Raw genomic sequence first — 115343 nt, 5'->3', positions numbered from 1 at the left:
TCGCCAGCACCGAAAGGCAGTGCAGGGGTCGTAAATACCAGTTTACCGTCAACAAGAGTAACACCCTCTTGCAGTGCACCATCTTTAACGAGGTCTTTAGCGATTTTAGCTTTACCACTACCTGGACTTGGGTTGTAGCCCATAATTGGGAAGTTTGGACCCACGTTAGTGATACTTTCTAAACGCTTAATTTTACTCTGTACGCTTGCTGCATCAATCGCCTTACCGTCTTTATCTAGGATGGATACAGTGAGGACAGCGGTATCATCGGCTTGACCAACCAATGTTGCAGCCATACCTAATTGAGCGATAACCGCTTTCTTATTAGCGGTTTTCACCGTATGAAGTTCAGCGGTCCAAGCACTGTTATGACAGGCGATACAGTTTGAGTTATCAAGCTGTTGTGAATGGCCTTTACCTGCGGCAAAGTCCACTGTGCTGTGACAGCTACCACAGGTAGCAGCGGTTGGGATACGTGACCAATTACTCCAATCTGGCGCGGCATCACTTTCAGCGTGGCAGCTTTGACAGCTATCTAATGCATTTAAGGTTAAGTCTTTATGCTTAGCATGGACTAACACATTAAATTCATTGCCTGCTTTTACTCGGCCAGGAGTATGGCAACTCGCACAGAAATTAACATCATTGGTGTAATGTTTGGCGTTAATCACTTTATCGTGGCAAGTATTACAGCTTTCAGTTGCAACGATTTTACGGCTATAAGTCGCATCAGCACCCGTGTCTGCCATATAGTCAAATATGCCAGTAAAGACAGGTAGCGTGGTGCCATCAGGTAATGGTGCTGGTGTACTGCCGCGAACATAGTTATTCAGTACAATACGCTGGGCTAACTCACCGTTATAGGTTGCACGGGTACTTGTTTTGAGGTTAGTACCGAAGTCATAGCTGTAGGTACCATTTTTGTGATCGACTAACGTACCAGTACATTTTTTGACTGCAGGTGTTAAATCACAAGTTTCATCGATAAGATACTGCCATTTTGACGCATCACCAGCACCTGTTGCTCCCTGAGGAACCAGTTGCTCAGCGTAAAACTTGAAATATTGAAGCCCGACAACGGGCATATCATCTTCGTTAGTTACCCGAAATTGAAGGCTCGGCAAGCCGTCCTTTATTAAGGCTTTCTCAAAGTTGAAGTTTAATGTTTGGATTGCACCAGCAGGCTCGCCACCAGGTTCTCCAGGATTACCATCATTACCATCGCTGCCACCACAGCCCACTAAGGCCATAGAGACTGCACTTGCTGCTAACAGCAGTGCGATTTTAGATTTATATGCGTTCATCATTTTTTCCCTGCATAGGTTTGGCATTGCTTAACCGCTTATATTCTAGCTCATACAGATTCTATGTCTGTGTTTTTGATAACTAGAGGCGACTTAAGTTAATGCTGGAAATAGAATTCCCCAAGGAAAGGCTAACCTAACATGCCGTTAAAATCTCCAAGGCCTTTGCTAATGTGTGACTTGGATCTTTCTATTTCTAAAGAGGTAGTTAAACCTAAGGGCTAAATTGAATTTAGCGTAAAAAAAACACAGGTTTGACATTGATAATAGTCTGTCAACTATTGCTGCTTTGCTGAAATTTTTGGCTACAAAGTGGCTGTGGTTTTGGCAAAAAAAATCCCCCACCGAGGTGAGGGATTTTAGAGATTAATTATCTGTTAGTGATAAATAATATTAGTACTTCACTGGGTGAACTTTATCCACACCAAATGCTTTACCTTCACCGTGACAGGTTGCACAGGTTTCGCTACCAGGGGTGTAAGTACCCGCAGTACCATTGTACACACCACCGTTATTCTCGAAGTGACCAATCACAGCACTGTTACCCTCAGCCGTTGGCGCATGGCACGAAGCACAAGCTGCAACGGTAGGTGAGTATTCACCAGTGCTTGCATTAAACACGTGCTTGTCACCCAGTTTAGCTAAGCTCAGTTGGCCTTTATCGTGGCAAACTGCGCAGTTTGCTACGTTTTCAGGGAAGGTAATATCGGTGGTGTAGTTACCGAAACGACCGCTACGTGTATTAGCATGTATTTGGTGAACCATCACTTTGAAATCAAAACCACGGCTAAAGGCTTTTGCTCTATTCGCACTATGGCCTGTGCTGTTTGCCGCAGTCAGTGAGTCATTATGACAGCTAACACAGCTACCATCCGTTAGATTAACGGCTGTGTTAGGTTGTGATGTATGACAACTGCTACAACCACTATCGGCAGCGCCCGTAGGTCTGACACGAGAGTGTGAAACAGAGAAGTCTGCTTGTTTACCATGGCAATTTGCGCATTTTGCTTCAGATGCAACAACGGTGCGAGCCACAAAAGCAGGATCACCAGCAGTTGCGCTTGCAAAGTTTGCTTGATTTGCCGCGATAATGACTTCTGTTTTATTGGTGACAGTGGTATCGGTGCAATCTACCGCTTTTGTCTCTGTTGGATCAGCACATACGAATAGCTTGGCTGACAGGGTTCCTCTTTTCAGCGCAATCATATCGGGTTGTGTGATGCCAGAGATAGTATAAGTCAGTGTCTTACCATCTTGTACCATAGTGATGGCGGGATACTCTTTTACAAGATTGACAGAGAAACGACCAGGATGACTGCCAAATGTTGAAGATTTATATCCTATTTTGTACTCACCATCTAATGCTGCAGCCACTAACCATAACTCTTTAACGGCTTTATCATCTTTAGGTGCAACATCGCTGTGCCATTGTACGGTAAATGTTAATTTATTACCGGACACATCAAAAGTACCGTTACCTAGCTTATAAGCATATTCATCACGGACGCTCTTAGTCACATTCGCTTTGGCTAGATGGTATTTTGCACTACCTTCTTCACCTTCTGCTGCGTGGCAAGATGCACAACCACCGTTTTGGAATACATTTACAAGATCTGCACCAGGGATTCCATCAATCTCAGGGGTTGCATAGTAGTGGAAGTAGTTACCCACAAATCCGCGGTCTTTTTGACCTTCTGGTGGAGTTAACCATTCGCTGTTATCAACAGGATTAAAGCCTGTCATATGGCAAGAAGCACAAGCTAACCCTTTATGATGCTTGAAGTTTGCGGCATCAACAGGGCCTTTAGCATCTGTACTGTGGCAAGATTGGCAGCTTCCAATATCGACTGGCAGAGTGACACGCTCAGACACATCTTTACCTGCACGATATTGTGGGTAGCCATTCTGGGCTGCCGCTTTAGCCATAGTGCCGCTAAAGTCATAGGCTGTACCACTATAACCGACCATAGTATAGGTGCCTTTGTGGATGGCATGGACCATTGCGCCCATATCCAGTGATGCACCCGTTTCTGGATCTTTACTATAGCTAGTGTGACAAACTTGGCAGTTGCCAATCGCAATACGTCTACCACCGTGAAGTGCAAGTGGTTTGGCTGTTGCAGAAGTGTCAGCATAGTTTGTACTGTGACATTTAATACAGTTAGCTTCTAAATCAACCACTGTGCGAGTTTCAGTGGGGTTAGCCACTCTGAAATTATCACTTGGTAAGAAGTCGATATGCGTATTGATCAACTTAGCTGATTTACTTCCGTCTGTTTGAAGCTCTAAGCTGATGCGGTGTATCAAGGTCGGGTCGTAACTTAAGTCAAGACCTTCAATAGGTGCTAATGTGCTTAAGTTAGTTTGGAACGTGTAACGATAAACACCGTTGTCCACAACTTTTAAGCAATTGGTTTTACAGCTAGATTCTATGTTAGCTTGAATGGCGTCACCAGGGGTGAACTTGACTTCTTTCGTCACGTCACCTTCGGTGTAGCTATAATTTGCTAGGCTGCGTGCGGGATCTGCGGCTTTGACTGAGTTGATATAGCTGATCCATTGTGGCGCTTTATAACCTTTACCACTTTCTGGCGCGAGTTTTGCGATACCTAAAGCAAGTGCATTTACTTGGGCATATTGTTCTAAGCCCGTTACTGGTACGCCATTGGCGTTGGTCAGTACTATATCAACGCTGGTTGTACCGCTTTCAATTTTTACATTTTCAAGACTGGCTTTAAGCGTTGTCGCTTGAGCGATATCTAAGCCAACTGGGCCTGGTTGCCCGTCAGCACCATCGTTACCATCACTGCCACCGCAACCTGCGAGTAGGAGTGAAAGTAAACCGGCACCCAACATCGCTTTGGTTGCGGTATTGAAATTGAACCGTTTCATCATGATATTTCCCTGCAATAGTTGTAATCATCATCAAATGCATAGTAAATAAGAATTAATCTCATTATGTGCATAAAATGTGTGGAATTATTTTCCACTTGTAAGGCTAACGTAAGTCACTGGTATTTATCAGTCACTTTAGGTGGGTAATGTGATTGAGATCTGACTATTTCTTTAGGGGTAGATAAAGTACTAGATGCTTGCATAAAATGAGTTCCTTTTTATCCATAGTGATAGGCCATTAAGACCTGCAACATAAGGGCCGATTCGAGAGCGCTTGAGTTCAGCTATGCATCGATTTTTTACTTCATCTATTAGGGTTTAGTGCCGTTTTTACGTTATGGATTGCTAAGGCTCTGTCGGTATCATGCTGACATTCAATTTGATGGTTTTTGTATCAAATATCCAATCTGCTGCTGTTTACTCACGCATTCTTTTGTTACTTTTTATTTTATATTGCTAATTTAGCACTGCTTAAGGTTAGAGTATTTTTATGATGATTGCGTAACAAAATTTATACTTTTTGATTGTAAAGATAGATGATTTTTATCGTGATAGTGGTAATTGCTTGTGTCAGTAAAATCGAATTTAGAATAGGTTTACCTTACGTTTCATTAACCTTTTGGGCGTTTACAGGCGTCCATGATTGCTTGAGAGGTATTTTTATTTTCAGTTGGTCGTTTATTCATTGGGATTTTTATCACATAATACCCAACACAATTGAAAACTATTATCGTTACCAGTCAAAAAGGTTGATCTAGGTAAAGTTATTAGCAATATCGCTCAGCTACAATAGGTGCAGTTTTTTCAAGCTTGAACCTGTTGCAAGGTGGAATACGTAATGAAGTTAAGCGAACTTAGTCCCGGTGACCGTGGCATTATTTCTGAAATCGGGCGTTTGGATTTGCCACAAACAGTAAAGCGCAAATTATTATCTATGGGTATCACGCCAAATACGCGATTTTCCTTGATTAGACGAGCGCCCATGGGGTCAGGTTTAGAACTGGATATTCGTGGCAGTAAACTTTGCATGCGTAGAGATTTGGCAGACATCATTGAGGTGGAAAAGGCGAATGACTAAGCAGTTTCATTGCGTCACAGTTGGTAACCCTAATGCGGGTAAATCGACACTCTTTAACGCACTCACTGGTGCGAATCAACAAGTGGGTAACTGGTCTGGTGTGACCGTTGAGAAAAAGACCGGACATTTCACCCTAAATGGTGCTGATGTTTATTTAACTGATTTACCAGGTATTTACGATTTACTTCCCGCGGGTAACAGTTGTGATTGCTCCCTTGATGAACAGATTGCCCAGCAATATTTAGCTGAGCAACGTATTGATGGCATTATTAACTTAGTCGATGCCACGAATATTGAACGCCATCTATATCTTACCGCTCAGTTGCGTGAGCTTGCTATTCCTATGGTGGTGGTACTGAATAAAATTGATGCGGCCATTAAACGCGGCATTAAAGTTGATTTACAGAAAATGAGCCAAGAGTTGGGCTGTCCTGTCATTGGCGTGTGCTCGCGCGATCCTGCCGATGTTGAAAAAGTGCAGGCTCAGGTGCTTGATTTGCTACAAGGGCGAGTTTCTGAGGCGCCACTTATGCTCGATTATGATGAGCAAATTGAAGCGGGTGTACAGTTACTTTGTCGTAAAGATCCTAATCTTAGCCGTGGTCGGGCACTGGCGATGCTTGGTAATGGTTCTGGGTGTGGTAGTTGCAAAAATGCGGAGTTGCAGAGTGAGGTTAATGTTTGCACTCAACTGATTGCACAACAAGGACATGATATTGAAGTCATGGTGGCGACCACACGTTTTAATTTTGTTGAGCGTGTGTTCCAAGGTTCTGTGAAGGCGGATGGTTTCCTTACATTAAGCGATAAACTCGATAAACTCGTATTGCATCCTGTGTTTGGCATTCCTGTATTTTTGTTTGTGATGTACTTGATGTTTATGTTCAGCATTAACATCGGCAGTGCCTTTATCGATTTCTTCGATGTGTTTGCGGGCGCCTTATTTGTCGATCATTTTGGTGCTTTCTTAACGAGTATGGGATCACCAGACTGGTTAGTCACCATCTTAGCGGGTGGCGTTGGCCAAGGTATTCAAACGGTATCCACTTTTATCCCTGTCATTGCAGCCCTGTTCCTTGGTTTGTCTATTCTTGAAAGTTCTGGCTATATGGCGCGTGCGGCGTTTGTAGTTGACGGTTTAATGCGTCGTATCGGGCTACCCGGCAAAGCTTTCGTGCCTATGATAGTCGGGTTTGGCTGTTCAGTGCCTGCCATTATGGCAACACGCACCTTAGGAAGTGAACGTGAACGAATCGTCACTGGTATGATGGCGCCTTTTATGTCCTGTGGTGCACGTCTACCGGTATATGCGTTGTTTGCTGCCGCTTTTTTCCAAGATTCAGGGCAAAATTTAGTCTTTTTACTCTATATCATTGGGATCTTTGCGGCGATTGGTACTGGATTATTGCTCAGAAGTACTTTATTACCCGGTACCAGCAGTGCTGTTGTTATGGAATTACCCAGTTACGAATTACCTAAGCTTAAAGCAGTGATGGTGCGCACAGGTAAGCGAACGAAGAGCTTTATCTTAGGGGCGGGTAAGACCATTGTTTTAGTTGTGACACTATTGAACTTTATTAATGCAATTGGGGTTGATGGTAGTTTTGGGCATGAAAATAGCCAAGCATCCTTACTGAGTGTAGCAAGCCAGAAAGTGACACCCGTGTTCGCACCGATGGGACTTGAGCAAGATAACTGGCCTGCGACGGTGGGGATCATTACGGGGATTTTTGCTAAAGAAGCTGTTGTGGGCACATTAAATAGTCTGTATACCAGTGCAGTGCCAGAGGATGCAGAATTAGCTCCGTTAATGGATAGCTTTAATGAAGCTTTAGCCACAATACCTGCTAACTTATTCGGTTTAGACTTAGAAGATCCGCTTAAATTATCTGTGGGCGATGTATCAAATACGGAAGTTGCGGCCGAGTCTCAAGGCGTAGCAAACTCAACCTTTAGTGCATTGCAGTCCGGATTTACCACTAAAATAGCGGCATTCTCCTACTTACTGTTTATCTTGCTTTATACTCCCTGTGTGGCTGCAATGGGGGCGTTGGTGAACGAGTTTGGTTCTCGCTGGGCAACATTTGCGGCAACTTGGACTTTCTCACTGGCTTATGGTTCTGCGACAATTGTGTACCAAGCGGCCACCTTTAATGAGCATCCAATGCAATCGAGTTTGTGGATTGGGTTCTTCTTGCTTGCTTTAGCTGGTTTTTACTTGTGGTTAAAGCGTAAGGGACGTCGTACGCAGCAAATTATCCCTGGGATCCGTATCATTACTGAGTAAGAAATGTCAGCTTAGTAGACACAAAGATAAAAGCAGCTTTCAAGGCTGCTTTTATTGTTTTACTATCGTGGCAATAACCCCCAGGCTGTCTAAAAATCAGAGTTTTTAGCACTAGGCATTGTAACAAGTAGTGATCTGTAGGATCATGCTGCTTTTCTTAAAATAGCCATTGTTCGCAAAGAGGAATTCCATGAGTCATGTGGACACTGAAGTACGTCCGAGTAACTTTATTCGTAATATCATCGATGAGGATTTGCAAAGCGGTAAGCATACAAGTGTGCAGACCCGTTTTCCGCCTGAGCCGAATGGTTATTTGCATATAGGTCATGCTAAGTCTATCTGTTTAAACTTTGGCATAGCACGTGACTATAATGGTCTATGTAATTTACGTTTTGACGATACCAATCCTGAAAAAGAAGACATTGATTATGTGAATTCTATCCAGGCAGATGTTCGTTGGCTTGGATTCCAGTGGGATGGCGATGTTCGTTATTCATCAAATTATTTTGATCAATTACATCAATATGCGGTTGAACTGATTAATAAAGGTTTGGCCTACGTGTGTTTTTTGAATGCTGATGAAACTCGCGAATACCGTGGAACACTAAAAGAACCCGGTAAAAATAGTCCATACCGTGATACACCTGTTGAAGAAAATCTGCGTTTATTTGAAAAAATGCGTTTAGGTGAATTCAAAGAAGGTGAGTGTGCATTGCGTGCCAAAATAGATATGGCGTCGCCATTTATGTGCATGCGCGATCCGGTTATTTATCGTATTCGTTTTGCCCACCATCATCAAACGGGTGATAAGTGGTGCATTTATCCAATGTATGACTTCACCCATTGTATTTCTGATGCGTTGGAACATATTACTCATTCGTTATGTACGTTAGAGTTCCAAGATAACCGTCGTTTATACGATTGGGTACTCGATAATTTAGATGATTTTCAAGCGCCGAATCGTACTCGTCAGTATGAGTTCTCGCGTTTAAATCTTGAATATACCTTGATGTCTAAGCGTAAGTTAAACGATTTAGTGACCCGTAAACTGGTGTCGGGTTGGGATGATCCGCGTATGCCAACGATTGCAGGTCTGCGCCGTCGTGGTTATACACCTGCATCAATTCGTGAGTTTTGCCAACGTATTGGCGTCACTAAGCAAGAAAATATGATCGAAGTCAGCATGCTCGATGCGTGCATCCGTGAAGAACTTAATGAGCATGCACCACGCGCCATGGCGGTCCTGCGTCCATTAAAAGTCATCATTGAAAATTATCCAGAAGGTCAACTCGAAACGATTCAGGCCGCATCGCACCCTAATGATGAAAGTATGGGAACGCGAGAACTGGCTTTTGGCCGTGAAATATTCATTGATATCGCTGACTTTAAAGAAGAAGCCAATAAGCAATATAAACGTCTTGTAGCGGGTAAAGAAGTGCGTTTACGTAACGCCTATGTGATTAAGGCCGAGCGTTGTGATAAAGATAGTGAAGGCAATATCACAACAGTTTATTGTACTTATGATCCTGAAACCTTAGGTAAAAACCCTGCCGATGGCCGCAAAGTCAAAGGTGTGATCCACTGGGTTGAAGCAACAACTGCTAAACCTGCTGAATTCCGTTTGTATCAACGTTTATTTACCGATCCTAATCCGGCGGCTGCTGAGACCGTAGATGAAGTCCTAAACCCAGACTCTTTGGTCGTAGTAAATGGTTTTGTTGAAGCAAGTCTAATCAATGCTCCAGCCGAGAAGGCGTATCAGTTTGAGCGTGAAGGTTATTTCTGTGCTGATAATAAAGATTCTACAGCTGATCATTTAGTCTTCAACTTAACAGTCGCGCTGCGTGACTCTTTTGAGTAGGATTAAGTCCCCGTAAATTGGGGTATAACATGAGTTAAATAAAAAGAAGGCCACGTGAGCCTTCTTTTTTATTGTCAATTTTTAATCGAGATAAATAGCTTATTGATACATAGGTCCAAAACCTAAACTCCATAAAATAACGCTGGTCGCCATTAGTCCCACCAAAAGTACTAAGCCTGCCGTCACCATCGAACTTGCATAGATAAAGCCTTTTTCTTCTGGGATATTCATAATGATGGGCACGCCAGTATAGAGAAGGTAAATTGAGTAAGCTAAGCCTATCAGTCCTACAATCATGATGAACCACAGAACGGGGTAAAGAGCCGCGAGCCCCACCATAAAGAGTGGTGTAGCAGTATAAGAAGCAAGTTCGAGTGCTTGGGTATAACTTGGTTTTGCATCGAAGGTTTTTGCCATCCAATAGGCTAAATAAGCGAGGGCAAATACACCTGCAATTAGGCCAAAATACATACCTGCAGACATAAATATTGCACTTTGAGAGGTTAAATATATAGGCTCACCAGCACCTGGATTCCAACCAATATGTGCGGTGGCAATGTAGCTACAAATTGCCGGAATGAGCGCGATCAACAACACATGACTTAAGCTGCTTTTAAGTGATTCATGGTTTTTCTCGATTGCCTGCCACTCTTGTTTTGGATGAGTGTATAGCCCCATTAAATGATTTAGTATCATTATAATTATCCTTGTTCAGCATTGATGGATGGCTCGCCAAACGTCAGACGAGCTGATAACAGCTCTACAATCTAAGTCGACATCTTGTTTGTCTTGTTGATTTCAGATTGATGTTACACTGAGAAACAAATCTCATGTGATCCCGATCTCAGTTCTCTATAGTGTAGATTATTTATTGGACAAAAAGTTCAGATCGTCAAGTTTACCGAAGGCTAATGCTACAGCTTATGGGTAAATATGCGTAAAATGGCAAAATATTTCAAAATGATAGAGAGTCAAGCTATGCAGCAACTTCTTGCCCCTATTCATGCATTTCTTCGTTGTGAAACGCCCCAAACTTGGATTGATAATGCCAAATTACCAACATCCCTTGATGAGTTACTGATAGATCATTGTAATTGTGAGCTAAAAGCCGCGCAGACAGCGATGTTTTTACTTAGACGATATGCATTAGATAAGGATAGTGGACGCTTACTTTTAGCGTGGGCTAAACCCTATGAAGAGTTTGTCTATCTGAAAGATCGTGATATTGAGCAATTTCTTAGTCGTGATGCCAAAAAGAATGAGTTGGCAACTCAATTTATTCCAAACGGAAATTTTGAATTTGCGATAGATTTAATTCAGCCACTTATTCGTTTGATTAAAGAAGAATTTCATCATTTTGAGCAAGTATTAGAGTTGATGCACGCAAGGCACATTCCTTACCGTAATATTCGTGCAGGACGTTATGCCAAAGGTATGATGAGCTATGTTACTACCCATGAAAAACACATTTTAAGGGATAAACTGATTGTTGGCGCTTATATTGAAGCGCGATCCTGTGAACGCTTTGCTAAGTTAGCCCCTTATTTAGATGATGAATTGAATCGGTTTTATGTCTCATTATTACGCTCTGAGGCGAGACATTATGAAGATTATCTCAAATTAGCACAGCGAGTTTCATCAGAAGATATCAGTGACAGAGTTGCTTATTTTGGCCTGAAAGAAGCGGAATTGATCATGGCACTAGATGATGAGTTTCGTTTTCATAGCGGTCAACCAGTGTAGGTAAAATGGTAAGGTGGATGAATTGATTAACGGTTTAGATAAATTGTTAATCAATTCATTTTCAACAAACTTAATCTTGCTGTGGGCTGAAAGGTAGGCTTTGTAAGTCAATCCCTTGAGGGCTCACACTCAGTACGCTGCCTTGTTGATACCAATCGCCAACAACGATGCGTTTACAGCCATTATCGAGTTGATGAATTGCAGGTCTATGTGTGTGACCGTGGATCATATATTGCGCATGTGTTCTAGCCAGAAGTGCATTTACGGCGTTAGGTTCAACATCCATGATGGTATAGCTTTTATGCTTATTACTGCTTTTACTTTTGCTGCGAATGTTATCGGCAATACCTTGGCGAGTTTTCTTAGATAAACACCCGTAAAGCCAACGAGCCAGCGCTAAACTGCGCAGTTTTCGAAAGCGTTGATAGGCTTTATCTAATGTACATAAGCTATCGCCATGTAAAATTACCGTTTTCACTCCGTATAAATTCAAGCAGGTGACTTCAGGCAATATTTGCATTCCTGCGGCGCGCGCAAATTGTTTGCCTAACATAAAATCACGATTGCCATGGATAAAATACACTGGCAGTTTCAGTGAAACTTGTTTGAGTTTATTCGCAAGTTCAAGGGCAAAAGGTGCGGCAATATCATCACCCACCCAGACTTCAAATAAATCACCTAGGATATACAGTGCATCAGCATCATCGAGCTCAGTGTCGAGAAAGTGAGTGAACGCTTGGGTTATATCAAGGCGATCTGCACTCAGGTGTAGATCGCCTATAAAGAGAGTTCGCATTCGCAGTGATTATGCCGCGACGCTAACTTTTTCAATCACAACCGCTTCTAATGGCACATCTTGATGCATGCCGCGATTGCCTGTGCTGACCGCTTTAATTTTTTCGATAACGTCCATACCTTCAACGACTTCGCCGAATACGCAGTAGCCCCAGCCCTGTGAGGTTTCAGATTTAAAATCGAGAAAAGTATTGTCGTTTACATTAATGAAGAACTGCGCAGTAGCAGAGTGGGGATCTGAAGTACGTGCCATGGCAACAGTACCAGTGCGGTTTGATAAACCGTTATTGGCTTCGTTCTTCACTGGTTCGTTACAACGCTTTTGGCTCATATCTTCGTTGAAGCCACCACCTTGGATCATAAAACCGTCAATCACACGGTGGAAAATAGTGCCATCGAAGAAACCTTCGTCAACATATTTCATAAAGTTTGCTACGGTTAATGGTGCTTTTTCAGCATTCAGTTGCAGTTTAACGTCGCCAAAATTGGTGTGTAATGTGATCATGTTTTCATACTCTCTGTAAATAGTGGCGCGATTCTAACTTATCTCGGATTGCGCGCAAAGTGCAGTATTCAAAACCCGTTAGGCCGTGATAGACTGACCCCTTGATTTTACTCCTGAATGTATCATTGAAGAGAATGCCGATGTTGAAGATTTACAACAGTATTACCCGCCAAAAACAGGAATTTAAGCCAATCAATCCCGGAAAAATTGGGATGTACGTGTGTGGTGTGACCATATACGATCTCTGTCATATTGGTCACGGCCGTACTTTTGTTTCCTTTGACATGATAGTGCGTTACCTGCGCTATGTGGGCTATGAGGTGAATTTTCAGCGCAATATTACCGATGTCGATGACAAAATCATCAAGCGCGCTAACGAAAATAACGAAAGTTGTGAAGCCTTAACCGAGCGTTTGATTGGCGAGATGCATCGAGATTTTGATGCCTTAAATATGCTGCGCCCCGATTTTGAACCGCGCGCGACACTGCACATTGCAGAAATTATCGACATGGTTGAGTTATTACTCGCCCGTGGTCACGCCTATGTTGCCAGTGATGGCGATGTGCTCTTTAGCGTGGCATCTTACCCTGATTACGGCCGTTTATCGGGGCAAAATTTAGATCAACTGCAAGCCGGTGCGCGAGTTGAAGTCGACGAAAACAAGCAAAATCCAATGGATTTTGTGTTGTGGAAAATGTCTAAACCTGGCGAACCAACGTGGGAATCCCCATGGGGACCGGGTCGTCCTGGCTGGCATATCGAATGTTCAGCCATGAACAGCAAACATCTAGGTCTGCATTTTGATATTCATGGTGGCGGCTCTGACTTACAGTTCCCACATCATGAGAATGAAATCGCCCAGTCTTGCTGTGCCCATGACACACCATACGTCAACTACTGGATGCACACTGGCATGGTAATGGTTGACCGTGAAAAGATGTCTAAGTCCTTAGGCAACTTCTTCACCATTCGCGATGTACTTGGTCATTATGATGCTGAAACAGTACGTTACTTCCTATTATCAGGTCATTATCGTAGTCAACTGAACTACTCAGAAGATAACTTGAAGCAGGCTCGCTCAGCGTTAGAGCGTTTGTATACGGCCATTAAAGATGTCGACTTGACTGTCGCAGCGGCGCCTGCTGAAGAGTTTATTGTTAAGTTTAAAGCGGCAATGGACGATGATTTCAACACCCCAGAAGCTTATTCAGTGCTGTTTGATATGGTGCGTGACATTAATCGCCTAAAAGCGACGGATATTGCTAAGGCGTCTGCCCTTGCTGTGGCAATGAAACAATTAGCCGATGTACTTGGGCTGTTAGGCCAAGATCCTGATGCCTTCTTTAAAGGCGAGGGTAGTGACGATGAAGTGGCTGAAATTGAAGCCTTAATCGTTGAACGTAATCGTGCTCGCAGTGAAAAAGATTGGCCCGCCGCCGATGTGGCCCGCAATCGTTTGAATGAGCTGGGCGTGGTCTTGGAAGATGGCCCAAGTGGCACCACTTGGCGTAAGAAATAAGCTTAATTTAGCTATATTCTTAACTCAAGATAATCTTTAGCCAATAAAAAACCTGCATGATGCAGGTTTTTTTTATGCTTGCAGAACCTAGAACCTAGAACCTAGAACCTAGAACCTAGAACCTAGAACCTAGAACCTAGAACCTAGAACCTAGAACCTAGAACCTAGAACCTAGAACCTAGAACCTAGTCATGATACTGCTCTGCGGCATATAAGGTGTTTTCTAATAGGCTTGCAATCGTCATCGGTCCCACACCGCCAGGTACTGGCGTAATAAAACTGGCGTTTTGCGCTGCAGCCTCATATTGCACGTCACCGACTAATGTGCCGTTGTCTAAACGGTTAATGCCCACATCGATCACAATCGCGCCCGGTTTTATCCACTCACCGGGAATAAAACCGGGTTTGCCCACGGCAACCACCACTAAATCAGCCTGGCGGATTTTTTGCTCAAGATTCTTAGTAAAACGATGACATGTCGTTGTTGTGCAGCCCGCTAGCAGTAATTCCAAGGTCATCGGGCGGCCAACGATATTCGACGCACCAACTACAACCGCATCTAAACCATAGGTATCGACACCAGTCGATTTAATTAAGGTCATTATGCCCATCGGCGTGCAAGAGCGCAGCACAGGAATACGTTGTGCTAAACGCCCAACATTATAGGGGTGGAATCCATCGACATCTTTATCGGGGCGAATGCGTTCAATGACTTTTGAATCTTCGATATGCGCGGGTAATGGGAGTTGCACTAAAATGCCATCGATTGTCGGATCATCATTCAGACTATCAATAAGGCTCAGCAATTCATCTTCACTGCAATTTGTTTCTAAATCGTATGAACGAGAAATAAATCCAACTTCTTCACAGGCTTTACGTTTGCTGCCAACATAAACTTGTGATGCGGGATCGGCTCCCACTAATATTACGGCTAAACCCGGTACGCGTTGTCCAGCCTCTTTGCGGGCGGTGACTTTTTCGCTGAGCTTAGTGCGGATGGATTGAGCAATCGCCTTGCCGTCGATTATTTGGGCTGTCATGGGTGTAGGATATCCTTTATATGGGCGATGGTGAAAACACTAGTTAACACAGAGATTGGCAATCGCGGCCATTTTAACAGGGCGTAACGGGTGTGTCATGGCTAAAGCCGACCTGAAATGGATAAAAAAAAGCGTATTCGACTGATTATTCAGCATCTAGCGTGAACGGTTAAAAAAATCGTTGACGGGTGTAAAGTGAGGGGATAAGATGCGCTCCGTTCTCAAGGATACTTATGTAGTAGTGTATAAGTAAATAATATTTGAGACCTTCGGTGATTAGCGCTGTCCGATAACGCATCTAGATTTTGGATGAGAGCGGGCCAGAGGGAATCCTCTGAGTTGATACCCAATAAAATGTAAGATCTTCGGTGATTAGCGCAGTCCGGTAGCGCATCTGGTTTGGGACCAGAGGGTCAGAGGTTCGAATCCTCTATCACCGACCACTTTATTGTTATTTGCTCACAGAGTTTAATTGAATTCAAATGAGTGAATAACATGGATAGCCAAATGCTATCCAACGCCAGTTAGGATGCAGAATATTCTGTACACCATGCGCCCGTAGCTCAGTTGGATAGAGCACCCGCCTTCTAAGCGGGTGGTCGCAGGTTCGAATCCTGCCGGGCGTACCAGTTTCAGTGGTGATTGTAGCTCAGTTGGTAGAGTCCCGGATTGTGATTCCGGTTGTCGTGGGTTCGAGCCCCATCAGTCACCCCATTTTTTAGTACTTAGAGTACAAAATAAAAATAGCGACCTAAGGTCGCTTTTTTTATACCTCAGATTCGGCTGTTGAGGCTCGACTCTGCAGAAAACGGTGGCTATAATGTCGCGTCTTGATAGATATCAACTATGAGCGACCTGTGCCAAAAGCCAGTAGTGGTGGGCATTGTAGTCAAATTTAATGATCAAGAAACGAATACCTGAATAGTTGATGACTCGGCTATTACAAAGGGCGTTAGACAAATTTCGAGGTAAAACAATGCAAGTTTCTGTTGAAGCAACCCAAGGCCTAGAGCGTCGCCTAACCATTTCTGTTCCTGCGGAACAAATTGAAAAGTTGGTTAAAGACAGTTTACAACGTGAAGCTAAGCGTGCTCGTATCCCAGGTTTTCGTCCTGGTAAAGTGCCTGTCACTGTAATCAACAAACGTTATGGCGCCGCAATTCGTCAAGATATCACCGGCGAAGTGATGCAACGTAACTTTATCGAAGCCATTATTGCTGAGAAGTTAAATCCAGCTGGCGCTCCAACTTTTATTCCTGGTTCAACTGATAGCGAAAAATTTGAATTCGTCGCGACCTTTGAGATTTATCCAGAAGTTGAGTTAAAAGGTTTAGATGCGATCGAAGTCGAACAACCAAAAGCATCAGTGACCGATGCTGACGTTGATAGCATGATTGAAACTTTACGCAAACAACACGCGACTTATGCCGCGGTTGAGCGTGAAGCTGCAGATGGCGACAAAGTGAAAATGAACTTTGTTGGCTCTGTTGACGGTGAAGAATTTGAAGGCGGTAAAGCTGAAGATTTCGAACTGCAATTAGGTAGCGGCCGTATGATCCCTGGTTTTGAAGCGGGTATCTTAGGTCACAAAGCGGGCGAAGAATTTGTTATCGACGTGAACTTCCCAGAAGAATATCACGCTGAAAACCTGAAAGGTAAAGCGGCTAAGTTCGCGATTACACTGACTGAAGTTCAAGCGGCTAACCTGCCAGAAGTCAACGATGAGTTTGCAGCACTATTTGGTATCAGTGAAGGTGGCTTAGAAGCCCTTAAAACTGAAATCCGTAAAAACATGAATCGTGAACTTGAGCAAGCGTTAAAAGCTAACGTAAAAGAGCAAGTGATTGCAGGTTTGTTAGCGAACAACGACATCGAACTGCCAAAAGCGCTGATTGATGGCGAAGTTAACGTATTACGTCAACAAGCGATGCAACGCTTTGGTGGTCAAACGGCTAACATGCCAGAATTGCCAGCTGAATTATTTACTGAGCAAGCGGCTCGTCGCGTGAAAATCGGTCTGCTATTAGGCGAAGTGATCAAAACTAACGAGCTGAAAGCGGAAGATGAGCGTGTACAAGGCTTGATTGCTTCTATGGCGTCTGCCTACGAAGATCCAAGTGAAGTGATTGCTTATTACAACAGCAATAAAGAACTGATGCAAAACATGCGTAACGTCGCTTTAGAAGAGCAAGCCGTTGAAGCACTGTTGAAATCGGCCAAAGTGACCGAAAAAGAAGTCGCTTTTGAAGAATTTATGAACAAGGCTACTGGTCGCGCATAAGCTAAGCTTGACTTGATTAGCTGTTCGCCATTTATAATGGCTCGTATGAGGCTCCTCATGCGAGCCATTTTTATTTAGGGAAGTGAATAATGCATAATGCGTCAGATATACAAAACGCTCTAGTGCCTATGGTAATAGAACAGACCGCTAAGGGTGAACGCTCATACGATATTTATTCTCGTTTGTTGAAAGAGCGGATTATCTTTTTGGTAGGTCAAGTTGAAGAACACATGGCCAATTTGATTGTGGCGCAGCTACTCTTCCTCGAATCAGAAAGCCCAGATAAAGACATATTCTTATATATCAACTCACCGGGTGGCTCTGTGACGGCTGGTATGGCGATTTACGATACGATGCAGTTTATCAAGCCAAATGTGAGCACTGTGTGTATTGGCCAAGCGGCTAGCATGGGCGCGTTTTTATTAGCCGGTGGTGAAAAGGGCAAGCGTTTTTGCTTACCTAACTCTCGCGTGATGATCCATCAACCACTGGGTGGTTTTCAAGGTCAAGCTTCTGATATCGCTATTCATGCCCAAGAAATTTTAGGTATAAAGCATAAACTGAATTTAATGCTAGCTGAGCACACAGGCCAGCCGCTTGAAGTGATTGAGCGTGATACCGATCGCGATAACTTTATGAGCGCAACTCAAGCCGTTGAATACGGTTTAGTTGATTCAGTGATGACTAAGCGTGGCTGATTTTTGCTTTTGACTGGGCTATGCTCTGTGAAAGGTTAAGTAAATTTAAGACTGGCAGTAGAGCAGACTGCAAATGAGGTAATTAATGGGCGACAACAAAAATAATGGTGACAGCGGTAAATTGCTGTACTGCTCTTTTTGCGGTAAGAGCCAGCATGAAGTGAGAAAACTCATTGCTGGCCCATCAGTATACGTATGCGACGAATGCGTTGAATTATGCAACGATATTATTCGTGAAGAGATTAAAGAGATCTCTCCAAAACGTGATAGCGATAAATTGCCAACGCCACATGAGTTGCGTGCGCATTTAGACGATTATGTCATTGGTCAAGACAGAGCCAAAAAAGTACTCTCTGTGGCGGTTTATAATCACTATAAACGCTTAAAAAATTCATCACCTAAAGATGGGGTTGAATTGGGCAAGAGTAATATTTTGCTGATTGGCCCAACGGGTAGCGGGAAAACTCTGCTAGCAGAGACGCTAGCACGCTCTTTAAACGTGCCTTTCACTATGGCAGATGCAACCACCTTAACCGAAGCAGGTTATGTGGGTGAAGACGTTGAAAACATCATTCAAAAATTGCTGCAAAAGTGCGACTACGATGTTGAGAAGGCACAACGTGGTATCGTGTATATCGATGAAATCGATAAAATCAGCCGTAAATCCGACAATCCATCGATCACCCGTGACGTCTCGGGCGAGGGTGTGCAGCAAGCGCTGTTAAAACTCATCGAAGGTACAGTTGCCGCGGTTCCGCCACAAGGTGGCCGTAAGCATCCGCAGCAAGAATTCTTGCAAGTCGATACTTCTAAGATTCTGTTTATCTGTGGTGGCGCATTTGCTGGGCTTGAGAAAGTGATTGAGCAGCGTGCCCACGTGGGCTCGGGTATTGGTTTTGGCGCGCAGGTGAAAGGCGAAAAGGACAAGGCGACAATTTCTGAAACCTTGTCTCAAGTTGAGCCTGGTGATCTGGTGAAATATGGCCTTATCCCTGAGTTTATTGGTCGTTTGCCCGTGGTTGCAACGCTGACAGAACTGGATGAAGAAGCCCTAGTGCAAATTTTATCTCAACCTAAAAATGCCCTGACTAAGCAATACAGCGCGTTATTTGAGATGGAAGGCGTTGAACTCGAGTTCCGCGAAGATGCGCTAAAAGCGATTGCCCATAAAGCCATGTCGCGTAAGACGGGTGCCCGTGGCCTACGTTCAATCGTAGAAAGTATTCTGCTGGATACTATGTACGATATCCCCTCCGTTGACGGTGTGGTGAAGGCGGTAGTGGATGAATCCGTGGTAAATGGTGAGTCTGCTCCTATCCTGATTTATGAGCACAATGAGACTCAAGCCGCGTCTGGCGAACAATAATTGTACTGATTGCTAATAAATTGAAAAACAAGGAGTCCATCGGACTCCTTTTTTCGTATTGACCATTGAAACTCAATAAACTGTCCCAATATACTCCATTATCAATCCCATTCACCAAAACGGAATCGAGCTATGACCCTAGAGCGTGAAGCGCATATCGAACTCCCCGTGCTGCCACTGCGAGATGTGGTGGTCTATCCCCATATGGTAATTCCGTTGTTCGTTGGCCGAGAAAAGTCTATTCGTTGTCTCGAAACGGCAATGGCCCAGGATAAACAAATTATTTTAGTGGCTCAGCGTGATGCCGAGTTAGATGAGCCAACCAAAGACGATATCTTTGATATCGGTACTGTAGCTTCTATTTTGCAGTTGTTAAAATTGCCAGATGGTACGGTAAAAGTACTTGTTGAAGGGGGACGTCGCGCTAAAATAACCCGTTATACCCAAGAGACAGAATTCTTTGTAGCTAAGGCTGAGTATCTTGAATCAGAGCCTTTAGAAGACAAAGAAGAAGAAGTGTTAGTGCGTAGCGCTATTGGGCAGTTTGAAGGTTATATCAAGCTGAACAAAAAGATCCCGCCAGAAGTCTTAACCTCTTTATCGGGTATCGATGAAGCGGCGCGTTTGGCCGATACTATGGCCGCCCACATGCCACTTAAGCTTGAAGATAAGCAGTCGGTGCTTGAGATGGTCAACGTCGGCGAACGTCTGGAATATTTAATGGCGATGATGGAATCGGAGATTGACCTACTGCAGGTTGAAAAACGTATCCGCACCCGCGTTAAAAAACAGATGGAAAAGAGCCAGCGTGAGTATTATCTGAATGAACAGATGAAAGCCATCCAAAAAGAATTGGGTGACTTAGATGAGGGCCATGATGAGTTTGAAGCTTTAAATCGTAAGATTGAAGAGGCCAACATGCCAAGCGAAGCGAAGGAAAAAGCCCTCGCCGAGCTTAACAAGCTACGCATGATGTCACCGATGTCCGCTGAAGCGACAGTTGTTCGCAGTTATGTGGATTGGATGACGTCAGTGCCTTGGAGCCAGCGTTCTAAAATCAAACGTGATTTAGCCAAAGCCCAAGAAGTGCTTGATACCGACCATTATGGTCTGGAGAAGGTTAAAGAACGTATCTTAGAATATTTAGCGGTACAGAGCCGAGTACGTCAGCTTAAAGGGCCAATTTTGTGCTTAGTTGGACCTCCAGGTGTGGGTAAAACGTCATTGGGCCAATCGATTGCTAAGGCGACTGGTCGTAAATATGTGCGTGTTGCCTTAGGCGGTGTGCGTGATGAAGCGGAAATTCGTGGTCATCGCCGTACTTATATCGGTTCTATGCCGGGTAAGGTCATTCAAAAAATGGCTAAAGTGGGCGTGAAGAACCCGTTATTCTTGCTCGATGAGATCGACAAGATGAGCTCAGATATGCGCGGCGATCCAGCGTCGGCATTGTTAGAAGTGCTTGACCCTGAGCAGAATGCGACCTTTAACGACCATTACCTCGAAGTTGATTATGACTTATCCGATGTGATGTTTGTGGCTACGTCCAACTCGATGGACATTCCGGGGCCACTGCTAGACCGTATGGAAGTTATCCGCCTGTCGGGTTATACCGAAGACGAGAAGTTAAATATTGCCAAGCAACATTTACTGACTAAGCAAATTGAACGCAACGGCCTTAAAGCCAGTGAAATTCATGTGGATGACAGCGCAATTATTGGCATTATTCGTTACTACACTCGTGAAGCGGGCGTGCGTTCGCTTGAGCGTGAATTGTCGAAGATTTGCCGTAAAGTCGTGAAAATGATTTTGCTTGATAAGTCAGTTAAGTCTGTGACTGTGAATCAAGATAACTTGAAATCATTCCTTGGTGTGCAGCGCTTTGACTACGGTAAAGCCGAGTCTAAAAACCAGATTGGTCAAGTGACAGGCCTCGCTTGGACGCAAGTCGGCGGTGATTTATTGACGATTGAAGCAACATCAGTACCAGGTAAAGGCAAGTTAACCTATACAGGTTCCCTTGGTGATGTGATGCAAGAATCTATTCAAGCGGCGATGACAGTGGTGCGTGCCCGTGCCGAGCAATTGGGTATCAATGCTGACTTTTACGAGAAGCGTGATATTCATGTGCATGTACCTGAAGGTGCGACACCCAAAGATGGTCCATCGGCTGGTGCGGCAATGTGTACTGCTTTAGTTTCAAGCTTAACAGGCAACCCTGTTCGTAGCGACGTAGCCATGACTGGGGAAATTACCTTACGTGGTGAAGTATTACCTATTGGTGGTTTGAAAGAAAAACTGTTAGCAGCACACCGTGGTGGCATAAAATTAGTGCTCATTCCAAAAGAAAACGAGCGTGATTTGGAAGAAATTCCTGCCAATGTGATTGCCGATTTAGAAATTCGTCCTGTGCGTTGGGTCGATGAAGTGTTAAAACTTGCCTTAGAAAGACCTGTTGAAGGCTTTGAAGTGGTTAAAAACTTGGCATAACGCAAGAAAATGCGCTATCAAGCTAAAAAAAGTGAAAAAAGGGGCTTAACAAAGCGCAGACCTGTGGTAGCCTAGGTCTGTGGAGAGCCAGCTGCTCCAAGCCCTTGGCGCAACTGGCTTTGAGCTGTATCCAGTTTTATTTCTTTGGTTTTCGAACTCAGCTTGAACTTTGAATTCAAGCTTGTTATAAAAGCCTCCGCAGACCGCTCTAGAGACGGATTTGGTTGCGGCGCAAAAAAATTACATTCAAGGGGATGACATGAACAAATCTGAACTAATCGAGAAAATTGCTTCTGGTGCTGATATTTCTAAAGCCGCTGCTGGCCGTGCACTGGATTCTTTTATCGCTGCTGTGACCGAAGGTCTGAAAGAAGGCGATAAAATTTCTCTTGTTGGTTTTGGTACTTTTGAAGTGCGTGAGCGCGCTGAGCGTACTGGTCGCAACCCACAAACGGGTGAAGAAATCAAAATCGCAGCAGCAAAAATTCCTGCCTTTAAAGCAGGTAAAGCTCTGAAAGACGCTGTCAATTAATTTTTGATATCGTAGCCTTTGTAAGGCGTTCGTAATATACAAGCACTGTTAAATCAGTGCTTTTTACGAATTGAAAGTAATGGATTTTGAAGGTTATTTTCTACCATTACTCGGGGTTTTAGCACTTACCTGTGGTAGCGTCTGAATCATCCCCATAAATTACAGAAAGGCGCATCTCAACCTGATGCGCCTTTTTATTTTGTTAATCGCAACAAGCGAGAAATCTGATGTTAGAGAAGATCCGCGACGGTTCGCAAGGCGTGATTGCTAAAAGCATTCTCGTACTTGTGATTTTATCTTTTGCATTTGCAGGTGTGAGTAGCTATTTGGGCTCAACCACTGACGTACCCGCTGCAGAAGTCAATGGTGACAAGATCACTAAAGCCGAGTTAGAGCAAGCATATCAGAGCGAGCGCTCTCGTATGGAGCAACAACTGGGTGAGATGTTTGCTGCATTATCTGCTGATGAAAGATATCTAGAAAGTATTAAGCAGAGCGTATTAGAGCGTTTGGTTGCCGATAAACTTATCGACCAAGCGGCGAGCACTATGGGTCTTCGAGTTTCTGATGAGCAAATTATTACTGCCATTAAGTTAGAGCCAGCTTTCCAAACCGATGGCAAATTTGATAACGAGCGTTATCAAGCGATTTTGCGACAGTTAGGTTATCAACCGCAAAGCTTTAGAAATATGATGCGTGTTGATATGACTCGCCGTCAGTTAACTGCCGCCCTTGTGGGTACTGAATTTGTGCTCCCAAGCGAAGCAAAGCAATTAGCTGAGTTACAAGGTCAAACTCGTGATATTCGTTATTTGGTGGTGGATTCTGCACCATTTTTAGCCAATGCCACCGTGACCGATGAGCAAGTTAAAAACTACTATGATGCAAACCAAGGGCAATTTATGAGCCCAGAACAGGTAAGCTTAGAGTATGTTGAGCTAAACGCTGCTGATTTTGCTAAAAATAGTCCTGTGACTGACGAAGAAGCACAAGCTTATTATGATGAACATAAAACGCAATATCTGGCTAACGAGAAGCGTTTAGCTGCACATATCCTCATTAATGCAGATCAGGATGATGCAGCGACCAAAGCTGCTGATTTAGCCAAGCAACTCGATAATGGTGCAGATTTTGCTGAACTTGCTAAGGCGCATTCTGACGATAGATTAAGTGCAGAGCAGGGCGGTAAACTGGAGTGGTTTGAACCTGGTGTGATGGAGCCTACCTTCGATGCGGCTTTATTCGCACTCAATAAGGGTGAGCATTCTGCGGTTGTTAAAACGGGCTTTGGTTACCACATTATCAAGTTACTTGATGTACAGGCGGGTGCGACAGTACCATTTGCCGATGTTAAAGCCAAAATTGTCGCTCAGTTGCAGGATAAGAAAGCAGTAGATCAGTTCTACAGTCTGCAAAGTAAGTTAGCGGATACCAGCTATGAAGTTCCTGATACTTTAGCTGAAACGGCAAAAGTGCTTGGCGTATCAATTAAAACTACGCCACTATTTTCTCGTGATGATGCACCTGAGGGGCTCAATAAACCTGATTTAGTGAAGGCCGCCTTCTCTGATACCGTTAAGTTGAAAGGTTTAAACAGTGAAGTGATTGAGCTTGAGCCTAATCACGTGGTTGTTATCCGTGTTAAAGAGCATCACGATGCGGGCACTTTAGCCCTAGCGGAAGTGAAAGCCAATATCACAGAGCGTTTGAAGCAGGACCAGGCGAATGAAGCTGCCCGTGCAAAAGCACAAGAGTTGATGACACAAGTTAAAGCTGCTGCAACTGATCTTGGTTTAGTGTCTAAAGTGAAGCTAGGCCGCGGCGAACAAAATGTGGATGCTGCTATTGTGGGTAAAGCGTTCCAAATGCCAACACCTAGCAGTACGCCAGTTGTCGATATTGTTGGTTTAGCTAATGGTTATGCTGTGATTGCACTTGATAAAGTCAATGCTGCAGAAGGCGTGAGTGATGAGTTAGTTAATGCTCTTAAACAACGCTTGAACGCACAATATAGTGAAGCTGACTATCGTGGTTTGATTGACTCACTTAAAGCCAATGCTAAAGTGGTTTACTCAGCAGAGTGATTCAATTGGGATAGTGGGTTAAACCAATTATCTTACTGATAATTTAAAAAGGCCAAGTGATTACCTTGGCCTTTTTTATTTTTTCGCTAGGATGAGGTTATAGCACTACTGTGATGTTCCATATTTCAATCGCCTATTTCTATGGATTTTATCTTGCCACTGAGGGTATTTCTTGCGCTAGTTTTTATCATTTTTCCATAATACCAATCACATTAAATATCTAATCAGTTCAGAGCCTCTCAAGCATCTCAATCCAAGGCGCATTGACGCAGAAATGGTCATTCCCTTTTAAGTCAATGCAACACGGGAGTGGGATGCCAGTGTGGCTCCCGAAGGGCGGGCTTCAGTGCGCTTTATACTGCGTTTAAGGCTTTCGACAGAGCATCACTATGCCTTCAAGCCTTCGCCTTGTCTAAAGCGTGCTGAACTCCCGCTGAATGAACAGATATTTAATACGATTGGTATAAGTGGATTATGAATATGAGGAAATGATGAGGATGCCCACAAGAGCGACTGCTGCGTATTTAAGTTTGGGAGTTGCAAATAAAACGCCACTAAAAAGTGGCGTTTAGCTGTTATTAGTTATCGCAGTTTATTGGAGTTCAATAACATCAAACTCAACATATGGATTAACGTCGGCATCGTAATCAATCCCTTCGATTCCAAAGCCAAATAATTTTATAAATTCTGCTTTATATTCACGATAGTCAGTCAATTCTGATAAGTTTTCTGTGGTCACTTGCGGCCATAAATCACGGCAATGCTGCTGAATATCATCACGTAGTTCCCAATCGTCTAAACGTAGGCGATTGTCGCTGTCGGTTTCTGGCTTTGCCCCATCTGTACGGTATAGACGCTCGCTGAACATGCGGTAGATTTGCTCCATACAGCCTTCATGGAGCCCTTCTTGGCGCATTTTCTTGAAGACCATAGCGATATATAGTGGCATAACTGGAATGGCGGAACTCGCTTGAGTCACAACGCTCTTCAGTACCGCCACATTAGCACTACCACCGGTTGCTGACAGTTGATCATTTAAGGCCTTTGCAGCACGGTCTAAATCCATTTTTGCTTTGCCAAGGGCGCCATGCCAATAAATCGGCCACGTCAGTTCTGTCCCTATGTAGCTATAGGCGACGGTTTTGCAATTGTTTGCTAATACACCAGCTTCTGATAGGGCTTTGATCCATAATTCCCAATCTTGCCCGCCCATTACCGTGACAGTATCAGCAATTTCTTGTTCAGTTGCGGGCTCTACGGTTGCTTCAATAATGCAATCTTTGTTGGTATCAACGGCTGTTGCAGTATAAGTTTCACCAATTGGCTTTAATGCTGAACGAATAACCTCTCCCGAATCAGGTAATCTGCGTACTGGTGATGCCAATGAGTAAACAACCATGTCGATTTCACCAAGATCTTGCTTGATAAGTTCAATGACTTTTTGTTTAGCTTCATGGCTAAAAGCGTCGCAGTTAATGCTTTTAGAATATAAACCTTCCGCCTTTGCAAATTTATCGAAAGCGGCAGAGTTGTACCAACCGGCTGTGCCTGGTTTAGTTTCTGTTCCTGGCTTTTCGAAGAACACGCCAATGGTTGCCGCATCGCAACCAAAAGCAGCAGCGATACGTGAAGATAGGCCATAACCACTTGATGAACCAACCACTAATACCTTTTTGGGGCCGTTAGCGATTTTGCCTTTGTTTTTTGTAAAGGTAATTTGCTCTTGAACATTTGCTTCACAACCGACTGGGTGTGTAGTGGTACAAATAAATCCGCGAATTTTGGGTTTGATAATCATGTTTTAGCTTCTTCTATCAAAATGACCAATAGGATAAATATTTCAGCGGGGAAATGGCACCTATTTTTAGCCAATTCACCTGATTATTGAAGTGGTTGGAGCAGTTTAGCGTTTGTGGACAAACAGACTCTGCTCTTGAACAAGTCTTTGAGTGTACTCATGTTGTGGTGAATTAAATATCTGTTCTGTAAGCGCTTTTTCAACCATTACGCCCTTGTGTAATACCATGATTTTATCGCTAACATGGCGAATGATGTTGAGATTATGGGAAACGAAGATATAAGACAAGCCGAGATCTTTTTGTAGTCTTAAGAGTAAATTGAGAATTTGTGAGCGTACAGAAAGATCCAATGCGGTCAAGGCTTCGTCGGCGATGATGATCTTAGGATTGAGCATTAACGCTCTAGCAACGGCAACCCGTTGTTTTTGGCCCTCAGAAATCATATGGGGATAAAAATCCGAATGTTCGGGTAATAGGCCGACTTTTCTAAGAGTATCTACTACCTGATTATGGCGCTCTTTAGCCGAAAGTTGGGTATTAAAACGTAAGGGTTCATCGAGCAATTGGCCAATGGTCAGGCGTGGGTTGAGTGAAGTATTAGGATCTTGAAAAATCATTCTAATCAACCGACAACGCTGTTTAATATCACGGCTATCTAAGGCCTCACCCTCAAAGAAAATTTCGCCACCACTTCGGGGTTCTGCACCAACTAAGATACGGGCAAGAGTGCTTTTACCTGAGCCAGCTTCACCCACAATCGCTAAGGTTTCTCCGCGGTTAAGCTCGAAGGATACTGGTGCTAATGCATCGTTATATTGGCGTGAGAACCCCTTATAACCTGTGTCGTATCTTTTGTAGAGATCGTTAACTTTAAGCAGTGGGGTCGTCATTTGTTGTTTCGCCGTGATAAGGAAAGTGGCAAGCAAAATAGCGGTCTTTAAGGTGACTTAAATTAGGCTGATTCACACATTTCTTCTGTGCTTCAGGGCACCGAGGTCCTAAGCGACAACCAATTGGAAGATGCTGTAGTGCAGGAGCTGAACCTGGTAATGTCGGCATAATAGCCTTATGGGCCACAATACCTGAATAGTCAGGCATATTATCGAGTAGTGCTTTGGTATAAGGATGAAAGGGCTGGGTGATGAGATCTTCAGTTGGCCCTGATTCCATCACTTGCCCGCAATAGAGTACGGATAAGTGATCGCACCATTGTGCTAGAGTTTCAAGCTCGTGGCTAATGATTAAAATTGACACATTTTGCAGTTGATTTAACTGTGATAATAACCGAAAAATTTGGGCTTGAGTGCTAAGTTCCATCGAGTTTGTCGGTTCATCTGCAATCAATAACCGTGGCTGATTGGCGACAGCCATCGCAATCATCACCTTTTGGCATTCACCTTCTGATAGCTCCCATGCATAGCTAGACATGACTTTTTGTGGATTTTTGATACCTACCTTATGTAGCCATTTTTGTGCCGTCAATCGTGCATGTTTATGGCGTTGCCAGAAATAGTGCTTAGGATTCTTTGGCATAGCTTGCATTAATTGATTGCCGACAGTTTGTGCAGGATCAAGGCTACCGGAGGGATCTTGGAAAATCATCGCCATGTCCGACCCCATCAAATTCCGGCGCTCTTTAGCTGTCATGGCCATCAGATTATTACCGTCCCACATCATACGATCGGCAGTAATCGTCCAGTTAGGACCTGGAATGCCAAGAATGGCCCTGGCGAGAAGGCTACGACCTGAACCCGATTCGCCTACTAATCCATGGATTTCTCCGGCATTCAGGGTCAAGCTGACTTTTTCGAGTGCCCGCACTCTACCGTGGGGCGTATCGAGTTCAATCGTGAGATTTCGTACGTCGAGTAAAGGCATAAGTTAGTTTCTGATGGGCGCAAGCGCCGACCGTAGGCCATCGCCAACCAAGTTAATGGCGAGTACGCTAAAAAGAATTGCTAACCCAGGAATTGTGACGGTCCAAGGTGCGGTTAATAAATTATCTACGCCCTGTGCGACCATTGCACCCCATTCAGGACTGGGAGCTTGTGCGCCTAAGCTTAAAAAACCAAGGGCCGCGATATCTAAAATGGCTGCCGAAATGGCTAAGGTAGTTTGAATTATCACGACTTCCCATACGTTTGGCATAATGACATACCAAAAAATTTGCATCGAGTTAGCGCCGTCTAAACGCGCGGCTGTGACATATTCTTTTTGTAATTCTTCATGCACTGACTGGTGTATGGAGCGGACAAATTGTGGGGTTAAGGCAATCCCCACGGCCCAAAACACATTATCAAGACCCGGTCCCATCACCGCTACGACTAAAATGGCCATTAACAGCGAAGGGATCGACAATAGCGCGTCGAGTAAGTGACCAAGAATACTGGATTTTAAACCGCGCATCATGCCGGATAAAGAGCCGATAATAAAGCCTGTGAATAGTGCCGTTACCACAATTAAAATGGCCATACCAAAAGTAAGGTGTGCGCCGTGTAATAATCGGCTAAAGATATCGCGTCCGAGATCATCTGTTCCTAAAAAATGCTCAACAGTACCGGATGGATCCCATGATGGCGGTAACAAGAGTGCTCTTGGATCCTGAGTTTCAGGGGAAAAGGGCGCAATCATTGGCCCAAAAATAGTGAGTAGCAGTAAGAATACAATTGTCCACAAACCTGCTAGAGCAAACGGGTTTGCTGAAAAATTTTGCCATACTCGCATCATAGGAGAGGCAATTTGATCTTCTTGATAAATCTTAGCTGGTAGCATAAAGGTCTTTTCTGCTTAATGGATTAAAGACAGTGTGTAATACTTCAATCAAGATACTTAAAAAGATGATCAATAGGGCAACGGCCAGAATACCACCTTGGATAACAGTATAATCCCGTTGATAAATTCCTGACACCAACCATGAGCCGACACCTGGCCATGAGAAGATCATTTCGACGACAATCGCATAGCTGGCAAAAGAACCGAGCATCAATCCTAAATGTTTAAGCACAGGGATCAACGCATTAGGTAGCGCGTGGCGTAGAATGATAGTGCTAGTATGCATGCCTCTCGCCTCCGCGGCACGGATAAAAGTTTGATTCATCACATTCATCATTGCCGAACGAGTGCTACGAACCACCACTGTAAAAGGTAATACGGCAAGCGTAGTCGCTGGCAAAATGATGTGCAGCAGCGCATCTTTAAATGCCGATTTGCCATATTCAGAATCTGACCACAAGGTATCGACTAACATAAAGCCTGTAACAGGCTTGATTTCATAGAGCAAATTGATTTGTCCAGAAATCGGTAACCAACCAAGATTAACCCCGAACCAGAGGGATAAATAGAGACCTAGCCAAAAAACAGGCACTGAGTAGCCTGTTAAGGTGATTGCCATGATCGTATTTTGAGTAAGTTTATGTTGGCTTTGCGATGCTAAAACGCCTAATGGCACACCTAAGCCAATGGCGATAATGGCAGCCATTATCGCGAGTTCAAATGATGCGGGGAGTACCGTTTTTAACTCTTCAGCGACACTTTGTTGTGATGTAACCGATACCCCTAAATTACCGCTTAACCTTTGTTTTATATAGGCGAAAAATTGCCAAGCTTGATTGTCGTTTAGTTGATAATCTTGCTCAATTTGAATCTCTTGGCTGGCGGTAGGAGAATGGATGCCTGTGAGTGCAAAACTTCGTTCAACGGGAAATAATCCGGTAGCATAGAAGAGCACTCCAATCATAACGAAGGACGTTGCGATAAACAGATTGAGCCGCCGAAGCAGATATCGAAACATCAATTAGTCTCCGGTTGGATTAGGCCAGTATGTGCAAAAGATATCCCACCAAAGGGAGTTAATTGCATGCCTGTAATATCGTGACGAGTTAATGCTACACGTTTAGCATGAGCCAAACTTAGCATAGGTATCTGTTCCGCTAAAAAGGCTTCAGCTTGCTGATAAATCACTTTGCGCTCAGCTTGAGTTGATACATCCTTTGCTCTTGCTAGGATGGTATCAAATTCAGGGTTACACCAGCGGGAGCGATTGTTGTTCGACAACATTGCCGAGCAGCTTAATAATGGGGTGAAAAAGTTATCTGGATCGCTGTTGTCAGCGTTCCATCCAATTAATACCGAATCATACTCATCTCGGCTCAATCGTTGGCTAAAGACGCTCCAGTCGTAACTGATGATGTTTACTTTAACCCCAACATTGGCTAAGTCTGACTGAATTAACTCTGCTGTTTTAAGTGTATTAGGGTTATAAGCACGTGCAACTGGCATTGCCCAGATATCAATACTGAGGTTTTTTATGCCTGCCTCTTTCAATAAATCCCGTGCTTTTTGTGGATTGTAATCAATAAGTCCTTTGTTATTGTCGTAGGCCCAAGATGCTGGCGGTAGAACACCTATGGCTTCAACAGCGGTGTTTTGATAAACCGCTCGCAGAATATGTTGCTTATCAACAGCATGAGCTAGCGCGCTGCGCACACGTACGTCATTGAGTGGTGGTTTTAGCGTATTAAAAGCCCAAAACGCCACATTAAGACCAGGTTGAGATTCAATATTCAACTCTTTATGTTGTCCAATGACCGGTAATTCTCCTGCCTTAGGTAGAGCTGAAACACTGCAATCACCAGCGATAAGTTTTGCTAGGCGCACAGTGCTTTTGGGCGTGATATCAAATACCAGCATATCGACTTTTGCAGGTTCGCCCCAAAAGTCGGGGTTACGGCGATAGCGAATATATTCATTTTTAACGTACTTAACTAGTGTAAAAGGTCCGGTACCAATGGCGTAATGATCGACATTCTCTGGATGCCCGAGCGCCAGTTGCTGCTGAGCGTACTCATCGGACAAAATTACGGCAAAGTCAGTGGCAAGATTAGATAAAAAAGAAGCGTCTTTACGGGCTAAATAAAATATGATTTCGTGGGTGTTTACTTTTTCTATTAGCTTAACTTGTTCCGAAAATCCAATGCTTTGAAAGAAGGGATAGCCAGTACGGGACACCCAATGGTAAGGATGCTGTGTATTGATGATCCGATTAAAAGAAAATAACACATCATCGGCGTTAAATGGGCGAGAAGGCGTAAAGCGCGACGAATGCTGAAATTGAACTCCTTCCCTTAACTTAAAACGATAACTTAAGCCATCCTCTGACATAGACCAACTGGTCGCCAATGCCGGAACAAGATTGCCTGACTGAGTATCATAATCCACTAAGCGGCTGTAGATTTGATGGGATGTCGCGTCGATAGTCGTACCCGAAGTCACCAACTGCGGATTAAAAGACTCGGGGTTCCCTTCGGAGCAATAAACCAAACCAGAAGGGATCTGTTGGGGGCCACATGCAACCATCAACCAACTCATGCAGGAAACTGCCGTTGTCAGGCATAGGCGTCTAATTAGCACACTCATTTATAAATCATTATTTTATAGACTATGAACAGCCATTTTAGCAGTGCATCTCCCCCGTGGGCAATCGGCTTATGCTTTATCGAGTAAATTGTATTTTTTAAGGATGCCACGCAGCTGGTGATAGCTTAATCCTAGGATCTCAGCGGTCTTTTTTTGGTTATATTGACTGTGTGAGAGAGCCTGTTGGATAAGATCCATCTCGTATTTTTCAGTTTGTTCTTTAAAATCCAACGGAAAATTAAAGCTATTTAGAGAAGGCTCCGAGCCTCCTTGTAAGTTTGGTTCAATCGCGATACCGGTTTGAGCGGTATCTGCAATAGCGGCAACCTGAGGTACCACTTGGCGCTCGCGGGTTTTAACTCGAGTTTTAGGTCGATAGGGCGATGCAAAGGGGTCGAGGGTAATATGTTCGATGGGACGGTTTTCACCACCATTGCGGTACACGCTACGTTCAACCACGTTCTTGAGTTCGCGGATATTACCCGGCCAGTCGTGGGTCATTAACTGTTCGACTGCATGGGCGCTAAAACCGCTAAATAGTTGCAGTTTTAATTGGCGTGCCATACCAACGGCGAAATATTCCGCTAGTGTCATAATGTCTTCAGGGCGGCAACGCAGTGGTGGCAAAGTGATCACATCGAAGGCGAGCCTATCGAGCAAGTCGGCACGAAATTCGCCTGCATCAGCTAACGCGGGTAAATCTTCGTTGGCGGCGCAGATTAAGCGGACATCAGCCTGCACGGTTTTACTGCCACCGACCCGTTCAAACTCGCCATATTCAATAACACGCAGTAGCTTTTCTTGGATAAGTCCTGAAGTGTTGGCTAATTCATCGAGAAATAAGGTGCCGCCGTCGGCGCGCTCAAAACGGCCTTCGTGTTTACCTTTGGCGCCAGTAAAGGCGCCTGATTCATGGCCAAACAATTCACTCTCGAGTAAGTTTTCACTCAAAGATGAACAGTTTAGCTTAATAAAACTTTGATCCCAGCGCTTAGAAAGATAATGTAAGCGTTCGGCAATCAGCTCTTTACCTGTGCCCCGTTCACCAATAATCAGTACGGGTTTAGACAAAGGTGCGATTTGCGACACATGTTCTAATACTTCGAGTAGGGCATTGGATTGGCCGATAAGATTGTCTTGTTGAAATTTATTATCCACGATATTTTTTAGTCTTTCGCGCTAAAATTTGGTGAAAATCATAATAAGTGGCTTGGAAGATAAAATAAAGTAAAAGTTAAAAAATTGTTTATCCGCATGTATTTAAACAATAAATAAAAGTTGGCACAGTTAGTGTATTACCTTATACGAGACCAACATCAATTTGAGGATAGGATTATGGGAATTTTCTCTCGTTTCGCCGATATCATTAACTCTAATATCAGCGCATTGCTGGATAAAGCCGAAGACCCAGAAAAAATGGTTCGTCTGATTATCCAAGAAATGGAAGACACACTCGTTGAAGTGCGTTCTACCTCAGCTAAAGTATTAGCTGAAAAGAAAGAGCTGCAACGTCGTATTAATCGCGTGTTAGAGCAAGTGCAAGATTGGCAAGATAAGGCTGAGCTCGCATTGTCCAAAGACCGTGAAGACTTAGCCAAAGCCGCTTTAGTTGAAAAACAAAAAGCAACCGGTTTAGCGGACACGCTGAATCAAGAGTTAGCCGTTATCGATGAACATATTGCACGTCTGAAAGATGAAGTGGGCATGTTGCAAGAAAAACTGCTCGATGCAAAAGCGCGTCAAAAGACCATTATTTTGCGCACTCAAACAGCATCATCACGCTTAGAAGTGAAAAAGCAGTTAGATTCAAGCAAAATCGATAGCGCCATGCTCAAGTTTGAGCAATATGAGCGCCGTGTCGAAGGCTTAGAAGCCCAAGTTGAATCTTACGATCTTGGCAGCAAAAAAACCTTAGCCGACGAGTTTGCCGCTCTTGAAGCCGAAGATTCTGTAAATGCAGAGCTGGCAGCGCTAAAAGCCAAGGTAAAAGGTAAAGCACCAACAAAGTCAAAAGAATAACAATTCAGAGGTGAGTTATGGATATGGACATACTAATGGCGCCGATTATTATTTTTATGGTGATAGTCGCGCCAATATGGTTAGTTCTTCATTATCGCAGTAAGCGACAAGTGAGCCAAGGACTCACTGAGGAAGAGTTTTCACAACTCAATGATTTAATAGTTAAAGCTGATAAAATGGCAGCGCGTATCGAGACCTTAGAGGCCATTCTGGATACAGAATCGCCCGAATGGAGGGGGAAACATGAGAGGATCTAATGGTCGTACTTTGTACCGCATTCCCCAGTCAGGCAAAATAGCGGGTGTATGTGCAGGGATTGCCGAGTACTTTGCGATTGAAACTTGGTTAGTGCGAGTACTGGCGGTGTCTATCTTCTTACTCGGCGGTTCAGGTGTGGTATTTATCATCTATGTCGCTTTGTGGGTGATTTTAGACATCAAGCCGCAGAAGCATTACGATAGAGACGATATCGAGGTGAAGAAGAAGCCGTGGCAGTCGGGAGAACCCGCAAAGCAAGCATTGAGCGACGTGAGTCGTCAATTTCGAAGCCTTGAAGTTAGATTACAAAACCTAGAACGTCATGTCACCTCTGACAACTTTGATTTGAAAAGACAAATCAATAGTTTGTAACCCTTCTAAAGGGCGGCCATGTCCGCCCTTATTGCTTAATCTGTTTGTCGTTCCAGTGTATAGTTAACATTATTTGACATAATGGAAGTCTCTATGGGAATGCTTGATGCCTCGCTCCATAAATTAACTCAAAAAGGTCAATCCCTGTTACATCGTACTGCGGACCGGCATTTACGTTTGGCCGTGACTGGGCTTTCTGGTGCGGGAAAAACGGCGTTTATCACTGGCTTAGTTAATCAGTTACTCAATTCTGGACCAGTCTCGACTATACCCCATGCCCGTAACAACAGTGCTTTGCCACTTTGGCAGGTGAGCCGTGAGCAGCGTTTGCTCGGGGTAAAGCGTGCCATGCAGCCGGATCTGGAAATCGCCAGTTTTGATTATCAAGGCGCCATGTTAGCGCTCACTTCTGAGCCTGCGACTTGGCCTGCCTCCACTCGTACTATTTCTGAGTTACGATTGGCGATTAAATATCAGCCGAAGAAGGGCTTGCTGGCCAAGTTTTCTGATACTGCGACCTTATATTTAGACATAGTTGATTATCCCGGTGAATGGTTACTCGATTTACCTATGCTGCGCCAAGACTTTGTTACTTGGTGCCGTGCCCAGCAAGGTCGCATCGAGAATCTTAAAAGCTCACCTTTATATGCTGAATTTGAGCAATCCTTAACAGCATTGGATCTAGCCGCCAGCGCCGACGAGCAACAATTAAAGCAAATTGCCGATCAATATCAGTTATTACTCAATGATTTAGTGCATGTACAAGGTTACTACCAAGCACAACCCGGACGCATGTTATTGCCGGGCGAATGGCAGGGCGCACCTTTATTGGCTTTTTTCCCTCTGTTATTGGTTAATGATGAAAAGTTTGCTGAGCTTTCGCAAAGCGATAAACACAGTGGATTCCATGTGCTTGAAAAACGTTATCAAGAATACGTGGCTAAAGTAGTTAAGCCTTTCTATAAAAACCACTTTGCTGGTTTTGATAGGCAACTAGTACTCGTTGACTGCTGTAGTGCGTTAAATCGCGGTAAAAGGCAATTTGAGGATATGGGCGCGGCACTCAATGCCATTATGGAAAGTTTCCATTTCGGCCAGTCGAGTTATTTACGGCGTTTATTTGCCCCCCGCATCGACCGTTTGTTATTTGCCGCGAGTAAGGTTGACCATGTGACTCGTGATCAGCAGAGCCATGTTTTGTCCTTGTTGACCGATATGTTGAAACACAGCCAGCATTTTGCCAGTTTCGATGGCTGTAAAGTGGAGACGATGGCGATTAGCGCCATCAAGGCGACTCGCCATGGTATGGTGACAACCCAAGAGGGTGAAGTTGAAGTTGTGCAGGGTATGGGACTCAACGGTAAAGCCCTGACCTTGTTTCCCGGCGAAGTGCCCACTCGCTTACCTGAAGCGCATTTTTGGCGTGAACAAGGGTTTAATTTTGTTGGGTTCGCGCCGCCGAGCAATATTAATGTTGACCCCTCACAAGTGCATTTTGACCATATTCGCCTCGATCATCTGCTGCAGTACTTACTGGGAGATAAATTGGAATGACGTTAAAGCAATCGGATAACGCAAATGAACCGGCTGCCAATTCCTTTGCCAATGTAGTTGAAAAGCCATTTGAACAGTCAGTTAAACAAAAACCGCTGAAAAAGCAGCAGCTATTTGATCCACAAATAGTGGAGCTTAGCCCCAGCAAAGAGGAACTCAAAGGAGCGAAAGCCTTTGAACCCAATACGCCAGTGCAGGAAGTCTCTGCTGATATTGAAGAATTAATGGATGCGACACTGTCTGCCCATCCCAATATGATTGATGCTAAATCCATATCGCCTCAACTGGTTAAATCACGCCGTTGGTCGTGGCTTGCCCGTCTAGCAATATCGAGCCTATTGCTGCTCGTGGTGGTTCAAACGGGATTAGGGCTGAGGGATGCATGGCTTGAGAGCCCTTGGCTGTTCAGTTTTTATGGCGTGGTGCTTGGGGTCGTCAGTGCTTGGGCATTGGCGGGTGCAGTCAGTGAATACCGTAAGCTCAAGCGACTCAAACAGGTCGCCGATACCCAAGAAACGGGCGCAAGGCTAGCGCAGAGCATGCAAATGGGTGAGGCAGACAGCTTTATCGATAATATCGTTTGTCACTATGAAGACAGCCAAGGGTTGCAGCAACTTCGCCGTTCATTAAAAGATGAGCATAATGATGCCGAGAAAGTCTTGTTATTCGAGGACTTAGTGCTGACTGAGCGGGATGAACTGGCAAAAAAAGTAGTGCGACGCTATGCAGCCGAATCGGCAGTTTTATTAGCCGCGAGCCCGTTAGCCGTGCTCGATATGGCGATAATCCTATGGCGTAATCAACGCATGCTGCGCGATGTCGCTCGTTGTTATGGCATAGAGCTGGGTTATTGGAGCCGAATTAAACTTATCCGCAGCATTATTATTAATATCATCTACGCGGGCACCACTGAGTTAGTCACTGACTTAGGTACACAGCTGTTATCGGTTGAAATGACAGGTAAATTGTCTGCTCGCTTGGCTCAAGGTTTAGGCGGTGGTATGTTAACGGCACGTCTTGGATATCAGGCCATGGCACTGTGTCGGCCGATTGTGTTTAGAGAAGATCAAAGACCTAAATTGTCAAAAGTGCATCAGGAGTTGTTGATCGAACTTAAGCAGTTTTCAGGCAAGCTGTTTACCAAGGAAGGCCGCGACGCATTAAAAGGCCAGTTCGCCGATGTTGATCACAAAGTATCTCGGGCAGCTAAAGAGAAGACTAAAGAGTAGATATTATTTAATATCAAAAATTAACCGATTTAAATGGTCGAAATTAGATGCGCTAATGAACTTGTTCCTTAGCGCATTTTTTTATGATTTTTTGCAGATACCGAGTATGACCAAGTGCGGCTGAAAAGTGCTATGTAACAAGTTAATTACACTTTTGTGTGCTGCTATTTTTGCCATGCTACTGGCTTAAGTGCTTGACCGCGTTATGGTAGAGCTTATTCGATAGGGCTAATGTTTCATTAACTTATCTATTGGATTGTCCATAATGCTGGCATTGAACATCCCAAACGAACAATCAATCAAGAACGGGAACCGCTCACGGCCAATTACAAGGAGCTAGGTATGCAAGATGAGTCAGGCAAGATGTGGAAAGCTGCAACACAGGTTATTCATGGCGGCCATGAGCATGAGGCCTTTGGCGCTTTAGTGACGCCGCTTTATCAAAGTGCGACTTTTGTGTTTGAGTCTGCACAGCAAGGTGGCGAGCGATTTGCGGGTAATGAGCCAGGGTATATTTACACGCGCTTAGGGAATCCGACAACCGCCGAGCTTGAACGTAAAATGGCGATTTTAGAAGGGGCAGAGGCCGCCGCCGCGACCGCTTCTGGCATGGGCGCAGTATCCGCCGCATTACTGGCTAACTTGCAGATGGGCGATCACTTAGTGGCATCCAATGCGGTATACGGCTGTACTTTTGCGCTAATGACGTCTCAGTTCGCCCGCTTTGGTATCGAAGTGTCCCTAGTGGACTTTTCATCGGCAGCAGAAATAGAAGCGGCGATTAAATCCAATACTAAGGTCATTTTCTGTGAAACCCCAGTCAACCCCCATTTACAGGTGTTTGATTTGGCGGCAATTGCAACTATTGCCAAACGTCATAAGCTAGTGAGTATTGTCGACAATACCTTTATGACGCCATTACTGCAAAGACCTCTCGATTTCGGTATAGATTTGGTGATCCACAGTGCGACTAAATATCTGAATGGCCATGGTGATGTGATTGCGGGAATAGTGTGTGGCAGTGACGAACAGATCCATAGAGTGAAGTATGAAATCTTAAAAGATATTGGCGCGGTAATATCGCCACACGATGCTTGGCTGATCTTGCGTGGTCTTAAGACCTTAGATGTGCGTTTACAGCGACATTGCGATAGTGCTCAGCGTGTGGCGGAGTTTTTGGCGGAACATCCAAGCATTACACGTGTGTATTATCCCGGGCTTGCCTCTCATCAAGGGCATAAATTTATGGGTAAGCAGATGAAACGTGCTGGTGGTGTTATCGCGTTTGAACTGGCGGCAAATTTAGAAGAGGCCATGGCCTTTGTCGGATATCTAAAGTTGTTCTCTATTGCGGTGAGCCTAGGGGATGCTGAATCTCTTATTCAACATCCAGCATCGATGACGCATTCACCTTATACGCCAGAGGCAAGGGCTGCCGCTGGAATTGGTGATAATCTGCTGCGGATCTCTATCGGCTTAGAGGATTGTGACGACATCATCGCCGATTTGAATCAAGCACTAGTGCGTTTGGCTTAACCGATATTACGATTTTGAATCTATAGCGTGATGAAGCAAAAAGGATGCAGTTTCGCATCCTTTTCTATAAATCAGTTTATGTCGTTCTCAATCTGAATATTGAAATTTAGCAAAATAGAATATTTATATATGCTAATTTGGTATTTCAGAACAGCTTAGACTATTTTTGATCTGAGGCCACGGAAGTAGGACGAAAGGCCGAATATCATGGAAAGAGGGCAACATATGAAGATCAAAAACTGTTTATCCACAATGCTCAGCAACAGTGTTAAATCCATTCAGATAAAGTCGATGTTAGGCGTTACGTTAGCGGCTTTACTCGCATACCCTGTGAGTGCCGCAGAAGCCCCCACTAAAGCGGAAGTAAAAATGCAGGCTCAGGCAAAAGCAGATGCAAAGTCTGCTGTGGCTGAAGTGTTGACAGTGAATATCAATACGGCTTCTGTTGAAGAGTTACAAGAGCTTAAGGGGATTGGTGCTGCCAAGGCGCAGGCTATCGTAGACTACCGCACACAAAATGGTAAGTTTAATGCGATTGATGATTTAGCAAATGTGTCTGGTATTGGTGCAAAACTGATTGAGCAGAATCGACATTTAATCAAACTCTGATCCGCAAGTACCAGTAAGTTAAAACGATTGGAAAGCCTGCATAGCAGGCTTTTATCATTTAAAGACGTCTATTTGCCTATAGATTGTTCAGTTAAGCAGGATATTCTGCAAACGGGTGGATTAGTGCTTGATCCCTCAGGTGCCATGGGGGATAATCCACGCCGTTCAAGTAATGCCATAGCTGTTCAAGTGAACCTAAAAAAGTATTACTCGAAAATATGGTGACCCTAGGGTCCCCCCGCAATGATAACTTGTGAACTCGGCCAGGCCCGGAAGGGAGCAACCGCAGCAAGCGACTCGTGTGCCGGGGTGTCGGCTCTAGGGGAACCTCCAATCTATATCTTCATCCCACAGATAAATTATCAACACTAAATTAGCGTCTAAATAACTACTTCAAATATTACTATTTATATTGTTATTTCTGCTTATTTACGCGCTGTGTCCTGCTTCTTCTTGTAGCCTTTTTTGTAGATTTTGTTTGAGAAATGCGCGGGATTTTTCGAGTGCTGCTTGGATCTCTCGTTTTAATTCCTGTAATTCGTCATAGTCTTCAAAAAAGTAGGTATCGACTAGATGACGTATATAACGTACAGGTAATTGGTTTAGTGTTACGCAGCAGAGATCGGCTAAATAGTCCTCAGGCAGTTCATCCATAAGTCCTTCATCTGATAACATTTCCATTAAGAGAACTTCGTAATAGTTACGGATTTCAAGTTGCATCGCTGTGCTCCATGACGGTTTTTATTGAGTTTGCAACCATAAATGATTTGCGGCAATAAAAAGTTGATTATGTCTTTAGCTTAATTGTAGTGTGTCTGCGTTATAACTGCCGCTTATCACAGTAGTAATAGTAATAATTACTGACTTTGCCATTGATTTTTCAGTCAAATACCGCTGAAGCAGTTCTAACAGACTTGATATTGCAGAACATTGATACAGGTGGGGAGTTGGATATCTAGTAAAAAGAAAACGCCAGCTTAGGATAGCTGGCGTGATAGCGCTGTGGAGTCATAAAAGCTTAGAGTTGTGAAATTGCCCAACTCATAAATTCTTTACGTGTTTTTTCATCAGCTTGTAACCACCAGTATTGCAGCATCTGCTGCGGATTTGCTCCAGTCACCTTTGATGCATCATCGGTAGGCATTGTGGGTGTTAATGAGGTTGCAATTACAGCGGCTTGAGCCGATGTTGGGGGCGGTGTTGGCGTAGTAACAGTTGCAGTCCCTGCCGCTCCCGTTGCTTGAACAGCGGTACTTGATACATCAACAGCTTGGTTTCCACTAAATAGACGAGAAACAAAACTTTCTTCTTCAATATTGGTATTAGTCACTTGGTAATTAACTTGCCCTTTGTCGCCACGGGTTAATAGAATCTGTGGGTTTTGGGCAAAAACTTTAGGCTTTTTAACAATTTTTCCTTCAGCAGGTTGAAGGTAGTATTGATGATCCCCATCGACTTCTAGGGTGACAATAAAAGGAGATGATTTTACAAAGCTTTGACTATCGCTGAATTGATCTTCAATCATTTCATGGTAGCGAATAGCTATTTTATGTGTGCCTGGCGTTAATGCTAAGCTGCTTTTGTGATTGAACAGGCTGGATTCAACTTTTTTACCATCGAGTGCAATGTATTCGAATGACATGGGGATATTAATATCTGCAGCAAGGGCAGAGGTTGAACCGAGTAATATTAGCAGGCTGCTGATTGGTAAAAGTAATTTCATTGTTGCTCCTTAACGATTATTGCTTTGATACGGACGTTCGAATGTTTGAATGCGATCTTCTATATAACTGATAGCTTGCCTGCATTTTCCTAGACGACGATGCATCAAAAGGATGTCATTTTGCAATTTTATTTTGTCAGCACTATGACAGTTTTCAAGTTTTGATTCCATTTCTTCAATTTTTTGCTCAAATTTTTTCGCCCAATTCAAATGCTTGTTAAGTTCGCCATAGATTTCGTGGCTATTTTGTAACACATTGCTGGCGATCCAACCAAAACCACTTTCTTGATGTGACTGTGCTTGGCGTTTTGCAAAACGCGCACGGCTGCTCGCACGTTGTTGGTTTTTCGATTTTAAATCAATAGATGTGGTCAGTAATGCGCGTTTTACCGCGGTAAATCTGTCTTGAATACGCTCACAGCATAAAGAGATGGTGTGTGGTGCAAGTTTGAGCTTAATTTGTTTTTCCAGTTGGCTGATGCTATTACGAATTTGTTCTATACAGGGCATTAACTGGGCACCGTGTTGGATAAACAGCGCTTGATTAAAGCGTTCGGTGTCCTGTAATAGTTTTCGTTGCTGCGGTGCGAGCTGATTATCATGTAGCAGCACTTCCTGTTCGAGCGCTTTTAGCTGATTCTTTAAAATAGTGAGCAGTTGTTGGGTATTCAAAACCATGCACTCCAGGCCAGATTAGCGGCAATCAATAGCACGATTAAAATAAACAAAGGACGAATAAAAGGCATGCCAAATTTAATCGCGCACCGTGCGCCGATAAATGAGCCTAACATCATACATAACCCCATCCATAATCCTATTTGCCATTGCACTTGGCCAAGCCAGCCAAAGATAGCTAATGCGGTGAGGTTACTGGTAAACGTCATTGCACGGGCAAGGCCGCAGCTATGAAGTAGGGGCAATTTATAGAGTGAACCTGAACTCACAGTCCAAAATGCGCCAATCCCAGGGCCCGCAAAACCATCGTAAGCTCCTAGAATCAGACCTTGTAAGCCTTGTTTTTGTGTTGGTGGCGACTGTATTGGGACTTGGCAATCGGTATCTGAAATGGCGCTTGGGCTGAGTAAACTGTAAATAGCGATACCAATAATGAGCAAAGGTAAGATTTTTTCTAACCATTGAGTATCAATTAAGTAAACGAGCACACTTCCTAGCACTGCACCAATAAAGGTTGCAATAAAGGCCATATACCAAAATGAAGGTGTAAAAAGATGCTGGCGGTAGTATGTCCATGCGGCCATGGATGATCCAAAACTCGCGGCAAGTTTGTTGGTACCTAACGCCGTATGTGGTGCAATCCCTAGCGTTAATAATGCCGGGATCGAAAGTAAGCCACCGCCACCCACAATAGCATCGATAAAACCTGCGATAAGACCAATAATGGCCAGTAGAGCCCAGTTGCTGGGCTCGAGTAACAACTCCAAATTTTGATCCTATTCTATGACACGTCTAAAGGGAGGTAAGGCATCTAGCAGCGATTTACCATAACGCTTGGTCACTAAACGCCTATCTAAAATTGTTACCCGACCATAATCCTGCTCTTTGCGCAGTAATCTACCACAACTTTGGATCAACTTGCGCGAGGCGTCGGGGATTGTTAGCTGTAAAAACGGGTTACCACCTTTAACTTTGATATATTCTGCATGGGCTTGTTCTACCGGAGAGGTAGGGACTGCAAAGGGTAACTTAGTGACGATAAGGTTAGTGAGATAATCTCCTGGCAAGTCTAATCCTTCTGAGAAACTGCCCGTACCGAATAAAATACTGGGTTCACCTCGATCACATTTTGATTTATGGTGTTCGAGTAATTGCTGCCTAGGCGCATTACCTTGGATAAGCAGTTCCGTTTTGAGTTTTCCCTCGAGCAGTTCGGCGACTTTTTCCATTTGCCAGTAAGAGGCAAACAGCACTAAAGTGGCCATCTCACCTTCAATCAACTCGATAATTTGTTCGGCCAGTTCTGCGGTATAGGCATCATCCGTAGGCTCTGTTTTCATTTTGGGTAAATACAGCGTGGCATTATTGGGATAATCGAAGGGGGATTGCAGGGCTAAATAGCGACTTCCATCGTTGAGTGATAATCCTACTTGATGAACGAAGTGATCAAAGTTGTTAAGTGCCCGCAAGGTTGCACTACACAACACTACTCCAGCGGCTTTTTGCCATAGCATAGACTCAAGCATAAAACCTACTTCAATTGGAGATGCACTAAAGAGATAATCTACCTGCTTACCAGTGATGAGTTCAATCCAGCGGGCCATTGGCGCGCCCTTGTGTTTATCTTCTTTGGCCATCATACGCCATAATTTTTGCAGATTTTCGAGGCGCTGTAACATAAAGCCCATTTCAGCTTGCAGTGCTTCGGATTGATGCTTAGGAATATCCCCATCCTTAATAGCTTCAGTGAGCAACAATTGCATTTTGTTAAATTGCTTTAAGGCAAGATTAGCCGTGGTAGCGAGATTTTCAGCGGGGATCCGTAATGTCTCAGGTAATACGCCATGCTCGAAGCGATAGCGGCTTTCTGGGTTCGCAAATTGTTTAGTTTGGGTATCGCAATAATGGGCGACTTGATTGAGCTGGCCAATAAGATCGGCAATATGGTCTTGCATGGCCTGAGCCGGTGCGATGATATGATTGCTTTTGATTTGATTCTGTAACTTAGCGCTAGTCTTTCCTACTTTTTCAAGCCAGTCGGTAGCACCCCTGAGGGTTGCCTGTGCGCTGGAAAAATCCCGTGCGACAATTGGCAAATGATGGGCTTCGTCGATAACGTAGAACACGTCTTCCGGATCTGGCAGAATCACGCCCCCCCCGAGTTCTAGATCGGCGAATAGTAAGCTATGGTTGGCGATTAAGACATCCCAAGTATCGACATCTTCACGTGCTTTATGGAAAGGGCAATTTCGGTGGCTGGCAACTTGGCGGTGGCAACTGTGTTTATCACAGGCGATTTGTTGCCAGAGATAGTCGGGAAGTGGTGTGGTTAACGTATCCAGTTCACCATTCCAGCGCCCTTCGGTAAAGTCTTCTAATAATGCTTGTAGCATAGCAATTTGGCTATTATCGGGTTTGGTTTGCCACATGGCCATTTGAGTGCTGTTATCATCACCAACCAGCATAGCTAGTTTTGAAAGACAGACATAACGTTGCCGACCTTTCACTAAACCAAACCGAAAATTCAAACCCGATTGTGCCAGAAAGAAGGGCAAGTCTTTGTGTAGCAACTGCTCCTGAAGTGCGACAGTTGCGGTGGCAATGCACACTTTTTTTTTGCTTGCAAGGGCAAGTGGGATAGTACCTAAAATGTAAGATAACGATTTACCAATCCCTGTACCTGCTTCAACCACAATAATACGTCTATCTTTGTCGTATTCTCCGGCGAGGGTTTTAGAGATTTCGGCAACCATAAAGTTTTGTTCGCGGCGCGGCCTAAAATTAGGTAACGCAGTGGCGATATCCTTATAGATGGCGCGGATCTGTGTTTTTACATTGTCAGGTAACATGCGTCACTACTTTATCGAATTAATGCTGTACATAATAACAGTGATTGCATAGCCTAAGAAACCTTTCTGCCTTTAAATGGCATTTTAAATTGAGAGTCCATGCCGATGAAGCCTGAGACTAATGCACTCGTGAGTGTACAAGGTCGAGTCTTAACACGCCATGCAAGCCAGCGTAATGGCCATCTAGTGCTGCAATATTATTTAGCAACCGAGCAAGGCCCTGTATTGGTGGAAGTTCACGATGCTGAATACATTTGTTTTTGTCATCAAGCTGATGTGACTTCATTGCAGTTGCAAACGCCCGGCCAAGGACTGCGTTTTTCCCCTTTAGGGCTTAAAAGTTTTAAAGGTGAAGCTGTCAGTGGCATTTATGCGCAATCAAGTAGCGCATCACGTACTTTACAGCGAATTGCTAAAGATGCCGATATTCCATTATTTGAAGCGGATATTCGCCCCGAACAACGTTTCTTAATTGAGCGTTTTGTGGCACTTGATGTTGCTTTTCTTGGATATTATCAACAGCAGATTGATGAGCCTCCTATATTTATAGCAGAGCGTGCTAAGAGTATTGCTCCGCAAACTTCTGTTAGTTTACGTACTATTTCGCTGGATTTTGAGTGCAGCTTTGAGGGGGTCATCTATTCAGTTGCCCTATATGGTAAAGATTCGAAGGATGATATTTATGAAAAAGTGATTATGGTCGGAAAACCGGAAGCTAATGCTGTCCATTACATCGAGTGGGTTATGGATGAAGCCGCCCTGATCCGCCGCTTAATCGTTTGGTTCCACGAATATGATCCTGATTTCATCATCGGCTGGTCTGTCGTTACATTTGATCTTGCATTATTGTTTCGACGAGCATTATTACATCGCATTCCTCTTACCATTGGACGTGGAGGGACGCTGCTTGAATGGAAGGTGGATAATAAATTTCGCCCCGAGACTTTAAGTTTACCCGGGCGTGTCGTGCTTGATGGTATCGATTGGTTAAAAGCGGCGTTTTATCATTTTGAGCGATTCTCCCTAGAGTTTGTCGCCCAAGCGCTTTTAGGTGAAGGAAAGGCTATTCATAATGTTGACAATCGAGTTAACGAAATTGATGCGCTGTTTGCGACAAATAAACAGGCGTTAGCACACTATAATCTTACCGACAGTCGATTAGTGTGGGATATTTTTAATCAAACTCAATTATGGGATTTTGCCCTTGCCAGAGCTGAGCTCACAGGCTTAGAGCTTGGACGGGTAGGGGCTTCGGTTGCAGCATTTAATCATCTGTATTTACCGCATTTACATCGTGCAGGATATGTCGCTCCGGATGCCCCTGCTAGCGATGGTATAGAGAGTCCTGGCGGTTATGTGATGGATTCTATCCCAGGACTTTATCAACATATTTTAGTTTTTGATTTTAAAAGCCTTTATCCATCTATTATTCGTACATTTCTTATCGATCCCAAAGGGTTAGTTGAAGGTTTACACTTACCCGAGTCTGAATGTGTTCAAGGTTTTCTTGGTGGCCGCTTTAGTCGGCATCAACCTATTTTACCTAAGCTTATCCAGCGTCTTTCTGAGCAACGAGAAAAAGCGAAGTGTGAACAAAACTCACCATTATCCCAAGCTATTAAAATTATTATGAATTCACTTTATGGTGTGCTTGGCTCCCAAGGCTGTGTGTTTCACGATGCAAGATTAGCCAGTTCCATCACTATGCGGGGCCATCAGATTATGAAGCAAACCCGAGCTTGGATAGAAGAAATGGGCTATCAAGTGATTTATGGTGATACAGATTCTACTTTTGTTTGGTTAGGGGATGCCCCCGATTTATCTGACATTAATCTGCTTGGCCAAACACTCGCGACGCATATCAATACTAAATGGCAAACTAAAATCCAAGATGAATACCAAGTTGACAGCTTTTTAGAACTGCAGTTTGAACGGCATTACGAACAATTTTTTATGCCTACACTACGCGGATCCAAAGAGGGAAGTAAGAAACGCTATGTCGGTGCGTGGCGTAATTCAAAAAATGAATTAGAAATCACCTTTAAAGGGATGGAACAGGTTCGTAGCGATTGGAGCCCATTGGCACGCACTGTCCAACAAGCACTTTATGAACGTATGTTTAATCAACGTGATATCAGTAGTTATATTATGACTGTGATAGAAGATATCTTAACGGGTAAAAGGGATGACGAGTTAGTGTTTCGAAAGCGTATGCGCCGCAATATTGAAGAGTATACGGCTAAATCCTCCCCACATATTAAAGTCGCACGTCAGCTTTGTGACTTAACAGGAACGAGTGCCTTTGGCAAGAAGGGGGCGCAAATTGATTATGTGATTACAGTTAACGGACCGGAATCAGAGCAATACAGAACGTCTAAAATTGATTACCAATATTATATTGATAAGCAAATTAGGCCAATAGCAGAGCCTGTCTTTTCAATAATGAAACTAAACTACATGGATATTGCATCAAAGCAGTTGGTGTTAATTTAGTGTGCTTGTTGTTTTTACTCTGTTGCTAATGCTGGCTTTTGTGGCGTTTAAACCTGTTTGGTACAGGTTAACTGCTACTTTTTTGTGATGTTAATCTACATATTCTTTAGGTTTCGCTTTGAGAGGTCATTGAAAGTTTGCTACTCTCAAAGGGAAATTGTAAGGAAATATAACAACGGAATGACGTTGATAAAACATAAACGAAAAGGTTAAGCACCAAATGAACAAAACGTTAGTAGCAACTGCGCTGGCAGCAATATTCTTAGCGCCATCTGTTTCGGCAATTGAGATCTATAAAGATGATAAAAATGCTGTAGAAATTGGCGGATTTATTGATGTACGCGTAATCAACACTCAAGGGGAAACTGAGGTTGTTAATGGTGCTTCTCGAATTAATTTCGGCTTTAGCCGTGAGTTGACCAATGGTTGGAATGCATTTGCTAAGTTGGAATGGGGTGTTAATCCTGTTGGTAGCAGCGATATTGTTTATAACAACCGTTTTGAATCTGTTCAAGATGAGTTTTTTTATAATCGCTTAGGTTATGCCGGTTTATCCCATGATCAATACGGTACTATTACCATTGGTAAACAATGGGGTGCTTGGTATGACGTAGTATATAGCACTAACTATGGTTTTGTATGGGATGGTAACACCGCAGGTGTTTACACATTCAATAAAGACGATGGTGCAGTCAACGGTGTTGGTCGGGGTGATAAAACCGTACAATATCGTAATGCTTTTGGTGATTTCAGTTTTGCTGTTCAGGCCCAGTTAAAAAACAGCAGTTTTTTCACTTGTGATATAGAAAATATTACTGAAAATGAGTGTGAAGCCCGCTGGATTGAAGGTGGTGCTGATGCTCAACAAGTGACTTATGACTATACCTATGGTGGAGCGTTGACCTATAAAGTCACTGAGATGCTGAGTGTGAGTGCTGGTGTTAACCGCGGTGAATTTGATATTGACTACGGGAACGGTGATCAAAAAACGGCAGTTGATCTTATCTATGGTGCAGGTATTACCTGGGGTAACTTCGACAATAACGGACTCTATATCGCGGCTAACGTTAACAAGCAAGAAAACCATGATACAGATAATATTGGCCGTTTAATCAAGGATGCACAGGGCGCTGAAACTTTAGTGTCCTATAAGTTTGATAATGGTCTGCGTCCATTTATTTCTTACAACGTGCTTGATGCTGGTAAAGATTACGTGATCCAACCTAACTTTAATGCAGATCCTAATGATGTGTTCAAACGTCAGTTTGTAGTTGTTGGTTTGCACTTTGTTTGGGATCCAAACACCGTCCTCTATGTTGAAGCTCGTAAAGACTATAGTGATTTCACTAGTGCCGATAAAGTTCAAGAAGCAAGAATGTCACTATCAGAAGATGACGGCATTGCCATCGGTATTCGTTATACACTGTAATCTAAAGGTTGCTTGCACTTAGTATTCAATGCGAGTGATATGTTAAAAAAATGCCAGTCGTTCTGACTGGCATTTTTGTTGGTTGTATGCTCACTTCAACACTTATCTGGTTTGTTTTCTTGAATCATTCTTCGTTCTTCTAACATCAGTAATGCGGCGAGGTATGTTGCTTCTGTGTTTATGGGGGATTTTAACAACGCTCATCTTACATAATAATATTAAATACCACTTAAGCAATTGAAATGTAATGATTTGTTGATTTATTATTGGATCGTTTTTCACCAAGCACGGCCATGCTATTAATTCTTTTTTGTATTATCCGTCAATTTTTTCTCACTTTTGCCATTTAGTTTTTAGCATATCCACAATAAAAATTGTTTCTTTCTTGTTTCATTTATTCCGAGCATTCTGAACGGTAAAAATCTTGGTCACATTTTATGCTGCATTGCTTGTTTATTTTGTTGAAAAGTAATGATTTTTTCTGTTTTTTGTTTAAGTGAGTATGATTTATATTGTTAATTAAAAACATATGGATAGCTTTTCTCTACCTTTAATCATGGGTGTTAGGTAGACAAAATGGATGTAAAGGGTTTTATTTTTGCTTCAATTGTTGATTAAGTGTTTCAAATGTGATTTTATTGCCCTGAAGCGTGACCTTTGTAACTGAAACTAAACGTGCTTCGTTATAAAGGTCTGCAAACACTACCTCGCGTCAAATGCAGAGGTGGAATAAATAAGAAGACATGTTATGTCCAGGGAGATAGACAATGCTTAGAAGTAATTTATTAGCTAATTCAGTGCGATTAGCATTAGTTGGTGGCGCCGCTGCTGTAGCATTAACAGCACCAATGGCATTTGCAGCAGAAGATGGTGCAAAAGTTGAACGTATCGAAGTTACTGGTTCTCGTATCAAACGTACAGATATGGAGACAACAGTACCAATTACAGTGTTATCTCGTGAAGATATAGCACAGACTGGTGCGATAAACGTTGCTGATATTTTAAATTCGTCACCAGTAACAATTGCAGGGTCAGATCAATCGAATAGTGCTTTCACTACTTCAACTGTAGGTTTAAATACAACATCATTACGTAACTTAGGTGATTCAAGAACTTTGGTTCTTGTTAATGGGCGTAGGTTTGTTTCTGGTGTTGATCCTTCAAGTGGCTATGCTGTGGATTTAAATGCAATACCTACTTCAATGATTGAGCGAATTGAAATCTTGAAAAGCGCATCTTCTGCTATATATGGTTCAGACGCAGTGGCCGGTGTCGTAAACATAATTACTCGAAAAGATTTTGAAGGTGTAGAGTTAAGTGCTCAAACGGGTATTTCAGGTGAAAGTGATCGTAATACTAAAACCATTAGTTTGACATCGGGAAAAACTTGGTCTGGTGGAAATGCTTGGATTTCATTAGGCTATGATGATGATGAAGGGATTAAGGCTACTGATCGAGATTTTTCTAAGCAAGATTTAGCAGTATTTCTGGATGAAAATGGTAATGAATATGCTGGACCACTAAATTCATCTTTTGCACCGCAAGGTAAGATAGGCAAATATAATGGTGATGGATCTCTATATTCTGGTGCAACTGGTAGTTTTAACCGCGCATCTTACCGCCAGTTAGTTACTCCACTTGAACGCAAGTATGCCGCTGCTGGTTTGAATATGGAGCTTTCAGATAATGTTTCTATGTTTACTGAGTTAAACTGGAATACAACAAAAACAAAAGATTCAACTATTGAACCAACTCCATTAGATGTTGTAAATGATGTTTGGTTAAAAAATCGTAATGGGAAAGGGGGGATGGATATTAATTCCCCTCTAATTCCAGATGCTTTACGTAATGCTTTGATTGCCGACGGTATTACAAATTTGAATCAAACTACTTTCACTCGTCGGTTAGTTGAATTCGGAGCTCGTTCTACTGATTTAGAGAGAAATACAGTTCGCGTTGCAACTGGTATCGATTGGGCTATTGATGATACTTGGGCCTCACAAACTTATTTTACTTGGGGTCGTACTGACCAATTACAAGATAATGGTGGGCAAGTTAATAAAGAACGTGCGGCTTTAGCATTAGATGTCATTAGGGATGCAAACGGGGATTTAGTTTGTGCGAATGAATTAGCACGTCTACAAGGCTGTGTGCCATTAGATTTATTTGGTGCAGGAACAGTTTCGGATGAGGCTGTTAAATATGTCATATCACCAGCCAAGGCAACTGGTCAAGCTGAACAATTTGTATTGGGTAGTAGTGTAACAGGTGCTTTACCTATTGCTTTACCTGGTGGTGATGTCGGTGTTGCAATGGGACTTGAATATCGTGAAGAACGTGGAGTTTATAGTCCTGGAGATCTAGCTCAAACTGGCGCATCTAGCACAAACCAATCAGATCCTACAGATGGTACTTTATACTCTAAGGATGTCTACGTAGAGGCTATATTGCCAGTTCTTGAAAACTTAGAGTTTGATTTAGCGGCACGCTTCGCAGATCATTCGGTTACTGGGGGAGACTGGACTTGGAATGCTGGTCTAGAATATACACCATTTGATTCTTTCAAGGTTAGGGCTTCAGCTGCAACTGCTATTCGTACACCAAATATTTCTGATTTATATGGTGGTCGTGGAGAAACATTTGCTACTGTTTCTGATCCTTGTAATGGTGTTACAGCGACAACAACAGGAGATGCAGCAGCTAACTGCCGTTCAATTCAAGCTATCAGTGATAGGATTGCTGCTGATGGAGCATTTAATTTAACACAAGCGGAACGTCAAGGCACAGGTGGTACTCAAGGTGGTAATCCAAATGTTAAGGCTGAAACTGCTGATACATGGAGTGCGGGTATTGTTTGGCAAGTAATTGATAATCTAGCGTTTACTTTAGATTATTATGATATTTCTGTTAAGGATGCTATTTCAACAACAAGCCGTACAACAGTGTTAAACCGTTGCTTTGACGTAAATCCTAGTAATTTCTCTCAAAATTGTAATGGCAATGCTATACGTGATCTGAATGGTGCTTTGATTGAAGTACATTCAGGCACATCGAACGAGAATAATATTGATACATCAGGGATTGATGCTGAAATCAACTATACAAGGGATATAGGTCCAGGTAGCTTCAAGGCTCAATTAATTTGGAACTATACAAATGAATATGTTGTAACTGGGATATTATCCGGTGAGTCCATTGATTATGTAGGAGAAGTGCTTTATCCAGAGCACAGAGCAAACCTTAATTTATCTTATGCTCTTAACGAAATGAGTTTTGCATGGCGTATGCGTTACTGGGACTCGGTTGTTGATTCTATTGATGGCAGCAACGGTAACTTTACTGATGGCGAAGTTTTAACTAAGTTTAACCAGATCGATGCTGTTCTCTATCATGATATAAACGCAAGTTACGCTTTTTCTAATGGATGGGAAGCGATGATTGGAGTTCGTAATTTGTTTGATAAACAACCTCCTTTGTTACCTCAAGGTTCTAACTCTGGTAGCACAGGCATAAATACAGCTTCTGAGGCTTATGATGTTACTGGTCGTTATTTCTACGCTGGGATTACGGCTAAATTTTAATTTTCTAGGTTAGTTCTATACTATTAAACTCGAAGCTAATTATTCAAATGCCGCTCACTTCTGTTGAGCGGCATTTTTTTCAACCTGTTTGGACGGGAAATAATTTAAATCAGTACTAGCACTCACGCCATTTTAATTTATGAGTAGTATTATATTTACATGTTTTTGTTAATAATATGTATCTCCTAATCCTCAAACACTGTAGTTTTTGTCTAAAAAATCCTCTCTTATAGTCTTTATGTGTTCAAGCCTTCTTTACACTGATTTTTACACATTCCGATTGTTGACATAGGTCAACATTTTGTGAAATGATGCCAGCGGGTCTATGCCTGTAATGGCGTAGGAAAGGGAAGAAAAAACTAAGAATCACAAGAGATAGACGAACTTACAGTATCTATAGTGTTTTGCGGCTTCTGCGAATCATTATGTTATTGGTAAGTTAACTTTTTATTCACTTCAAATTGGTTGGGAACTATGTCCAAGGTAAGCAATAGAACAAAAATCGCTACTGCACTTGTCGGCGTGTTGGCATTAGCGAGTAGCAACTTAGTAGTTGCAGATCCTCTTACCGACGTGCTGAAAGCGGATAGTATGATCCATGCTGATGCAGCTGCGTCGCAAAAGAATGTTGATAAGTATTTTGATCAAGCGCAAGACATGCTCTTTGAGTATGGCTCAGTGGCTGATGAGCGTGAGTCTCTGAAATCATATAATGACTATGTAGCCAGTTTAGTCGCTGATCAGCAAAAGACAATGGACGCTGTTCAAAACGACATTAATGGTGTTGACAAGTTACGTCAGGGTGTTGTGCCGTTAATGTTCAAAATGGTGGAATCTTTAGAGCAGTTTGTTCAACTGGATTTACCATTTAACTCTGAAGTGCGTACCAATCGTGTCAATGAGTTAAAAAATCTCCTCAATACAGCCGAAGTGACTCTCGCTGAAAAATACCGTTTGATCCTTGATGCTTATAGTATTGAACGTGAATACGGTAGTGCTATTGCTGTAAACCAAGGCAAATTGAACTTAGATGGTAAAGAAGTATTAGTTGATTTCTTTAATTTAGGTCGTGTAGCGCTCTATGCCCAAAGCTTAGATCAAAAGACTGGCTGGATATACAACTCAGATACTAAGGGTTGGGATAAATTAGATGACAGCTATTTGCGCGAACTGACAAAAGGTATCCGCATTGCCCGTAAACAAGGCGCTCTAGATCTATTTGCATTACCAATTCCTGCTGCGGAGACTGCACAATAATGAAGAAATTAATTGCTACAGCTGTATTGGCTGCAAGTTTTTCTTTAACTGCTGGTATGGTGAGTGCTGCTGATGCACCTAAGTCCATAGACCAATTATTGCAGCAAGTTAAGGTTGATCGTGCCGCTGAAGGTAAAGTCAACAGCAAACGTGAACAAGAGTTCCAAGCTGAACGTGGCGATAAAGCTGCTATGTTGAAGCGTGAAAAAGATGCATTAGCCGCTGAAAAGCAACGTGGGAAAGAGTTAAATCAAGCGTTTTTAGATAACGAGCGTAAGATCGCTCAATTAGAAGAAGATCTGAAAACAGCTCAAGGTGACTTGGGTGAAATGTTTGGTGTTGTTAAAGGTGAAGCTGGCGATTTTGCGGGTAAACTTGTTAGCTCAAATATTAGTGCTCAATATCCAAACCGTGACAAATTTATTGCCGATTTAGGTGCGCGTAAGCAGCTACCAAAAATTGAAGAATTAGAGCAATTCTGGCAAGAACAGCTATTTGAAATGGCACAATCTGGCAAAGTGGTTAAGTTTGAAGGCTCGGTAACGGGTATTGATGGTAGCGTGAAAAACACGACTATTCACCGTATTGGTGCTTATAACTTAACGGCTGATGGTAAATATGTTGTTTACAATCCTGAGTTAGGTTTAATTCAAGAGTTATCTCAGCAACCTGAAGGTTATCAAGTTAGTGCTGTTGGTAAATGGGAACAAGCAACTGCAGGTACTGCACCGTTCTACATTGACCCAGCCCGCGGCGTGCTGTTAAACATCTTCACTAACAAAGCAAGCTTTGAAGACCGTTTAGAAGCGGGTGGTACTATCGGTTACATCATTATTGCTCTGTTAGTTTTAGGTTTACTGATTTCCGTTGAGCGCCTGGTCACTATGACGATTATTGGTGCTCAAGTTAACAGCCAACGTAAGAACATTGATAATCCTGGTAACAATGCTTTAGGTCGTATCCTCAAAGTGTATCAAGAAAACAAAGACGTTGATGTTGAAACGTTAGAGTTGAAACTTGACGAAGCGATCCTGAAAGAAACGCCAGCATTAGAGTCTCGCATTTCTATCATTAAGGTATTGGCCGCTATCGCGCCTATGATGGGTCTGTTAGGTACTGTAACGGGTATGATTGCAACCTTCCAAAGTATTCAATTGTTTGGTACTGGTGATCCTAAGCTAATGGCTGGTGGTATCTCTATGGCACTGATCACAACGGTTCAAGGTTTAGTAGCAGCTCTGCCATTGATGTTAATGCATGCAATCGTGGTTGCACGTAGTAAATCAATCGTGCAAGTTCTGGAAGAGCAAAGTGCTGGTATTATCGCAGCACATGCTGAGAAGAGGGCTGACTAATGATGCTATACCTGATGGACATTTGGGATTCCGTCAGGGGCTTCATGGCCTCCGGAGGTGACGTCCTCTGGTTAGTTGCGGCTGTACTGTTCTTAATGTGGGCATTGATGCTTGAGCGCTATTGGTATCTAAACTGGATATCACCAAAGCAACATAAAGCAATCATCGCTGCATGGAATGCGAGAGAGGAAACGACCTCTTGGTACTCACACCGTATCCGTGAAGCTTGGATGTCCCAAGCAAAACAAGATTTGAATGCACGTATGCTGATTATAAAAACCTTAGTAGCGATTTGTCCTATGATAGGTTTGTTAGGTACTGTAACAGGTATGATTTCAGTGTTCGATGTGATGGCAGTTCAGGGGACGAGTAATGCTCGTTTAATGGCGGCTGGTATTTCAATGGCAACAATGCCCACCATGGCGGGGATGGTTGCAGCATTATCGGGAGTATTTTTTAGTACTCGTCTTGATGCAAAAATGAAAATCAGTTTAGAAAAGCTAAAAGACAGCATGCCGCACCACTAGAGAGAGATTGAACATGGCACGTAAAAAGCATTCCAGTGTAGACGAGGAAGCTCAAATTGACATGACACCGATGTTAGACATCGTGTTTATCATGCTGATCTTCTTCATTGTGACAACGTCATTCGTGAAACCATCTGGTTTGGACTATAACAAACCTAAAGCTTCACAAGCGACTTCTAAGCCTTCGGCTAACATCTTTATTGGCGTCAGTAAAACAGGCGTTATTATGATGGAAAACCGTCAGGTTGATATCGAACGTGTGACCGCAAACGTTGAGCGTATGTTAGCTGAGGCTCCAGAGGCTGCAGTGCTTATCCAAGCGGATAAAGACACGCAACACGGCTTAGTGGTTAAAGTTCTAGACCAAGTCAAAGCGGCTGGTATAGATAAGATTTCGGTTGCTGCGGGGAACGATTAATATGCTAAGAGCACTAGTATCAATCATTATTGGTGCTGCTGTGACTTTTGGTCTGTTCGCTTTTATGGCGTTCTTGGTCGGTGGTGGGGCGCAGCGCGCTGAAACATCGGCCGAGACCCCTGTAATTGAAATCACGATGGATAGACAGGATTCAAAAGCACAGAATAAGCCACGAGTGGTGCCTAAACCGCCACCACCACCAGAGCAGCCACAGAAGCCTGATACTACACCTCCGGATACTTCTTCCAATATTGATACTTCAATGTCATTCAATATGGGCGGAGTTGAAGCAGGTGGTCCAAGTACTGGTTTTAAATTAGGTAATATGATGACTCGTGATGGCGATGCAACACCTATCGTACGCATCGAGCCACAATACCCTATTGCAGCAGCACGTGATGGCAAAGAAGGTTGGGTACAATTGCGTTTTACCATTAACGAATTAGGCGGTGTAGATGACGTTGAAGTTATCCAAGCCGAACCTAAGCGTTTATTCGATAAAGAAGCAATTCGTGCACTTAAAAAGTGGAAATATAAGCCAAAGATAGTTGATGGCAAACCACTTAAGCAACCGGGTATGACAGTCCAACTTGACTTCACTTTAGATAAAGGAGGCAACTAATAATGCGTAATGCTAATAAAATCGCAGCCCTATTATTGCTCTCTTTATTTGGCAGTACAGTTTCATCAGCAATTGCTGCTGAAAAGTGTGAAATTGATAGCCGCCAATCTAAAGCCGTAGGTGAAAGTGCTGCAAAAAAGGTTCAGAAATCTTTTGAAGCTTATACTAATGGTCAGCTTGATGAGGCTATTTCTATATTGCTTGAAGCAAATGCTAAGAATGATTTCGATAAAGCGTATGTTGCACGTATGCTAGGTAACTTTTATGCCGAAAAAGGCAAAATGGATACTGCGATCAAATACCTAAAGCAAGCTGTAGAAGCGGATATTTTAGGTGGAACGGATCACGCTGCAACATTACGTCTCTATGCTGATTTGTTGTTACAAGAGAAGAAGTTTAAGGAGGCTATTCCTTATTACTACAAGTGGATGGAATTCACCTGTAAAACTGACGCTCAAATGTATCGCCGTATTGGTATTGCACATACAGAGCTAAAACAGTGGGATAAAGTGATTGAAGTGGCCGACAAAGGCATTTCTCTTGCTTCATCTCCTGATAAAGGTTTGTATCAGATGAAGCTAACGTCTTACTTCAATCAGAAGAAGTATAAGCAAGCCGTTGGCGTGTTAGAAACCATGGTGCCTTTGTTTCCAGAAGATGGCAGATTATGGGTTCAATTAGCACAGTTTTATCTGATGGTAGAGGATTACGATAAATCACTTGCGACTTACGATTTAGCCTACAGAAATGGTTTCTTAGCAGATAGTGCGAGTAATATTACTCGTTTAGCGCAACTGATGGCACAGAAAGGTGCTCCATATCAGGCTGCTAAAATCTATCATAAGCACATTAAGTCTGGTTTAATCGCGCAAGAAGCTAAATCTTTTGAGATTTTGGCTGGTTTCTACCAAAACGCAAAAGAGTTTAAAGAGGCCGCTGAGTTCTATGGTAAGGCTGCTGCTATCAGCAATGATGGTAAGCTTTACTTAAAACAAGGTCGTCTACTGAGCTTAGATGGAAATTATACTGCTGCGATACCTGTCCTTGAAAAGGCAATATCGCTAGGTATTGATCATCCAGGTGAGGCAAACTTTGAATTGGCATTAGCTCATTTAAGTTTGAAGCAATATAAGTCTGCTTATAACCGTGCACAATTGGCGGCAAAAGATAAGAAGACTGAAAAGAGTGCAAATAGCTATATCTCTTATATTAAAGAGAAAGCTCGTATGCATAATGTTGCGCTTTAACTTATTGTTTTATAGTCATTAGAATAAAGCCCCTACTAAGGGGCTTTTTCTTTAAGGCGAGCCTATATTACTGTAGACGAATCAGTGCTTGAGATTGTAGCTGCTCCTTTTCAAGTTCTTGAGATAATTTAGATACACTCGCAAATAAAACGTCAACTTTTTGCTTTTGTGTTGGCGTACAAATACATGCAGCAAGTTTATAATCGATTTTTAACTTATGATTTTTACCAAATTCTTGATTAAATTTGCGTATATGTTGATCAATACGCTCTAAAACAACTTCAGTACCTTCTTCATCAATATTAAATAAGCCTAAGGCAAAATGATTATGATCTAGCCTTGCAATCATATCTGTTGCCCTAAGTAAGGCTTCTTGGACTTGTTTGGTGAAGAATTCTAGTAAATGAGGTTGTTTGACGGTTTCATGAATGTGAGGGCACAGATACAATAGTGCCAAGCTTTGGTGCTCTCTCATATGTCGATGCCATTCACGGTTAAACACCTCCATGAAATAGGTTTGGTTGTAGACTCCCGTTTCTGGATCTCGAAACCCCGAATTGTGAAATGAGTAGATCATAGGTTAACTCCGTTAGCAGGCCTTTAACTAAGTATAGAAACTGTTTGGCTATCACAGACCCAAAAGGAAGAATATAAAAATGAAATTGAGTTTACTGGCTGGAACATTGGCGTTGATGTTGGCGCTACAAGGTTGTTCAAAACCTGAGGCTAATCTGTCCCAAGAAAGTCGCTCGGCTAAGACGAACACCGCACAGAGTGATAGGCAAACCGCCGAACAAGAGTATTTGGCACTGGTAGATACTTATTTTAATGATTATCTAAAGCTTGAACCTATTTATGCGACTTTTGTCGGTGTAAACGACTATAACGCTGAATTTGGTGGTGATTTGAGCGAAGAGTATCTCAAGGCTCGCCATGATCTAAATACTCGATATTTAGCGAAAGTAAAGGCGATTGATATTCAGTTGTTACCCGCGGATCTTCAACTCAGTTATGCATTGTTTGTGTATGATCGTGAGATGGCACTTGTAGATGAAACCTTCCCGTCTCGCTTTATGCCGATAAGTCAGTTCTACAGTACTGTGATTACTATGGTTCAGCTTGGTAGTGGTGAAAGCGCTCAACCTTTTAACACAGTTCAAGATTACCGTAATTGGGAGCAGAGAGTTGATGGTTTTATTAAGTGGCTCCAACTTGCTCAAAATCGTATGAATGAAGGGATTGAAAGTAAAGTTGTACTGCCGAGAGTGTTGGTTGAACGCATCATTCCGCAGTTAGACACTATGCTCACAACAGATGTTACTCAAAGTATTTTTTACTCACCTATTCAGCATTTTCCAGAACATTTTTCTGAACAGGACAAAATCGCATTAACCAACAGTTACCAAGCGATGATAGGCGAGCGATTAGTACCGGCGTTGACTGGGCTACGGGATTACTTTAAGCAAACCTATTTACCTAAATCACGAGCAACAGATGGTTGGTCTGGTTTACCTAATGGGAAAGCTTGGTATCAACAGCTCGCCAACGCTCACACAACAACTACCATGCCTGTTGATGAAATTCATCAAATTGGTTTAAGTGAAGTAGCACGAATTTTATCTGAGATGGATAAGGTACGTGAACAGGTCGGTTTTAAGGGCGATTTGAAGGCGTTTTTTGCGTCTTTATCTTCAGAGCCGCAGTATTTCTATAGCGATCGCCAAGGCTTGATTGATGGCTATATGGTACTGAAAGATAAAATCAATCAGGTTTTGCCTAACTATTTTAATGTGATGCCAAAGGCTGATTATGTTGTTAAGCCAGTAGAAAGTTTTAGAGAGCAATCTGCAGCGGGAGCTTCTTATGAGTCTCCTGCTGTTGATGGCAGTCGCCCCGGCGTGTTTTACATCAATACCTATAACCTAAAGGCACAGCCTAAGTGGGGGATGACGACGCTATCTTTGCATGAGGCAGCTCCTGGGCATCACTTCCAAATTGCGATTAAACAAGAGTTAACAGGCGTGCCTGAGTTCCAGCGTTTCAGTGGTTATACCGCTTTTGAAGAGGGTTGGGCACTTTATGCTGAATACCTTGGTATTGAAATGGGCCTTTTTAATGATCCTTATCAGTACTTTGGCAAGTTATCCGATGAGATGCTCCGCGCAATGCGTTTAGTCGTTGATACAGGTTTGCACGCTAAGGGCTGGAGTCGTGAGCAAGCTATCCAATATATGAAGGATAATTCGCCAATGGCAGAGTCTGATATTGTTGCCGAAGTTGAGCGTTATATGGCAATACCTGGTCAAGCTTTATCTTATAAAGTCGGGCAGTTAAAGATTTTAGCGCTACGTGATAGAGCCCAGAAAGTCTTAGGAGATAAATTTGATTTAAAAGCTTTTCACGATCAGATCCTGACATCCGGTTCATTGCCTATGGCGGTTATGGAACAAAAGATTGACCGTTGGATTGCAGATTATCAAGCCTAAGTCGTTTATATCGCCACCATTTATATCGAGATAAAATAAATGGTGGTATCTATAGCGCTTTTTTATTCAACAGAATGTTTTTATACTGAACATTCAAAATCTGTTCTAAGTAGACTAAAGAACAGGAACTACATGATATTTGGGGCAAATGTCTCAGGATAGTCGAAGGAGTTTTATTATGGTTCAGGCAACAGCAAGACATTTGTTAGTCAGTAGTGAAGAGCAGTGCCAAGCATTGAAACAACAAATTATTGATGGCGCGGATTTTGCTCAAATTGCTCGTGCACATTCATCTTGTCCATCGGGGGCGCAAGGTGGTGAATTAGGTTCATTTGGGCCCGGAATGATGGTTAGGGAGTTTGATGAAGTGGTATTTAGTGCACCATTAAATGAAGTACAAGGCCCGGTAAAAACCCAATTTGGCTATCATTTACTTGAAGTTACCAGTCGCAGCTAAGGGTTATGATCTGTATTAAACGGCAGCGTATGTTGCCGTTTTTGTTTTTGGTAAAAATGGAGTTTTTATGCTGGCGCTATATACCGATAGATTGAAACTCAGGAGTTTGAGAGACAGTGATTGGGAGCATTTTTATGCGCTGCACAGTGATCCTGACATTAATCTTTATGTCCGTAGCCCTGAATCTGAAGATGTGATCCGCAATAAATTTATTCAGCGCGCGGATACCTGGTTTTATGGTTCAGGGGAGTGGCTTACTCTTGTGATTGAAACAGTGAGTACTGGTCAATTTGTCGGTTTAACGGGACTGTATTGCCAAAGCATAGAAGAGCAACGTGCAGAAGTCGGTTATCTGCTTGCAAAGCAAAGCCACGGAAAAGGCTATGCAACAGAGAGTTTAAAAGCCGTAATCGATTGGGCTTGCTTAAGCTTTAATGTGCATAAGTTTATTGCTCATTGTGCCAAAGACAACAAAGCATCAGCTCGAGTGCTTGAAAAATGTGGGTTTCAACTTGAGGGTTTATTAAGGCAGCATGTTAAAATTGGCGATCATTGGATTGATGATTGTGCTTATGGTCTACTTTCGGATGAAAGGCAAAGATAAACAAGCTACTTCAAACCCTCGGTCGTTTCAGCGATGATGAATATAACGTAATGGGTTACAGGCCCATCCAGCCTAAAGTGCGTTAAATTCCCTGTGATTCCTGCCTCTTCCAGTTATTTGGGTATATAATGCGGCAGGTTTATTTTTAGAAGGCGTGTTATCAGTGGCACAAATTAATCAATTAGCTTTGCATTCTGGTGAAGATTTTATTGAATTGTACAAAGTATTAAAAGTTCAGGGTATGACAAATGCGGGCGGTGAAGCTAAGCATTTTATCGATGCAGGTCAGGTCACTGTTAATGGTGAAATTGAAACTCGTAAGCGTAAAAAAATCATCGCTGGCGATATGGTCAGTTTTAACGGTGTAACCGTCCAAATCATTGCGGCAGAATAAGCCTGAAACAGTGGAGTAAGATATGCAATTTCCAGATGATGACAATGGTAAAATGCTGGCCGCAATGGCTGAAGCGGGAATCGATTTAACTAAGGCTTTGGATGTTGATTTTTTCTTAGTTTTTGAAGATCAACGTGATGCAGAATCAGCACTTGAAGAGTTGGCTAATTCTGATTTAGACGGCGAGCTGGAGCTTAACTTAAATGATGAGTTAGGTAAGTGGGAAATTATTGTGTGTATCAACATGATACCTGACTACGATACGCTGGTTGAGCAAGAAACGATGCTGAACGAATTTGCCGCAGAGTTTGGTGGTATGACAGATGGTTGGGGCGTGATGCAACACCAAGATGGTGACGATGAGTTTATGGACGATGATGACCACGTCCATGGTGAACATTGTCATCACTAGTTTTAACTAAGTTTACTTACTGTATTTATTATAAAAACCACCGCCTTGGTGGTTTTTTTGTTCGCCTATCCTAATCCGGTTTATTTTCTCCCTTTGTGTATAGACGGATTTTATTATGCTCAAAATGTTGCACTCGCAAAGTGAGTAACTAGGTGTCGCAATTGCAAATGAGTGGTATAACCGACATTCCGCAGCTAATTTAGGAATAAACTACCTCATAGAATCTACCGAGTAATTTGAGTAGTTGTGTTTGGTGATCTTGAAGTCCAGTGATGAACCTTTGGCCGTTAATCTCTAGCGTATCTATGCCTTCGAATTGCAAGAAGACCCAACGTGCCGTCGGTCTGGAGGTCGTCTTGTTCTTTACCATACTTGGGAAGAACGCTTCGGTTTGTGCGAGTTGTTCTCTGATTTTGTGTTCTAAACTAGCGTAAACAAGCAAGCTCAACGTCATTATCATTAGCAACGCTTCAATGCGCTCAGGCTTTTTCAAGAAGATGGAAGAGGTTAAAAACTCAGGGCTTTTTAGAAAACGGAAGCCGCGCTCGACTTTTTGTTGCGATTTGTAATGTGCTAGAAGAGCCGCCATGGTGAGTGCTTCATTGTCGGTGTCATTCGTCGCGAGGATAAACATGCCTACTTTGAGCTTAGCCAGTTTTACTTTTTCTAGGTCGGTGAAGGGGGCGGCTTCGATAAAGTATTGGTATCCTGTCGGTGCTTCATCTGTCTTTGGGCGGCCCGAATGAGAGTAAGTCGGCTGTTTGATGAGAGTGCCTTGTTCAAACCCAAGTAAGTCACATTGTTTCTTGAAATCGTTAAACGCTAATTCTGCGTCAACTTCACAAGCGAATGGTTTTTTACTTAGCTTTTCCAACGCTTTGATTTCTTTTGCTATGTTTTTCTCTAAGTTCTTGAAGAAAGTGATTTCTTCCCGCTTGGTGGCCTGTTCACTGTGAACGAGCAACCAACGTTGATTGACCTTTCCGTAATCCGAGTCTATCCAACATCCTGAGTAGCCATGACCGATAGTGCTTAATTGCTCTGGCTCTAGCGCAAGTAGTGCTTGTTTTGCGAGCTTGATGGTCATGGGGACACGGGTAATGAATTTTTGATTTTGCTCATCTAGCGAGGAGATGCTTTCTTCGGTGTACAAAGCGGCATCAGCGATAAAGTAACGACTATTTTGCGCGGCTTTTAGGCAATGTATGTGTCTTTTAGTGACTTCAGCGAATGCCTTGGCATCATTGGTGTTACCACTCAGTGCTTGCATGTAAACAGGAATACCTGCTTGGTTTTCACAGATGAGTTCAAGCACGACTTGGTTAAGCTCTGGCCTATGATCCCGACTATAACCTCTTACAAGCTTAATCACGTTGGTGTTTTCATCTTGTGCATACTCACCATCAACGTGGAAGCTAGTGATATCAAGATGAACAGAATCGGTCGTCAAGCCCAGTTTATCAACAACACGCTCAGCAATAACCTGATAGAGCGCTGAGACATCGGCTTCGTATAGAGCATCTAATGTGCGGCCTAGTACATCATCAGTCAGGTGGTGTGCTTCAATGTCTTTGGCGAGTAGCTTAGATACAGGCTTGGTCTTAAAAAAGTCCGAGAACATGTGCAGTGTTCTGCTATGAAAGCCAAGTCCATTTAGGAGCATGGCCAATACCGCGTCACCATGAGAAACATTGTGGTCAGAATATTTTGGGATAACGGCATCTATCATCCGTGGCAGGCCAATTTCGTGACAAAAGGCGGCAATGAGACCAAGGTGATCTAAGCGTTTAATAACAGGATGGGTAGACATATTTTGAGACCGTCAAATAGCAGTAATAGATCAAAACTGTCGATCGCGGTCAAGATGGTGTCGTAGTTTTTATGAAAAGCTGATCGCCAGATCACACTATTTAAATTCTGGAATTAGCTGCGGAATGACGGGTATAAATCGAGTCGCAGAATTAAGGTTGTTCATAAATTGACTGGCGATAAGGGGCAAAAATCTCTAATAACCAATCAATAAACGCTTGGACTTTTAATGGTAAGCTGGGCGATTTTGGTGTGAGTAGGTAATAAGCATAGGGGCTAATAAAAGGCGCATCGAAGGGGATGACTAAGCTGCCATTTGATAGTTGTTCTTCAATAAAAAATCGTGGAATAAGTGCTGCACCCATGCCACTCGCTGCCGCTTGGCTTAACATATAAAAGTGTTCGACCCCGAAAGTTTGTTCTTGAGTTAACACAAGTCCTACTTTTTTCGCCCAATAGTCCCATAGTTCTGGTCTGGTCGTGTGCTTAAGTAAGGTGACATGATTGATATCAGCAATAGTCTTGAGTTTTGGTGCTAATGAGGGAGCACACACAAGGCATAAATCCTCATCCATTAGCTTGATATAATTGACTCCTTTAGGTATGACGGTGCTACTGCGGATCGCAATATCATAACGGCCTTGGTTAAAATCCACCGCAAAATCCCCAATGGATAAATCGACATAAAGGTGAGGGTGGAGGGATTTAAATTGCTCCATTCTAGGAATAAGCCAGTTAATCGTTAGGCTTGGTAGCACATTAATTGCTAAAGTTTGCGGCCTTGTGCTCTGGCGGCGTAAATCACCTGTAGCACTCGATAAGGTTTGTAGAGCGGCTTGTACATGGGGTAAATAGCGTTGAGCTTCGTCGGTTAGCCCCACTTTTTTGTGGAGACGGACAAAGAGTGCAAACCCTAAATATTCTTCTAATATCCTGATTTGTTTGCTAATTGCACCATGAGTAACATGCAGTTCTTTACTCGCAAGTGTCATACTTTGGAGTCGTGCTGCCGCTTCGAAGGCTCTAAGGGCATTAAGTGGTGGTAGTTCGCTGTACATTTTGTGTCCACTCGTGAGGTAAGCATCCTAACAAACGATAACATTAGTGTGAGTTTATCTCACGCTGTGGCGACAATAACTCCTTTGCGTTTATTTGGCAAACGCAGTCTAATGCGCGGCAATCACTCTTTTTTTATCAGAAGAATAATAAATCATCATGGAATTTGAACTGACGCTACAAATTGCTGTATTACTTTTTACTGTCGCTATGGTGGCGGGATTTATCGACTCAATCGCCGGTGGTGGAGGCTTGCTGACCATTCCTGCACTGATGTGGGCAGGCTTGCCGCCTGCGGTTGCCTTAGGGACAAATAAGCTGCAGGCCTGTGGCGGCAGTTTTTTTGCGAGTTTGTACTTTGTCCGTAAAGGACTGGTTGATCTTAAATCCGTTAAGTTAGCCTTGATTTGTGCATTTATCGGTGCGGCATTGGGTACGATTCTAGTTCAACTCGTCGACACTAAAGTGCTTGAGTTGATGTTACCTTTTTTGATTTTGGCTATTGGTTGTTACTTTTTATTTTCGAAAAAGATTTCAGAAGATGATAAACATCAAGTGCTGACACCTACCGCATTTGCCTTTACTGCGGCATTGGGCGTGGGATTGTACGATGGCTTTTTTGGCCCTGGTACTGGGAGCTTTTTTGCGCTGGCCTTTGTATCGCTTGCGGGGTTTGGTTTGGCGAAGGCAACTGCCCACGCAAAACTACTTAATTTCTCCACTAACATTGCTTCGCTGATCTTCTTTGCCTTGGGCGGAAAAGTGATTTGGTTATTAGGATTAGTCATGCTGGCAGGGCAAGCGATTGGTGCAACTTTAGGTTCTCGTCTCGTGATCACTAAAGGTACAAAGATTATCAAGCCATTGGTGGTGACTATGTCCCTTGCTATGAGTTTTAAACTTTTGGCGAGCCAATATAATTTTTTTTCGTAAACTATTTGATATTAAGCATTTTATAAAACTCACTCATCAATAGAAGCTCTTTAAGCTGCGGATGAGTGTATCTTAGTGACGTCCATTTTGGCTCAAAAGTTAAGCCGAGGTGGATATCACCCAAAAGATCCGCCAAATGACGACTTAAAACGTTTCATCCTACTTTGAGTTAGGTGTACTCTTTCAAGTTTTTTGAATAGTATTACCTGTCATTTTTAATACACTTTTTAGGCTTCTTATTGTTTTGGCGTGTATTTTAAATATTGTGTACATATTTAATCCGATTGATATAAGTGCAGTGTCTATCTTGCCAGTCTTATTTGCATCGACGGGCGGCATGTGCGTTCGGGTTTAGCGCCACCACTTCTTTAAAAGAGCGATTATGAAATTTATCCACACCTCGGACTGGCACATAGGTCGTCAATTACACAATCAATCACTACTGGATGATCAAGCTTTTGTGCTCGAGCAAATCATTGCTTTAGCGGATGAACACAAGGTGGATGCCGTGATTGTGGCGGGGGATATTTATGACAGATCGATTCCGCCTGCGAATGCGGTTGCGCTGTTAGATGATGTGCTTAACCGCTTAGTGCATGATTTGGGCCTGCAAGTCATTATGATTGCGGGTAACCACGATGGTCACGAGCGCTTAGGTTTTGCAGCAAAACAAATGGCGGCAAGTGGGTTACATATTATTGGGCCTTTGAGTGCTGACATTCATCCCATTACTTTATCGAGTTCAAGCGGTGATGTGGTGTTTTATCCCTTGCCCTATGCCGAACCTGCCACAGTGCGCCAAGTTTTTGAGTGTGAGGCGGCAAGCCATGAGGCCGCAATGACGCTATTGCTTGAACAAGTACGCCAGCACGATAGCCAAGGTTTGCCGAAAGTGGTGATAAGCCATTGTTTTTTGGATGGTGGCAGTGAGTCAGAATCTGAGCGGCCACTGAGCATTGGTGGCGCCGATAAAATATCGCCAACGCTATTTACTGAGTTTGATTATGTCGCCCTTGGACATTTGCACGGACCGCAATACAAAGGTGCAGAGCATGTGCGCTACTCAGGATCGATTTTGAAGTATTCCTTTAGCGAACAACATCAACATAAGTCGGTGACCTTAGTCGAACTTAGCGCGCAAACGCCGATTAAAATTCGTTTGTTACCATTAACGTCAATACGCGATGTCCGCATCTTAGAAGGGGAGTTAGCCACATTACTCGCCCAAGGTAAAACGGATATCAAGCGTGAGGACTACCTTATGGTCAGACTCCTTGATAAACATGCCATTTTAGATGCTATGGGAAAATTGAGAGCCGTTTACCCTAATGTGCTGCATTTAGAACGAACTGGTCTGATGGCGGGGCAGCAACAAGTTACCTTGAGCCGAGATCATATCAAAAAAGGCGAGATGGACATGTTCCGTGACTTTTTCTCTCAAGTATCCGGCGAGTCATTAACACAAGCGCAGCAAGCTGTAATGGATGAACTCCTGACTAAGCTACACAATGAGGAGCGCCAAGCATGAGACCACTTAGCCTTTCCATGTCAGCTTTTGGCCCCTTTGCATCGACGCAACAACTTGATTTTACGGCCTTAGGGACTAATCCGTTATTTTTGATTAATGGACCCACTGGTGCGGGTAAGACGACCTTGCTCGATGGTATTTGCTTTGCCCTCTATGGCAAAACCACGGGTAATGAGCGTGAAGGCAGCCAGATGCGCTGCGATGTGGCCGATGATAGTTTGCTAACAGAAGTCACTTTTAGTTTTCAGTTGGGTAATAGCAGTTATCGTATTCGCCGTGTGCCAGAGCAAGACAGAGTTAAAAAAAACGGTGACGGCTTAACGGTGCAGAAGCCCGAAGCTCAGTTATATAAGATAGACGCCGAGGGTAATGAAAGTTTGCTTGTAGCGAGCAAAGTCTCAGAGGCAACTGCTGAGATTGAAGCCTTAACTGGCCTCGATGTGGAGCAGTTTCGCCAAGTGATGGTGTTGCCGCAGGGAAAATTTCGCGAATTGTTAATGGCAGACTCTAAAGCCAGGGAACTGATATTTAGTCAGCTATTTCAAACACATATATACCGACGCATTGAGGATTCCTTAAAAAGTAAGGCTGCAGATATCCGCGCCTTAGTGAAAGATCAACGTAGCCGCCGTGATGGCATTTTACAAAGTGCGGGTTTAGCATCCGATGACGAGCTTAGCTGTGAATTAGCCAAGCTTACGCCAGAACTTGAAACAGCCCAAAGTGCGAAAGAACAGGCATTACAGCAGCAACAATGGGTGATAAAAACCAGCGATGCCGCCCAGCATTTATTGGCCGAATTTGCGCAGTTTGATGCCTTAACTCAAACAGTTGCTGCGCTTGATGCACAGCAAGAAAACATGGCTGCGCAAACCTATAAACTGAATTTGGCTAAACAGGCGCAGCACATGGCACCTATGCTTGAGGTGTTTGTGGCTCGTGAGCAGGAAGCCAAGGCAGCAAGTCTTGCCCTTGATCATGCGAAAACAGCATTAATCCATGCTAAACAAGCCTTCGATAACGCAGAGCTTAAGACCGCTGATTTGCCCGTGTTGGAAGCGTCGTTACTCGAACAGGAACAGGTTAAACAGCAACTGAATGCGTTAGGACCGCAGCTTAGGGAATTGGATAGGCTTAGTAAAACCCTCGAACAAGAGCAAGCGCAGCTAATTAGCGCGAAAACACAACTTCAGAACAGCAAACATGAGTTAACCACCGTAGTCCAAAAACGCCGTGAATTAGAGTCCGCTTTGCCGCAACTACAGGCCAACAGCGAAACTCGCCTCTCATTGCAACAAGCGCACCAGCAGCAACAGCAATTATTGTCGACTTATCAGCAATGGCAACAAGTGGTGGCAAGGGTATCGTTGACACAGGCAAAACTTGTTGAGGCTAAAGTCAAAGGGCAACAACTCAGTGCTCAGCATCAGCAAGCACAGGTTGCATATAAAGCTTTATTGTTGACTTGGCATCAAGGACAGGCCGCTATTTTAGCGCGGCAATTACAGCAAGATGAACCTTGCCCTGTTTGTGGTAGCCAAACACATCCACAGCCAGCACAAAGCCAAGAGCCACTCCCAAGTGATGAAGTGCTGCAATTAGCACTAGAGGCTGAAACGAATGCCCAAGAAATCCTGAGCAAAGCCAGAGCGGAATATCGTGGGCTACAAACGCAGCTAGAAACTTTGCAACAGCAAGCACAAGATCTCGCGGTCCAATTGGGCACTGCGGTTGATATTCCTTTAGATGAACATACGCATACTTTGTCGCAATACGCTTTCTCACTCACTCAAGCGGAGCAAGCCCATCAGCAGTTACAGCTGTTACAGCAAGAGATTGCATTGTTGCACGCACAGGAAACGCATCTACAACAAAAGCTAGAGCAAGGGCAAACACACGACAGTGCACTGCAATCTAAAGTGGATATATTGCAGGGGCAGTTAGCACACATGCAGCAAAGTGTTCCATCTGCACTTACAACGCTTGAGGCCTTAACTGCAGCAATAGCGCAAAATCAGCAAAGTATTAGCCAAATTAAGCAACAGATTACTAGTGTTAGGGATCTCCAACAACAGACTGGCCAATCTTTTGTTGCGGCTAAAGCGGCACTTAATGGTGCTGAAAATGCTGCTGAGGCGGCATTAGCCCAGCAAACGCGTGCACAGCAGCAACTCAATCAGCAATTAGTCGTAGCAGGTTTTGCCGATCAACAGGCCTTATTTGAGGCCATGCTCGATGAAGAACAACAGCGTGCATTAGCCAGCGAGATTGAGGCTTACCAGCAGCGCAGTGCTTTGACCAAGGCCCAGTGTGAACAGTTAGCGCTTAAGCTTAAAGATAAAGTGCCACCTGATAGCATTAAGCTCGCTGCCGAGCTTGAGTCGGCGCAGCAAGCATTACACGCAGCAGAGCAGGCATGGCAGCTGCTTCACACCCGCACAGTATTACTGATGCAAACCCAAACCCAGCTGAGTATTGCCGATGCAAAAGCTAAGGTTTTGGAAGATGAATATGCGGTTATCGGTACCCTCGCAGATGTCGCTAATGGAAATACAGGTAATAAGATCAGCCTGCAACGTTTTGTGTTAAGTGTACTGCTCGATGATGTGCTGTTGGAGGCAAGCCACAGGTTACATCTGATGAGCAAAGGGCGTTACCGTTTATTGCGTAAGGAAGATAGGGCCAAGGGCAACAAAGCGTCAGGGCTCGAATTGGAAGTAGAAGATGCTTACACCTCCAAAGTGCGTCCTGTGGCCACATTAAGTGGTGGAGAAAGTTTTATGGCTGCATTATCGATGGCGCTTGGTTTATCCGATGTAGTACAAGCCTATGCCGGTGGTATTAAACTCGATACCTTATTTATTGACGAAGGTTTTGGTAGTTTAGACCAAGATTCTTTAGAGCTGGCCATTCGTACTTTAATGGATTTGCAATCCTCAGGCCGGATGATAGGGGTGATCTCCCATGTTTCAGAGATGAAAGAGCAGATAAATACCCGTATTGATATACATAAAACCTCACATGGGAGTGAAATGACGATAGTTTTGCCTTAGTTCAATAAGATGATGACTTTTTATCTGTAACATATTGTTATTAAAGATTAATGAGCATTTGTTTTTGTTTGTTTAACATCTTGATGAAGTCATCATAATCACTTTAAAGTGCTAAGTAGCGCATGTTTTTCATTAATTGTGCAACTAAAGAGTAAAATACCGTTTGTCATAATCGGTTTTTTGATATAAGTTGGGGAAATTCGGGCTTCCCGCTACAGTAATGGTTCAAGATATAACGCCAAAAAGATAACGAAAGGTGAAAGCGTTGCAGACAGGCAAACCCAATTTGATCAATTTTTCGCAACCCCGTTTGCAGAATTTATCATCAACTCATAAGAATATTCTATTAGTGGGCGGTTTATTGATCGGTGCAGCTATGCTATTACCGAATAATAACCATGTCGTGCCAACAACTCAGCGTATCCCTGTCGTTCTTGATATTGAGAATATCTTACCTCAGACTTCTGAATCTATTGAACAAGCTGCTATCATAGATAATACGCCTGATTTTGAGCGTATTATCGTTTCTGGAGATACCCTAAGCGGTCTATTTTCAAAAGCAGGTGTTGATCATCAAACTATGTATAGGGTGTTGGAAGCCGATCTCAATATTCTTGCCCTTGATACCTTATTACCTGGTAACCGGATCCAGTTTTGGCTGGATAATGATGGGCAATTACAAAAGTTAGAGTTGTATTTTAATGCGGCACGCCAAGTCGTATTTACTCGTTATGAGGATGGCAGCTTTAACGTTGAAGAAGTCAACGTAGAAGGTGTTTGGCAAAATCGAATTTTAACGGGTGATATTAAAGGTTCATTTTACGTATCAGCACAAAAAATGGGGTTAGCTGCTGCGGATATTCAACGTATTGAAGATTTACTCAAAGAGAAAGTCAATTTCGCGCGTGACTTGCGTGCAGGCGATAAGTTTTCGGTTTTGGTAAATGATCAATATGTTGAAGGTGAAGCGACAGGAAGCAGCCAGATATTGGGCGTAACAATTAAAACTGGCCGTTCTGAAGTGAGTGCTTTTCAGCATACTGATGGTAGTTATTATGATGCGAAAGGGCAGAGTTTGGTTCGTGCATTCCAGCGTATTCCATTAGCGAAACAACCTCGTATGAGTTCTCGTTTTAATGCCTACCGTAAACACCCTATTACTGGTCGAATTTCTCCCCATAATGGTACGGACTTTTCAGTGCCTATTGGTACTAAGGTGATTGCACCGGGTGATGGCGTTGTCAGTTTAGTAACGGATCATCAATTTGCAGGTAAATATATTGTTATCGAACATGGTGGTAAATACCGTACCCGTTATTTACATCTTTCCAAATCCCTTGTACGTAAAGGTCAGCGAGTGACTCGAGGGCAAGTGATTGCTTTATCAGGTAATACCGGCCGTTCAACGGGCCCACATTTGCATTATGAGTTCCATATTAATGGTAAACCAGTTGATCCTATGAAAGCGGATATCCCAATGTCTAGTCAATTAGCAAATCAAGAACTGAGAACCTTTACAAATTTGGTTAAGAGCCGCCAAGCTTTAATGGATTTAGGTTAATCATGCTTGCTAGTTTGATACTGTTGATATCGGATGAATTGAGACATAAAGTTTAATCCGGATTACAATAACGTAAAGCTCACTTATGCCGATGAAATAATATATTTCATCGGCATTTTTATTTTAGAGGTTCAATATAATACGGTAAAAATTGAGTATTCTCATTAAGTCAATCTGTCTATCTCTTACAATGGCAATAATGAAAAAGAGGAAACAAATTGTTATAGGCAGTTTAGTGAGATTATATGACTTATAGAATGCAAACCCATCAATATAAATCTGGTTTAAAACCGTTTTTACAATATAAGTTATTGTACGTAGCGACTAACTTGCTTGGCGTCGATGAATGGCTTTTAATGCGCACTTACAGAGTTTTCCTTTAAGTGCCGGACACCCACTACATGGAGATTTTTTATAGGGATGTAGTGCAAAGCTACGTCCAGAGGGTTGAGGTGTAAGGCGTCTAATAATCACTGGTGATGATAATTTCGCATCGTTTGCGGCAATAAACGTCATCTTAGCGAGCTTTAGTTGCTTTTTTAAGATTGATTTATCGAGCGCGTCTATGGGGGGCTCTGAGATATGTGCAGCTAATAATTTAGCGATGTGTTTGCGAAGTGCTTTTTTACTTTGTATTTTCTCTTTATCAATGATATCAACAATAAAATTCGGCCTTATTTGGTGATATGTCAATTTTGCGCGTGCGCTTGTTAATTTAGCCTGCCTCTTTAGTATCTTTTTTGCTTGTTTTTTACACCATTTATCAAGCAGCTTATCAATTTGACGCTTTTTCATATCATATCGCTTCTTTACTAAAGTGACTTTATGAGTCTAAATGAAAATTATTATCAGTCAAGTGGTGGGTGTTTATAAGCGCTAAATTGTTTACAGATTAAGCAGAATAAGGGGATATGTTAGCGTCGATACAAGTTAATAATAAGCGTAAATCAAATTCAAACTGGTGATAATCCGGCTCCATATGGATGCACAAATTATAGAAAGCTTTGTTGTGATCTTTTTCTTTTAAATGGGCTAATTCATGTACGACGACCATACGCAACAAAGGTTCTGGTACACGCTTTAAACGCGAAGAAATGCGAATTTCGTTCTTCGCTTTGATTTTATTGCCTTGAACTCGTGCTACATAGGAATGCAAGCCAAGTGCATGATGACTAATGTTAATTTTATCGTCAAAAATCACTTTTGATAATGGTGATGATTGACGTAGAAAACTGTTTTTTATCTCTTGGGTATAGTCATAGAGCGCTTTGTCACTACGAATATCATGGATTTTAGGGTGACGACGCAAAAGTACATTTGGTAGGGTACCTGCATCGAGTAGCTGTTGCACTTGGTCTTGGATATCAGGACTGTAGCCGTTGAGGTATTTTAATGATTGCATAAGTTTCAAGGCTCCGAAGCGGATCGGAGCCCAAATTGTAATTATACCTTACCGAAAATATGGCGATTTTGCTGAGCGTAAGCGGCTTCAAAAGCGGCTTGTTGTACCCGTTTAAGATCTAAACTGTCAAAATCCACTTGGGGAGGATTGCGTTTATTTTGTTCTTTAATGGTCACGGGTGATAACAGATGGACGGGTATATCGCCTAATTGGATGGCAGCTTCTAACTTAAAGCTGGTGGCAGAACCAGCCAATTTACCTTTTTGTTCACGTTCGATGATAACAACTTCATCGACCTTATAATCTTGCATGAGTTTATGAAAAGCAAAATGAAAGTCACGTATAGCCTCGGTAGTTGATGATTGCGAAACACTGAAGGATACCTTACGGCATTCAGGGACATTAAATGTTTCACCTTCATAGCTCAATAGACTGATGATGGCCTCGCCACCTTTTAACTCAACACCACAAACTCTCATGTTACACCTTCAAAATATCAATAATAGCGTTATTGTCGCTGGAATTTAGAACAATGCGCGAATCACTTCCGCTCATTGATGGTTCTAGTTGATAGTCTTGAGCATAACAGCATCAACACTATCAATATTAATTTAAAAATTAAACTTCTTCAGTATCATTATCTTGCAGTAAAGGGGCTGTGGGCTTTCTACGCATTGGTGCATCGCCAATATCGACCCCAGTAATAAAACGTTTATCCCTAGACGGTGGGGCTTTAACCGCTTTAGCTTTGGTTTTTCCAGCAGAAGTGCTGGTTTTTGCAACACGCTTGATTGGCGTTTGCTTGGATTGCTCTTTTAAACCGCTGAATTTTGCTTCTAAACCCGGAATAATACTGATTTCAAATGTTTTTCTGAGGAATATTTGGACTTTCTTGAAGTTATCCCAGTCTTTGGGGCCAACTAGGGATATCGCATCGCCTTTTGCGCCAGCTCTGCCAGTTCGACCGATACGATGTACGTATTCTTCGGCAAATTTAGGCATATCAAAGTTAATTACTAATGATACATTGAGTAAGTCAAGACCACGCGATGCAACATCGGTCGTGACGAGGATTTGCTGTTGGCCACGGGCGAATTGATCCATGATTTGGTTACGTGCAGCTTGCTTTAAGTCGCCACTCAGTGCCGCAGTCGCAAATCCTTGGGTCGATAATTTTGCCGCTAATCGCTCGGTATCGGGGCGGGTTGCGGTAAAAACAATCACTTGTTTGTGAGTTTCATCCTGAAGTAAGCGAGTCAGCAGGGCTTCTTTATGGTCTAAATGATCGCAAAGAAAAATACGCTGATGAATGTCATTGTGCTCACTATGGGATGCATCAATTGCAACATGTGCAGGATTTTTTAGCAGTGTAGCTGCAATATCATTGATTTCACTGTGATCTAAGGTGGCGGAGAACATTAAGGTTTGACGACGTTTATGATCAGCGGCTTCATTGATCGTTTTAAGCTGTGGTGCAAAACCTAAGTCTAACATACGGTCTGCTTCATCAAGGATTAATAGTTCTAATCCATTGAGGAACAAATGTTTTTGCTCTAAATGATCGGCAATGCGTCCAGGTGTCGCCACGATGAAATGGGGCTCTTTTGCTAATGCTTTAGCTTGATCATTAAAATTCTCCCCCCCAAGTACACTAATCGCCTTGTACTGAGTGTTGGCCACCAGTAAGCGAAGCTGACTATAAACTTGGTGAGCTAATTCGCGTGTCGGTAATAAAATCAATACTCTAGGATCGCGTTTACTGAGTGAGCGGGTGGATATAACTCTTTGCAATGCTGGCAGCAAAAAGGCCAAGGTTTTACCCGAGCCTGTTTTTGACGAAGCCATTAAATCTTTACCTGCCAATGCGATAGGCAGTGTTTGTTCCTGGATGGCGGTGGGGGCGGTGATCCCCATATGTTTTAAGCTTTGTAAAAGACGCTGGTCCAGAGAAAAATCGGTAAATTGCAAAGGTATATCCCCAAAAACGTAGTAAGGGCAGATTATAGCCTTAAAGGGCTGTTCTCAGCTATCCACATTGATAATTATCTCGGTTTAGCACCATTTTGAGAAAAAACAGCATGGACTAGTTTCACTCAGTAGCATTATTTTGCATTGACATTACAACCTCTTAATTATGTGTATTTCACCATTGACAGCCGATGTGATGGAAACTTAGGTTATTCTGTGTATCGGTCAGTAAAGAGGAAGCATTTTATGGTAAGGGGAACGTCACCCACTATTGGTATTGCCTTAGGTAGTGGAGCGGCAAAAGGGTGGGCACATATTGGTGTATTAAATGGACTAGCGGCTATGGGGGTTAAGCCTGATAAAGTTGCGGGCTGTTCTATAGGGGCGTTAGTTGGTGCCGCATACGCCCATGACCATTTACCTGAACTTGAAGAATGGGTACGAAGCTTTTCCAGTTGGGATGTTTTAGGATTGATGGATATTCGTTGGCGAAAAGGGGGCTTGATTGGTGGCGATAAAGTCTTCGATGTACTGCAATCCCGTATTGGTGATGTGAAGATTGAGGAGCTTAATCGTCCGTTTGCTGCTGTGGCAACCGATTTATATTCAGGGCAAGAGATTTGGTTTCGCCATGGGGATTTACGCCAAGCGGTTAGGGCTTCTTGTTCTATGCCCGGTATTCTAGCACCCGTTCGACAAGGTGAACGCTGGTTAGTGGATGGTGCAGTGGTAAATCCTGTTCCCGTGTCGGTGAGTCGTGCAATGGGGGTCGATATTGTGATTGCCGTTGATTTAAATGGATATCATCCGGGACGATTACAGGTTTTGCCTGTTAATATGACAAGTCATAAGGCCACTCAAGGAGAAATGGATTTGCCTGCTAGACAGGATACGGGATTTATGGATTTATTTGCCCGTGGCAGAGAATATGTGAGTAGTTTGACGGATAAGTTTTCCCTTGGTACCAAATCTAATCCGGGCATGATTGCTGTGATGTCGCAATCAATGGGTATTTTAGAGCAAAGGCATAAGCGATCGCGTTTAATGGGTGATCCTCCCGATATTTGTATCGTACCCGAAGTGGCCGAGATAGGAACAATGGAGTTTCATCGTGCCAGTGAGGCGATTGCCGCTGGTGAAGCTGCTGTCGCGAAAGTGGCTCATTTGATTGAAGCGGCATTATGGCGGGGAAACGAGCATAGAGAATGAATTATTGATACATTATTTTACAACTCATTGTTTGGCCTATTTTTTGCTTAAATTGCAAATCACTTATCGACGCCGAAGTTTTGACAATGAATTCAATTTTAAACACTCTGAGCCTAAATCGTAGCAGTGCTAGCATCATTGATGCTTATGGTGTAAACAGCCAAAAGGCTAGCACAACCAAAACGGATGCTAGTGCTGAAACGACACAAACCCAATCGAGTGTGACTAAGTCCGACCAAGCAAGTTCTGATGAGATTGCCTTATCCCCACGAGCACTACGGGCTCAAAAAATTCAGGCAATGTCGAAGGATTTTTTTGCTGACGGCAAATTCAGCGTTGCCGATATTCCTGCACTAGTTTCTCGATTACAACAGGACGGTATTTTATCCGATTCACAGGTAGAGCGTTTATCTCAAAATGGTATTAAAGTGCCGAGTAAGGAGACGCCAAGCAAACAATCACTGCAGGATTTTTTGGATGATGAATTAAAAACACTCGCCAAAAATTCACCTAATAGCTCACTCATCAACACCTTAGTCGATGCAAAAAGTGTGCTGTCCAATATGGATGATGCCCAGTCGCCAGTATTAGCACAAAAAGCCGCCAAGGTATTTGGGCAATTAACAGAGTATATAAACTCTGAACCGCCTATGACCGACAAGCAAAAACAACTTTGGCAAGGGCTTAAATCAACCATGCAAGTAGCGTCATCACTTGGGGCTCAGCAATCTGCATCTGGTCAATTAAGTAGCTATTTAGCATTAGCAAAACGTTAATTAAAAAGTGAATAACTGTGAGCAGAGCCAGTATGTTATCAACTTCTGTGCAATAGCCTGCTTTATGACTTAGGTCAAGGTGTGATGCTCAGATCATTGGGCTTTGCTACAGTTCTTATTTGTTCTTTTCTTCTATCCTAGAAACTATGATCTGGATCATGGAAGTTTCAGCATTGATACCGCTTAATACGCTATATATTGTGCTTATGGATTATTTAATCACTATATGTAGTGTTAATTTTAATCGGGATGGAGAGGAACTGAACAATGCCAGTCGTGATCAAGCGGGATGGTTGCCGCACACCTTTTGATGAAACAAGGATAAGAGATGCAGTGATGGCCGCTGCAAACTCGGTTGGGATAGAGGATGAAGACTATGCTGCGACTGTTGCTGCTTGTGTCAGTCAACGTGTTGCCTCATTAACCGAAGTTGATATTCATCATTTGCAAGATGCTGTAGAAAACTTGCTAATGGAAGGCCCTTATAAGTCATTAGCTCGAGTGTATATTGAATATCGCCATGACAGGGATATTTGTCGCGAAGCGACCAGTAAATTAAATTTAGAGATCCGTGGTCTAGTTGAACAGAGTAATGCCGCGCTGCTAAATGAAAATGCCAATAAAGACTCAAAAGTTATTCCAACACAACGTGATTTACTGGCTGGCATCGTGGCTAAGCATTATGCCAAGAGTCATATTCTGCCAAAAGACGTTGTGGCAGCCCATGAAGCGGGTGAAATCCATTACCACGATCTCGATTACTCGCCATTTTTCCCGATGTTTAACTGCATGCTCATTGATTTGGCGGGGATGCTGACCCATGGCTTTAAAATGGGTAATGCCGAGATTGAAACTCCAAAGTCAATTTCTACCGCGACCGCAGTCACTGCGCAGATCATCGCCCAAGTCGCGAGCCATATTTATGGCGGTACGACCATTAATCGCATTGATGAAGTGTTGGCCCCTTTCGTGGCAAAAAGTTATGACAAACACTACCAAGTCGCGTTGAATTGGCAGATTAAAGATGCCAAAGCATTTGCTACTGCTCAAACTGAAAAAGAATGCCATGATGCCTTTCAGTCCCTTGAATATGAAGTGAATACTTTACACACGGCCAATGGGCAGACACCATTTGTCACCTTTGGGTTTGGCTTAGGGACTTCTTGGGAATCACGCCTCATTCAGCAATCTATGCTCAAAGTGCGTATGGCTGGTCTCGGTAAAAATCGTAAAACCGCCGTATTTCCAAAGCTGGTGTTTGCCATTCGCGATGGTATTAACCACAAGGCAGGAGACTGCAATTACGATGTAAAACAAATGGCACTCAAATGCGCGAGTATGCGTATGTATCCCGATATTCTCAACTATGAACAGGTTGAAAAGGTGACGGGATCATTTAAAACTCCAATGGGTTGTCGTAGCTTTTTAGGTACTTATAAGGAAAATGGTGAGTTAGTCCATGAAGGGCGAAATAACCTCGGTGTGGTGAGTCTTAACTTGCCCCGTATCGCCTTAGAAGCCAATGGTAATGAGGCCGAGTTTTACCGTATTTTAGATGAACGCCTATTACTTGCCCGCAGAGCATTAGATACACGTATCGAACGCTTAAATGGCGTAAAAGCACGAGTGGCACCGATTCTTTATATGGAAGGGGCTTGCGGTGTGCGTTTACGTGCTGATGACGATATTGCGCAAATTTTCAAAAATGGTAGAGCATCGATTTCATTAGGTTACATTGGATTACATGAAACCATTAATGCGCTCTATGGCACTCAATCCCATGTGTTTGATAGTACTGAATTACGGGAAAAGGCCATTGCGATAGTTGCCTATCTCAAGGCTGCGACTGATGCTTGGAAAGCAGAAACAGGTTATGGTTTTAGCTTATATAGTACGCCCAGTGAGAGCCTTTGTAGTCGTTTCTGCAAATTGGATGCGAAGCAATATGGTGTAGTGGCAGGCGTCACTGATAAAGGCTATTACACTAATAGTTTTCATTTAGATGTAGAAAAACACGTAAACCCTTATGACAAAATCGATTTTGAACAGCCCTATCCGGCAATTGCTAGCGGTGGGTTTATTTGCTACGGCGAATATCCCAATATGCAACATAACCTCGAAGCATTAGAAAATGTCTGGGATTACAGTTATAGCCGCGTACCTTATTATGGGACAAATACGCCTATTGATGAATGTTATGACTGTGGTTTTACTGGGGAATTTAGCTGTACAAGTAAAGGGTTTACTTGTCCGAAATGTGGTAACCATGAGCCAAGCAGAGTGTCAGTCACTCGCCGTGTTTGTGGTTATTTAGGTAGCCCAGACGCAAGACCATTTAACCATGGTAAGCAGGAAGAGGTAAAACGTAGGATCAAACACTTGTAACCATCTTGCATTATTCTTCTGTTAAACTGACCTTGGAACGCAGTACGAGAATACTCTGCTGCGTTGCGTGTTTTAGTCTAAATTGGCTCAAGGTGTTGAACCTAGGACTGAGTTCATGAATTATCACCAATATTATCCCATCGATGTGGTCAATGGTCCGGGAACCCGGGCAACCTTGTTTGTTTCGGGCTGTGAGCACCAGTGTCGTGGTTGCTATAATCAAAGTACTTGGGATGTGCGATCTGGTCATCCTTTTGATAAAGCAATGGAAGATCGTATTATTGCGGATCTTAATGATAAGCGCATTGTTCGCCGAGGCCTGTCACTTTCCGGGGGCGATCCTTTATTGCCCGCTAATCTTGAGGCGGTATTAGCCTTAGTTAAACGGGTCAAAGCCGAATGTGAGAATAAAGACATTTGGCTATGGACAGGTTATGTACTTGATGACCTATCTGAACAGCAAAAGGCTGTGCTTACTTACATTGATGTACTGGTTGATGGAAAATTTGAACAAAGTTTAGCGGATCCAAGTTTACCATTTCGAGGTAGCAGTAATCAGATCATACGTTTGTTATAAAAGCGGTAACGAGGATCTGCAACTTGCTGTTATAATCCCAAGCCTTGACACAGATGCTAGCATAATTAGGCTAAGATTTTACTGTGGCTAACATAGGTAATTTAAGGTAACAGAATGAATTTAAAGCAAGAACTGCAGCAGCTTAATGATAAGCTAGATAAATTTCGTCGTAAACTTGCTGCGGCTGAACAACGAGGTGATGAGGCTGTTATTGCTCAGTTCAAACGCGAAATCGCTGCAGTCACTAAGCAAATTAGCAGTGTAAAAGGCCAACATACACGCTTATTGCATAAGCAGGGAGATGATATTAAACATCTGCCTTTTCATCGAGCGTTGACTAAAGCAGAACAAGCGGACATGGGGCAATTGAAAAAGTCCGTTAAGGGTCTGGTTGTGGTTCACCCAATGACGGCTCTCGGCCGTGAGATGGGATTAACCGAAGTGACGGGTTACGCTCCTGCGAAGTTTTAAGACTCAAGATACGTAAATCTGGCACAAGTAAATAGGGGAGAACAAGTATAGATTCGAGTGTCGATGATATGCTACTTCCCTCATTGTCAGGTCGGCAATCAGATATAATCAAACCTGATTTATATTGCAGTTGATTGAATGGATTGCCCAATACACTTTAAAATACGGTGCTCGTTGCTTAAGAGCCTAACTTAGTTTTGTTTTTAGGGATGTTTCTTCGTCTCATGGAATGAGAGTTGTCGTTAAGGTTATGTCATGTCGATAAAATATGTCGCGACGTCAAAGTTACCCACTCCTTGGGGTGTGTTTGCTATGCATGGTTTTGAAGATACAGAAACAGGCAAAGAGCATGTCGCACTCACCTTTGGAACACTTAGTGCTGATGAGCCTGTTTTAGGCCGTATCCATTCAGAATGTTTGACTGGTGATGCGCTATTTAGCCTGCGTTGTGACTGTGGTTTTCAGCTACAAACGGCTATGCAAAATATTGCCGAAACAGGTTGCGGTTTTATTTTATATTTACGTCAAGAAGGCCGTGGAATTGGCTTGTTGAATAAGATCCGCGCCTATGAGTTACAAGATAAAGGTGCAAATACGGTTGAAGCAAACGAGCAATTAGGTTTTCCTGCGGATATGCGTAAGTACGATATGATCAAACCCATGCTTGAGCAGATTGGTGTGAAGCACGTACGTTTAATGACCAATAATCCGCGCAAAGTCAAAGCGATGAAAGAGTTTGGTATAGAAGTCGTTGAACGAGTTCCTCTGCAAGTGGGCAAAAACCGTTATAACGAAGCCTATTTAAAAACCAAATCCACAGAGCTAGGCCATATGATGTCCGAGTATCATTTTGTAGATGAAGACTGAGTGTTTTGAGCTAATAACCGGTTAAGTCATATAAACTAGGATGGTTTAAGTCAATTGAGCCCTTTTTTTAGCCGGTTATACTTAAAAAATTTACCTGTGTCGGCGTGGCTATTAGGGAGCCTTATTCCTAATGTGACGTTGGCGCAGGCCTATCTATCAGAGCAAGATTTCATCCCTTCTTCACCAACGAGCAATCATTTAGCCGCAGAAAATCAGAGTAATCCTAATTCTGTATATGCTTTTGGTAGCTACCTTGGCACAGGGGTTTATCGAGCGGCAGAACAAAATGCCACGGTTGTGAGCGTTCCGCTTTCCTTCGATTTTCAAAAAGACAATGACAGCCAAACATGGCTACGCTTGCCTCTCTCCTTTGGTTTTTTTGATTATTTAGCCCAAGATCTCACCGAAGGTGAATTTCCTTCATCCGTTGGGACTATGACGGTCACTCCAGGTATTGAGCACCATTGGCAGGCAAGTGAAAACACGCGTATGGAGGCCTATTTTGATGTGGGTTTTGGAACAAACTTCGATACCAGTGAGAATGTGGCAATTTTAGCGACAGGTATAAGTACCTTATATGATTTTACTCTGGGTGGAGAAGAGAGTGTTTGGGTATCGAGATTACATTTTGCTGGCTATAGTGAGCGACTTGGTCATCTCACAGACCAATTTGCAGTACTACAAACTGGTATTGATATAGGGCTTTCACCTCGTTGGCAATGGCAAAATATCCAAGTTCAACCCAGACTATTTGTACTCGGTTATTGGTATTTTAATGCACTCAATTTCAGTAGTGATAGTGAACAGGATACGGTAGTTTCGGGGAGTTATGAACTGGGTGCGACCTTTGCTTTTTCTAAGCCTATAGGTGCAGATTTACTCAGTATCGACCGAATTGGCTTAAGTTATCGCACAGGTGATGGATTAAGCATTTGGCGTTTATTATTTAGTTTTCCTATTTAATATTAATCCAGTTCTAATTCACTTCTACACACTTGAAACCCCGTCAAAGCGCTAAAAAGTTAACATCTTAACCGCTATTTTTTAAACATAGCTATTACCCTGCCGATTTCTGTGCATCCCGCATCTTCTTATCCATTAAGACAGCTATTTGACTACTAAGCTGTAATATTTGCTCTTGGATCAGCTTGCGTTGTTGCTCAGCCGCTTCTGAATTATCACCTTCAAGCTTTGCTAGCATTTCTTGCAAGGCTTTTATCTGCTCTTTTATCCGTTCGATTTGTTGATCAATTGGAGAGGTGGCTTTTTCTGATTCAGCGGCTTCGGCTTGTTGTTTTTTCTCTGCGTTACTTTCTCTTAGTGCGGAGCCAAAATCGGTGGCTAAAGCCGTACGACCAGCATTGGAGATTGATACAGTATCTTGGCTGCTATTCTCTTCAGTGCTATCTGTCGTGGCGGCAGATGATGTTGGAGATATGGCAATATAAGCACTGGAAACGGGTTTAAATATAGTGCCACTTGCCGCATTGTTTAATCCATTAATATTCATCGAGGGCTCCTAATTACGCCTGATATGACAATACTCAACTTGTTATCGGCAGGGAATTAAGATACTGAAGTCATTTTTTATGCGCAACATAATCGTTAAGAAGGTAGCCCTGATGTAATAAGGGCCAAAGCTAGAAATAAAGTGACAGCGACTTAGTTTTTCTTACCCCATATGTGGCTGTTGATATCATCAGTAGGTTGAGACTTATTTTGGACAGATGTTTTTATAGTCTGCCCTTGATTGGCCGAATGAATCTTGCTCGCTTTTTTAGGAGCAGTAGCGGTTACATTTTTCGGTGGGGGTAAAGGTAGCTTATTGGCTTTTAGGTATAAGTATTCTACTTTCTCCCTTGCCCAGTCGGTTTTTCTTAAAAAACGCAGGCTAGATTTAATGCTGGGATCATGGGTAAAACAACGGATTTGTATTCTCTCACCTAATTCTTCCCAGCCGTAACGCTCGACTAAATCAGTCACTATGGTTTCGAGTTTAATGCCGTGTAGTGGGTTATTTGCTTGAGTCATATTCTGTATATTGCAATGAACTATGGTCGAGATTATAACAGTTTTATAGGCAGAATTAGAGGCGTATTTGCTAACATAAAAACAGGCACTGTAATAGTGCCTGTTTAGTATTATCCATTTAGACGTGAAGCGATAAACTTAGGCTTCGTCTGGTAGTTCTGACTCGTTATCAATTTCACCTTTACCTTTCATTTTCACTATCAGTAGACCAGTGATGACTAAGGTTGAAATTACGCCCGCAACGGTTGATAGGGTCATTGGCAAACCCGCACCTAAGGTGGCTGAGTTTAGCAGGAAGGTGATAACCACGGTTGTCATAAACATTGCTGGAATTGTTGTGATCCAGTGCAGTTTATTATGGCGTAATAGGTAAGCAGAAGCCGTCCATAACATTAATACTGCCGTCGCTTGGTTTGCGACGCCGAAGTAACGCCAAATCACACCAAAATCGACTTGAGTCAGCATGCCACCAATAATAAACAATGGGATAGCTAACACTAAGCGTTTTGGCAGCGCAACTTGTGGCATTTTAAAGAATTCAGCCAAGATCAGGCGAGCTGAGCGGAAGGCCGTATCACCAGAAGTAATAGGTAGAATAATGACACCTAGGATTGCCATAAAGCCACCAACTGCACCGAGTAAACCCGTTGAGGCTTCATATACTACGTTAGCAGGGTTCCCCGCCATGCCAGTGCTAAGACCTTCTACACCACCGAAGTAGGATAGAGCAATTGCACACCATAGTAATGCAATGATGCCCTCACCAATCATGGCACCAAAGAACACGAAGCGGCCATTGGTTTCATTTTCGACACAACGTGCCATTAGCGGCGACTGGGTTGCATGAAAACCGGAAATCGCGCCACATGCGATAGTGATAAACAATGCAGGCCAAAGTGGCATATCTTTAGGGTTTAAGTTTTGGAAGAAATCTCCTGCTTGTACATTAGGCAGTAAAGTATGCTCGCTTGATAAAATAATCGCGAAGGCAAGACCAAATGACATGAAAAACAGTAGCGCACCAAAGAAGGGGTACAGGCGGCCGATAATTTTATCTACGGGGACAACGGTAGCGATCAGATAATAACAGAAGATAATACCAACGAAGATGCTGACATCCCAGCCTGTTAGCTTGCCTAGTAGCCCTGCAGGTGCAGAGATAAATACCACACCAACGAGCAACAATAGGATGATGGCAAACACATTCATAAAATGTTTTGCGCTCTTACCGAGGTATTTACCCGCTAGGTTAGGTACGGATTGACCACCGTTACGGACCGACAACATACCTGAGAAGTAGTCGTGTACAGCACCAGCAAAAATACACCCTATGACAATCCATAACATTGCTGCTGGACCATAGAGTGCGCCGAGGATAGGACCAAATATCGGACCAACACCAGCAATGTTCAGTAATTGGATTAAATAGACTTTACCCTTAGACATAGGTACATAGTCAACACCGTCAGTTTGAGTAAACGCAGGTGTTTGACGTTTAGCGTTGATACCGAAAACCTTTTCGACAAAAGCACCGTAAATAAAGTAACCGCCGATCAATAAACCGACACAGAGTAGGAACCACATCATTTTGTTATCTCCCCATTTGAGTTGCGAGGAGTGTAAACAAGTTGTTTACATAAAACAGTGCAATCTTACTTAGTGGTCGAAAATGTAGGGTCAGCGGCAATAGGATGGCTTGAGCGGTTTTTTGTCAACATCAGTCTTTAGATGGAGAGGTACGCTTGTGGGTTATTGGAAACCAAAAAGCTGTTTTAAACTCTTAAGATAACGACGTGACACAGGCACTTTCCCCCCTGAATGTGTTGTGACTTCTGCTCCAGTATCCAATAATTCAATTTCAGCAATGGCCTTAGGTGCGATTAAGTACTGACGATGACAACGCACGAGTGGTGTTTTTTCTTCGAGTACTTTTAAGGTTAATTGGGTATGGACTTTGCCTTTTGTGCAAGCCACATGGATCCCACTTAAATCACTAAAGACATATTCAACATCCGTGATTGAGATGACTTTCAATTTGCTACCACTGTAGCAGGGCAGGTGCTCCAGACTTGTCGGAGCGATAGAACTCACGGCCTGTGGCGTGAGATTTTTACGCACATGTTTTAGTGTTTGGCAAAGTCGGTCGGCATCAATGGGTTTCAGTAAATAGTCAAAAGCATGATTATCAAAGGCCTTGACGGCAAATTCATCGTAAGCAGTGACAAATACAATTTTAGGTAGGTTATCGGGATCGAGCATAGCAATCAGCTCCATTCCAGAAATACGCGGCATTTGAATATCAAGGAAAATAAGCTGAGGCTTTTCTTTGGCAATGATTTGTAATGCTTCTATTGCATTGCTGCATTGCCCTATGATTTCCAGATCGGCTTCTTGACTGAGAAGTTCGGTGAGTTCTTCACGAGCAAAAGGTTCATCATCAACAATTAAACAAGTGATCACGTATTGGTTTCCATCGATTCAATTGGAAGGCGGATAATGACGCGAGTGTATACATCTCGCTCACATTCTACAGTTATGCCGTATTGTTCGCCAAATAGGTTTTGGATACGCTTATGGACTAAGTTCATACCCAGCCCTTCAGACCCCGAAGTCGGCTCATATAAACCAGCATTATCAGTAACATCTAGTTCTAAAATGTTGTTTTCCAATTTACCGGTTACTTTAATTTGTCCTTGCTCAATCATATGAGATGTACCGTGCTTTACGGCATTTTCAATGATAGGCTGCAAGGTAAATGCAGGTACCTTACAGGGATATAAGGGTTCAGGAATTGCGATGTTGACCTGTAATTTATCAATAAAACGCGCTTTTTCAATAGTGAGATAGGATGCGATGTGATCTAACTCATCTCCAAGGGTAACTAGGCCTGTTGTACGCTTAAGATTAATACGCAAAAATTGTGATAATTGCTGTAATAGTTGTTTTGACATATCAGGATCGCGTTTGATAATGGCACTAATAGTATTGAGAGCATTAAACAAAAAGTGTGGATTAACCTGCGCTTGGAGCAATTTTAATTCGGCTTGAGTGAGTAAATTTTGTTGTTGCTCGAAGCGACCATATAGGATTTGATTCGATAATAGCCGTGCAATACCTTCACCTAACGTTCTATTAATATTCAAAAATAGCTTATTCTTAGGTTCATACAGTTTAATTGTACCTATAACTTCATTATCACTACGCAGTGGAATCACGAGGCTAGAGCCCAATTTACATTGACTTGAAATTGAGCAGGCATAGGGGGTTTCAACGCCATCGGCAAACATCACTTTATTCTGGTTAATGGCTTCTAGGGTTATTTGAGATGAAATAGGCGTCCCTGGAAGATGATGATCAGCTCCTATACCAATAAAAGCTAAGAGTTTTTCTCTATCTGTGATCGCAACTGCACCGACATTGGTTTCTTGGATCACAATCTGTGCAACTTTACCGCTACTTTCCTCATTAAATCCTTTAGAAAGTAAACCTACACTCCGCTCAGCAATTTTTAGGGCCTTGGTTGAAAAGCTCGAGGAAAGCTTATCAAACATGGTTTTTTGATCGCGGATCATACTCATAAATAGAGCCGCGCCGATAGAGTTGACGAGTAACATAGGTGGTGCAATTTGGCGAACCAATTCCCATGCGGCGTCAAATGGGCTTGCAATCAGTAAGATAATGCTCATTTGCATCATCTCTGCGTAAAAGGTGACTAAACAAACCAGCAGTGGATTATAGATAAGTTCACTTTTACCTGCTCTACGCAGATAAAAACCAATCATACCGGCAGACAATCCCTCCATCGTTGTCGATATGGCACAGGCAACATCTGTAAACCCTCCCATAGTATAACGATGCAGCCCACCTGTGAGTCCAACAAGAAAACCAGTAACTGGCCCCCCCAATAATCCGCCGAGTACAGCTCCCATGGCACGAGTATTCGCAATTGCACCCGAAGTTTGTTCACCAAAGTAGGTTGCCATAATGCAGAAACAAGAAAAAATCAGATAGATGAAAACCTTGTGGGGCAGCCGAGGAGAGGTCTCGGCAAAAAGCTTAAATAATGGGGTTTTACTGACTAAGTAAACGATCACTAAATACAGCGACATCTGTTGGGTCAGTAATAGGATCAAGGACATAATGGCTCACATTATCGTCACAGATGTCGGCGTACAGATTCAAATTGACAGTATGTGCGCGAGATCAGAGTTAAAATTTAACAGTTCGGATATAAAGAACAATATTAATTGCATCTTTTGGAGAGGGTATGTCCGATTCTGTTCACGGTCATGATGTTATGGCGCTGATGGTAGCCCATGGTGACGCTATTTTAAAGTCTGAATTGATTTCCCTGATGGCACAAACATTTGGTGAGTCTGCTCGCTATCATACTTGCAGTATTGAGGGATTAACTGCATCGGAGTTGATTGATTTTTTAGTGACTAAAGGTAAGTGCCAAGAAACTTTGCAGGGAATGACTGTTGTTGCAGGACGTCAATGTCATCACTGATTATCCTTACTAACTTGAAGTGTGTTCGAGCGTGTTGATATTTAGAGATTGAGATTAAATAACCCTAAGCATCACACGCTTTTGTCAGGTATCTTCTTCCTCTTTATTAATGAGTCGATATTGTTCATCTGTTGAACGATGGCTGAATTCGTCAATTAACATTCGCAGTAACCGCGACTTTGCAATTTTGGTTGCTTTTGAAAGGTTATCGAGCTGGGAGATACTGGTTTCTGTTAGGGTAAAAGTGGCATGTCGATATATTTTTACTGATTTTTTATTTAACCCTTGATTCCCCATTTTTGGGGCTGCAGTTAATTGACTCTCTTTACCCAAGGCGTAATTATTCGCATCTTCGATAAAATCATCCACAGAAATAGGGGTGATAATGTGTTTGGGTTTCTTGCGTTTAAGATCAGTTAAGCTCATAGCTATTTTCTGGTGGTAATGTGAATAATTCATCCACAATGGCACGAATTTCATCAGCGGCTTTTCCATCGGGTTCGATTTCGATGACAGAAGAGCCTTTTTCTTCACTATCATCATAAATGTTACGACAAAAAGTGACCGAGTTGAGTACCTTCAATCCAAAGGACTGTACAACTTCTTTGGCTTCTAAAATCCGCTTAAATTGTGTAGGAAGTGCAGGGCATTGCGTGAGCACAATAGTGGCAACCATTTTAGGATTGACCATTTTACAGGTACTGAGCATATCTTCCATGTGGGGTAGCGTTTTAAGATCCCGCCTTTTGGGTCTTAAAGGGATCACAACATAGGCTGCGACTGACATCGCAGCGCGCATTGCAAGGTTATCTTGGCCACCACAGTCTACTATCACGTAATCGAATCGCTCATTTAAGCTGAGTAAATCGTTACGTATTTTCCCGTAGAGTTGAATACAGTTAATCGGGGGTAAACTTGGGTCATTATTTCTGGCTTGGATCCAATCCGAAGTCGTTCGCTGTGGATCGCAGTCAACCATAAGAACATTGGCTTGAGATTTTTGTTTGATATAAACCGCGATATTTTGTGCGAGACAACTTTTACCGCTTCCTCCTTTCTCTCCGCCTACCAGCAATATCATGGTGACATCCTCTGACTGAATCTTTGAATTAATTCAGTGTAGAACAGCCCCATGAACCCTGCATAGCTCGAATCAAATTAAAGTAATTGCATGGCAATATGATAGCTTTTCTCGTGGCATTGAGCGCAGCGACAGACTTGACCTTTTACGCTATTTTCTTCGGGAGTATGGGGATTGAAAGTGACCTCAACTAGCTCGCCGAGTGCGAAAGGATGTTTATAGTCAAACATGATACCCTTCCTCGCTAAGTCAATACAGACACCATCATCACAATGGCTAACGCCATCTTGATCGATCCAATTTAGGAGTACTCGTTCTGCTTCCATATCGACTCGCAGAGAGGCGCGTTTTTCTTCAAAGCCACTATGATGCTCACCCATAATTTAATTGCCTTGTAAATAATTGATCTTTGTAGAACTAGCATAATTGCTTTTTGGCAGAATACCAATGTGAAAGCGAGGTCTTTGGTGAGAGTTTTAAATAAGGACGGTAGTGCCACTGAATGGGGACAATGGCACTGACTCGGGTATGTGATTAGTTGTCGTATTCTTGATTTTTTGGGTAAGGCATTTTTAGTTGGCCCCAACGGATCACAATTACGGTTGCAGCTAAGATTAAGGTTGATAGTGAAATGGCTGCAATTCGCCAATCATCCATACTTTTCATATCCAAAATCAGATAACGCGCTAATGCTACGATAGCAATATACAGTGGCATCCGTACGGGTAATTTACCCGATTCAGCGTAGTTGGCCACCATAGCTAAGACTTCAAGATAAATAAACAGTAAGAGTAAGTCTGCGAGCGCTACCGCACCAGCATTAAAAATATGAACAATTTCCTGTCCAATTGCGACGACTGTTGCAATAGCAATAATGATTAATACGAAATGTTCTACGGCTTTAAGGCCTTTTGCCCCGTATTGACGATAAAATGGCATATAAACTCCCTACGCAATATTTTTATAAATAGTAACAGTAAAAGTGGGTTAATTAGGGAAAAGTGCGTAAATTCTCTGTGACTCAATTCACAAGATAGATATCGGCCACAGTATAAAGAGGGAGGCGTTAATCTATGGGGGCATAGAAAACATTAATGTATCAACAGAACACCGATAATGTTGAACTATTCAGGTATTTAATTTCTATCATCAAAAAGTATACAGGGAGCACAAATTTTAAGTAGTTAAGCTATCGATAGGAGTAAGTTAGCTATCAACGAAACTACTTATGTTGGCGTTTTTGCCATTTAAACATAATGGAATATTTCCACAAATTACTGATAAGCAAATAACCAATCGAAGAAAAAATCACACCTAATACCAAACAACCGACTAAAAATGCAGGGCCAATTGTTGTGAGTGATGACTCAATCCATTGCCAACTGGCTTCGAAGGCAAATTCCTGCGGGGCATGATCTAAAATTTTTGCGCCCAATAAATAAGCACCATAAAACATCACAGGCATAGTGAGTGGATTCGTAATCCATACTAATGCAACGGATACGGGGATATTGACATTAAATAGAATGGCAAATGCCGCTGCTGCAACCATTTGGAAAGGCATAGGGATCCATGCGACAAAAAGACCAACAGCAAAAGCGCCGGGGGCGGATTTTCGGTTCAACGCCCAAAGATTTGGGTTGTGTAGTAAGCGCCCAAATATGCGTAAATGTTTATGTTCACGTAGGGTTTCAGGCTTAGGCATAAATTTTTTGATTAATTTTTTTGGCATAGCTGAAATTGCTGTCTTAACTTAATTCACTATGAATCGATTCATCTTAGGCTTTAGTGCCAGTTTATTATCAGCGATGTTATGGCCATCGTTGCCGCCTGTAGCTTATCTACCCTATCTTTTGGTCGGGGCTTTAATCTTATATCAAAAAGCACCGCTTTGTTCAGGTGTACTCTTTGCAATGCTGTGGCTAACGGTTTTTTGCTTAGGATTATCTAGGCAGGACCTTCCTGTGCAACAACAACCTCTACAGGTGAGGGGCGAAATCATATCACTAGTTAGCCAAAACAGCGACTGGCTTAGTTTGGATATTGCCATCATTAAACCAAATTTAATCTTAAGACCCCGCGCAAAACTAAGATTGACATGGAAAGCGCCACCAGACGTGGCAGTCGGGCAGGTTTGGTTATTCACTATTACACCTAAAAGTGTGTCTAATGTGCTGAACCAAGGCGGATATAATGAGCAGAAGCAATTAATTAGTCAGCATATTGTTGGTAAAGGACGAGTGATAAAAGCGGAATTAATTGAGAGTCAGCCTTCCTTAAGAAATCAACTCGTATCGGCATTAGCTCCTCAATTGGCGCCATTGCAACAGGGAGATCTTCTACTGGCGTTAATTTTGGGAGATAAGCAGCTTATTTCATCTGAACGCTGGCAAATGCTAAGGCAAACGGCAACAGGGCATTTAGTGGCAATATCAGGCTTACATTTATCTGTGGTTACAGCATGGATTTATGCTGTGATGATATTTGGATTAACTCGTTTTGTTCCTCATCCTAGTCGGCGAAATTGGGTTTTTGCGTTGTTACTGTCAGGCATAGGCGCTGCATTTTATGCTTATTTAGCGGGTTTTGGGATATCGACACAACGTGCACTGGTGATGATATTACTCTTAATGTTACTCAGTTTATTAAAGCGGTTTTCGAGTCCATGGGAACGCTTGTTATTTGCTTTATTTATGGTGCTATTGATTGATCCTCTTGCTTGTTTAAGTGCTGGGTTTTGGCTGTCATTTTGTGCATTAGCCATTATTTTGTATACCTTAGAGGCCGCTCCTAAAGTACACCAATTAACTAATGACATCACCCCTTTAGGGCGTGTTCGTGCAGGGTTATTGCAATTTTGGTCTATTCAATGGCGATTGAGTCTTGGGCTTGGATTCGTGCAAGCGGTGCTTTTTGGTGGCATAAGTGCACATAGTCTGTGGATTAATATGCTTGCAGTACCTTGGTTTAGTTTTGTGGTTATCCCCATCGCAATGGCGGGCTTTGTGTGCTGGTGGATTGGTACTGCGCTTGGATTCTCCTGGATGGGCTTACTCGAACTAAGCAATTGGGCCTTGATGCCCTATGGACAATTATTAGCGATAAGCGGTCAGTTACCCATTCATTGGCAAGTGGTCTCCGAAAGTGTATTGGCATTGGCATTGTGTGGACTATTAGGCGGTGTATTATGGCGTTACATCCCTAAACAACGTCTATATTGGCCTTGGCGTTTTATAGTGAGCTTACTCTTTGTTCCGTTTCTCCTATCATTTTTATTAAAATGGTTACCTTTAAAGTCAGCGACTTGGTCAATGCATTTATTAGATGTAGGGCAGGGGTTAGCTGTTGTTATAGAGAAAGAAGGCCGAGGACTAATTTATGACACTGGCGCCGCATTTGGAGAGAGTTTTAGTTACAGTCAACGGGTGATTATTCCTTTTTTAAATGCTAAAGGGATCCGAGAAATTGACTATGTGTTTATTAGCCATAGCGATAACGATCACGCTGGCGGAGCCTCTGCTCTCTTAGCGGCTTATCCTAAAGCTCAATGGATAACCGATGTAACTGAAATAGCTGGAAAGGGCTGTAGACCTCAGCAAATTAACTGGCAGGACCTTAAAATAAGCATCATTTTTCCACAAAAACCAATAGCGGGAAATAATGGTTCTTGTGTCGTGCGCATTGATGATACTCAGCAGCGTGTCTTATTGACGGGGGATATTGAAAAAAATAGTGAAATGAAATTATTAACGCAAGTCAAAATGCAGCCGACGATATTAATGAGTCAAGTCTTAATTGCTCCACACCACGGTAGCAAAAGCTCATCAACCGAAGCATTTATTGATGCAGTTTCCCCTGAGTTTGTTCTTTTCCCCGCGGGGCTCGGAAATCGATACGGTTTTCCTAAACCCGTGGTGGTTGATCGTTATCAGGCGCGGAATATCCCTCATTTAACCACAGGAATAGAAGGGCAGATTAGTGTGATTTTTCGCCATGATGGTCGAGAAGTGAAAACCTATAGGCGCGATCTTGCGCCATTTTGGTACAACCGCTTGTTTAGATTTGGTGACTTGATTAATCCAGAGTAGAATGTGCACTTTGCCATAATTTAGTGTTATCAATGACAGCATCTCCTAATAACGAAATGTGGGTAGTTTTCAAACGATTACTGGGCTATCTCAAACCAATGAAAGGCATGTTTTTGCTTTCCGTTGCCGGGCTTATTGTTTATGGGGTCGTCGATGCGGCCTTCATCGCTTTTATCGGCCCCTTTATCGATAAAGGATTTTCAAGTGGTGCCCCTACTGCAATCAGTAGCAGCATTGCCTTGCCGAATAACCAAGGGTTTCATGCCAACAATGATGTGTTAATGATGGCACCACTTGTGGTTATCTTAATGTTTTCCCTACGAGGTCTTGCCAACTTTATTTCAACCTATGGCATCTCTTATATGAGTGCTCGTTTGATCATGGATATGCGTCAGCAAGTGTTTGAGCATTATCTCAGCCTACCCGTAAGCTACATGGATAAAGAAAATACGGGAAATTTAATATCTAAAGTCACCTTTGATACTGAACAGATTGCAAGGGCATCTGGTAGTGCATTGATTTCTATTGTAAGAGACAGTGTTACTGTGATGGGGATGTTAGTACTCATGTTCTACAATTCGTGGAAGCTATCCCTTTGTATCTTGGTGATTGGCCCGCTTATGGGGTTGGTCATGACTATGGTCAGTCGCCGTTTCCGTAAGGTTTCTAAGCAAATTCAAACAGCTATGGGAGGGGTGAGTGCGACCACAGAGCAGATGATTAAAGGCCATAAAAACGTTTTAGCCTTTGGTGGACAAGAAACTGAAATTGCTCGTTTTGCAAAGGTGAATGATAAAAATCGTAATCAAAATATGAAATTAGCCGTAGCTCAAGCGATAAGTCAACCTGTGATTATGGTGATTGGTTCTTTCGCTTTAGCATTTGTACTGTATGCTGCCAGTTTAGACAGTATGAAAACGGATCTTACCGCTGGGACATTTGCCACTATTTTGGGTGCGATGATGGCCATGTTACAGCCCATCAAAAACTTAACCCGCGTGAATGCTGAGTTTCAGCGTGGTATTGCTGCTTGTACCACAGTGTTTGAATTATTAGATACTTTACCTGAATCCGATACAGGAACTTACACTGTGAAACGGGCTCAAGGTAATTTACGTTTTGATGAGGTTTGTTTTAGCTATGAAGGCCAAGAACGCCGAGCCCTCGATAATGTCAGCTTTGAGGTTAAACAAGGCCAAACTTTGGCATTAGTAGGGCGTTCAGGCTCGGGTAAATCAACCATTGCAAGTTTGGTGACGCGTTTCTACACAGGGTTAGAGTCTGGCGATATTTTGCTCGATGATGTGAGTATTTATGATTACTCGTTGAAATCACTACGTAATCAAGTGGCTCTTGTCTCTCAACAAGTGACTTTGTTTAACGATACTATTGCTAACAATATTGCTTACGCATATCCAGGTGAAGTGACCCGTGGGCAAATCATTGAGGCGGCAACACTTGCCCATGCGATGGAGTTTATCGATCAGCTTCCTGAGGGATTGGATACACAAATCGGGGAGAATGGCGTGCTGTTGTCTGGTGGACAAAGGCAGCGTATTGCCATCGCACGCGCTATGTTGCGTGATGCACCTGTGCTTATCCTGGATGAAGCGACTTCAGCGCTTGACACTGAGTCTGAGAAAGCGATCCAAAAGGGACTTGATAATTTGCGTCAAAACCGCACTTCAGTGGTTATTGCTCACCGATTATCAACCATTGAAAGTGCAGATCAGATCCTCGTGGTAGACCAAGGTCGTATTGTTGAGCGAGGCACCCACAAATCCTTACTGGAAATGGGTGGTATGTATGCCAAGCTGTATCAAATGCAATTTGGTAACTAGATGCAAACGCTCGTTAATAAAATTTGGTATCAGGGCCATCCATTACAATGGCTGTTACTGCCTTTATCCTTTGTATTTGGATTCATCACCTTTGTGCGCCGAGGTTTATTCCAATTAGGGTTAAAAGCGCAAACCATACTCCCTGTTCCTGTGATTGTGGTCGGTAATATTACGGTAGGCGGAAGTGGTAAAACGCCAATGGTCATTTATCTGATCGAGTTATTACGTGCACATGGTTTTAATCCTGGTGTGATAAGCCGTGGTTATGGTGCGAATATTGATGGTGTTAAGCAGGTTGCCTATAACGCAAGTGCCACCGATGTAGGTGATGAACCTGCGATGATTGTTGCACGCTCTGGTGTTCCTATGGTTGTCGGTTCTAAGCGTGTAGAGGCTGCAAATGTCCTTATCGCTGAGCATGGCGTTGATGTGATCATTTGTGATGATGGTTTACAACATTACGCACTTGGACGGGATATTGAACTTGTCGTCATTGATGGCCAACGCCGTCTAGGAAATGAGTATTTACTACCTGCAGGGCCCTTAAGGGAAGGGCCTTGGCGGCTTAAAGACGTTGACTTTGTGGTTATTAATGGCGGCAATGCAGATGTGGGGCAATTTGAAATGCAACTGGCTCCGACACAGGTAAAAGCGGTGGATGGTAATATCATCACCACTGACTTTGATAAATCACAGCCTCTTGTCGCTATGGCTGGTATTGGTAATCCCACTCGTTTCTTCGATTCGTTACAAGCGCAAGGCTATCAAGTGGTGTTATCCCACGGGTTTGATGACCATCAAGCCTACGATAAAAAACAATTATGTGATTTGGCAAAAGACCTTCCGCTGATGATGACCGAAAAAGATGCGGTTAAATGTCGCGATTTTGCACAAGAAAACTGGTGGTATTTGGCGGTCAATGCCAAGCTATCGCCACAATTTGATGAGCAGCTATTAAGCCGTCTTCACGAGGTGGTTGCTGCTAAACAAGGAAACTCTCATGGCATTCGATAAAAAACTTCTGGATATAGTAGCTTGCCCTGTATGCAAGGGAAAACTTGAGTACGATAAAACTGCACAACAGTTGATCTGCAAAGCGGATAAATTGGCATACCCTATTACAGAAGGTATACCTGTACTATTGGAAAATCGTGCCACTCCAATAACAGAAACGGTGTAAGCTAAGCAGTGTTAACCTGTAGTGTATGCGCGTAGTGTCATTTATACGCGCATTTTTTCGTTAAAATTGCACAAATTTTTGTCTATCTGCGTCAGTTGCACCTTCTTTGCATTCTCCGCGTATTTCACCTCGCCCAGACTCGATCATACGACTTAATTCGAAGTATCCTTCGCGGCAGTAACCTGTCATTTCTAACGTTTTTATGAGGCCAAGTTCTACCTGCTGCCCCCAGATTTCGAGTATTGCTTCCTTCTCCTTATAGCTTCTACGCAGTTCTTGGGGATCCTGTGATTTTTGACGCATTCGATCTTCATGGGGGAAAGGGCGCTCAGTATTGTCCCTGATTGACGCTTCATCAATAAGATTCGCTTGATAGATAAAGAGTTTCAGACCATCTGCTTTAATATCAGTTGTTAACCTATCTTTTAATTTACCTGCTAATTCAGTTGGATCGATGGGAGCGCTACTACAGGCGATAAGCGATATACAGCTTAGGGCGACAAGGCTGATAGATCTCAATGACATAATCAATTTTTTACTCGTAGGTTATTAACTTCCAGAAGAATACCTTAATATGGAGGCAAATATCATAGAATTATGGCGATTTTTGCTATATGACTTTTTACTGCGTAAGGTCTGATGAATAACGGACATTGAAACAAGGAATAAGCGTTGATGTGGGAGTTTTGGTCTGGTCAACTAGCGCAAATTGAATGGAGTATGAGTTTAGCTCAAGTGATCGCTTTAGCGCTGTTGGTACTCTGGGTTTATATTATTTGGCCGAAGGAAGAGTTACAGCAAGTTGCGAAGGATAAGGGGCTACAGCGGCGATTGCTACTGACGTTGGTCGTCATCAATGCACTATGGCTTTTAAATGCCAGTATCCAGCTCAGTTTGCATTTGCATTTCTTAGGGATAGTGACCTGCTTATTGCTGTTCGGTTGGCGGTTAGCCACAGTCAGTTTGCTATTGCCTTGTGCATTTTTCAGTCTTTTTGTCCTAAAACAACCGGGTGTATTTGGCGCATTTGGTTTATTTGCTATAGCGATACCACTGTTTTTATCTTTCATGTTGTATAGCCGCAGCTACCATCTTTTTCCCAAACATATCTTTGTTTTTATCTTTGTCGGTGCCTTTATTAATGCGGGATTATCAACGGTATTTCACCAGTTTAGTTGGGCAATTTGGTTGTGGTTTTCAGCAGATTATAACTGGGAGTTATTAGTTGATAACTACTTAATTTTAATACCATTGCTGGCTTTTCCTGAAGCATTGTTAAATGGGATGGCTGTTACACTGCTGGTGGTGTACCAACCCCAGTGGCTATTTGATTATTCGGATCGCGAATATTTATGGCGAAAATAAAGTTAGGTTTATCTATCGATAGAAGGCACTTAGCTTGGACTAGGTGCCTTGGATATTTTATGCAAAACGTTGTTCTAAGTAATTGATAATATCTTTAGATTCGTACAACCATTGCACTTGACCATTTTCTTCGATTCTTAAGCAAGGTACTTGCTGTTTGCCACCTTGAGTCATTAACTCATCCTTATGGGGAGATTTTTTCGCATCAAGTGTTTGAATATTCAGCCCTTGTCTACGCATTGCTCTGCGTACTTTTACGCAAAATGGGCAGGCAGGATATTGATAAAGTGCCATAGCTTGGGTTTCTGCATCAATTTTTTGTTGCTCCTCCTGCGGACGTTGTCGCTTTTTAGGTGCAAAAACAACGTTTAGAAACAAAATAATCCGGCCTAAAATCCAGCGAATAATGAACATGAGTACCTCGAGTAAAAGTCGAATTGAGCGCGTTACAGGTGCCTATTATCAAGTACGCTGACGAATCAGTTGGATGTGTCTGATTAGTCTTATATTGTGGACCGTGTGATCGCCTTCGCATAAAGCGGCAAAGTGTAACCTAATGCGCAAAACAATGCACGAAACGGTCCGTAGCTTAAGTTGTAACAAGTGTGGTAGGCCATGAAATATTAGTTAAGCACCATGAAGGAAACGCCCTGCAAATTGCAGGGCGTTTAGCTGCGCAGGAGGTTACGATTTAATCGCGTAATTTATTTTACATCAATAGTCATATTCACTTGGGCAGCGTTTGGGTTCAGTGTGACTCGACTTTGAAGTAAAAAAATTCGCTCTGGTGAAATATCTTTGGCATCGACTAGATAAGCTTTCACTGTTTTGGCCCTTTCTTGAGCGAGATCCCCTAGCATGCCATTGGTGACATTTTGAGCTTTAACTGACAAGTTATAGAGGGCGATATGCCAACGAGTCAGTATATCTTCAGCCGATAATGATGTCTCTTTTGTATCATTCAGTACTGTGTCTTTTACTAATTGCGGATCTGCTTTTACTTCCTGTTCGTACAGTTTTACCAAGGCTTCTGCGAGTGCTCCTTTTGTTGGGAATTGGCTTGGGCTTAAGTCTGTAGGGAGTTCATTAAAAGGAATATTTGCAAGTTTAGCTAATTTACGCTTCATCATACGTTCAGCAATTGCTTGGCTATCGTTAATCGCATCAACTTCACCTTCAATGCTCAGTTTGAGCATAGGTCTATCGATTAACGCATTGGCAAGTTTATCCAAGTTTGCTTGTGCTTTACTATCGAGGATAACGCTTCCTTCACTGAAGCTAATTTTATCTAAAGTTTCATTTGAGCCGACTAAATTCGCGAGGAATGAGAATGGTGCGGTAACGGCTTTAGTGATCACGTTAGTGATGGCTGTCATGATAATACTTCCCACGCTAAAACTGGGAGAATCTAAATCTCCTGAAACTTCCATACCGAGATCGATAACGCCGTTACGGTCTTGCAATAATGCAATGGCTAACGTAATGGGGAGACTTGTGGCTAAGTCACTATTACTGGGCTTGCCGAGTTTTAGTTGATCTATGACTAAGTGATTAGTGCCTTTTAGCTGGTTACGCTCAAGTTTATAATTGAGCGCGAGGGAGAGTTGACCTTTATCAATATAATAACCTGCATAGGTTCCTGAATAGGGATTCACGGATGTGAGTTCAACACTCTTAAATACGAGATCGAGATCAAGATAGGGCATATCCAACAGGGGGTTAATATCCCCCTTTAGAGTCACGGGGGCATATTTATCAATTTTACCTTTGATATCAACAGAAGCTTTTGTTCCTGGAGTTGAAGATAGATGACTTATATGCCCATCAAGCAGTTCAATACCAGAAGCAAAATTGGGCGTTAAAGAATTATCGGCAAAATAGGCTGAGCCTTGACTAAAGCTGATTTTTTGAATGTCTAAACTTAACTCAGGTTTGTTTTGAGTAACACTTTCACGAGTTTGGTTACCCGTATTTTTAATGTCAGAATTTGCCGTTTCGGGGACGGTAACATTAGACGGTGTTTTTACGACCAAAGTGTTATCAGCGGACGTTTCAACAATCAGATTGCTGATATTTGTACTTCTATCCTTGGCAATAACAATTTTAGCGTAGGGCTGATTAAGGGCGAGATGGTCAATTTTTATTTGATTCTTTTGCTGGTCAAAATCTAGCTGATTAATATGCATTTTTTGCCATTTAACTAATGGCGCATTGCGTAAATTATCTAGCACATTCAAGTCATCCAGCTCGACACTGCCGCGATAAATTGCTTGGCCTTTAGCATCGGCATTTACCTGTCCCTGTGAACTCAAGAGGCCACTTTTAAGCTTGATATTTACATAGGGCGCTAAATAAGGTTGAAATTGCGCTAATGCCAGTTTATCCATTTGCAATTTGGCATCAATGGACTCACTGGTTAGATCAACTTGCCCTTGTGATGCGAAACTCCCTTTATCATTGATAGCAAAGGATAGTTCATATTCGATAGGTGCTTTTAAGTCACTCACTATGGTCTTAGTGGCAAAATTGAGTGGGTATATGCGCCATTGTTGAGGTGAAGGCGTGAGTTTTTGTTCACTGAAATTAACATCATAGTTTTCAAGGGTGAGCTTATCGAGTTGGACTAACCATGAGGGCGTGAGTTGTTCACTTGTGTGCTGTCTATCCGCAGTGTTTGCTAAGGTTGGAGATGTCGCCAAATCTTCTTTATTAGTTTCTTCATTTGGTGCCTGAGTGGGATCATTAGCCTTTTTAGCCGTAGACGTTTGAGATTGTGCCATCGATTTTGGGGTTAGGAGTTTTGCAAGATCAACACCTTGTTCATCGAGGATCACATTGAGGGATAATCCATCACTATATATTTGGTTGATATTAATTTTTTGCCGTTGCAGATCGGCTGCAATGCCATCTATTGCCAGTAGAGGAAGCGTCAGGACTGGAGTGTCTTGGTTTGTCACATTGAGCTTCTCAAGGATCACTTGTCCACGATTAGTCATGACTTGTAGAGAGCCATTATCAGGTAGATCAACCCGATAATGTGACTTTGCACTTATTTCGCCATTTTTAAGCGTAATATCAAAGTGGTCATCGATAAATTGCCACACTGTACTGAGTTTTAACTTTGCGATTTGGATATCACCGTCGAGCATAAACGGGAAGAGTTGAAATTGCCCTTCTAGGCTTATTTCTCCTTCATGGACATCCTTAAATTGCATTGCAAAGTGATTATTGATGACATTTGAGGAGACTATTTCTGTCGAGGCAGAAGGACTGGCCTCTGGAGTGGGTTCTCTTTTTAGTGTTTCGAGCGAGGACGCTAACGTATCTTTCAACGCTGATGTCGTTGTTGTCATTATATAGTCAGTATCTAATTGACTGACTTTAATATTAATGCTTGGGTAATTGATGTTTGCTTGGGTGATATTGTCATCGAAACTAAACTTACCAGCATCTAAGGTAAATAGGCTGAGTAATATTCGCAGCGGTTTAGTTTGCTCATTGGACTGATGTTGCGTTGTGGGGGCGATATTTTCGTTAAGGGTTATCAATATATCGTCAAAATTAAATGCTGCTTTATCTTGTGTTTGAAAACGGTGGATATGAATATTGGGTTCTTGTAGATGAAGATTTTCAATAACCAGCGCCCTTTTAAAAATAGATTGCCAAAAGTTAAGTTGGAGCTGGATCCCTTTACTGGAGACAAAGGTTTTTTCATCTTTTTCGTTAATAGTCAGCCCGTCAATGTTTACTTTAAATGTGAATGGATTTATACGAATGTCATCAATTATCACTTGACGGCCTAGCAATTGAGAGAGTCTTTCAGGTGCGAAAGACACCATACCGAAAGGAATAATGAGCCCTAAGGTCGCCACATAACAACAATAGAGCATCGTGAGATAAACGAGCACCCGTTGGTATCTTGGGCGTTTAAAGAAAGATTTTTTTAAGGTCGAAAGCGGGGAATGCATAGTAGAATCAAGGCTCCGATGCGTAAAGTAGAGTGAAATCTATCAACAAATGGAGCCATTCTAGCGAATAACGCCTGAGTTTACACATTTTGTTTTATGTTTTTACTAGTAAAATCTGAGTGTTACTTTGCCGTAACTCGTTTAACTTTTAGTTGAAATTAAACAATAACCAAAGCTTCACAGATGTTACCTTAGTATTTGTTCTTGCTGAGCTTACCTACTATAGCAGGCCTATTTAGGCGGTGGTGTAGCTTATTGCTGCAATAATGGCGCCCTGTGGATCTTTAATCCAACAAAATCGACCTACGCCCGGAATATCTTCAGGCCCGAAGAGAATATCGCCCCCCAGTTTTTTAGCATTTATGGCGACGAGATCGACATCTGCAACCGTAATATAGCCTGTCCAATGGGAAGGAAATGCTGGAATTAAGTTTTCAGTAATACCTCCAATACTTGAACCTTGGTTTTCAATAATGTGGTATTTTCCATGGGGTGTCCTGACAGTTCTAAATTGCCAGCCAAATATTTCACCATAGAAAAGCATTGCTTCTTTGGTGTTTATGGTAGTGAGTTCGTGCCAGCTTAAGGCTCCAGCAGTGTTGAACGCAGAGTCCATGGGCGCATCCTTTTGTTGTTAGTGTAAATTAATCATCGTAGGTTGAGGGGCATATGACCCACTTAGAGTGTAGTCGAGGCTCATTAAGAATTCATAAGTCGATCTCGAAATCTTCCATCATTTAACGCTGCATTGGATTAAATTAAGTTAATGTTAATAAATGGTATTATGGGAGTTTGTGGTCGTTTTATCTTTAATGTCGATGCAGTATTTATGACGATAAATTTTGATTATTGTATTGAGTAGGGCAAATCAAAGGTTGCCTAGCAATTATCCACAATGGTTGCTTCGACAGTTAGACCTTAATCCTATTCGCTTGGTAATATAGTGTGGTTTTACATCATTTTGATGGTATTGAGAGGGATTTAAGATTGGATAAAAGTTTAGTAACGAATGCATTGGCTGCGCTGTGTATTCTGATTGGCTACGGTATAGGGTCACCCATTTTGTTTAATGTAGGTTTGTTTGCATTATCGGGGGCGATAACGAACTGGCTAGCCGTATATATGTTGTTTGAAAAAGTGCCAGGATTGTATGGTTCTGGGGTGGTTCCCTCTCGTTTTGAAGAATTTAAAGCGGGTATTGCACATTTGATGATGAAGCAGTTTTTTACGACTGAAAATATTGACCGCTTTTTATCTGAGAAAGAAGGGGTCACTAAAATCGATTTGACTCCCGTGATTGATAAGGTCGATCTGGCTCCATCTTTTGATGCCCTTGTTAGTACTGTTGCACAATCTTCTTTTGGTGGCATGCTGGCAATGTTTGGTGGTACAGAGGCCCTAGCACCACTAAAGGCTCCTTTTATTGAGAAAATGAAAGCCTCTTTAGTGGAAATGGCCCAAAGTGAGGAGTTTCATCTGTTACTGAAGCAAGAAATTGAACAGTCTAATATTATGGCCGATTTACAAATAAAAATTGCCAATATTGTTGAGCAGCGTCTAAATGAATTGACGCCACAAATGGTAAAGCAGATTGTACAAGAGATGATCCAAACTCACTTGGGGTGGTTAGTTGTTTGGGGCGGTGTGTTTGGTGGGATGATAGGACTTGTCGCCGCCTTGCTCCAAGGCTAATCTGGTACTTAAAAGTGAGCCGAAACATGGGAGCTTAGGCTTCCATGTTTATCTAAGAGTTATATTCACTTACTAAATTCTATTCACTTACCAGAGGCGCTATGAACCATCATCACAGTATTAATTATCTGGAAATACCCAGCCGCGATATAGTGAGTTCTAAGACCTTCTTTAATAAGGTGTTTGGTTGGTGTTATGTGGATTACGGTCCAGAATATAGTTGCTTTATGGATGCAGGCATCACGGGCGGATTTTATCAGGCGGATGTTGATTTCACACTTTTACGTGGCAGCCCGCTGATTGTTTTGTATAGCAATGATTTAGAGAGTACCCAGGCTGCGGTTATCGCAGCGGGAGGAAAAATTACCACAGGGATATTTATTTTTCCTGGGGGGAGGCGATTCCATTTCACCGAACCCTGTGGCAATGAATATGCTGTCTGGTCAGAATGATCCGCTTTCAAACCCTTGTGTCAGGAACTGTTGTTTAAATGAGCAGGATGTTTGCTTGGGGTGTTTTCGACATCTCGATGAAATTTTAGCTTGGCGGTCGATGTCAGAAGAGGAACGTTGTGGTTGCTATGTAAAGATGGTAGAACGCAGGGGAATTCAGCAGGCCAAATGGACGAGTCAAAAATAGTGCGGTGATAGTACTTTCTATCACCGCACATGAGTTTTGTTAGACGGGATCGACAACAATATGTTCTAGTTCAACAGCCGCTATTGTATGTAGCGCATCCATCGTTGCTCCAACTAAACTGATTTTCCCCTGAGATGATTCAATCAATACCGCACGACGAATGTCGCTAAATTCTCGGTTGTGCCGAGTTAAATTTGACAGTGCCATTTGCATCGGCAACATTGAAGGATTAAAGGCCGCATTTTCGGCATAGCGTCCGCAGTAGGTCGCGCCATCATGGGTTTCTAGTACCACAGCGGCAAAGCTTTGAGTATACGGGGCATAACTTAAACCAGCATGATCTAAACCTTCAATAATCATGGGGTCACTGCTATCTAGCACAAACTCAGTTTGCTGTTTTGCAAGCAGCGGTGAGACGACATTTAAATCTTTCGGACCAAATGCATAGGGGAGATAATAAGCAAGTGAATGGCTTTCCTGTGCAGGTAGATGAATTGTAATGTTGGCGCCATCAACCAGCTCATTCATAAATTGCCGACAATGACCACAGGGGCTAGCATTGACAATTATATCAACAATTTGACTCTCACCACTTAACCAAGCATGACTAATCGCACTTTGCTCTGCATGTACGGAATGGAATAAGGCCTCACCGGGAAGTTCTAAGTTTGCTCCCATGTAAATATCACCACTTTTCCCCTTGGCGATAGCGCCCACATAAAACTCGCTTATTGGCGGCTTTGCCAGTGCTGCAGCAATAGGTAATAGTGCGAGTAGTACCTCTGCCTCAGTCATTTTGCTGGCGAGGGTTAATTTGGCAAGTTGCATTGCATCAATGTGGCCTGCAAAGTTTTGATGTAATAGGGGAATAAGTGCATCAGCTAACGGCAGCGGCAGCTGGGTTATGCTGCGAATGAATCTATCTTGCATTTCCCGGTTCCTTATTTGTTAAGTTCATGGAAGAACATTCTAGTAATTTTGTTACAACATAAATGCGAGTTAGCTCGCGTTTATGCGGCCCAAGCTGGAAATGAGTTATGTATTTGACCGATTTCACCATACAAATAAAACAAATTTTCGCTGATGCTAGAAAAGTTATAGCTCACGTAAATAATGACACAGTGCTGCAAGCAGTTTTTGTTTGTTTTCATCATCTACGGTATTTTGAAGCAGATTCTCAAGCTTCAACAAATAATCTTGGTCGGCGAGGCGATTTTGACAAAATTCACGCCAGCGATGGGATTCTTGATCATCAAGTAATTCCGGATAATTGCGTGCCCTATAGCGGAACAGCATTTCAGGCATACGGACATCGTCAAATTGTAATTCGAGCGCGGCTAGATTCTGCGGTAAAGTGTGGCGAATGATTTCCATTTTAGCTTTATCAGCTGAACTAAAAAAACCACCAGAATACAACATTAAATCAGGATCAACGGTAGTACTTTCACCATCGTGCTCAAATAATTGTGCAAGTTTTTCCCTAAGCTCTGGATGATTCCTTAATCGCTTATATTGCTCCCTTGCGAATGCTTTATCGATATTAAGCCTTGAGGCCTGAGCATCGTCCAAAATTTTAGCCGAGGTAATAAAAGGGCATTTATTGAGATGGATTTGTTTTACTGGGATAGGCAATTCATCTTCGGCAAGTTCGGCTCTGGCGGTATACATCCGAGTTTTAATTTGTTCAATATTTAGATCAAACAACGGACTTAAATCCATTGCTAAATTAACGCAGATAACAGCATTTTTATTGGTTGGATGATGGGCAACGGGGGAAATTAATGTTGTGCAGCCATTACGTGCACTAATTTTTGAACTGACATGCGCCAAAGGTTGCATATTAAGCACATCGATTTGATCACTGACGGCTTGTTTGCGGCGCAGCTCAAAATAGTAGTGATATAACTTGGGTTGTTTTTCTCTGATGAGTTTTGCCATGGCGATGGTCGCATATACATCCGACATCGCATCATGGGCTTTCTCATGGCTTAACCCATTTGCCTGAGTCAGATGTTCTAATTTAAAGCTAGGCGAACCATCATCTTTTAGTGGCCAGTTTATACCGTCGGGTCTAAATGCATAACAAGCTCTGACTAAATCAATGATATCCCAACGAGAATTTCCGTTCTGCCATTCTCTTGCATAGGGATCAATAAAGTTGCGATAAAATCCGTATCGGGTCACTTCATCATCAAAGCGCAGAGAATTATAACCAGCGACACAAGTATTTGGTTGGCTGAAAAGAGCTTGGATACGACCCATAAACTCCGTTTCTGGAATGCCTTTTAAATTCGCAAGTTGTGGTGTAATCCCTGTGATCAAAATAGCTTCAGGTGAAGGTAAGTAGTCAGTAGCTTGCTTACAGTAAAAGGTTTCTGGTTCACCGATGATATTGAGATCTAAATCGGTTCGAATGCCTGCAAATTGTGCAGGTCTATCCCTTGCGGGATTGGCACCAAAAGTTTCATAGTCGTGCCAGAATATAGACTCGATTTTATTGTGTTTCATATTCATTAAAAATGGTTCTCTACACTACCTAACACAATGTTTTAATTGGTTTAAATGTGTTTCTTTGGTTTAAATCTATTTAATACGGTTTATTTTGTTGTGAGTGCATGTGAGTACACTACTGTGTACATATCACGCTCTGTGGCGTAATATTCAAAAATAATATGTACACAGGTATCTAAAATGTCTTTATCTGATACAAAGTTACGAGCAATTCTAGGCAAGCCATATACGGGTAAACCTGAGTTAGCAGACAGGGACGGCTTAAGCGTTAGAGTTACCCCAACAGGGACTATAACATGGCAGTATCGTTTTAGGTTTGAAAACAAGCCCAGTCGGTTAACACTTGGTCGTTATCCTGACATAACACTCGCTGACGCACGTAAAGTGGTACCCGAACTCAGAGGGTCAATTGCAAATAATATAGACCCACGCATTTTTTGGAAACAAAGAAATACATACCAAGATGCTATTACAGTCAGGGAGTGTTGTGAGAAGTTCTTGCAGGTTAGATCAGATGCACTTAAAAAAGGGACGATTAACAGCTATAAATCTTACTTTAATGCTCACCTTTTTGATGCTTTTGCAGATCGAAAAGTTGAGAGTATTACTCTAGGGGAGTGGATTGATTTTTTCGACAAAAAAGCCGCGGTGAGTCGAGTTAATGCAGGGGCGATATTGCGCCATTTAAAAACAGTGTTGAATTGGGCTGTTCGTCGGCAAATGATATCGGTTGTTGATGTGTTGCAACTTAGAGTGACGGATGTTGGTTCGCATTCTAAGGTGGGTTCTAGGGTGCTGACATTTAATGAATGCGGCAAGATCTGGCGGGAACTGGATAAGCGAAGGGCAACTAAAACAATCGTTAATGTGATTAAAGCTTGCATGCTGTCAGGTGCGCGGGTGTCTGAAATATTAAAATCTAAGCGGGACGATTTTGATTTAGACGCAATGGTTTGGACCGTACCAACTCAGTACAGCAAAACGAACATTCCAATTAGGCGACCGATCAGCGCGGCATTGCTGGAAATATTGCAAGAGCAATGGAATTTATACCGCTCGCCTTGGTGTTTTCCTGCTGCTGACGTATCAAAGCCAGCCAATATTAGTGCAGTGAATAAATTAGTTAGGCATATTAAGGATAATGTAGGCATTCCTGAATGGCGGATCCACGATTTTAGACGGACACTATCAACCAGAATGTCAGAGGCGGGAGTGTTGCCCCATGTCACCGAGAAGATGCTGGGGCACTTGTTGGGTGGGGTAATGGCTGTTTACAACAAGCATGATTGGCTTGAAGAACAGGCTGAAGCGTATGGGCAGTGGACCAGTAAAATTAAACTGGCAGCGCTAGGGGATAGAAACGTGGTGGTATTAGAAAGAAGGGCTTAAGCGGCTTGCTTTTGTTGCGCATCCCACTTGTCTAGTGAGTCTTTAGCGTAATGACGGCCGTTGTGAATTGGCTCAGGGAAGCCAGCGTCTTTGCGCCATTTCCAAAGAGTGACTTTAGATTTAATGCGATATCGTTCAAGTACTTCTTTAGTTGTTAAAAAAAGTGGTTCGTTTGTTGCTGTCTGCATCATACACCTGCCTTATTAATACTCATAACTTGCAGAGCGTGATTGGATATAAGCTCTGCCGCATCACTCATTACTTGAGATTCTTGTAGGTAATCATTGTTGAGTGCGTATTCGGACGCTTCATTAAGCACTTCCACTAATTCCGTCACGACACTTGCCTTGATTGCTTTAACCGCATCAACTAACAAACGTGGCGACTCTTGGCGTTGGTGCAGCATCATCGCGAAGTTGGCAACATCTTCAAATGTGCCTTCATTGCCTTTGCTTAAGTGCTCAACTAATAAGGTCGCCAAATACTCGCCTGAGCACAGCACTTGATCATTCCAACCGCTGCGGCCTTTGGCTCTGGCATATGCCATTTTTGAGCGCATTGCATTGGCGAATCTGTCAATGCTGATATCGTCGATATGCGTTGAGCGTTCCAATTCCATGGCCTTCACTTGGTCTTTCAATTGCTGAATCTCGGTACCCAGCTTTTGCTTAATATGCGCAAGATCGCTGGCAGGAACATAAACCCCCAAACCTTCAACATTGATTTTGGTTGATCCGTTGCCGTCTAATAACACTCTGCGTTTGGTTGTCATTACTCATCATCCTTCTCTATTTGAACTGGCAATCTTTCGCCGAAAGTTTCAAGTGCTACGTGTAAGCCAACTCGAAGGCCTTGAATAAACTTTTTATCAGTGATCGTTTGGTCTCCAAGCACCAGACTTTCAGTGCTTTTGAATTGCTCAAGCTGGTCTCTACACATCTGAAACCACTCCTCAAGCTGTTCGATTATTCGTGCTGCATCTGACGGAACAAAGCTTGACTCAACTGGTTCAAGCTCTAGATCTAAAGCATTTTTATTTGTCATCACTTACCTTCCTTTGCCAATTCCTCGGCGAGTTTTTTCATAAACTGTTGGCAGCTGCAGGCTTGTTTTCGTGGCAGGGCGTACCATTGCTTAAGCGCTTCGCGGATTGCGGTTGATTGCTTCATGCTGCCTCCCGCTTGCGTTTGGTGGTTGCCATTTTTATACGGGCTAACAGCAACACGGTTTCTTTAGCTTCGGGTAGCGCACGGCCTAAACCCATCTTATTGACAACGGCATGTTCTGCTGTGGTTACGAGCATTAAGTTGCTTATGTCGCAGTTGGTGCGGTCGTTATCGATAAACCATATTTTGTGATCGTCTGGCACTTGGCCGTGATGCTTTTCCCACTCGAGGATATGCTTTAAGCGCCACGTTCTTGGCTCAGCCACTTTAACCATGACAAAACCATCTTTATTGTCGATTCGCTCAGAACCTACAGGGCGATGGTTTTGCGGGGTAATGCCTTTTTTAAATTGGGTAGATGTTGAATTTCCGCCAGCTTGCCAGCCTTTCATCCCTGCATTCCACGTTTTTTGGCCTTTTACAAATCTGCCAGTTCGACCTGATTTCATGCCGTGATTACGGGTGAACGCGCGGATTTGATTAACTGTTTTTTCGGTACCGAAAACTTGGTTAAATTCGCTAGTGATTTGCTCAATTGTGAGGCTTTTGTATTTACGCTTTACCCACTCAAATTGTTCGTTTGTAAAGCTGCGCAATTTGCCTTTTGTGAGTTCACCTTGTTTGCGTCCACAAGCGATCCGATGGTTTGTGCAGGCAGCTTTTATCTGCTGCTCAGTTTTTTTGCAGCTAAAAGCAAAGTTAAACAAAGTTGTGGTTTCTGCTAGCGATTTTGCAACGTAGGTTGCGCGCAAAAATTCGAGCATTGCTGCCGTGTAGATAAACCTAGCCATTTTTGTTCTCCAGCATTTCAGGAAGTTTGCGTCCAATGGTTAACTCATTAGCGGCTAATTGGGCATCTAGCGCGAGTCGAGCGTTGGCGATAATTTGGCTTGAAATCTGCGTGACAGATTTAGAACGGTCGATCTCTTCACGCAGGTTTTCGCCTTTCAAATCTTCATCAGATAGGCGCTCTAACTGGGCGAACAAGTGATTATTTAGATCAATCAAAGTGTTTTTCATGCTGCCTCCTATGCCGCTTCGGCGGTTTGTGTGCAAAGCTCGTGGAGGTTTGCGCGGGTGAGTGCTTCGGCAAATTGCGGCGGTACCGAGTTACCAACTCGTGCGACTTGCTGCTTTTTGGTCGATTTGCCGTTGTAGTTGTTGATGATGTAGTCAGGGGTGAAGCCTTGGCAGGCGAATAACTCATGGGGTTCGAGCATGCGCATACCGATATCGATTATTTGATAGGGTTCACCCTTGATCATCACTAGGCCAAAGCGGTCATTGGTGGTGATGGTGTGCAGCGGTTCGTTACAGGCTACGCCGTCTTGCTCGTTGCCGTAGTATTTGATGAAGAACGCGCGCACTTCGCCTAGGTGTAAGCCGCCAGCGGTGATCGTGTGTGCGGGTTCGTCCATCGGGAAACCGATATTAGTGCCGCGCAGTTTGATCATGTGGCTGGTGATTAGCGCGTTATGATCAACTGTTGTCACCGTTGGCAAAGGGTTTTTTAGGTCATCACCTGGTCCCGTATAATTGCCGCCGTAATGCTTGCAGATATTGGCGGCAGTACGTGGCTCGAGTAATTCATCATCACCATAAAGCTTTACGTATTCTTCATAGCTACCACCAAAATTCTTTGTTTTGGCAAACCATTCTGTGAAGGTTGGGATGGTTTCGTTAACTTTCTTGATCACAGGTTGCACCACGGCAAAGTGACCGCCTTTTACTTGGGCGCAGATAGTTCGCAATGGCTCGTTAACTGGCATATTGCGTTGGCTGCTGGCGTTAGCGTGTTCAGTGATGAAAGGCGCTAACTGCAAATCATTTGGTACAATAAACGGCTCTTTGGCATCAATAACAAAGCGCTGAATGCCTTTGGCAATGCGCTTCATGGTGTTTTCAGCCAGTGGCTTTTTACGACCAAAGATTGATTTGCAGGGCAGTGACCAGTCGATGCATTCAGCAGCTGTGCGCCACGGTAGCAGCTTGCCCGATTTAACCGCTTCGCTATCCGGTGCGCCGTGAGTTGGCTCAGGCCAAACAATTGGCTGACCATCACAACGGGCGATCATGAATAGACGCTTACGGATAGTTGGGGCGCCATAGTCACAGGCCCGTAGCTCACGCCACTCCACCTTATAACCCAGCCCTTTAATCAATTTAGCGGTATCGAGCAAGCCTAAGGTTTCAACGCATTCCGCTAACGCTGGGTGATCTGCATCTATGCCAGTGCTCAACATACTGACAAAGGCGTTAAAGGTTTCGCCTTTGCGCTCAGGGCATGGGTGCATTGCATCAGTTACCGGGCATTGAATTAACGGCCCCCACGTTTTAAATTCTTCAACGTTTTCGAGCATCATCACGCGAGGGCGTACCTTCATTGCCCAGCGAATGGTTACCCACGCAAGGCCGCGAATTTCTTTATTCACTGGCTTAGTGCCTTTGGCTTTGCTGAAGTGTTTGCAGTCTGGCGAGAACCACGCCAAATCAACGGGTTTGCCTGCGGTGGCTTGCAATGGTTCAACATCAAATACCGATTCGCAATAGTGCAGCGTTTCGGGATGGTTGGCTGAGTGCATGGCGATAGCATCTTGATCATGGTTAATTGCGATATCAACGCTGCGACCTAGTGCCCAAGCCATGCCAGTTGAAGCTCCGCCACCGCCAGCAAAGTTATCTACGATTAAGCCGCGCATGGTTTTTTCTCCGTTGGCATGTTCATTACTAAGTCGTCAATGATTGAGTCGGTGGGATAACCGTCTAATCGTTGTCTGTTGGCTTCTTCGCAGAGTTCTTGGAATTGGATTTCAGTGGTTTCCTTTATGCCGCAACGCTCGAAAACTTCTTTGGCAATGTTCATCACTTCAATCGGCCATACGCTGTTTGAAACTGTGCTATCCCGAGCTATCTGTTCATCGATATCAATCTGTTCAGCTTCAAACTCACCTATTTGCTCACCTTCTTCGGCATCATCTGAACGCTGTTCGATAGTGCCTTGAATGTGACTATGGCTTTTACGCATTAGCGACACTGGGCCCTCTAGCATTTCATCGCGGTCAATATGTCGGTAGCGTGGATCACAGGGACGGCCAAAGGGATGGAACACCAAAAACATGGATCCTTTATTGTTACCATTGGCAGGTTTTTCAGTGACTGGATCGACAAATGATAAGCGTCCACCAATGACTAAATGCACTTCTTGGCAGTGTTCAACTGCGCGTTTAAACCAGCCTACAGATTGATCCATCATCACTAGCATCACGCAGCCTAAGCCTTTGGCTTGCCACTTAATTACCGTTTCGACAAATGGACCAATATTTGAGTAAGGTGGGTTCATCCATACGTAATGGCCTGTTCTTGCCTCTGGATGAGTCTCACCTAATGCATCGCTAGGCGCGCCAAACGCAGCGTGAAACCAGTTAGTTTCATGGGTGTTTTGTTGCTCAGTGATATAGCGCGGTGAACGGGCATTAATATCGCTTGCCGCTGCATCGAGCACAAAATGATATTGATGGTCGTAAAAGTCGTATACAGCACGAGGTGTGCGGTAGCTGTCTTTAGTGCTCATGTTATTTCCTATGCAAACTGCTTACGATGTTAAAGTGGTTGTATGAAATGGCGCCGGCTTTAAGTACGTTATTAGCACCAGAAATCATCAATCTCTTCCTTAACGACCACTCATCCATTAACGCTTCAAACCTAACTTGCGTTATTGTTCCCATAGGATCACTTTCTAAACTTTCATACTGAAAACATAAAGATGACCATCCTTTGTCTATTTCTGGTATGTCAGCTTCAGACATAAACTCTCTAAAATCTGTTAATTGTTCATTGAAGTACTTATGGGATATAGGTCCAACATCAGCAGCAATGCAGCCATTCCCACCTTGCCAAGCTCTTGGTTGTTGAATGTTCGTGTACATATTCACCTCTGATAACTGGCTAGTATTTTTTCGAGTTCAGCGATCCGCGCGTTGGCTGCGGCTAACTTGACGAGATGCTTTTCCCAGTCGATTTCTTTGATGGCTTCGATAGTGGCCGCAACTTCTTCGAGCCGTTCTTGTCCGCGTACAAAGTTCGAGAGTTGAACATCGTGCTTTATTGCTGCTCGCCATGGGGCGCTTTCCAGATAGGTGACGGTGTAATGCAGCGTCAGGGCTTTGATTAGATTTTCTGAGCTGATTTTGGTCAGTGACAGCATTAGCTCTATGCGCTTTGGTGATTCAAAGCCTGCAAGGAGAAGGTTCATGCTGCTTCTCCTTCAGTCTTGGCCTTGCTTATTTGCTTGGCGCGCTTAACCTCTTTGCAATTGCCATAAAGTTTAAAGCCACGGTCTTCGGCATCGGCTTGGGCGCAGGTGTAAGCTTCGTAAGGATTGAAACCCCAAGTGATACAGCCACAATGTGGGCAATTGCCACGAGCTTTACCTGTGGTTTGGCGAGTGCGTGGGCGTTTGGGTTTGCGAATGCCTGCAGCGGTGATCATGCGGCGTTCGTTGACGTTGGCGGCTTGAAAAGTACGGCGAGCGATGGCATCGATATCAGCCTTGGCGTAGATAGTGGTGTTAATGCCAACCCCAAGCGACTGAATATCTAGTGCATCTTGATAACTAAATATCGTCGCGGTGTTGTAATTAATATCGCTAAAGCCAAATTGAGATAGCCAATAAACATCGTTGCCATCCCAGTCGCCATTAATACAAATAACGTATTCATCACATTCTGACTTTTCGCCAGAATCGCCTAGGTACTGGCAATCAACGCGCACGGTTGCCAATTCATCCACAAGCTCTTTGCATAGCGGAACGTCAGTGTGACGGCTATTGAATTGGCGCTGTGCTTCTTCAATGGTGTAAACATGGGCCTTGTTTAAGTCGCTGGTGTAGCCGCAACCATCTTTAGCCCAAAAAAGGCAAGTGCTGCCGACATTGGTGCGCGAATCGCGCAGGTAGAATAATTGGCTCATGCTTTCACCTCTGGCGTGGTGAGTGACATGATCCAATGGCGTAATTGGATCATCTGCGGGCAAAACACCATTGATTCGACATAGGTGTAAAGCTTTGGATAGTCGTGCTGCTTACGGGCGATAAATGCCCGTGCATCGGCTTCGGTAAAACAGGTTTTAATAACTTCTTCCGTTTCTTGAAGGTGAAACTTTTTAAGCGGATCAGGTAGCTGGTCGTAATCTGACTCAACATTAAAGTCGTCGATAAATGATTCAATAAAGATTTCTGAAAAAGCCTCAAGATTATCAATGTCAGCGCTTACATCAATAGCTTCTAACCATTGATCGCACCATCCCAAGTCGTTTTCAGCTAACCATTCGGCCAGTGCTTGCTTATCGCATTTATCAGAGCGATATAGCGCGGTGGCATCGCCATCGGTATCAACAATCTCCCAGTGATGTTCGTCATAGCCTTCTTCGGTAGGCAAATAGCGCTTGCAGCGAACTTGCCAGATAGGTTCGGCGGTGCAGCGGTTATCCTGCTGGTGCATTTGCTGTGACATTTCAAGCAAGAATGCAGGGATTTCGATTTGTTGGCTCATGTGACGTCCTTATCTTTTAACCAGAAAACGGTGCAGGCCTTTGGCAGCACGGATGGCAACGGCGCGATTGGTGGTGAATTTGCCGCCTGGCAACATCCAACCGTGTTTATCTGCAACGATATGGCCTAGGCCGATTTTGATATCGCGGTGTTGGGGTTTGTCGTGGGTTAGCATGCTGCGTCCTCCTGCTTGATGATGGGCAGTTTTGCCGCTGCTGCGCGTACTGCTGCGGCGGCTTCTTTGCCATAGCCCCAAATGTCGCCGTTATCTGGGTTGCGGCGAGAAGGCGCTATCCAGTCGATATCTAACTGGATACCTTTGTAGATGTAGTCGCGTATAGCACACACTAAATCTCGCAGTGTTCCACCATGACTAAATCCATGCCACTTGCGCCCCAAATGGGTATAGATTCTTACTTTTGTGTATTCATCGACAAACCACACTTTGCCGTTTTTATCGAGTTCAAACGTGGCAATAACGCCGTTGCGCTCGAAGAACTTGCGGCCATGCTCGGAGATCACTTTGATGAGTGCGTTAGCGTGTTCAACGCGCTCGGTGATGATGGGCTCTGGCAAGTCGTAATAAGAGTCGCAGCCGCATTTAGGGCAAACGCAGTTATAAAATCCATTTGTTGCATACACTTCTTCTAACTGTGATTTTGTACCAGTCCAGCGGCAGGTGCGGCGACTGCATTCGATACGTTGGCTCATGCTTTCACCTCAACTTTTGCGGCTTGATAAGCACTTTTTACGGCTTCATATTCGCTGCCAAATATCTCGGTCGCATCGATAAGACTAAGGCGGGTATCGAGGTAAATAACGTCATCGTGCAGGAACAGCGAAAGCGGGGCGAATAAGCAGTCACCCCAATTTGTACCAATCGCTTCTAGTAAAGGTATGCGTGAAACTTCTACTGGCATCATGGCATTGTATTTAGCTC

Annotated in this window: 109 protein-coding genes, 3 tRNA genes and 1 other RNA gene (2 of these 113 running past the window's edge); 57 read left to right on the top strand and 56 right to left on the bottom strand. The window is 43.0% G+C overall.

What is annotated here, in order from left to right; genetic code table 11:
- On the bottom strand, positions 1-1307 hold the 5' portion of the coding sequence (locus tag SPUTW3181_RS13720; protein WP_011789902.1) for an OmcA/MtrC family decaheme c-type cytochrome. The gene continues 658 nt to the left of window position 1, outside the view; 1307 of the gene's 1965 nt are visible here — the first part of the coding sequence; it begins with the start codon at positions 1305-1307; the stop codon falls past the left edge of the window.
- A gap of 390 nt (positions 1308-1697) precedes the next feature.
- A complete protein-coding gene (locus SPUTW3181_RS13715) occupies positions 1698-4199 on the bottom strand; it encodes an OmcA/MtrC family decaheme c-type cytochrome (protein WP_011789901.1) in 2502 nt (833 codons plus the stop codon).
- An 838-nt stretch (positions 4200-5037) separates the two neighbouring features.
- Here SPUTW3181_RS13715 and SPUTW3181_RS13710 point away from each other — a divergent pair.
- From SPUTW3181_RS13710 to glnS, 3 genes are all read left to right on the top strand, one after another.
- The gene (locus SPUTW3181_RS13710; RefSeq protein ID WP_011623257.1) at positions 5038-5277 is read left to right on the top strand and encodes a FeoA family protein; all 240 of its coding nucleotides are present in this window, start codon (positions 5038-5040) and stop codon (positions 5275-5277) included.
- The gene (feoB, locus tag SPUTW3181_RS13705; RefSeq protein ID WP_011789900.1) at positions 5270-7564 is read left to right on the top strand and encodes a Fe(2+) transporter permease subunit FeoB; all 2295 of its coding nucleotides are present in this window, start codon (positions 5270-5272) and stop codon (positions 7562-7564) included. The genes SPUTW3181_RS13710 and feoB overlap by 8 nt, the downstream gene beginning before the upstream one ends.
- Before the next feature lie 190 nt (positions 7565-7754).
- On the top strand, positions 7755-9425 hold the full coding sequence (gene glnS, locus SPUTW3181_RS13700; protein WP_011789899.1) for a glutamine--tRNA ligase: 1671 nt from the start codon (positions 7755-7757) through the stop codon (positions 9423-9425).
- Positions 9426-9524: 99 nt separating this feature from the next.
- Here the strand turns inward: glnS and SPUTW3181_RS13695 are convergent, their stop codons facing one another.
- The gene (locus SPUTW3181_RS13695; RefSeq protein WP_011789898.1) at positions 9525-10121 is read right to left on the bottom strand and encodes a Yip1 family protein; all 597 of its coding nucleotides are present in this window, start codon (positions 10119-10121) and stop codon (positions 9525-9527) included.
- Between the two features lie 282 nt (positions 10122-10403).
- Between SPUTW3181_RS13695 and miaE the strand changes: the two genes are divergently transcribed.
- Positions 10404-11168: a tRNA isopentenyl-2-thiomethyl-A-37 hydroxylase MiaE gene (miaE, locus tag SPUTW3181_RS13690; protein WP_041408423.1), complete on the top strand. Its 765-nt coding sequence runs from the start codon at positions 10404-10406 to the stop codon at positions 11166-11168.
- 70 nt (positions 11169-11238) lie between these two features.
- Here miaE and SPUTW3181_RS13685 read toward each other — a convergent pair whose 3' ends face one another.
- Positions 11239-11964 (bottom strand): UDP-2,3-diacylglucosamine diphosphatase, encoded by a 726-nt coding sequence (locus SPUTW3181_RS13685; protein WP_011789896.1) that lies wholly within the window; start codon positions 11962-11964, stop codon positions 11239-11241.
- 9 nt (positions 11965-11973) lie between these two features.
- Complete coding sequence (locus SPUTW3181_RS13680) at positions 11974-12468, bottom strand: peptidylprolyl isomerase (protein ID WP_011789895.1); 495 nt, start codon at positions 12466-12468, stop codon at positions 11974-11976.
- A 140-nt stretch (positions 12469-12608) separates the two neighbouring features.
- Between SPUTW3181_RS13680 and cysS the strand changes: the two genes are divergently transcribed.
- A complete protein-coding gene (gene cysS, locus SPUTW3181_RS13675) occupies positions 12609-13988 on the top strand; it encodes a cysteine--tRNA ligase (RefSeq protein WP_041408218.1) in 1380 nt (459 codons plus the stop codon).
- 185 nt (positions 13989-14173) lie between these two features.
- Here cysS and folD read toward each other — a convergent pair whose 3' ends face one another.
- Positions 14174-15028, bottom strand: coding sequence for a bifunctional methylenetetrahydrofolate dehydrogenase/methenyltetrahydrofolate cyclohydrolase FolD (gene folD / locus SPUTW3181_RS13670; RefSeq protein WP_011789893.1), 855 nt, complete (start codon positions 15026-15028; stop codon positions 14174-14176).
- Positions 15029-15394: 366 nt separating this feature from the next.
- Here folD and SPUTW3181_RS13665 point away from each other — a divergent pair.
- From SPUTW3181_RS13665 to SPUTW3181_RS13625, 9 genes are all read left to right on the top strand, one after another.
- Positions 15395-15471, top strand: a tRNA-Pro gene (locus tag SPUTW3181_RS13665).
- A 109-nt stretch (positions 15472-15580) separates the two neighbouring features.
- A tRNA-Arg gene (locus SPUTW3181_RS13660) sits at positions 15581-15657 on the top strand.
- A gap of 9 nt (positions 15658-15666) precedes the next feature.
- Positions 15667-15742 (top strand) — tRNA-His (locus SPUTW3181_RS13655).
- A 262-nt stretch (positions 15743-16004) separates the two neighbouring features.
- A complete protein-coding gene (tig, locus tag SPUTW3181_RS13650) occupies positions 16005-17309 on the top strand; it encodes a trigger factor (RefSeq protein ID WP_011789892.1) in 1305 nt (434 codons plus the stop codon).
- Between the two features lie 89 nt (positions 17310-17398).
- Complete coding sequence (gene clpP / locus SPUTW3181_RS13645; RefSeq protein WP_011789891.1) at positions 17399-18007, top strand: ATP-dependent Clp endopeptidase proteolytic subunit ClpP; 609 nt, start codon at positions 17399-17401, stop codon at positions 18005-18007.
- A gap of 85 nt (positions 18008-18092) precedes the next feature.
- The gene (gene clpX / locus SPUTW3181_RS13640; protein ID WP_011789890.1) at positions 18093-19373 is read left to right on the top strand and encodes an ATP-dependent protease ATP-binding subunit ClpX; all 1281 of its coding nucleotides are present in this window, start codon (positions 18093-18095) and stop codon (positions 19371-19373) included.
- Positions 19374-19505: 132 nt separating this feature from the next.
- Positions 19506-21863 (top strand): endopeptidase La, encoded by a 2358-nt coding sequence (gene lon / locus SPUTW3181_RS13635; RefSeq protein WP_011789889.1) that lies wholly within the window; start codon positions 19506-19508, stop codon positions 21861-21863.
- A 259-nt stretch (positions 21864-22122) separates the two neighbouring features.
- Entirely contained in the window at positions 22123-22395 is a 273-nt protein-coding gene (hupB, locus tag SPUTW3181_RS13630; protein ID WP_006081127.1) for a nucleoid-associated protein HU-beta, read from the top strand.
- Positions 22396-22622: 227 nt separating this feature from the next.
- Positions 22623-24479, top strand: a complete 1857-nt coding sequence (locus SPUTW3181_RS13625) for a SurA N-terminal domain-containing protein (protein ID WP_011789888.1) — start codon at positions 22623-22625, stop codon at positions 24477-24479.
- 592 nt (positions 24480-25071) lie between these two features.
- Here the strand turns inward: SPUTW3181_RS13625 and fabV are convergent.
- The 7 genes from fabV to pspF all read right to left on the bottom strand — a co-directional run bounded on the left by fabV (position 25072) and on the right by pspF (position 32851).
- Positions 25072-26277, bottom strand: coding sequence for an enoyl-ACP reductase FabV (gene fabV / locus SPUTW3181_RS13620; RefSeq protein WP_011789887.1), 1206 nt, complete (start codon positions 26275-26277; stop codon positions 25072-25074).
- Positions 26278-26382: 105 nt separating this feature from the next.
- On the bottom strand, positions 26383-27168 hold the full coding sequence (locus SPUTW3181_RS13615; protein ID WP_011789886.1) for an ATP-binding cassette domain-containing protein: 786 nt from the start codon (positions 27166-27168) through the stop codon (positions 26383-26385).
- Positions 27149-28156 (bottom strand): oligopeptide/dipeptide ABC transporter ATP-binding protein, encoded by a 1008-nt coding sequence (locus SPUTW3181_RS13610; protein ID WP_011789885.1) that lies wholly within the window; start codon positions 28154-28156, stop codon positions 27149-27151. The genes SPUTW3181_RS13615 and SPUTW3181_RS13610 overlap by 20 nt, the downstream gene beginning before the upstream one ends.
- 3 nt (positions 28157-28159) lie before the next feature.
- Positions 28160-29050 carry an ABC transporter permease subunit gene (locus SPUTW3181_RS13605; protein WP_011789884.1) on the bottom strand — a complete coding sequence of 297 codons (891 nt, stop codon included), beginning with the start codon at positions 29048-29050 and terminating at the stop codon, positions 28160-28162.
- Positions 29037-30068 (bottom strand): ABC transporter permease, encoded by a 1032-nt coding sequence (locus tag SPUTW3181_RS13600; protein WP_011789883.1) that lies wholly within the window; start codon positions 30066-30068, stop codon positions 29037-29039. The genes SPUTW3181_RS13605 and SPUTW3181_RS13600 overlap by 14 nt, the downstream gene beginning before the upstream one ends.
- Positions 30068-31693 carry an ABC transporter substrate-binding protein gene (locus SPUTW3181_RS13595; protein ID WP_011789882.1) on the bottom strand — a complete coding sequence of 542 codons (1626 nt, stop codon included), beginning with the start codon at positions 31691-31693 and terminating at the stop codon, positions 30068-30070. The genes SPUTW3181_RS13600 and SPUTW3181_RS13595 overlap by 1 nt, the downstream gene beginning before the upstream one ends.
- A gap of 69 nt (positions 31694-31762) precedes the next feature.
- Positions 31763-32851, bottom strand: coding sequence for a phage shock protein operon transcriptional activator (pspF, locus tag SPUTW3181_RS13590; RefSeq protein WP_011789881.1), 1089 nt, complete (start codon positions 32849-32851; stop codon positions 31763-31765).
- 177 nt (positions 32852-33028) lie between these two features.
- Between pspF and pspA the strand changes: the two genes are divergently transcribed.
- From pspA to ffs, 8 genes are all read left to right on the top strand, one after another.
- Complete coding sequence (pspA, locus tag SPUTW3181_RS13585) at positions 33029-33712, top strand: phage shock protein PspA (protein WP_011789880.1); 684 nt, start codon at positions 33029-33031, stop codon at positions 33710-33712.
- Positions 33713-33729: 17 nt separating this feature from the next.
- Positions 33730-33969 carry an envelope stress response membrane protein PspB gene (gene pspB / locus SPUTW3181_RS13580; protein ID WP_014610296.1) on the top strand — a complete coding sequence of 80 codons (240 nt, stop codon included), beginning with the start codon at positions 33730-33732 and terminating at the stop codon, positions 33967-33969.
- A complete protein-coding gene (pspC, locus tag SPUTW3181_RS13575; RefSeq protein ID WP_006081139.1) occupies positions 33956-34342 on the top strand; it encodes an envelope stress response membrane protein PspC in 387 nt (128 codons plus the stop codon). The genes pspB and pspC overlap by 14 nt, the downstream gene beginning before the upstream one ends.
- A 93-nt stretch (positions 34343-34435) precedes the next feature.
- Positions 34436-35896, top strand: coding sequence for a YcjX family protein (locus tag SPUTW3181_RS13570; RefSeq protein WP_041408217.1), 1461 nt, complete (start codon positions 34436-34438; stop codon positions 35894-35896).
- Positions 35893-37125: a YcjF family protein gene (locus SPUTW3181_RS13565; RefSeq protein ID WP_011789877.1), complete on the top strand. Its 1233-nt coding sequence runs from the start codon at positions 35893-35895 to the stop codon at positions 37123-37125. Before SPUTW3181_RS13570 ends, SPUTW3181_RS13565 begins: the two co-directional genes overlap by 4 nt.
- A gap of 342 nt (positions 37126-37467) precedes the next feature.
- Positions 37468-38661 (top strand): methionine gamma-lyase, encoded by a 1194-nt coding sequence (gene megL / locus SPUTW3181_RS13560; protein WP_011789876.1) that lies wholly within the window; start codon positions 37468-37470, stop codon positions 38659-38661.
- Positions 38662-38886: 225 nt separating this feature from the next.
- The gene (locus SPUTW3181_RS13555) at positions 38887-39270 is read left to right on the top strand and encodes a ComEA family DNA-binding protein (RefSeq protein WP_011789875.1); all 384 of its coding nucleotides are present in this window, start codon (positions 38887-38889) and stop codon (positions 39268-39270) included.
- 227 nt (positions 39271-39497) lie between these two features.
- Positions 39498-39595: signal recognition particle sRNA small type (gene ffs / locus SPUTW3181_RS21380), an RNA gene on the top strand.
- Between the two features lie 104 nt (positions 39596-39699).
- On the opposite strand, the gene SPUTW3181_RS13550 is transcribed toward ffs, so the two are convergent.
- The 5 genes from SPUTW3181_RS13550 to dinG form a co-directional block, all read right to left on the bottom strand.
- Positions 39700-39990, bottom strand: coding sequence for a late competence development ComFB family protein (locus SPUTW3181_RS13550; protein ID WP_011789874.1), 291 nt, complete (start codon positions 39988-39990; stop codon positions 39700-39702).
- 298 nt (positions 39991-40288) lie between these two features.
- Positions 40289-40993, bottom strand: a complete 705-nt coding sequence (locus SPUTW3181_RS13545; RefSeq protein ID WP_011789873.1) for a DUF2057 domain-containing protein — start codon at positions 40991-40993, stop codon at positions 40289-40291.
- Between the two features lie 9 nt (positions 40994-41002).
- Entirely contained in the window at positions 41003-41671 is a 669-nt protein-coding gene (locus SPUTW3181_RS13540; RefSeq protein ID WP_011789872.1) for a primosomal replication protein, read from the bottom strand.
- Positions 41662-42435, bottom strand: a complete 774-nt coding sequence (locus SPUTW3181_RS13535) for a sulfite exporter TauE/SafE family protein (RefSeq protein ID WP_011789871.1) — start codon at positions 42433-42435, stop codon at positions 41662-41664. The genes SPUTW3181_RS13540 and SPUTW3181_RS13535 overlap by 10 nt, the downstream gene beginning before the upstream one ends.
- Positions 42436-42444: 9 nt before the next feature.
- Positions 42445-44517, bottom strand: coding sequence for an ATP-dependent DNA helicase DinG (dinG, locus tag SPUTW3181_RS13530; RefSeq protein WP_011789870.1), 2073 nt, complete (start codon positions 44515-44517; stop codon positions 42445-42447).
- A gap of 105 nt (positions 44518-44622) precedes the next feature.
- Here dinG and SPUTW3181_RS13525 point away from each other — a divergent pair, with 105 nt between their 5' ends.
- From SPUTW3181_RS13525 to SPUTW3181_RS13485, 9 genes are all read left to right on the top strand, one after another.
- Positions 44623-47010: a DNA polymerase II gene (locus tag SPUTW3181_RS13525; protein ID WP_041408420.1), complete on the top strand. Its 2388-nt coding sequence runs from the start codon at positions 44623-44625 to the stop codon at positions 47008-47010.
- Between the two features lie 220 nt (positions 47011-47230).
- Positions 47231-48439, top strand: coding sequence for a porin (locus SPUTW3181_RS13520; protein WP_011789868.1), 1209 nt, complete (start codon positions 47231-47233; stop codon positions 48437-48439).
- 767 nt (positions 48440-49206) lie between these two features.
- Positions 49207-52020: a TonB-dependent receptor domain-containing protein gene (locus SPUTW3181_RS13515; RefSeq protein ID WP_011789867.1), complete on the top strand. Its 2814-nt coding sequence runs from the start codon at positions 49207-49209 to the stop codon at positions 52018-52020.
- Positions 52021-52494: 474 nt separating this feature from the next.
- Entirely contained in the window at positions 52495-53277 is a 783-nt protein-coding gene (locus SPUTW3181_RS13510) for a DUF3450 domain-containing protein (protein ID WP_011789866.1), read from the top strand.
- Positions 53277-54632, top strand: coding sequence for a MotA/TolQ/ExbB proton channel family protein (locus tag SPUTW3181_RS13505; protein WP_011789865.1), 1356 nt, complete (start codon positions 53277-53279; stop codon positions 54630-54632). The genes SPUTW3181_RS13510 and SPUTW3181_RS13505 overlap by 1 nt, the downstream gene beginning before the upstream one ends.
- Positions 54632-55159 carry a MotA/TolQ/ExbB proton channel family protein gene (locus SPUTW3181_RS13500; protein WP_011789864.1) on the top strand — a complete coding sequence of 176 codons (528 nt, stop codon included), beginning with the start codon at positions 54632-54634 and terminating at the stop codon, positions 55157-55159. Before SPUTW3181_RS13505 ends, SPUTW3181_RS13500 begins: the two co-directional genes overlap by 1 nt.
- A gap of 13 nt (positions 55160-55172) precedes the next feature.
- Complete coding sequence (locus SPUTW3181_RS13495; protein ID WP_011789863.1) at positions 55173-55577, top strand: ExbD/TolR family protein; 405 nt, start codon at positions 55173-55175, stop codon at positions 55575-55577.
- 1 nt (position 55578) lies between these two features.
- Positions 55579-56199: an energy transducer TonB gene (locus SPUTW3181_RS13490; protein WP_011789862.1), complete on the top strand. Its 621-nt coding sequence runs from the start codon at positions 55579-55581 to the stop codon at positions 56197-56199.
- 2 nt (positions 56200-56201) lie between these two features.
- Complete coding sequence (locus tag SPUTW3181_RS13485) at positions 56202-57446, top strand: tetratricopeptide repeat protein (protein WP_011789861.1); 1245 nt, start codon at positions 56202-56204, stop codon at positions 57444-57446.
- A gap of 67 nt (positions 57447-57513) precedes the next feature.
- Here SPUTW3181_RS13485 and SPUTW3181_RS13480 read toward each other — a convergent pair whose 3' ends face one another.
- Positions 57514-58023, bottom strand: a complete 510-nt coding sequence (locus SPUTW3181_RS13480; protein ID WP_011789860.1) for a diguanylate cyclase domain-containing protein — start codon at positions 58021-58023, stop codon at positions 57514-57516.
- 79 nt (positions 58024-58102) lie between these two features.
- Between SPUTW3181_RS13480 and SPUTW3181_RS13475 the strand changes: the two genes are divergently transcribed.
- From SPUTW3181_RS13475 to SPUTW3181_RS13455, 5 genes are all read left to right on the top strand, one after another.
- Entirely contained in the window at positions 58103-59932 is a 1830-nt protein-coding gene (locus SPUTW3181_RS13475; protein WP_011789859.1) for a DUF885 domain-containing protein, read from the top strand.
- 178 nt (positions 59933-60110) lie between these two features.
- Positions 60111-60389, top strand: coding sequence for a peptidylprolyl isomerase (locus SPUTW3181_RS13470; RefSeq protein WP_011789858.1), 279 nt, complete (start codon positions 60111-60113; stop codon positions 60387-60389).
- Positions 60390-60456: 67 nt separating this feature from the next.
- On the top strand, positions 60457-60993 hold the full coding sequence (locus tag SPUTW3181_RS13465) for a GNAT family N-acetyltransferase (protein ID WP_011789857.1): 537 nt from the start codon (positions 60457-60459) through the stop codon (positions 60991-60993).
- 163 nt (positions 60994-61156) lie between these two features.
- On the top strand, positions 61157-61387 hold the full coding sequence (locus SPUTW3181_RS13460; RefSeq protein WP_014610310.1) for an RNA-binding S4 domain-containing protein: 231 nt from the start codon (positions 61157-61159) through the stop codon (positions 61385-61387).
- A 22-nt stretch (positions 61388-61409) separates the two neighbouring features.
- Positions 61410-61799, top strand: a complete 390-nt coding sequence (locus SPUTW3181_RS13455) for a ribonuclease E inhibitor RraB (protein ID WP_011789855.1) — start codon at positions 61410-61412, stop codon at positions 61797-61799.
- Between the two features lie 199 nt (positions 61800-61998).
- Here SPUTW3181_RS13455 and SPUTW3181_RS13450 read toward each other — a convergent pair whose 3' ends face one another.
- Together SPUTW3181_RS13450 and SPUTW3181_RS13445 are read right to left on the bottom strand one after the other, a co-directional pair.
- Positions 61999-63609, bottom strand: a complete 1611-nt coding sequence (locus SPUTW3181_RS13450; RefSeq protein ID WP_011787758.1) for an IS1634-like element ISSpu7 family transposase — start codon at positions 63607-63609, stop codon at positions 61999-62001.
- Positions 63610-63760: 151 nt separating this feature from the next.
- Positions 63761-64666 carry a LysR substrate-binding domain-containing protein gene (locus SPUTW3181_RS13445; RefSeq protein WP_011789854.1) on the bottom strand — a complete coding sequence of 302 codons (906 nt, stop codon included), beginning with the start codon at positions 64664-64666 and terminating at the stop codon, positions 63761-63763.
- A gap of 157 nt (positions 64667-64823) precedes the next feature.
- Here SPUTW3181_RS13445 and SPUTW3181_RS13440 point away from each other — a divergent pair, with 157 nt between their 5' ends.
- The 4 genes from SPUTW3181_RS13440 to SPUTW3181_RS13425 all read left to right on the top strand — a co-directional run bounded on the left by SPUTW3181_RS13440 (position 64824) and on the right by SPUTW3181_RS13425 (position 71739).
- Positions 64824-65597, top strand: coding sequence for a TSUP family transporter (locus SPUTW3181_RS13440; protein WP_011789853.1), 774 nt, complete (start codon positions 64824-64826; stop codon positions 65595-65597).
- Between the two features lie 382 nt (positions 65598-65979).
- A complete protein-coding gene (locus SPUTW3181_RS13435) occupies positions 65980-67125 on the top strand; it encodes an exonuclease SbcCD subunit D (RefSeq protein ID WP_011789852.1) in 1146 nt (381 codons plus the stop codon).
- Positions 67122-70178 carry an AAA family ATPase gene (locus SPUTW3181_RS13430; protein WP_011789851.1) on the top strand — a complete coding sequence of 1019 codons (3057 nt, stop codon included), beginning with the start codon at positions 67122-67124 and terminating at the stop codon, positions 70176-70178. The genes SPUTW3181_RS13435 and SPUTW3181_RS13430 overlap by 4 nt, the downstream gene beginning before the upstream one ends.
- 265 nt (positions 70179-70443) lie before the next feature.
- Entirely contained in the window at positions 70444-71739 is a 1296-nt protein-coding gene (locus tag SPUTW3181_RS13425; protein ID WP_011789850.1) for a peptidoglycan DD-metalloendopeptidase family protein, read from the top strand.
- 324 nt (positions 71740-72063) lie between these two features.
- Here SPUTW3181_RS13425 and SPUTW3181_RS13420 read toward each other — a convergent pair whose 3' ends face one another.
- The 4 genes from SPUTW3181_RS13420 to SPUTW3181_RS13405 form a co-directional block, all read right to left on the bottom strand.
- Positions 72064-72534, bottom strand: a complete 471-nt coding sequence (locus SPUTW3181_RS13420; RefSeq protein ID WP_011789849.1) for a hypothetical protein — start codon at positions 72532-72534, stop codon at positions 72064-72066.
- Positions 72535-72631: 97 nt separating this feature from the next.
- Complete coding sequence (locus tag SPUTW3181_RS13415) at positions 72632-73141, bottom strand: M48 family metallopeptidase (RefSeq protein WP_011789848.1); 510 nt, start codon at positions 73139-73141, stop codon at positions 72632-72634.
- 41 nt (positions 73142-73182) lie between these two features.
- A complete protein-coding gene (locus tag SPUTW3181_RS13410; RefSeq protein ID WP_011789847.1) occupies positions 73183-73620 on the bottom strand; it encodes a DUF3010 family protein in 438 nt (145 codons plus the stop codon).
- Positions 73621-73759: 139 nt separating this feature from the next.
- Positions 73760-75109 (bottom strand): DEAD/DEAH box helicase, encoded by a 1350-nt coding sequence (locus SPUTW3181_RS13405; RefSeq protein ID WP_011789846.1) that lies wholly within the window; start codon positions 75107-75109, stop codon positions 73760-73762.
- 246 nt (positions 75110-75355) lie between these two features.
- Here SPUTW3181_RS13405 and rssA point away from each other — a divergent pair, with 246 nt between their 5' ends.
- The 7 genes from rssA (at position 75356) to SPUTW3181_RS13370 (ending at position 82357) form a co-directional block, all read left to right on the top strand.
- Positions 75356-76318 carry a patatin-like phospholipase RssA gene (gene rssA, locus SPUTW3181_RS13400; RefSeq protein WP_011789845.1) on the top strand — a complete coding sequence of 321 codons (963 nt, stop codon included), beginning with the start codon at positions 75356-75358 and terminating at the stop codon, positions 76316-76318.
- An 86-nt stretch (positions 76319-76404) separates the two neighbouring features.
- Positions 76405-77094, top strand: a complete 690-nt coding sequence (locus SPUTW3181_RS13395) for a hypothetical protein (protein WP_011789844.1) — start codon at positions 76405-76407, stop codon at positions 77092-77094.
- Between the two features lie 267 nt (positions 77095-77361).
- On the top strand, positions 77362-79479 hold the full coding sequence (nrdD, locus tag SPUTW3181_RS13390) for an anaerobic ribonucleoside-triphosphate reductase (RefSeq protein ID WP_011789843.1): 2118 nt from the start codon (positions 77362-77364) through the stop codon (positions 79477-79479).
- A 115-nt stretch (positions 79480-79594) separates the two neighbouring features.
- Entirely contained in the window at positions 79595-80056 is a 462-nt protein-coding gene (gene nrdG, locus SPUTW3181_RS13385; RefSeq protein ID WP_011789842.1) for an anaerobic ribonucleoside-triphosphate reductase-activating protein, read from the top strand.
- Positions 80057-80170: 114 nt separating this feature from the next.
- Positions 80171-80527 carry a YibL family ribosome-associated protein gene (locus tag SPUTW3181_RS13380; protein WP_011789841.1) on the top strand — a complete coding sequence of 119 codons (357 nt, stop codon included), beginning with the start codon at positions 80171-80173 and terminating at the stop codon, positions 80525-80527.
- A 255-nt stretch (positions 80528-80782) separates the two neighbouring features.
- Positions 80783-81394: a GTP cyclohydrolase II gene (ribA, locus tag SPUTW3181_RS13375; protein ID WP_011789840.1), complete on the top strand. Its 612-nt coding sequence runs from the start codon at positions 80783-80785 to the stop codon at positions 81392-81394.
- 171 nt (positions 81395-81565) lie between these two features.
- Complete coding sequence (locus SPUTW3181_RS13370) at positions 81566-82357, top strand: hypothetical protein (RefSeq protein WP_227498162.1); 792 nt, start codon at positions 81566-81568, stop codon at positions 82355-82357.
- A gap of 94 nt (positions 82358-82451) precedes the next feature.
- Here the strand turns inward: SPUTW3181_RS13370 and SPUTW3181_RS13365 are convergent, their stop codons facing one another.
- From SPUTW3181_RS13365 to SPUTW3181_RS13345, 5 genes are all read right to left on the bottom strand, one after another.
- Positions 82452-82904 (bottom strand): FlxA-like family protein, encoded by a 453-nt coding sequence (locus tag SPUTW3181_RS13365; RefSeq protein WP_011789838.1) that lies wholly within the window; start codon positions 82902-82904, stop codon positions 82452-82454.
- A 152-nt stretch (positions 82905-83056) separates the two neighbouring features.
- Entirely contained in the window at positions 83057-83425 is a 369-nt protein-coding gene (locus tag SPUTW3181_RS13360; RefSeq protein WP_011789837.1) for a VF530 family DNA-binding protein, read from the bottom strand.
- Between the two features lie 138 nt (positions 83426-83563).
- Positions 83564-85012 carry a carbon starvation protein A gene (locus SPUTW3181_RS13355; protein ID WP_011789836.1) on the bottom strand — a complete coding sequence of 483 codons (1449 nt, stop codon included), beginning with the start codon at positions 85010-85012 and terminating at the stop codon, positions 83564-83566.
- A 162-nt stretch (positions 85013-85174) separates the two neighbouring features.
- The gene (gene btsR, locus SPUTW3181_RS13350) at positions 85175-85885 is read right to left on the bottom strand and encodes a two-component system response regulator BtsR (RefSeq protein WP_011789835.1); all 711 of its coding nucleotides are present in this window, start codon (positions 85883-85885) and stop codon (positions 85175-85177) included.
- Complete coding sequence (locus SPUTW3181_RS13345; RefSeq protein ID WP_011789834.1) at positions 85882-87564, bottom strand: sensor histidine kinase; 1683 nt, start codon at positions 87562-87564, stop codon at positions 85882-85884. The genes btsR and SPUTW3181_RS13345 overlap by 4 nt, the downstream gene beginning before the upstream one ends.
- A gap of 128 nt (positions 87565-87692) precedes the next feature.
- On the opposite strand from SPUTW3181_RS13345, the gene SPUTW3181_RS13340 reads away from it, so the two are divergent.
- The gene (locus SPUTW3181_RS13340; protein ID WP_011789833.1) at positions 87693-87935 is read left to right on the top strand and encodes a YecH family metal-binding protein; all 243 of its coding nucleotides are present in this window, start codon (positions 87693-87695) and stop codon (positions 87933-87935) included.
- An 84-nt stretch (positions 87936-88019) separates the two neighbouring features.
- On the opposite strand, the gene SPUTW3181_RS13335 is transcribed toward SPUTW3181_RS13340, so the two are convergent.
- The 5 genes from SPUTW3181_RS13335 to SPUTW3181_RS13315 all read right to left on the bottom strand — a co-directional run bounded on the left by SPUTW3181_RS13335 (position 88020) and on the right by SPUTW3181_RS13315 (position 90748).
- Positions 88020-88361, bottom strand: coding sequence for a ribbon-helix-helix domain-containing protein (locus tag SPUTW3181_RS13335; protein WP_011789832.1), 342 nt, complete (start codon positions 88359-88361; stop codon positions 88020-88022).
- The gene (locus tag SPUTW3181_RS13330) at positions 88348-89016 is read right to left on the bottom strand and encodes an AAA family ATPase (RefSeq protein WP_011789831.1); all 669 of its coding nucleotides are present in this window, start codon (positions 89014-89016) and stop codon (positions 88348-88350) included. The genes SPUTW3181_RS13335 and SPUTW3181_RS13330 overlap by 14 nt, the downstream gene beginning before the upstream one ends.
- A gap of 77 nt (positions 89017-89093) precedes the next feature.
- Entirely contained in the window at positions 89094-89396 is a 303-nt protein-coding gene (locus SPUTW3181_RS13325) for a PilZ domain-containing protein (RefSeq protein WP_011789830.1), read from the bottom strand.
- A 154-nt stretch (positions 89397-89550) separates the two neighbouring features.
- Positions 89551-89955, bottom strand: a complete 405-nt coding sequence (locus tag SPUTW3181_RS13320; RefSeq protein ID WP_011789829.1) for a phosphate-starvation-inducible protein PsiE — start codon at positions 89953-89955, stop codon at positions 89551-89553.
- Between the two features lie 283 nt (positions 89956-90238).
- The gene (locus SPUTW3181_RS13315) at positions 90239-90748 is read right to left on the bottom strand and encodes a DUF2062 domain-containing protein (RefSeq protein ID WP_011789828.1); all 510 of its coding nucleotides are present in this window, start codon (positions 90746-90748) and stop codon (positions 90239-90241) included.
- Positions 90749-90779: 31 nt separating this feature from the next.
- Here SPUTW3181_RS13315 and SPUTW3181_RS13310 point away from each other — a divergent pair, with 31 nt between their 5' ends.
- From SPUTW3181_RS13310 to SPUTW3181_RS13295, 4 genes are read left to right on the top strand one after another with little or no spacing between them, the layout of a single operon-like run.
- Positions 90780-93104: a DNA internalization-related competence protein ComEC/Rec2 gene (locus SPUTW3181_RS13310; protein ID WP_011789827.1), complete on the top strand. Its 2325-nt coding sequence runs from the start codon at positions 90780-90782 to the stop codon at positions 93102-93104.
- Between the two features lie 32 nt (positions 93105-93136).
- On the top strand, positions 93137-94945 hold the full coding sequence (msbA, locus tag SPUTW3181_RS13305) for a lipid A export permease/ATP-binding protein MsbA (RefSeq protein ID WP_011789826.1): 1809 nt from the start codon (positions 93137-93139) through the stop codon (positions 94943-94945).
- Positions 94946-95959 carry a tetraacyldisaccharide 4'-kinase gene (gene lpxK / locus SPUTW3181_RS13300; RefSeq protein ID WP_011789825.1) on the top strand — a complete coding sequence of 338 codons (1014 nt, stop codon included), beginning with the start codon at positions 94946-94948 and terminating at the stop codon, positions 95957-95959. It abuts the gene before it with no gap.
- A complete protein-coding gene (locus SPUTW3181_RS13295) occupies positions 95946-96125 on the top strand; it encodes a Trm112 family protein (protein ID WP_011789824.1) in 180 nt (59 codons plus the stop codon). Before lpxK ends, SPUTW3181_RS13295 begins: the two co-directional genes overlap by 14 nt.
- A gap of 60 nt (positions 96126-96185) precedes the next feature.
- On the opposite strand, the gene SPUTW3181_RS13290 is transcribed toward SPUTW3181_RS13295, so the two are convergent.
- Positions 96186-96650 (bottom strand): hypothetical protein, encoded by a 465-nt coding sequence (locus SPUTW3181_RS13290; protein WP_011789823.1) that lies wholly within the window; start codon positions 96648-96650, stop codon positions 96186-96188.
- A gap of 150 nt (positions 96651-96800) precedes the next feature.
- On the opposite strand from SPUTW3181_RS13290, the gene SPUTW3181_RS13285 reads away from it, so the two are divergent.
- A complete protein-coding gene (locus tag SPUTW3181_RS13285; protein ID WP_011789822.1) occupies positions 96801-97490 on the top strand; it encodes an energy-coupling factor ABC transporter permease in 690 nt (229 codons plus the stop codon).
- A gap of 57 nt (positions 97491-97547) precedes the next feature.
- Here SPUTW3181_RS13285 and SPUTW3181_RS13280 read toward each other — a convergent pair whose 3' ends face one another.
- The 3 genes from SPUTW3181_RS13280 to SPUTW3181_RS13270 all read right to left on the bottom strand — a co-directional run bounded on the left by SPUTW3181_RS13280 (position 97548) and on the right by SPUTW3181_RS13270 (position 102074).
- Positions 97548-97904 (bottom strand): glutaredoxin family protein, encoded by a 357-nt coding sequence (locus tag SPUTW3181_RS13280; protein ID WP_011789821.1) that lies wholly within the window; start codon positions 97902-97904, stop codon positions 97548-97550.
- Between the two features lie 290 nt (positions 97905-98194).
- Positions 98195-101458 (bottom strand): DUF748 domain-containing protein, encoded by a 3264-nt coding sequence (locus SPUTW3181_RS13275; RefSeq protein ID WP_011789820.1) that lies wholly within the window; start codon positions 101456-101458, stop codon positions 98195-98197.
- Between the two features lie 235 nt (positions 101459-101693).
- A complete protein-coding gene (locus SPUTW3181_RS13270; protein WP_011789819.1) occupies positions 101694-102074 on the bottom strand; it encodes a VOC family protein in 381 nt (126 codons plus the stop codon).
- Between the two features lie 371 nt (positions 102075-102445).
- On the opposite strand from SPUTW3181_RS13270, the gene SPUTW3181_RS13265 reads away from it, so the two are divergent.
- The 3 genes from SPUTW3181_RS13265 to SPUTW3181_RS13255 all read left to right on the top strand — a co-directional run bounded on the left by SPUTW3181_RS13265 (position 102446) and on the right by SPUTW3181_RS13255 (position 103789).
- On the top strand, positions 102446-103150 hold the full coding sequence (locus SPUTW3181_RS13265) for a hypothetical protein (protein ID WP_011789818.1): 705 nt from the start codon (positions 102446-102448) through the stop codon (positions 103148-103150).
- A 101-nt stretch (positions 103151-103251) separates the two neighbouring features.
- The gene (locus tag SPUTW3181_RS13260) at positions 103252-103602 is read left to right on the top strand and encodes a VOC family protein (protein ID WP_011789817.1); all 351 of its coding nucleotides are present in this window, start codon (positions 103252-103254) and stop codon (positions 103600-103602) included.
- Complete coding sequence (locus SPUTW3181_RS13255; protein ID WP_011789816.1) at positions 103577-103789, top strand: DUF1289 domain-containing protein; 213 nt, start codon at positions 103577-103579, stop codon at positions 103787-103789. The genes SPUTW3181_RS13260 and SPUTW3181_RS13255 overlap by 26 nt, the downstream gene beginning before the upstream one ends.
- Before the next feature lie 39 nt (positions 103790-103828).
- Here the strand turns inward: SPUTW3181_RS13255 and cdd are convergent, their stop codons facing one another.
- Together cdd and sbcB are read right to left on the bottom strand one after the other, a co-directional pair.
- A complete protein-coding gene (gene cdd, locus SPUTW3181_RS13250) occupies positions 103829-104719 on the bottom strand; it encodes a cytidine deaminase (protein WP_011789815.1) in 891 nt (296 codons plus the stop codon).
- 165 nt (positions 104720-104884) lie between these two features.
- Positions 104885-106303 (bottom strand): exodeoxyribonuclease I, encoded by a 1419-nt coding sequence (sbcB, locus tag SPUTW3181_RS13245; protein WP_011789814.1) that lies wholly within the window; start codon positions 106301-106303, stop codon positions 104885-104887.
- A 177-nt stretch (positions 106304-106480) separates the two neighbouring features.
- Between sbcB and SPUTW3181_RS13240 the strand changes: the two genes are divergently transcribed.
- Positions 106481-107689 carry a tyrosine-type recombinase/integrase gene (locus tag SPUTW3181_RS13240; protein ID WP_011789813.1) on the top strand — a complete coding sequence of 403 codons (1209 nt, stop codon included), beginning with the start codon at positions 106481-106483 and terminating at the stop codon, positions 107687-107689.
- On the opposite strand, the gene SPUTW3181_RS13235 is transcribed toward SPUTW3181_RS13240, so the two are convergent.
- The 15 genes in view from SPUTW3181_RS13235 to SPUTW3181_RS13165 are tightly spaced (at most 9 nt apart) and all read right to left on the bottom strand, a layout consistent with a single transcriptional unit that may run on beyond the window.
- Entirely contained in the window at positions 107686-107880 is a 195-nt protein-coding gene (locus SPUTW3181_RS13235; RefSeq protein ID WP_041408216.1) for a helix-turn-helix transcriptional regulator, read from the bottom strand. The two genes, SPUTW3181_RS13240 and SPUTW3181_RS13235, sit on opposite strands and share 4 nt — an antisense overlap.
- Positions 107877-108461, bottom strand: coding sequence for a hypothetical protein (locus SPUTW3181_RS22000; RefSeq protein ID WP_011789812.1), 585 nt, complete (start codon positions 108459-108461; stop codon positions 107877-107879). The genes SPUTW3181_RS13235 and SPUTW3181_RS22000 overlap by 4 nt, the downstream gene beginning before the upstream one ends.
- A complete protein-coding gene (locus SPUTW3181_RS13225) occupies positions 108461-108733 on the bottom strand; it encodes a hypothetical protein (protein WP_041408215.1) in 273 nt (90 codons plus the stop codon). The genes SPUTW3181_RS22000 and SPUTW3181_RS13225 overlap by 1 nt, the downstream gene beginning before the upstream one ends.
- Positions 108733-108858: a hypothetical protein gene (locus tag SPUTW3181_RS22240; RefSeq protein WP_011789810.1), complete on the bottom strand. Its 126-nt coding sequence runs from the start codon at positions 108856-108858 to the stop codon at positions 108733-108735. Before SPUTW3181_RS22240 ends, SPUTW3181_RS13225 begins: the two co-directional genes overlap by 1 nt.
- Entirely contained in the window at positions 108855-109646 is a 792-nt protein-coding gene (locus SPUTW3181_RS13215) for an HNH endonuclease signature motif containing protein (protein ID WP_011789809.1), read from the bottom strand. The genes SPUTW3181_RS22240 and SPUTW3181_RS13215 overlap by 4 nt, the downstream gene beginning before the upstream one ends.
- Positions 109639-109875, bottom strand: coding sequence for a hypothetical protein (locus SPUTW3181_RS13210; protein ID WP_011789808.1), 237 nt, complete (start codon positions 109873-109875; stop codon positions 109639-109641). The genes SPUTW3181_RS13215 and SPUTW3181_RS13210 overlap by 8 nt, the downstream gene beginning before the upstream one ends.
- 8 nt (positions 109876-109883) lie before the next feature.
- The gene (locus SPUTW3181_RS13205; RefSeq protein ID WP_011789807.1) at positions 109884-111554 is read right to left on the bottom strand and encodes a DNA cytosine methyltransferase; all 1671 of its coding nucleotides are present in this window, start codon (positions 111552-111554) and stop codon (positions 109884-109886) included.
- Entirely contained in the window at positions 111542-112426 is an 885-nt protein-coding gene (locus SPUTW3181_RS13200; RefSeq protein ID WP_011789806.1) for a phage N-6-adenine-methyltransferase, read from the bottom strand. Before SPUTW3181_RS13200 ends, SPUTW3181_RS13205 begins: the two co-directional genes overlap by 13 nt.
- A 1-nt stretch (position 112427) precedes the next feature.
- Complete coding sequence (locus SPUTW3181_RS13195; protein WP_041408214.1) at positions 112428-112781, bottom strand: hypothetical protein; 354 nt, start codon at positions 112779-112781, stop codon at positions 112428-112430.
- A gap of 2 nt (positions 112782-112783) precedes the next feature.
- The gene (locus SPUTW3181_RS13190) at positions 112784-113107 is read right to left on the bottom strand and encodes a hypothetical protein (protein ID WP_011789804.1); all 324 of its coding nucleotides are present in this window, start codon (positions 113105-113107) and stop codon (positions 112784-112786) included.
- Entirely contained in the window at positions 113104-113823 is a 720-nt protein-coding gene (locus SPUTW3181_RS13185; RefSeq protein ID WP_011789803.1) for a hypothetical protein, read from the bottom strand. The genes SPUTW3181_RS13190 and SPUTW3181_RS13185 overlap by 4 nt, the downstream gene beginning before the upstream one ends.
- Positions 113820-114404 (bottom strand): ead/Ea22-like family protein, encoded by a 585-nt coding sequence (locus SPUTW3181_RS13180; protein ID WP_011789802.1) that lies wholly within the window; start codon positions 114402-114404, stop codon positions 113820-113822. The genes SPUTW3181_RS13185 and SPUTW3181_RS13180 overlap by 4 nt, the downstream gene beginning before the upstream one ends.
- Before the next feature lie 9 nt (positions 114405-114413).
- Complete coding sequence (locus tag SPUTW3181_RS13175; RefSeq protein WP_011789801.1) at positions 114414-114578, bottom strand: DUF1317 family protein; 165 nt, start codon at positions 114576-114578, stop codon at positions 114414-114416.
- The gene (locus SPUTW3181_RS13170; RefSeq protein ID WP_011789800.1) at positions 114572-115114 is read right to left on the bottom strand and encodes a hypothetical protein; all 543 of its coding nucleotides are present in this window, start codon (positions 115112-115114) and stop codon (positions 114572-114574) included. The genes SPUTW3181_RS13175 and SPUTW3181_RS13170 overlap by 7 nt, the downstream gene beginning before the upstream one ends.
- Positions 115111-115343: the 3' end of a hypothetical protein gene (locus tag SPUTW3181_RS13165; RefSeq protein ID WP_011789799.1), read on the bottom strand. The gene runs 292 nt beyond the window's last position; only the last 233 of its 525 coding nucleotides appear in the window; the start codon falls outside the window, past its right edge — the gene reads right to left on this strand; the stop codon is at positions 115111-115113. The genes SPUTW3181_RS13170 and SPUTW3181_RS13165 overlap by 4 nt, the downstream gene beginning before the upstream one ends.

The organism is Shewanella sp. W3-18-1, assembly GCF_000015185.1.
GTDB lineage: Bacteria > Pseudomonadota > Gammaproteobacteria > Enterobacterales > Shewanellaceae > Shewanella > Shewanella putrefaciens.
Note: the sequence above shows the minus strand (reverse complement) of the source record. Positions and strands in the feature narration are given on the sequence as shown.

Bases quoted from the DNA above. Each gene is read 5' to 3' on its own strand.
- SPUTW3181_RS13440 (WP_011789853.1), top strand. From the start codon at position 64,824: ATGGAATTTGAACTGACGCTACAAATTGCTGTATTACTTTTTACTGTC.
- SPUTW3181_RS13320 (WP_011789829.1), bottom strand. From the start codon at position 89,955: ATGCCATTTTATCGTCAATACGGGGCAAAAGGCCTTAAAGCCGTAGAA.
- glnS (WP_011789899.1), top strand. From the start codon at position 7,755: ATGAGTCATGTGGACACTGAAGTACGTCCGAGTAACTTTATTCGTAAT.
- nrdG (WP_011789842.1), top strand. From the start codon at position 79,595: ATGAATTATCACCAATATTATCCCATCGATGTGGTCAATGGTCCGGGA.
- SPUTW3181_RS13345 (WP_011789834.1), bottom strand. From the start codon at position 87,564: ATGTCCTTGATCCTATTACTGACCCAACAGATGTCGCTGTATTTAGTG.
- SPUTW3181_RS13170 (WP_011789800.1), bottom strand. From the start codon at position 115,114: ATGAGCCAACGTATCGAATGCAGTCGCCGCACCTGCCGCTGGACTGGT.
- SPUTW3181_RS13625 (WP_011789888.1), top strand. From the start codon at position 22,623: ATGTTAGAGAAGATCCGCGACGGTTCGCAAGGCGTGATTGCTAAAAGC.
- SPUTW3181_RS13365 (WP_011789838.1), bottom strand. From the start codon at position 82,904: ATGAATATTAATGGATTAAACAATGCGGCAAGTGGCACTATATTTAAA.
- SPUTW3181_RS13570 (WP_041408217.1), top strand. From the start codon at position 34,436: ATGGGAATGCTTGATGCCTCGCTCCATAAATTAACTCAAAAAGGTCAA.
- SPUTW3181_RS13175 (WP_011789801.1), bottom strand. From the start codon at position 114,578: ATGCTAACCCACGACAAACCCCAACACCGCGATATCAAAATCGGCCTA.
- SPUTW3181_RS13290 (WP_011789823.1), bottom strand. From the start codon at position 96,650: ATGTCATTGAGATCTATCAGCCTTGTCGCCCTAAGCTGTATATCGCTT.
- SPUTW3181_RS13355 (WP_011789836.1), bottom strand. From the start codon at position 85,012: ATGATGTGGTTCCTACTCTGTGTCGGTTTATTGATCGGCGGTTACTTT.
- SPUTW3181_RS13395 (WP_011789844.1), top strand. From the start codon at position 76,405: ATGAATTCAATTTTAAACACTCTGAGCCTAAATCGTAGCAGTGCTAGC.
- SPUTW3181_RS13605 (WP_011789884.1), bottom strand. From the start codon at position 29,050: ATGCTACCAGCTAAGATTTATCAAGAAGATCAAATTGCCTCTCCTATG.
- msbA (WP_011789826.1), top strand. From the start codon at position 93,137: ATGACAGCATCTCCTAATAACGAAATGTGGGTAGTTTTCAAACGATTA.
- SPUTW3181_RS13550 (WP_011789874.1), bottom strand. From the start codon at position 39,990: ATGCAACTTGAAATCCGTAACTATTACGAAGTTCTCTTAATGGAAATG.
- SPUTW3181_RS13380 (WP_011789841.1), top strand. From the start codon at position 80,171: ATGAATTTAAAGCAAGAACTGCAGCAGCTTAATGATAAGCTAGATAAA.
- SPUTW3181_RS13255 (WP_011789816.1), top strand. From the start codon at position 103,577: ATGAATATGCTGTCTGGTCAGAATGATCCGCTTTCAAACCCTTGTGTC.
- miaE (WP_041408423.1), top strand. From the start codon at position 10,404: ATGCAGCAACTTCTTGCCCCTATTCATGCATTTCTTCGTTGTGAAACG.
- pspA (WP_011789880.1), top strand. From the start codon at position 33,029: ATGGGAATTTTCTCTCGTTTCGCCGATATCATTAACTCTAATATCAGC.
- SPUTW3181_RS13200 (WP_011789806.1), bottom strand. From the start codon at position 112,426: ATGAGCACTAAAGACAGCTACCGCACACCTCGTGCTGTATACGACTTT.
- SPUTW3181_RS13180 (WP_011789802.1), bottom strand. From the start codon at position 114,404: ATGAGCCAACAAATCGAAATCCCTGCATTCTTGCTTGAAATGTCACAG.
- SPUTW3181_RS13410 (WP_011789847.1), bottom strand. From the start codon at position 73,620: ATGAGAGTTTGTGGTGTTGAGTTAAAAGGTGGCGAGGCCATCATCAGT.
- SPUTW3181_RS13455 (WP_011789855.1), top strand. From the start codon at position 61,410: ATGCAATTTCCAGATGATGACAATGGTAAAATGCTGGCCGCAATGGCT.
- pspC (WP_006081139.1), top strand. From the start codon at position 33,956: ATGAGAGGATCTAATGGTCGTACTTTGTACCGCATTCCCCAGTCAGGC.
- SPUTW3181_RS13315 (WP_011789828.1), bottom strand. From the start codon at position 90,748: ATGCCAAAAAAATTAATCAAAAAATTTATGCCTAAGCCTGAAACCCTA.
- SPUTW3181_RS13505 (WP_011789865.1), top strand. From the start codon at position 53,277: ATGAAGAAATTAATTGCTACAGCTGTATTGGCTGCAAGTTTTTCTTTA.
- SPUTW3181_RS13280 (WP_011789821.1), bottom strand. From the start codon at position 97,904: ATGTTCATTATTCGCTGGATTTTAGGCCGGATTATTTTGTTTCTAAAC.
- SPUTW3181_RS13510 (WP_011789866.1), top strand. From the start codon at position 52,495: ATGTCCAAGGTAAGCAATAGAACAAAAATCGCTACTGCACTTGTCGGC.
- SPUTW3181_RS13225 (WP_041408215.1), bottom strand. From the start codon at position 108,733: ATGACAAATAAAAATGCTTTAGATCTAGAGCTTGAACCAGTTGAGTCA.
- SPUTW3181_RS13525 (WP_041408420.1), top strand. From the start codon at position 44,623: ATGAAGCCTGAGACTAATGCACTCGTGAGTGTACAAGGTCGAGTCTTA.
- SPUTW3181_RS13475 (WP_011789859.1), top strand. From the start codon at position 58,103: ATGAAATTGAGTTTACTGGCTGGAACATTGGCGTTGATGTTGGCGCTA.
- SPUTW3181_RS13260 (WP_011789817.1), top strand. From the start codon at position 103,252: ATGAACCATCATCACAGTATTAATTATCTGGAAATACCCAGCCGCGAT.
- SPUTW3181_RS13335 (WP_011789832.1), bottom strand. From the start codon at position 88,361: ATGAGCTTAACTGATCTTAAACGCAAGAAACCCAAACACATTATCACC.
- dinG (WP_011789870.1), bottom strand. From the start codon at position 44,517: ATGTTACCTGACAATGTAAAAACACAGATCCGCGCCATCTATAAGGAT.
- SPUTW3181_RS13285 (WP_011789822.1), top strand. From the start codon at position 96,801: ATGTGGGAGTTTTGGTCTGGTCAACTAGCGCAAATTGAATGGAGTATG.
- SPUTW3181_RS22000 (WP_011789812.1), bottom strand. From the start codon at position 108,461: ATGACAACCAAACGCAGAGTGTTATTAGACGGCAACGGATCAACCAAA.
- SPUTW3181_RS13270 (WP_011789819.1), bottom strand. From the start codon at position 102,074: ATGGACTCTGCGTTCAACACTGCTGGAGCCTTAAGCTGGCACGAACTC.
- SPUTW3181_RS13710 (WP_011623257.1), top strand. From the start codon at position 5,038: ATGAAGTTAAGCGAACTTAGTCCCGGTGACCGTGGCATTATTTCTGAA.
- SPUTW3181_RS13610 (WP_011789885.1), bottom strand. From the start codon at position 28,156: ATGCCTTTACTCGACGTACGAAATCTCACGATTGAACTCGATACGCCC.
- megL (WP_011789876.1), top strand. From the start codon at position 37,468: ATGCAAGATGAGTCAGGCAAGATGTGGAAAGCTGCAACACAGGTTATT.
- SPUTW3181_RS13500 (WP_011789864.1), top strand. From the start codon at position 54,632: ATGATGCTATACCTGATGGACATTTGGGATTCCGTCAGGGGCTTCATG.
- SPUTW3181_RS13420 (WP_011789849.1), bottom strand. From the start codon at position 72,534: ATGAAAAAGCGTCAAATTGATAAGCTGCTTGATAAATGGTGTAAAAAA.
- SPUTW3181_RS13595 (WP_011789882.1), bottom strand. From the start codon at position 31,693: ATGAGTGTGCTAATTAGACGCCTATGCCTGACAACGGCAGTTTCCTGC.
- fabV (WP_011789887.1), bottom strand. From the start codon at position 26,277: ATGATTATCAAACCCAAAATTCGCGGATTTATTTGTACCACTACACAC.
- SPUTW3181_RS13485 (WP_011789861.1), top strand. From the start codon at position 56,202: ATGCGTAATGCTAATAAAATCGCAGCCCTATTATTGCTCTCTTTATTT.
- SPUTW3181_RS13195 (WP_041408214.1), bottom strand. From the start codon at position 112,781: ATGTACACGAACATTCAACAACCAAGAGCTTGGCAAGGTGGGAATGGC.
- feoB (WP_011789900.1), top strand. From the start codon at position 5,270: ATGACTAAGCAGTTTCATTGCGTCACAGTTGGTAACCCTAATGCGGGT.
- SPUTW3181_RS13515 (WP_011789867.1), top strand. From the start codon at position 49,207: ATGCTTAGAAGTAATTTATTAGCTAATTCAGTGCGATTAGCATTAGTT.
- SPUTW3181_RS13240 (WP_011789813.1), top strand. From the start codon at position 106,481: ATGTCTTTATCTGATACAAAGTTACGAGCAATTCTAGGCAAGCCATAT.
- SPUTW3181_RS13465 (WP_011789857.1), top strand. From the start codon at position 60,457: ATGCTGGCGCTATATACCGATAGATTGAAACTCAGGAGTTTGAGAGAC.
- SPUTW3181_RS13480 (WP_011789860.1), bottom strand. From the start codon at position 58,023: ATGATCTACTCATTTCACAATTCGGGGTTTCGAGATCCAGAAACGGGA.
- SPUTW3181_RS13275 (WP_011789820.1), bottom strand. From the start codon at position 101,458: ATGCATTCCCCGCTTTCGACCTTAAAAAAATCTTTCTTTAAACGCCCA.
- lon (WP_011789889.1), top strand. From the start codon at position 19,506: ATGACCCTAGAGCGTGAAGCGCATATCGAACTCCCCGTGCTGCCACTG.
- SPUTW3181_RS13565 (WP_011789877.1), top strand. From the start codon at position 35,893: ATGACGTTAAAGCAATCGGATAACGCAAATGAACCGGCTGCCAATTCC.
- pspB (WP_014610296.1), top strand. From the start codon at position 33,730: ATGGATATGGACATACTAATGGCGCCGATTATTATTTTTATGGTGATA.
- SPUTW3181_RS13600 (WP_011789883.1), bottom strand. From the start codon at position 30,068: ATGTTTCGATATCTGCTTCGGCGGCTCAATCTGTTTATCGCAACGTCC.
- SPUTW3181_RS13215 (WP_011789809.1), bottom strand. From the start codon at position 109,646: ATGGCTAGGTTTATCTACACGGCAGCAATGCTCGAATTTTTGCGCGCA.
- SPUTW3181_RS13185 (WP_011789803.1), bottom strand. From the start codon at position 113,823: ATGAGCCAATTATTCTACCTGCGCGATTCGCGCACCAATGTCGGCAGC.
- hupB (WP_006081127.1), top strand. From the start codon at position 22,123: ATGAACAAATCTGAACTAATCGAGAAAATTGCTTCTGGTGCTGATATT.
- clpX (WP_011789890.1), top strand. From the start codon at position 18,093: ATGGGCGACAACAAAAATAATGGTGACAGCGGTAAATTGCTGTACTGC.
- SPUTW3181_RS13715 (WP_011789901.1), bottom strand. From the start codon at position 4,199: ATGATGAAACGGTTCAATTTCAATACCGCAACCAAAGCGATGTTGGGT.
- SPUTW3181_RS13545 (WP_011789873.1), bottom strand. From the start codon at position 40,993: ATGAAATTACTTTTACCAATCAGCAGCCTGCTAATATTACTCGGTTCA.
- SPUTW3181_RS13360 (WP_011789837.1), bottom strand. From the start codon at position 83,425: ATGACTCAAGCAAATAACCCACTACACGGCATTAAACTCGAAACCATA.
- SPUTW3181_RS13325 (WP_011789830.1), bottom strand. From the start codon at position 89,396: ATGGGTGAGCATCATAGTGGCTTTGAAGAAAAACGCGCCTCTCTGCGA.
- SPUTW3181_RS13695 (WP_011789898.1), bottom strand. From the start codon at position 10,121: ATGATACTAAATCATTTAATGGGGCTATACACTCATCCAAAACAAGAG.
- SPUTW3181_RS13210 (WP_011789808.1), bottom strand. From the start codon at position 109,875: ATGAAAAACACTTTGATTGATCTAAATAATCACTTGTTCGCCCAGTTA.
- SPUTW3181_RS13555 (WP_011789875.1), top strand. From the start codon at position 38,887: ATGAAGATCAAAAACTGTTTATCCACAATGCTCAGCAACAGTGTTAAA.
- nrdD (WP_011789843.1), top strand. From the start codon at position 77,362: ATGCCAGTCGTGATCAAGCGGGATGGTTGCCGCACACCTTTTGATGAA.
- SPUTW3181_RS13205 (WP_011789807.1), bottom strand. From the start codon at position 111,554: ATGCGCGGCTTAATCGTAGATAACTTTGCTGGCGGTGGCGGAGCTTCA.
- SPUTW3181_RS13435 (WP_011789852.1), top strand. From the start codon at position 65,980: ATGAAATTTATCCACACCTCGGACTGGCACATAGGTCGTCAATTACAC.
- SPUTW3181_RS13490 (WP_011789862.1), top strand. From the start codon at position 55,579: ATGCTAAGAGCACTAGTATCAATCATTATTGGTGCTGCTGTGACTTTT.
- SPUTW3181_RS13680 (WP_011789895.1), bottom strand. From the start codon at position 12,468: ATGATCACATTACACACCAATTTTGGCGACGTTAAACTGCAACTGAAT.
- SPUTW3181_RS13235 (WP_041408216.1), bottom strand. From the start codon at position 107,880: ATGATGCAGACAGCAACAAACGAACCACTTTTTTTAACAACTAAAGAA.
- SPUTW3181_RS22240 (WP_011789810.1), bottom strand. From the start codon at position 108,858: ATGAAGCAATCAACCGCAATCCGCGAAGCGCTTAAGCAATGGTACGCC.
- SPUTW3181_RS13310 (WP_011789827.1), top strand. From the start codon at position 90,780: ATGAATCGATTCATCTTAGGCTTTAGTGCCAGTTTATTATCAGCGATG.
- ribA (WP_011789840.1), top strand. From the start codon at position 80,783: ATGTCGATAAAATATGTCGCGACGTCAAAGTTACCCACTCCTTGGGGT.
- SPUTW3181_RS13540 (WP_011789872.1), bottom strand. From the start codon at position 41,671: ATGGTTTTGAATACCCAACAACTGCTCACTATTTTAAAGAATCAGCTA.
- SPUTW3181_RS13495 (WP_011789863.1), top strand. From the start codon at position 55,173: ATGGCACGTAAAAAGCATTCCAGTGTAGACGAGGAAGCTCAAATTGAC.
- SPUTW3181_RS13295 (WP_011789824.1), top strand. From the start codon at position 95,946: ATGGCATTCGATAAAAAACTTCTGGATATAGTAGCTTGCCCTGTATGC.
- rssA (WP_011789845.1), top strand. From the start codon at position 75,356: ATGGTAAGGGGAACGTCACCCACTATTGGTATTGCCTTAGGTAGTGGA.
- SPUTW3181_RS13415 (WP_011789848.1), bottom strand. From the start codon at position 73,141: ATGCAATCATTAAAATACCTCAACGGCTACAGTCCTGATATCCAAGAC.
- clpP (WP_011789891.1), top strand. From the start codon at position 17,399: ATGCATAATGCGTCAGATATACAAAACGCTCTAGTGCCTATGGTAATA.
- SPUTW3181_RS13520 (WP_011789868.1), top strand. From the start codon at position 47,231: ATGAACAAAACGTTAGTAGCAACTGCGCTGGCAGCAATATTCTTAGCG.
- SPUTW3181_RS13340 (WP_011789833.1), top strand. From the start codon at position 87,693: ATGTCCGATTCTGTTCACGGTCATGATGTTATGGCGCTGATGGTAGCC.
- cysS (WP_041408218.1), top strand. From the start codon at position 12,609: ATGTTGAAGATTTACAACAGTATTACCCGCCAAAAACAGGAATTTAAG.
- SPUTW3181_RS13685 (WP_011789896.1), bottom strand. From the start codon at position 11,964: ATGCGAACTCTCTTTATAGGCGATCTACACCTGAGTGCAGATCGCCTT.
- SPUTW3181_RS13470 (WP_011789858.1), top strand. From the start codon at position 60,111: ATGGTTCAGGCAACAGCAAGACATTTGTTAGTCAGTAGTGAAGAGCAG.
- SPUTW3181_RS13330 (WP_011789831.1), bottom strand. From the start codon at position 89,016: ATGATATTGCTGGTAGGCGGAGAGAAAGGAGGAAGCGGTAAAAGTTGT.
- sbcB (WP_011789814.1), bottom strand. From the start codon at position 106,303: ATGAATATGAAACACAATAAAATCGAGTCTATATTCTGGCACGACTAT.
- cdd (WP_011789815.1), bottom strand. From the start codon at position 104,719: ATGCAAGATAGATTCATTCGCAGCATAACCCAGCTGCCGCTGCCGTTA.
- SPUTW3181_RS13430 (WP_011789851.1), top strand. From the start codon at position 67,122: ATGAGACCACTTAGCCTTTCCATGTCAGCTTTTGGCCCCTTTGCATCG.
- SPUTW3181_RS13190 (WP_011789804.1), bottom strand. From the start codon at position 113,107: ATGAACCTTCTCCTTGCAGGCTTTGAATCACCAAAGCGCATAGAGCTA.
- folD (WP_011789893.1), bottom strand. From the start codon at position 15,028: ATGACAGCCCAAATAATCGACGGCAAGGCGATTGCTCAATCCATCCGC.
- SPUTW3181_RS13450 (WP_011787758.1), bottom strand. From the start codon at position 63,609: ATGTCTACCCATCCTGTTATTAAACGCTTAGATCACCTTGGTCTCATT.
- SPUTW3181_RS13615 (WP_011789886.1), bottom strand. From the start codon at position 27,168: ATGACGACCCCACTGCTTAAAGTTAACGATCTCTACAAAAGATACGAC.
- SPUTW3181_RS13445 (WP_011789854.1), bottom strand. From the start codon at position 64,666: ATGTACAGCGAACTACCACCACTTAATGCCCTTAGAGCCTTCGAAGCG.
- tig (WP_011789892.1), top strand. From the start codon at position 16,005: ATGCAAGTTTCTGTTGAAGCAACCCAAGGCCTAGAGCGTCGCCTAACC.
- lpxK (WP_011789825.1), top strand. From the start codon at position 94,946: ATGCAAACGCTCGTTAATAAAATTTGGTATCAGGGCCATCCATTACAA.